The sequence below is a fragment of the Nocardia sp. CA-107356 genome, assembly GCF_050946365.1.
GTDB lineage: Bacteria > Actinomycetota > Actinomycetes > Mycobacteriales > Mycobacteriaceae > Nocardia.
In genome coordinates this window covers 4,414,395-4,529,737 of sequence record NZ_CP191992.1, presented here as the reverse complement: position 1 = coordinate 4,529,737, position 115,343 = coordinate 4,414,395, and the positions used below count along the sequence as shown (strand labels likewise).

The window sequence follows — 115,343 nt, the reverse complement described above, 5'->3', positions numbered from 1 at the left end:
TGCGTTGCGTAGCAACGGGATCGGAGGTTTTCGCGGTCTTGAGTCGTTTGTCGATCTCGGTGCGGATCAGTTGCGGGTCGGCCAGCAGGGCGGTGATGTGGTCCCAGACGACGGTGTCGAGGTAGTCCGCGCGGACCGGTTTGTTCGTGCAGACCCGGCCGCCTTCGTAGCGGTAGTCGTCCGAGCCCAGGCACCGGTAGTAGTAGATCTTCTTGTTCGTGGTGCGGGTGGAGGTGCGGTAGTAGCCGTATCCGCAGCCCGCGCAGGCGGCCAGGCCCTGCAGCAGCGACGGGTCCTTGCTGTTGCGCGAGGCGAATCGTTTGTTGTCGGCCAGTCGCTGCGCGACTCGTTCGAAGGTTTCGTCGGTGACGATCGCTGGGACCGGGATCTCGGTCCACTCCTCGCGTGGCCGATCGACCGTCTTCGACGCTTTCGGGGTCTCGCGCCCGGCCAGCCGTGCGGCCCTGTTCAGACTGGGCGATTCGTGCACGACCATGGTCTTGCCGAACACTGCGCGACCGGCGTAGGCGGGGTTGCGCAGCATCCCCCACACCGTCGAGCGGTCCCACCGCTGTTTGCCGGTCCGGGTCGGTGTCGCTGGGTCGTCGGTGAGCCAGCGTGTCAGCTCGGCGAGCGAGGCGCCGTCGTCGGCGTAACGACGGAACAGCTCCGCGACCAGCGCCGCTTCGTGCTCGACGATCTCGTAGACCGCGCCACTGTGGTCGTTGCGGCGCAGGTAGCGGTAGCCGTAGGGAGCGCCGGAGAGCACGTTGACCGACCCGGTCTTGGCGCGGTGGGTCTTGCCGCGCCGGTAACGCTCCATGATCTGGGCTTTCTCGTATTCGGCGAACATGCCCTGGAACTGCACCAGCAACTGATCCTCCGGGGAGTCGCCGCGCGGGCCGTTGACGAACTCGACTCTCGTTCCCGCGCGGGTGAATTCCTCGATCAGCAATGCCTGGTAGGCGAACTTGCGGGCCAGCCGGTCCGGCGAGTAGCACAACACCACCTCGACCCCGACCCCGGCGACCAGGTCTCGCAGCCGTTCCAGCGCCGGCCGGACCAGGGTGGCGCCGGAGTGGCCGTCGTCGGCGAAGATCCACTCCTCAGGCACCGCGAGCCCGAGGTGCTCGGCGTGGGCGCGCAGGGCCGCGATCTGCGAGCCGATCGTCTCGTTCTTCTTCTGCCGGGCCGAGGACACCCGGGCGTAGATCACCGTGCTGCTCACGTGGTGGCAGTCCTTCCTGAGCCCGCGTGATGCGGGCTCGACGTTGCGGAACCAATATCTCGTAGGCCACCGACACATCCGTGGCCGCGTGCCGGTCGAACACGAACTCCGTCTCGACCCGCCTCTCGTTCACCGGGGCTGGGGCCGCGCCCGGCCCCGCACCAAGTGATCCGCCAACGCCTGCGACACCACCTCCGACAGCGTGCTACCGGAGTCCCGTGCGTGTTCACGCACCCGAACAGCCAGTGCCCCAGGGAGTTTGAGTTTGACGCTGAACACCACCGTGGGTTCCGCGACCGGTATCGGACCGTCGGCGACCGCGCGATCCACGTAGCGGCGGGCCTGCCGCAGCGAACACCCGAACCGATCCGCCAACCCGCGCGCAGCATCGGCCACCGGCACACCACCATCCACCAACTCCGCAGCCGCGTTGACACGGCAAGCGAATTCAGCAGCGTCGCAACGACTTCCAGCCACGACATAAACCTACTACCGGACACGTCACACCGTCCCCGGAACACGACGCGGCCGTTCCAGCCGCCGATAACTCAGCGTCACGTCGAAGCAGAAGTTGCCAACTGCGTTGGAGGCGTAGCGACACCGCCTTGCGGAACTCCGCTCAGCGTCGCGCCCCATGTCCAGTCCTCCAGATATCCGGCTGTGAGCATGTTGCGCACCAGCCGCAGGAACCGGTTGTCGTGGATCTTCTCCCCGAGAATCGAGACCATGATCTTCTGATCGAAGCTCCCGAAGCAGTCAGCGATGTCGCCCTCGATGAACCAGGTCGTTCCGGTCCATGCCGTAGCCACATCCCGCAACGCGGTATGGCAGCCCCGGCCCGGCCGAAACCCGTGGGAACAGTCGGAGAACGTCGGCTCGTAGTACGCCTCCAACAGCAGGCGCACCACCTCGCCGACCAGTTTGTCCGACCAACTCGGCAGTCCCAACGGGCGCGTTTTCCCGTTGCGTTTCGGGATATGAACCCGCCTGACGGGCTGGAATCGGTAGCGCTCGTGGCGCATCGCATCGATGATGCGGTCGATCTTGCCCAGGGACATGCCGTCCACGGTCTCCCGCGTGACCCCCGGCGTCATCGCACCCTTGTTGGCGTAGATGCGCCCGTAGGCCAGCAGATACAACTGCGGGTTGAACAATTGCCGATACAGTTCCTCGCACGGCAGACCACGCCTGCCACGCTCACGCAGGACACCCAGCACCGCTTCGGCGCTCTGCATTTCGCATACCTCCCGATCTGATGGTGTCCGAATCATCTGGCCCCCTTCGCCCATGCGAACGGCGTTACCGTCTCCCTGGCCGGTCGTGACTCCGGCGACTACTACGGGGCCTCCGTCGCCATAGGACTCGTTGTCCCGTAGGCGATCCCACGTTCGTCTCTGTCGTACGTTGTCAGCGTGACGTAGGCGCCCCACTCATCTCCTTGAATGCCCTCACTGGGAATCGCTCCCGGTCCCGAAGGGTGCCTCGGCATACCGCCAGACCTCGGCAGGACCAGCGCCGGTTACAGGCATCTTTCCGGCGGGTGGGGATTTTCACCTTCTGGAGATTGGGATTCAGGCAATCCAGCTTTCGCCATATCACGCGGGTCTCCCGGAGCACCGTCCCTGACACCTGGACCCGGCCCCCGGTTTGCTGGCATGCTCTTGTCCCCGTTAACCTTTCGGCTCCGGGTAAGCCATCAGACCCAAGAACCTCCCTTCGAGTTCCTCCCGGCTATGCCAGGAATACGACAAGAGCGCCTCGTGGCGCACCGATACCACCCGTTTTTCACCGACGCCGATATCACCCACCGCCGCCTCGCCATCACCGAGACCGCGTACGCCGGACCTCATCGACGGCCCGCTGGCACACGCCCGACGCGGGCTTCGGCGCGAACTCCGCCTGGGTGTTGCGCGCCGCGATCGCCCACAATCTGCTGCGCGCTGCCAGCGCGCTCGCCAGCCCCGTTCTGGGCAAATCTCGCAGCGCCACCCTGCGCCGCAAAAATCATCTCTGCCGCCCGCCCGCCTGGCCCGCCCGCAGCGAAAACCCGTACTGTACCTGCCCACACACTGGCCCCGGACCGCGGCCTGGCAACGCGTTGACCCGTCACGACCAACGACCACCTGACTGATCCCTCCACGCCCTACGACCAGGAACAACAGTGGAAAGGCTGGGCAGACCAGCGGCTACCCTACGCCCGAAACCCGATGGTCCGCGCGCCGAAGACGCGCAGCCACCACCAATCCCCATCCACGGATCGTGGCTAAGACGCAGACACGAATTGGACATTTAGAGTCATAGACAGACTATAAATGTCCAGTTACGATCCAATGACGCACGCCATTGAAACACCTTGAAGTCGCCCGTAGATCGTTCGCCGACGACAGTGCCAGCGGCTCGCAAGGGCGCAAGGGCGCAAGGGCGCAAGGGGAGGTACCGTGAGCAACCAGATGAACGAAACCGGGCAGCCACGTCCGATCGCCGACTCCCAACACGCCGCCGCGCCAACCGAAATTAGATTCGAATTGCACTGCGGCTACACCAGACTGACCTTCACGCCGCAGCTGACTCGTGTCAGCGTGGCACCAATGCACCGCAGCCGCCGCGATGCCCTCGCCATGGCTGCACTGATGATTCGCGCAGATCTGGCTAAACAGGGCGCGATAACACGCCGACTACAAGGGAGTCCGAAGATCGCCGAAGACGGCACGATCAGAGTCGTCCTGACCGACCGCCTGGGTCGGCGCCATCGCCCGATCACCGTCACGCCCGCGGACATCGTCGCCCACTTACGAAACTGGATGATCGCATGACGAGCGTGAGGCCAGATGTCGCAGACGGAGAACCCGTTTCCGACAACGACGCTATCGGCCTGCCGGTTCTGTACTCCCCCGAAGCCGTCGCGCAGGCTTTGGGCCTGCCGTCAGCCAACTGGCTCGAAGAAGCCGCGCGGCAGAAAAGAATCCCGCACACTCGGATCGGCCGACGCTTGCGCTTTACCCGCGACCAAGTCGATCTGGCCATCCAGCTCTACACGATCCCGCAGGACACCTCAGAGCAGCATACGCAGGTCCGGCAGCGCCGGACAACCGCCACACAGAAGGCACAATCCAGGCGTCTGCAAGCCCGCATTCCCGCCCGCATGCGCAAATCAGCGTTGTCTCAAGGCCACGCGGCCGCGGGCGGCGAGGCCAACCTTTAGCAGCGATCTCAAGATGTTTGTGGGGGCAACTCGCTCGCTCGTGCCCGAAGCAGATCGTTCAACATTAAGACCAGCTACCTGCGCCGCCACATCACTCCCACACGGCAGGGAATGGGACCCATCGACCCGAACAAGCTCGCCACCGTCAGCGGGCGCACCACACCGGTCATCCTGCGCATATTCCCCGAGCTCACCACCCGAAGGCAGCCGCCCTGACAGCCGGGAATCGCCGCCGAACACCGAAAACGCGAGCAGCACAACGACGAAGCAAAGAGACAGCGCTACGCGGCCATCCGCCGCGACGCGCTCGCTGGCATGTCGGCCCGAGCAATCGAACACAAGCACAAGGTCAGCTGGCGCACCGTCCACGCCGCGCTCGAATCACCAAAACCCGCTGCGCGCAAGAAATATCCCGCCCACGAACGACCTGGCCTGCACGGGCTCATCCCACACATCGATGTGCTGCTCACCGCCACACCCACCATCCCGTCCGCGAGATCTGGGAACGTCTACTCGATGACCACCACGCCGCGATCACCTACGAATCGGTCCGCAACTACGTCACCAGCCGCCGCGGCCCGACACCCCGCCCACTTCTGCCGGTCAACGGACAGTCCGTCACCCTGGAGGACATGCCCAGCCTCTCCAGCCCCATTGCGGACCTCGACATTCCCGGCGCAATCGCACCTGGCCAAGTCATTCTCCTCAACGGCGTCTCGAGCTCGGGCAAGTCGAGCATCGCGCGCCAGCTACTGATCGATCTCGACCGACCCTTCTTCCACATGGGCGTCGACATGATCGGCGCAATGCGTTCGCAAACCCGCACCCACGAACTCGACGCGGCCGCGCTCACCGAGACCCTGCGGCGAACCCGCGCCGGTTTTCACCGAGCGGTCGCCGCAATGGCGTTGGCGGGCAACGACATCATCATGGATCACGTCCTCAGCGAACCCTGGCGATTGCGCGACTGGCTGAGCGTCATGACCGGCATCGACGTCGTGTTCGTCGGAGTCCACTGCTCGATCGACGAACTACAACGCCGCGAACAGCAGCGCGGCGACCGCCCCGTCGGCACTGCGGCCAGTCAGATCGAACCAGTCCACGCGCACGGAATCTATGACCTCACCATCGACACCGGCGCAGCCACCATCCAGGCTTGCTCCGTCCAGATCAAAGCCTTCCTCGACCAAGGCCCATCGCATCGAGCATTCGATCGTCTCCGCGCCCCGTCGAAATCCTAATTTGCGTCAACAATCTGGCAGAAATCACACCTCGGGCTCTGCCACATACCTGACGCAGCCCTGCTCAAAACCCACGACCTGCGTCAGGTCAACTGGCAGAGGACACTTGCCTTCGAGGATCTTGATCTGCTCGTTGAGTGTGCGCAGGACCGCGACTGTCGTGCGAACCGTCACGGCGTAGGCGCCGGTGACGATGTCGGCTTGGCCCAGCTGCTCGGCGCGCAGCGACGACTGGATCGCGGCTGCCTTCGCAGGCACGTCGCGGTGTCGTGCCCGCTTGAGCGCCGCGGTGATCTGGCCGATCGTTGCACCGACGCCGCGTCGATCACCGCTCCCGACCAGTGAGCCTGCGGTAGCCGCTGTCTCACGTCGTTGTAAGTCGCTCGATGTGTGTAGTAACCGGTTGTGCCGCGATGTCCGGTCAGCGTGCGGGCATCGGCCTTGTCGTCCTTGGCTCCCTCGGGAATTGGCCACCTAATCCATCGTCTGCGATGCGCGTCGACCTGCTGCCTGACCGCGAAAACTAATGCGCCGCAATGGTTACAACTGAATGCTCGGACCAGATGCGAATATCCTGTCATCACCCCGATCACCAACCGAGGCATGGTCTTACATCCACCCGCAGTAGTATGGACTCGGCGGAATCCATTGGCTGACTTCGGGATCGCTCAGCTTACTGTTGACTGCCCCGGTTGTCGGTTAGAGGCCATCGCTAAGTACGCCGTTACATCTGCACTGGAGGGCGTTTGTGCGCGTGAATGTTAGGTAACGCTGATGCGCAATGTGAGAATCATCCGATCTGCTCACGATCGCCGGGTCGGCGACGAAAGATTCCACCTTCAGGCCATATTCGTATGAACAGCATCTGCATAATGTCAACTTGGTACAGGTCGGGGCCAAGGAGCTCCGGCGGCAGGCGCGACACCCTCACAAAGCCGACCTGTATGGAGCATCGTGGTGCGAGAAACCAACACAGATGGTTCCATCTCAGGCTGCGGCATCCCGCCGGTTATACCAGACGGCGAGGTTGGCGAGCTGGCCAATCTGAATACGGCGATTGACACACCGCGGGTCCAAGTACCGAACCCGGCGCATGTCGGCCTTCAGGGCTCGGCGGCGTGGCAGTACGGCCGAACGATATCGAGTCATTCTCGACCCGCGAGGTTTCGCATGAGTACCAACTTCATTCAACACACGGCGACCTTCGTAATCTTAGGGCGGGCACTGTCGTCTTTCACCAATCGATCGGCCGCGACCGCAGTATCCGCGCCGCGCCGTCGACTCGTTGCATCATGCGCAGACTCTTCGACTGCTCCAGTGATACCAAAAGCAGAACCACTTCCCAAGCCGCCGCATCGCGCGTCCTACTCTGGCATCACTGAGGTTCTGAGCGGAACGTCTGAACTCGATGCCCCGAACGCTAACCGGGTCGTCGCTCGCTCCCTCCGTGCGTGCAGCCAGTTCCGCATCTTCGCCAACGTACGTATGAAGGTTGCGAGTATGCATGGAGTCGAGAATATTTCGCATCGAGTACGGATTCGCTATGAAATCGAACTCTGATTCGACGAGCCGTAATGCGGATGGGCAGTCTCGAGCGAGTGTGGCGCTCCTGCCAGAGCCCGCGCAATTATTTCAGGCGATCGCAGGTCTCTACACCAGCACCTCGCCACTCGTACAGTGGGCGCGAGAATTAAGTGACCTACATGCCGGGCTAATTCCATTCGAATTCGATATTGCGCCACAGCATAGGGTAATCGCGTTCACGCAATATCGCACTGAGATCGAGCGAGTCGTTGGTGAAGTCAATTTGTGGGCAGTCGGTCATGTACCGCGAACAAAAAGTGCGCGCAAACACACGCACTCCTTGGGGGAAGTGATCAGCCATATCGCGAAAATTTATGCCGAAGTGTGGTGGACAGTGCTGCACTCGGCGGATGCGGAAACGCGGCATCAAGCCTGGGTTCATCTCAGTGAAGCGCGTGAGGGCTATGCAGAAATGGTGAACGAAATACGTGCTAAACAATTACAACTGCCGACGGGGTGGCAAGGAGTGAGAAGAGAAACTGCGTAACGTGGTGAGCGAAACTAGATAGCCGGATTCAACGCATGCCCGATTTTTGACGATCCCTGATCATGCTACCAGCTGTCAAACTTACCTATGAGATACGTCGACGGGGTGCCGATGAAAGCTTTTAGAGGTTCTTGTAGATAATAGGTCACGAGGAGCGACATGCCGCGAAACCCGAACGCGAGCTCTGTGAGGATTTTGAGCGATGGACGGAGTTGGTCGATCGCGCAGCGCGTGCGGACAACGAAGGCGAACAAAGAAAGACCCCCAGAATCCGCCGCAGGGACAGAACGGAAGTGGTCTTCCGCTGCCGCCGAAGGATGGGGAACGCTGGTTGACCGCTACTATAAATGGTGCGAGAGCCTCAAACAAGAGCGTGGGGACACGCATTGGTGAAATCTGATTCAATATTTATTATCGTCGCGGTCGGGTGCTACATGGCCGCTCCGGTGTCGATCCAAACGCTGCATCCGCTCGGCCTTTTGCAAGCGCAGGATTGTCGCCGAAAGCTGGCAGGTCGACGCCACTTAAATGCGGCTCAGGCAGGTCCGGCTATCCAGTTGGCGATTTGATTTCAATCTTCAGGCAAGGTTTTCCTCCGATCGCTAGGATTTTACCTGCCGCGCGCGGAATGCGGTCCGCGCGTTGCTGAATTGATCGCAGTAGGGTGGTGCCGGATCGTAGTGGCTTACACTTTTGGGCCATATTAGATTGCGGAAGCTGACCATATACTGATGTTAACAAGCTCGATGAAGGAGTCTTTTGTCTGACACTGCCGGGCGGGCCGATGATTACCGCGAGTGTCGCAGTAATCATCGGCCGCATGCAGTCGGATCCATTGTCAACTCAACCGGGTTGAGTTGACAACCCTAGAAATGGTAAAGCGTCCGCAGCGAATCTCGGAACCCGTCGGTGACGCCGGTGTGGGGTACGGCGCTTGTGGACTTGGCGGGAAACGGAAACGACCTATGGGCAACCAAAAGTACGCTGCTCACGACGCGCTGAAGAATATCGCCGTATAAGTGCTGATTCCGATGATCAGAAGGTTTGGTTGAACAGAATGTTTGATGTATGCTTCCGCTGCGGAAGAGCGCTGCACCTGAAAGTGGATCGCAGTCGAGGTCGGCACATGTACTGCGACAGACCCGGGGGGGCTGACACGCGGATTACCGCAGCAGATTGGAATGCGTTGGCCGGATGGCTAAATCCGAGCATGAATCGTCCGACTGGACAGATAGGGTCAGAATAAGCCTCACAGCGCGAGAGGGCTGCTTGAACGCGCTCGCTCGTCGGACGAGCTGGTGACGCGGTGTGGATTGACGGTGTGCTGGATGTAAAGCAGTGCAGGGGCGGTAGTCGGGTCGATCGCGAGAAGCGCGCTAGTTCGATGTGCGCAACCGCCCTTCGCTGAGACACCCCTGAAATGGGACTGTGGATTGCTCCTCTGTCAAGCAGTAGTTGGGAGTGGGCTGGGCTGGTGGTTCAGGTCGGCGATCATGGCGCGGTAGACGACGTCGGAGAGTCGGCGTTTGAGGATTCGTAGTGCTTCCATACCGCCGTCGCCTTTAGCTCTGCGTCTGGCCACCAGTTCTCGTGCGCCTGGGTGGCAGCGCGCCTGTGTGAGGGCGATGCGGTGTAGCGCGGCGTTGAGTTGCCGGTTTCCGGTGCGGGACAGGCGATGTCGCGAACGGTTGGACGACCAGACTGGTAGTGGTGCGCTGCCGTTGTGGCGGGCGTAGGCGTCCTTGGATCGGAAGCGGTCGACGCCGGCGGTTTCGCCGATGATCTTAGCCGCGGTCAGGGCCGCGCAGCCGACGACGGCCAGCAGCGATGGGGCGACCTGTTGGATCCGCTGGCCGATTTCGTCGGCCAGTTCGTCGATCTCGATGGTGAGCCGTCGGCAGTGCACGACCAGGGTCACCGCCAAGCGGGCGACGAGCCCATCGAATTGGGCCAGGTGTACTGCGACGCGGTCGTAGGCACTGGCGCGTTCGAGCTTGCCCGGCGGCATCCAGCCCGGGTCCAGTTCGTGCAGATGCCAGCGCAGCCGCGCGATCACACGGGTGCGTTCGGTGACGAGGTCTTCCCGGTGGTCGACAAGCAGCGGGGTCTCACGTTCGACTCCATCGAGCCGGGCCACCGGCAGATCGGGTTCGCGCAGGGCAGCTCGCGCGATGGCGAGGGCGTCGATCGGATCGGATTTGCCGTAGGTGCGTGCCGAATCCCGGGCATGAGCCATCAGTTTCGGTGGAACACGGACCACTCGCTCACCGGCCGCGATGAGGTCGCTTTCGCGGCGCCGGGTCATGTTCCGGCAGTCCTCCAGCGCCCACAGCCGTTCCGGATCAGGCTGTGCCCGTGCCCATTTCAGTAGAATCAGATGATCGGTGCTCGTTCCGATTGTTTTGGTGGATAGTTTCCGGCCCAGCTCGTCAGCGCTGACGGCGGTGTGGGAATGCTTGTGCGCGTCGATTCTGTCGTTGGTGTAGGCAAGGAATCGACGCACGGTCCGTTCACGAGCCGCGACGGTTTCCTCGCGCAGACCGCGAGCGGTCTGCTAAGCCCGAAACCCCCGCAGCATCGCCTGGAACATCGCGTCCTCCGGGCGCAACTGCACCACGCCGGACACCAGCTCCAGGTGCGCCGCACCCGCCAACTCAGACTGCCGCAACCCACCCTCCCGCCTCACGCAAACAGTGCTTCCGGTGTCAGACCCGCGACGACGTGTTCGTGGCGCATGTGCCGGTGCAGCAACAGCACCTCGATCAACGCCCTCGTGCCGGCCGCATCACCGTGCGCCTTACGCGATGCCGCCCACCCTAGCGTCATGGACGGGAGTGAATTTCCCTGCCGCCCTTGCTTGTTCAAGAACCTCGACCCGGGCAGTGCGCCGAGCTTGCGCAGCAGGCCCTCGAAGGGTGGGTCGGGCACTCGGTGACACCGTGGCAGAATTGGAGAAAGCTGATGAAACCGCCGCGCACACACCACTCCCGGCGACGACATGCTCTCGCACTGCCTGCTCGGTCCAGACGACAAACCAACATACACACCGACCGAGGGCGAGCTGAAAATGCAGGCACGCCAACTGATCGGCGACCCCACGCATCCACCGAGGAGGATTGACGGGCATGTACTGTTCATGAGCTCGACCGACGGGGCCGCAATGTCTACAAGCCGATAAGCGAGGAGTTAATATTTTTCGACATTCCCAAAGTCAAGGGCGAGCTCGCCAAGCGGGATGTGGCGTCGTATCGGATGAGCAAGTTGCTCGGCTTCGAGCCGACCACTTCACCCGCCACCTGAACCCGGACAGCAAACGCCGCAACCACATTCGCCAGCTCGAAGCCCTCGGCTACACCGTCACCCTCACCCCAGCCGCCTGACCCCCTCACAACCAATAACAACCGGTGTCGGCTCCGCCGACAGCTACCGCCTGCCCGCTTACCATCATTTTCGGATTAGATTCATCGTCTTTCTCAGCGGGCCATCCCTTCACGGTCATTGAACCCTACGCCTGAATGCAAGCGCAATCACCGCACTGTCGTAGGCCGGTCCATACCTATGAAACAACTTACTGGGTTGCAGAAATACCTTGAAGGGATCGTTCTCCCGCACGCCCGGGTGGTACTCGACGTGATTACCGCTCAGCCATCCATCCACATTCTCGACATATAAGCCATAGTCGAAATTTCCGAAGCCAACAGCCTTCCCGAGCCCGAGATCACCCGCCATGTCAACTTGACCGGTATCCGGGTCGGATGCGAATTTCTCCGGATTAGGGTCGGTCCACTCGCCGACAGGTCGGCCTTCTCGATCACGAAGAATATTTCCGTGGTGATCACGAAGGTATTCTTGACCGGAGTAAAAATGTTTGGCGAACACAATTACGTCCCACTCGGATGGGTACCCTCCCGGCAGGAACTGATCTACCCCTTTCAGCCGTGCGAGGCCCGGGTCGTCCTGCACCATGCGCATGAACTCCTCCCTGGTCGGCGGCTTGCGCGCGAGTACGGAATCGAACTTCTCCTTGTACCTCATCACCAGCTGAGTCGAGCGAAGCCCATGCTCCAATTTCATCTTCTCCCGCGCCTCACTCAGGGTCGCATACGACTCGGGTAGATTCGACAACATGCGTTTCATCTCCGCATCCACAGACTTCATAACCGTGACCCGGAAGTTCAGTTCTTGTTGTGCGTTTCGCACTCCCGGCGAATGCTCGGTCGCACCAGGTCCAATCCGCGCTTTCGCCAATTCTTTGTTTGCTTGCATAACTTTTTTCATCGCCTCGCTCAAATGCTGTGAGATCTGGTCTACCGGGCCCAGCGTCTTTTCCATTTCCACGATCCGCCGATGGGTGTCGGGATCACTGACAGCAAGGTTCAGCTGCGGATTGCCTTCGTTGTTTCCGAGCGCCAGACTAGGCACGCCGATGCAGCCATTTTCGAGGGTTCTCACCTCGGTAGGCGTCATGTTCCTGCCGAGATAGCACTCCCACAGGTCGATGAATTCGTCCTTCGAATATTCGATAAGCGTGCTGGTGCGTGGCAACCACTCGCGGTCCGACCACTCTCCCCCGACCCGGAGCGTCCCTTCCTCGTCTCCGGCCACCATGCGAGCGGTGTTCTTCTCCGTGTCACGCCGAGCGGCTTCCCCGTCATCCACGTAATGCCTTGGTTCTTCCTCCGAGTGCGGCCAGGCAGCCTCTTCCTCCGCGTGGTGCCACGTGCTCGCCTCCTCGTGACGACGAGCCCTGGGCTCTTCCTCGTCCGCGTGGTGGCGCGCAGCGGCCTCATTCTCTTCCGTATGATGTCTTGCCACATCCTCCGTACGCGGATCAGTTTCCATTCGCGGCGGATTCGTCTGCTCTGCCTGCGGAGCATCCTGAACGTCGCTATGCCAGCTGATCTTCGCTTCCCCGTGGTTTTCGTTCGGCTCTGGTTCGTCGCTGTGTGCGGGTGCGTCGGTGCTGGCCTGAGTGACCGGGATGTCCTTCCGCTCCACGGTCGTCGGTATGTCGTTCGGATCGACCTTCTGCGCGCCAACCGGAGACTGGTAATCGGTGGCCTGCAGCGCAAGGTCCGGCTCCGCCTTCACCAGACGCACCGCACGCACGCCCTTCCTGGCGAGCTGGTCGCTGGTTCGTTCGCCCTGGTGCTCGTCGGTTGTGTGCTTTGCCGGCGCACCGTTTTTCAGCTCATGACGGTCGGCGCTGGACTGGTGTTGTGCCTGGCCTGAATCCGCCGACGGGTGGTTCCCGTCGTCAACTGCCGGTACCACCGCGTTCGAACCCTGCTCCCGCACCGGGTCACCCCAGTTCATCGGCTGACTGTCCCGTACGACGGCCTCATGCAAGTAGCCCGGCGGGTCGGCCGATACATCGGTGCCGGTCGGGGACTGCTCAATAGTCCCGGGTGTCGGGTCGCCGACCGGCGGCCGGCCGACTGTCGCCGGTAGTCGGACGATCTGCGGTGCCTCGATGGTGGCTGGTGGGGTTTGTGGCGGTGTCGCATGGGTTTTCGGGATCGGGGCCGGGGCCTCGCCGGGGTGTTGCGTGGTGGTTGTGACTGGTTGGTTGGTGTTGGTGCGAGCGTTTTCGAGGGCATGCCATGCGCCGCCGAGCAGACCACCGGCAGCCCCGCTGACCGCATCGGCGAGCAGGGTCTTACCGGTCACGCCGCGCCACAGGTCGAAACCCTCACCGTTGGCGGCGGCGATGATGTTGTCGGTGATCTGACCGGTCGCCCCACCGACGAGACCGCCCGCGACACCGCCACCGACAATGCCGGCAACACCGACACCGAGACGAGCAAAAACACGAAGACCGTTCGAGCCGACGCCCGCGGCCCGAGGGCCGAGCCGGTTGGCGATCTGTTCGCCGACGACACCACCGGCGACACCGCCAGCCATACCGGCCAGGGCGGCCTCGCCGGCGTCGGTCCAGGAAATCCCGTCCCCATGGTGATCGGCCAGCATCCACACGTCGGCGGCCACCTGCGGGCCAGCACCCCAAGCCGCACCGATCCCGGCGGTCTTCACGATCGCCGGCAGCGCGGCACGAGCGGCGGTGGCCGCCACACCGTCGGCCGCGAGCACTGCGGCGCCTTCCTCGGCCGCCGTTTCGATTGCTGCTTCCGCCGCCACCCGCTGCACCGGGGCCTCGGCCGCACCACCGGCGAAGAAGCTCAACGCGTCCCACGCCAGCTGCGCGGCCAACAGCACCAGCGTCACGATGATGACTTTCTTCGTCCGTTCGACCGAGTCGGCGGCGGTTTCGCACTGCTGGGCGAGGCTGTCGAGCTGGTGTTCCATCGCCTGCAGGTTGGTGGTGTTGACATTCCCGGCACCGAGCAGGCCCTGCGCGGTATAGCCGGAGATGATCTCCTCGGTACCATCGGCGGCCGCGGCATGACGCTGCGCCAACACTTCACACCGACGCGCCGCTTCCCGCAGTACGGTCGCCCGCCGCCGCAACGCATCCTCGTCCAGATCGGGAAACCGACCCGCGGCCAACGCCACCAACGGCCCAGGAATCTCCGGAGGAATCCGCAACGTCATCGACCCACACACCCGTCCGGCCGCCGACACTTCCTGGCCACGCCATCGTCCTAGCGTCAAGTCCTGGGGGCGGCGTCGATCAATACCCGGTGCAGGATCTTCGCCTGTTCGCTGGCGTCGTTGCCGTGCAGCACCACGTCGGTGAAAGCCTCAGCCACAGCCGATCCCGGATCGAAGCGGCCATTGTCGCCCTCGCAGCCGGGCAGCTGGGCACGCCATCGCCGGTATCCGCCGACGACCCGGCCGAGCCGATACTCGTGCCGATCTGCACCCTGAATGCACAGGTACGCAGCGATCAGTGCCTTCTGCGCCAGTGTGCGTGCCCGGAAGGCCCCGGCCGCGTCGAACGCGCGTCCAAGTTCGCGCACGATCGTCGAATACACAGGCCGCACATCGGAACCGTGCACCAGATCAGCTGATCGTATTGCAGCCTGGACTCTTCCGGCGAGGACGTCGGGGTTGCACGCCGCGACCAGACTCAGCACGATCCAGGTCACCGGTGACTCGTCGGCGTGGGTATCTCGTATCATCCGTGACATCTCTCCGCCGCCCAGTTCTGCAATGGCCACCCCGTGTAGGCCGATCGCCGGATACCTGGTCAGCACATCGTTCACGGCGGCAGCGAACTCCTCGACAACACGGTCGTGGACGCCAGGTGCGTCGAACCCGACAACGTCCAGACCATGCCGAGCTTCCAGCTCCCTCGCACACCGCCCAGCGGCAGACCCGGCGGCGGGTATGCGGCGATCGGCCGTGAACTTGCGGCCGGGCGATCGAATCGGGATACGCGGGGGCATCGCCCGGCCAGCGCCACGCGGACCGAATACCCTTGGGCTCTCGGCTCGCGCAGCCGACGCCGGCGACCATGGCGTGGTTCGAGACCACGGGGTCGTTCCAGACCGTGGTGTGGTCACAGACCGCGACGCAGCCGACATCGGCGCACCCGCAGCCGACCGCGGTTCGCCGTTGACGGTTACTCGTGCCGCCGCCGCGGCCCGATCCCGGCCGGGCACGAAGCTCGGCATTCCGCCGAGCTGCCGGTCCGGCGCAAATACTTCCCCGGGGCCCGACTCGCCGACAGGCCGACTTGCGACCGACTGGCTCTGCGACCCAACAGCAGGGCTCGCAGGCCGGGCCGTGTCTGCTCGTTTCGGTGCCACGGCCTCGGCTGCACCGGTAGCGAAGCCTGAATTCACCGGCTGACCCGCGTCCGGCCGCGATACACGCGTAGCCACCGCCCGCTCCGGCACTGCCGCTACTGGATCAGACGCGAAGCCGGCGCCCGGCGTGGAACGCGAGTCCGCGATCGGGACCGAGCTAGCATCGGGCTCGGCACCGTGACCGGCCGGATCCGCGTTCATCACGACACGAGAATTCTCCAGATCTTGGTTCTCGAACGCGCCAGCTACGTGAGTGAAGTTGCCGCTCTCATTGCCCAGGCTCGCTATAGTGTCCCGGAACGCGGCCAATGCCTGCTGCTCGTCCGAGACGTAGGTTTCCGCGAACTGCCGACCGACACCGTCCGCGCCCTCGGGCCTTCTTTCGTCCGCCAGGGCGGACTGCAACTGCGCCAACGCCTCCGACGCCTCAGCTGCGATCGCCGCGACCTCCGATGCCATGGCCCGCAACCCTGTCGGATCCACGGTGACGCTGTGCTCCACACCAACCTCCACGAACTTGTGCGAGGCTCGGGACCGCAGCGGCGGATACCCGCCGATTCGGCTGCTTTTCAGGCCCCGCTATCCGTCTCCACCAGCGGTGGTCTCCTCTGTACCGACGGTATGGGCATGACTGTAAAGCGATTTCGGGCAGTCGGGCATGGCCTGAAAGTGGAGTTAGTGCTGCGTTCCTTAATGATCATGTATCTTGTTGCGGGTCATGTTGATTCGGGTGTCATGGGGTGGGTTCTGCCGAAGGTGCTGGTCGCGCGTCCTGCGCGGGATGTGTTGGAGGAGCGGAAGATTCGTAAGCTCGCTGGTGCTCGGCATGCTCCGGGTGATTGGATTCGCCGGGCGCGGATGATCACGGCGAGTTGGGACGGGAAGTCCACCGCGGTGATCGCGGATGAGTTGGGTTGTCATCCGCAGACGGTGCGAGAACGCCTGCACCGGTTCAACATTCACGGCATGGAGGGGCTGGGCGATCGGCCGGGGTCGGGGCGCAAACCTCGGCTGACCGAGACAGAGCGCAGTCGTATCGTGGCCTTGGTCGCCACCACGCCACCGGGGCGGTTGACACGGGGATCCGATGGTGTTCTACAAGCCGAGCAGGATGGGGCGCCGTCGAGTTGGACGCTGGATTCGCTGACCAAGACCCTTCGCACCGAGGGAATTTGTCGTTGCTCGTAGTCAGGTGCGCAGAATACTTGTGGCAGAAGGGATTCGATGGCGTCGGCCGCGGTCGTGGACGACGAGCAAGGATCCGTACTTCGTCCCAAAAGAACCCACATCGTCGGTCTCTACACGCAGCCGCCGGCCGGGGCCACGGTAGTCTGCGCCGACGAGCTGGGCCCGGTCTCGCCCCGCACCTTCGGACCCGCCCCCATGGTGGCGGATCTTCCGGCGAGAAGCCCTCGCCGGTCAGACCTTCGCCGACCACACCGAGATCGACCAGGCCACCCGCCAAGCCACGGCCGCCCTCAACACCCGCGCACGACCATGGATCTGGGGCCGACCAGCCCCGAAACCCAGAACCTTACGCCACCGCTTTATCTACCACCTTTGAGGAACGCAGCACTAAGTTAGTTAGTGGATCCTTTATCACGTTCGCATGTCCGCGACCAAAATTCGCAGACTAGAAAAGCGCCACATTGACCAGAACCGCAGTTACCGGGCTACCGCTCAATTTCGACATCAACTACTGAATCCATGGAAGTCGCGGACAAAGTCATCGAAGGCACGGCCATGGCGACGTTGGCGGATTCGGTGACGCTTCCTTGAGTTGCGATGTCCACGGCCGCTACGATGGATGAACTACGACCAGGGGCGGATGTGTATGTATGGTCGATGTAGGAATTCGTCATCGAGAGCGAACTCGCCACGCTAGAATTCATTCCCTTTGAAGCGAAGGTATTGAAAGTGGGCGGGAATGAATCACTAACCGCAGCGGCGGGAGCTGCCCAGGTACTCCACCCATCGTCCAATGTTGTCGTGCCAACATTTTCGTTATGCTGGGCATTATCACCCGAGTCGCAGGCCGTATCGCTGGGCTGGTTCGCAGGTGTATCGCTGGGCTGGTTCGCAGGGGTTGTAAGGCTGGTGCCGGCGGGACCGCCAGCGACATCGGCCGTCTGGCTTCCATCGGACTTGCTCGTTCGGCCTGGACTATTGTCTCCACTCCCGGAGCCGCTAGCGGCCACGCCGTCCCGATAGCCCTGCTTATAGTCAGGAGTATTCGTATTTATCTGATTTGCGAGTACACTCATATGACGATTCACATCATCGACCTGGCTCTGGACGGCGAATATAGTTTTTTCGATGGAGCCTATCAGCCTCATCTCCAGACGGGCCCCCGAATTCCCACTTTTAACCCCGAGGTGACCTTCGGCTCCTTTGAGTTGTACACGTAATGGTTCGACTATTTGGTTGTCAATATTCGCAAGCGCGTTCTGTATGTAGTCAGATGCCGCGGGCCAAGTCGCTTGCGTATTGGAATCCATATCGGTCAATTCGTCTTTGATACGATTCATAACGTCGAGATTCTGATTGTGAGCGTCAATCGCCAGACAGTTATCTGTATAATCGATAAGGTGATTCTTCTGCAAAATTCTGACGATATCCGGCCTCAGCTCCGGCGCGTTTCCACGCAGCGGGTCGGTTAACAAATCGATCGCACGCTCCCCCATGTCAATCGCCGCCTCCAAGGTCTTCGATTGATCCTTCGGGTGATAAAGATTGAATTCGGCTAGGTCAACCAATGCTGACGTTGACGATGGCAGTGCATTTTGCGACGGAACCTCCGCCACGGGCGTATTCGGCAGTGCATTTTGCGACGGAACCTCCGCCACAGGCGTATTCGGCAGATGGCTAGCCTCGATATTTCGCGGGGCTGACGTGGTTGCTTGAGCGGCTTCGGATTGCTGCTTCGATCGTAGTTTCCCGGACCTGGGCAGGGCAGTCGGCCCGCGCAGCGGGCTGACTGCCAGGTTCCACGAGCCCGGGAGGGATGGCTTCCTTGGTTGTAGGGACAATGTTCTTACTGGTCAGCCGGGTTGCAGGCGAGCCGCGGCGGTGGTGATCAGGTCGGTGAAGGGCGCGTGTCGGGCCAGGTGTAGCCGGGTCTTGCGGGCGTGGCGGGCGATCCGCCCCGCAGCGGAAAACACCCGTAGCCGAAGGGTTTTCGGCTCCCACCGGCGTCCGTCGTGATCGTGCAGGGCGATGGTTTGCAGCCACGCGGTCAGGTCCAACGCGAGCGCGACCAACGCGAGCCAGATGCGGTTGGCGTCGAACCCGTGGAACGGAAGATTCCGTAGACCGGTGTCTTTCGCGTTTCTGATCCGGTCTTCGCAGCGGGCCCGCCGCCGGTGGCGCAACTCTAAATCGGGGAGTTGACCTCGGGTGGTGTTGGTGACGAACGCGGTCAACCGCAATCCGTCATGGTCGGTGAACCGCAGTTGAGCACCGGGGTGCGGGCGTTCTTTCCTGACGATCAGGCGCATGCCGGGTGGCCAGCCGGTCAAGTCGGTGATGCCGGTGACTTCGACGACCCATGCGCCGGGCCGGACTCGGCCCTCGGCGTCGTATGCCGGTGTCCAGTCGCGGTCGGTGAGGTGGGTGTCCATGGCGGTGACGATGTCGTCGGTGAGGGTGAACCCGATCGAGTACTGCAGCCTGCGCCGGTGGCAGTAGTCGAGGAACTCATGGGTGCCGCCCCCGGAATCGGTGCGCACCAATACTTTCCGTCCGACCCGCCATAACGGCTGCCACGGCAGCTGGGCGAGGGCATCGGACAGGACCCGTTTGTGGTCGGCGGCAGTATTACTACCGGCGTTGCCCGGGCGCAGCATCGGCGCGGCGGGTTCGCCGGTCCCGGCCGGGCCGTGGTCGATGAACGACCACAGTGAGTGAAATCCGAAGCCACGCTTGAATGTTGGTGCCGCGTGTTGCTTTTCCGAGTGCGCGTCGGTGAGGGTGGCGTCGAGATCGATGATCAGCGGATCGTTGATGCTGATCCGGTGATCGGGGGCGTTGGATCCAGCCAGGATCCATGCCTGGGCGCGGGCGTCGGCGCGGGCAGAAGCGATGGCGGCCAACACTTTCGGTGCGTCAGCGGCCAGAGCGGTGATCGTGCGCGACACGGTCGGGTCCGAGGCCACCGAACCGAACACACCCGGTTCGGCCCGCAACAACGCCAGGTCCGCGGCGCAGTCACCACCGATCGCGAGGGTGACCGCCAGATCGAGCACGATCTTGCCGGGGTCGTGGATGGCCATCGGTTTGCGCCACGGCCTCAACTTTTCCGATAAACCGCTGGTCAACCCAGTCTTCTCGGCAGTGCGCAGTAGTAGCGCCGCGCCTGTGTGTGACGCCACGCCCGAGCCGTCACCGTCGATGTCGAGCCGCGGATACGCAGAGATAGACTTGCCCACCAGAAGGGTGCTCCACTACTTCGATCAATTCTTCCTTCGCAAGTCGAATTGTCGCAGGTCGGGGCACCTTTCGCCATTTCTATCGCAGGTCAGAGACTATTTCCATGACTGGGCGAGGCTAGCGGTGCGCGCATTTAGAGCCATTTGTCGCCCATTTCAGTCAGTTCTTCAGCGCCTATGGATGGACGCAACGCTACCGCGATTCCAAGCTGATAGGCATGGCCCGAAGGTGGAGTCAGCCATCACGAGTAGCAAACCAGCACGGTGGGAGTTCGACCTTCCGAGCAGCCGGCTCAAGTTTGATCCGCCTCCCAGACAGGTTGGGAGTGATGCTCGAAGCTGGTGTATGAGCGCCGTGATCACTGTGGATTACAGCCTCCCTGCGGTCGGCACCGCCGGCAGACCCTGTCCAGGACATTGCAAACCAGTTCGACGACTACCGATGCCCAGGCTCGCCGTTTACTGATGTCGGCACGTAAGAACACTGGTCTGGCCGGTGCCGCAGCGGAGTACCTGCCGACATGGACGGAAAAACTCCGCCTATTTTACCGCACTGTGCGACCAGCCAGCTGTACTTGACTGAGTTGGACCTCATTGGATACCAGCAATGAGCTCCCCGATTGTGTCGTCGAACTGTCGCAGCGACAACATCGGCGCTGTGACAGGTTTGCCGCGGACGAGGTGGTGGCTGGGGCAGCTCGGTGAGCAGTTCGTGCTGATGCTGCCGAAAAACCGCTTCACCTTGTACGGCCCCGTGGCCGCGCGATGGTCGAGTGCATAAATCCGGAACCACAGATCGGCTGCGACCTGAGTGAGGTGTTCGCTGGCGAAGTCGCTGCCGCGGTCGCCATAGCGGATTTCGGGGATCCCGCACATCAGCCAAGCTGGATCGGGTTTGGTCCAGATCGCCTGCCGCAACGCCAGCGACGTGCGCCGACGGCGCGCACAGGCTGACGGTGTAGCAGGCACCGCGCGGGAGCAGTCATCGACTACCACGGTCGCCGGAAGCGTCTGTCCTTGCCATGCCTCGACGGCCACGATGTCGAGCTGGGTGTGATCGGCCTGCCACATCGCGCGTTCGGGGACTCGGCGCGGCGGCAATATACCAGCTCATATGTGTCGCGGAAGGCTTCGGCACCGTCGTGGGCGGGTTGACCATGGCCGGGTCGAGAGTGGTGACGATTGCGCGAACGGTGGTGTAAGACATCAGAGCCCATACCTGTTGTGCGGCGGCGCAGACGGGTGATTGTCGCAAGCGACGGGCGCGGGTGGCGCAGGGCAATGCACTCGATCAGCCACGACGGCTCCGGGTCGCTGCGTCTGCCAGAGGACCTACGCCGGGTCGAGGCAACCCGGGCCAAGCCCGCGCCCCGGTAGCGGTAGCGTTGCGCGAACCGAGGCGGTGTGTACACGCGGTGGCCCCGGTCAGCGGCACACCCTCTTCCACGTGCGGCCACGGCACCGCCGCGCTCGCTGATACACCTGCTCGTCAGCCGCTGCGGCGCGGTAGTCCTCGCGTCCGCTGTTGCGGGAGATCTCCCTCGACATCGTCGATGGTGAGCGCCCCAGCCGTGATGCGATCATCCGTCCTGAGAGCCCAGCAGCGACACCGCACGATATTTCCTCTCTCTCAACCGAACTCAGATGCAGACTCCGCCGCCGCGATGGTAGTCGACGCACTCCACCGGTCTGGGCGACGAATCGCTGCACATGATGTGCCGGCACTCCAAGCGATCGACCTATCAAGTTGAACGACTCACCAGCTCGGCACCGCCGCCACACCTCATCCTGCACCGCCGACGACAACCCGTAATCCCGCATCTAACACGACAGTTGTATTTCGTTGTGCTGCATGGTGGTTCGCTTTGTTGTAGTTTGTTGACGTGCTGGATGATGTTGTCGCTGAGGATGTTTCGGCGTGGCGAGTGGGTTTCGATGAGGCGTTCTCGCGGGTGGCGGGGGTGTTCGGGCGGGTGGAACCGCGACGGTGGGCGCGGGCGTATGTGACGGGGTTGCTGGCGCCGGTGGAGCGCAAGAACTCTTGGCAGTTGTCCAAGGCCGCAGGTGTGGTCGAGCCGGACGGGTTGCAGCATTTCCTGAATCGGTCGCGGTGGAGTGCCGACGAGTTGCGTGATCGAGTCAGGGCCTATGCGGCCGAGTCGCTGGCTTGCCCGGACGGTGTCCTGGTCCCGGACGAGACCGGGTTCCTCAAGAAGGGCGTGAAATGCCGATATCGGCATTTCACACCTTATGACGAGCTGGCGGTAATGCCGAAGTGCGGCCAGGAGATTGGCTGTGAGGTCGCTGTCTGAGGCTGATTGAGCGGCATTTCGTGGTGGTGGTTCCGGTTCGGGTGTCTCTGGTTGTCGATGAGTCCCATCGATGACAGGAGACGACCATGGACTCTCGAGACGGAGCACGGCGCTGGGGTTCGATCGCGGTGGATGGCCCGCTGGCGCCGTTCGCTGACGGGTTACGACGTGAACTGGCAGCTCAGGGATATACCCTGGACACGATCGTCGATCACGTGCATCTGTTCGCAGATCTGAGTGACTGGCTGTCCGGCCGCGGTCTGACCGGCGCGGGGCTGACGAGCGAGGCGGCCGGGGAGTTCCTGCGGGACCGTCGCGCTCGGGGCCTGCACATCGGCGTGACCGTTCGCGCGGTCACGCCGATACTGGGGTATCTGCGCGAATTGCGGGTTGCCCCACCATATTCGGCGGCTGTCGCGGCTACTGCGCCGGATGTTCTGCTGAGCGAGTATCGCCGTTATCTGGAGTCCGAACGGGGGTTGTCGGCAGGGACGGTCACGCACTATCTGCGGTGCGCCCGGGTGTTTCTGGCGTGGCTTCCGGCGCAATGTGATTCGTTGCTGGGGTTGTCGTCGGGCCAGGTCACCGGCTATGTCATGCAGTGGGCGCGACGCCGGAAGGGTCGCCCGCCGGACATGGTGACGCTGCCGGCGTTACGGTCGTTGCTGCGTTTCCTGCACGTGGCTGGGTATGTCCCGGTCCTGTTGGTCGACGCTGTCCCGGCCGGTCGGGCTCATCCTGGTCGGTTGGGGGTGCCGCAGGCGGCGTCGGCCGAGGGGATCCGCGCAGTGCTCGCCTCGTGCGACCGTGACAGCGCAGTCGGCCGCCGCGACTACGCGATCGTGTTGTCGCTGACGCGTCTGGGTTTACGCGGAGGCGAGGTGGCGCGTCTGGAACTCGCCGACGTCGGCTGGCGAACCGGAGAGGTGACGATCCGCGGGAAGGGCAGCCGGGTCGATATTCTGCCGCTGCCTGGTGATGTCGGCGAAGCGTGGGCGCAGTATCTGCTGCACGCTCGGCCGAAAACTATCTCTACCACGGTGTTCGTGACCATGGTCGCGCCGTTCACCGCGCTGGCGACCTCGTCGGTCACTCAGGTGCTGGCCCGCGCTTGCACTCGTGCCGACGTCGCCCGGTTCGGGCCACACCGGATCCGGCATGCGGTGGCATGTGGTCTTCTCGATGCCGGAGCGTCGATGGCCGAGATCGGGCAACTGCTGCGCCACGCCCAGGAACGCACCACGGCGATCTACGCCAAGGTCGACCAGGCCCGGCTGGCCGAGCTGGCCCGGCCTTGCCCGCAGGGAGCCCCCCGATGAGCATCCGGACCCAGGTCGAAGCTTATCTGGCGATGCGCCGCGCACTGGGCTACCAGCTCCGCGCCGAGGGCCGGATGCTGCTGGACTTCGCCGACCGGCTCGACGCAGCCGGACAGCCCACCATCACCGTGTCAGCGGCGCTGGCCTGGGCGATCGAACCGAGGAACGCGGCACCGGCGCACTGGTGCCGCAGGCTGGGCGTGGTGCGAGGCTTCGCCCGTCACCTGCACACGCTCGACCCCGATTGCCAGGTCCCACCTGCTGACCTATTGGCGGGCCCCACGCACCGGCCGACACCGTATATCTATACCGAGCAGGAGATCTCAGCGCTGGTGCACGCGGCGCAGACCATCGCCGCACCGATGCCGGCGGCTACCTGCCACGCGGTGATCAGTCTGATTGCCGCGAGCGGATTGCGGCTGGGTGAGACACTCGCGCTCGACCGCGGCGACGTCGATCTGGACGCCGGAATACTCACCGTGGTCGGCAAGAACCAGCACACGCGGTTGATTCCGTTGCACCCTAGCACCACCCAGATGCTGGGTCGTTACGCCGAACGCCGCGACCGGCTCTGCCCGGCAACCGGTTCGGCCAGCTTCTTCCTCACCACCCGCGGACACCGGCCGCAGCCCAGCAGCCTGCAGCACACTTTCGCCAAACTCCTTGTCCTGGCCGAGATCCCAACACCGCCTGGACGGCGTCGTCCCAGAATCCATGACCTGCGGCATTCTTTCGCGGTCAACACGCTCATCGACTGGTATCGGTCCGGCGCCGACGTCGCCGCGCGCATGCCGATCCTGTCGACCTATCTGGGCCACTCCGGCGGGCCGGAAGCGACCTACTGGTATCTGCAAGCAACACCGGAACTACTCGCTCTGGCCGCCGAGCGGCTCGAACACCATCGGAGGACATCATGACCGCGCTGGCCCCGATCCTGGAGGCGTTCTTCACCGACCGGCTGATGACCCAGCAAGGCGTCAGCCCGCACACGATCGCCTCTTACCGCGACACCTTCAAACTGCTGCTGGGCTACCTGCATTCCCGCACCGGCACGCTGCCCACCGACCTGGATCTCACCGATCTCGACGCCACCGTGATCGCCGAGTTTCTCCAGCATCTGGAAACGGTGCGACACAACACCATCAGCAGCCGAAACACCCGCCTGGCGGCCATCCACTCGCTGTTCCGCTACGCCAGCCTCCACTCTCCCGAGCACGCGAACCTGATCAGTCGGGTACTGGCCATCCAAACCAAACGCACCACCACGACCATCGTGAACTTCTTGTCCCGCGCCGAACTCGACGCCCTGCTCGCCGCTCCCGACCGCTCCACCTGGCACGGACGTCGCGACCACGCCCTGCTCGTCCTCGATGCCCAGACCGGGCTGCGGGTCTCCGAAATCATCGGCCTCACCATCGAGGATGTCCACCTCGGGACCGGAGCGCACGTCTACTGCCGGGGCAAAGGCCGCAAAGACCGGTGCACCCCGCTCACCACTCACACCAAACAGATTCTCACCAGCTGGCTCGACCACCGCCGACCAGCAGCCGGCACCGCCCCGCTGTTCTGCACCCGCACCGGCGCCACGTTGTCACACGACGCGGTCGAACAACTGATCAAAAAGCACACCGCCACAGCAGCGAAAACATGTATCACGTTGCAGGACAAGAAGATAACCCCGCACACCCTGCGGCACTCCGCTGCGATGGAGCTTCTGCATTCCGGCGTCGACATCACCGTCATCGCCCTCTGGCTCGGCCACGAGAGCCCGACCACCACCCGCATCTACCTGCACGCCGACATGGCCATCAAAGAAAAAGCCCTCGCCCGAACCGCTACACCCACCACGACCCCGGACCGCTACCAAGCCCCCGACACCCTACTGGCATTCCTCGACCAACTCTGACCGCTCAACCCAATGCCGCAGTCAGGCAACGCCTGCCTGCGGCATTGCATCCCTCGTCGGCATTACCGCCAGCTCGTCATAAGGTGTGAAATCGGCTGGGGTGCAACGCCAGTACTCCGGCACGGCGGGCCGTGTGGAGAACAGCCAGCTGGGCGTGTTCCTTGCTTATGCGGGCCGGTCGGGGCGGGCGTTGATCGATCGGGAACTCTATCTGCCCGAATCCTGGATCAGCGACCGGGACCGCTGCATCGAGGCGGGAATACCTGAAAACCGTTGCAGCCAAGGGGTTATCACGAAGCCACGGCTGGCCGAAGCGATGATCGCCCGGGCCCTGGAAGCCGGAGTGAGCGCCGGCTGGGTCGCGGCGGATTCCGCCTACGGGCGAGACGGGAAGTTCCGGGCCTTCTGCGAGGCTCGCCGTCTCTCGTATGTGGTCGAGGTCCCGGTCAAACAGACCGTGCTCGACCTCGACGGCCGCCGCCGTGTCGACACCCTCATCGGGCGCGCCCCCACCCAGGCATGGCATCGGGTCTCGGCCGGGCCGGGAGTCCGCGGTGAACGCGAATACGACTTCGCCTGGGCCACCCTGCCTTCGTTCGGCGACCTCCCGGCCGGGTTCGTGCGCACCCTGCTCGCCCGCCGATCCCTCGACGACCCGACCGATATCGCCTACTACCTGTGCTTTCACCCCGACACCGTCACGCGGGAACAGATCGTCACCGTCGCCGGAGCCAGGTGGGCAGTCGAGGAATGCTTCCAAGCTGCCAAGGACCAATGCGGACTGGACCACTATCAAGTCCGCAAATGGGATCCCTGGTACCGCCACATCACCCTCGCCACGCTCGCCCACACCTTCCTCGCCGTCACCGCAGCCACCGACCCAAAAGCCCACGCGGGCTGGGCCCGATCACAGTCGCCGACATCCGCCGTCTCCTGGCGATAGTGCTCCACCCAGCCCGCACACTCACCCACGCCCTCGCCGCCACACGATGGCGACGACACCACCAAAACCACGCACGGCAGATCCGATATCAACGAAACCGATTACAACACAACGAAATACAACTGTCGTGCTAACCAGACACCTCCACGCGACACAATCATTCACGCGGCGATGCATCCGCCCCCCGAGCCCAAGAACATTATCCGAACAGTCGTTCATGGATACCGCACCGCCGCCTGTGGCGGTCGTCGGATCGGGACACGATCTTCACCTTCGTACGATTTGACGCTCTAGCCTCGTCGTACTGTTGAGCCCCTTGCCGCACGCGGAGTCGGAAACGGTCAACGACTCCCGAATCTGCTGACCATCGAAACCCGCAATCCTCTCTGCCTCTCGAACCTAGAACTTATACACTTTCTTCAACGATCATGCAGGGGGATTGAGAGCGTATTCAACTATGTTGGCGTATCCCGGCGGATATACAAGTTGCAATCCGTCCAAAATAACGCATCTCCAAGCGTCACCGGCGATTTGTCCGCGCTGAACCTCCATGAGTCGGCGTGCCGCCCACTCGGCAGCTGCGGTTGAGTGACCGAGAAATTGCAGGCGTTCACCGAATCGGTCCGGATCGACTGAATTGAGATGCGCGACCAAGTCGACATCCAATGGTTTATTTAAGTTCCTCGCGACAAATGTCGATCTCATGACGACCATATTTCTAGGGCCAGGCTCCGGTAGAATGCTTTCATTATCGATCGCCGCTATCATGCCCGGCGCGGCCGCGCGATTGAGAGCGTTGCGAAGGTGACGGTCTCCGCTGGCCATCACGTAATCGTATGTCGCCATCTTTTGGCCAGACACAGACTCGTAGTCGAAGGCATGGCCGTTGTAGGGCACGTACTCCTGCAGCGAGCCTGGTCCGTATGGACCGAGCCAGTTGCGTGTATATGGAACGACGTCGAGGCCGAGCATCCTATCCGCTTCCCAGGCTGAAACTTCGTTTCTGATTCTATTGCCGTCGCTACGGCTTTTATAGATACCGATCTCCTGGTCGTTATGGAGAACCAGATAGTTGTTGCCGGTTCCACCGCCCTGCGGTATAAGTTCGAGCTGGTCCAGCGGAGGCAAATTGCGCACGCTGGCCAGTCGTACGGGATCGTAGGCCCCGGATATGTCCGCAGCAGACAGCAGTTCGCGGTTGGAGGCAACTGCGCGGTCGGCGGCAGCATCTGCCTCCTTCAACCCGTTCGCAACTTCCCTGACTGTCTGGCCGACATTTTCGACTCGGCGGCCTTCCGCACCAACCAAGTCCTCGAACGCCCCGGTCAAGCGTTTGGCAACTCCCCGCAGTGCACCCCTTAGATCCTCAAGCAAACCCTTTCCCATACCGACGAGTCGGGCAGGTGACGTTCGACCGGCATCAAACCACAGGTACCGACCGGTAGGGGAATCACACTAAAAGGATCCCCGGCAGACAGACATTGCACGAAGGTGGAGAATGTCGCCGCGTGGCGCCGGATTTCAGTGCCACCCTGAAGGACGGCGACTCTGGTGCGAAGGTTCAGGACCCGGTTGACGCGAAATGCTCAGGATGCGGTTGAAGGTTTCAAGACATGGTCGACTTGTGAATCAGATTCGCGGGGAATGGATTTTGGCATTCCAACGCTTGACAGGGTCGTCGGTGGTGCTTGGGACGTAGTGCGAGGTCGGCTCCGTTGCAGGTGACGCGGAAGTGAATGTCCTCGACGTGGATGGTGATGATCTGCCCGGCGTAGGTGCGGCCGACGCGCAGACGCCGGCGAGCGACCATTACGACACCGTCGGTGGGGACGATGCGCTGGACGCTGATAGTGCCTGGGGCCGGTGGGGGCAGTTTGGTCGTGGCGAAACGTGCTCCTCTGATCTTAGTGCGCTCGTGAGCCGGAACTGGTGAGGAGAGCGTCTTCGCGAGCACATCGTTGTGGACCACATGGACGAGGTGGCCGTCGACGCGCAACGTCACTTTCGTGCTTGCCAGTTCGCGTCCGATCTTGAGTCGTTTCTTGGCCAGGTCGATGTCTCCGTTGACGTCCACGGTGCGGTCGACCTCGATCACCGTGCCCGTGGCGAGGGTGCTGTCTCGTTCGATCGATCGACCTGCTGGTGGTGGTCCAGCTGGACGCACGCCACGCATTCTGAGCTGGTGAATGTGGTCGGCGTCGAGGTTCGATGGTGTGGTCTTGACCAGCTGTCCGTCGATGAGGATGTGGACGGTGTGCTCGTCGACCCACACGTGCGCGCGTTGTCCCGCCCCGTTGAGCACCTATTTGAATCCGCTGGACCGACGGGATCAAGCCCGCCAGCGCACCGAAACCCTCCCAGCCAGGCCCCGGACGACCACCCGGGGCCAAAACCAGCATCGCGCCACCCACCCCGACGTCGGCAAACCCACCAAAGAAGGTGCCGCCGCTGACGCGGCGGCACCTCAAATCACAAGCTAAGACACCGGTTTGGCTCCGGCGCCCTCGGCCACATCATGTGGTCCCGTGATGTGGCCGAGGGCGAACTGGCCGTCGTTGCGGCTGTAGGAGTGACTGAATGCCGTCGCCGAGCTATAGTCGTCCGTATCGGCAAGGGCGGCCCCAACAGCGTTGAACGCTCTGCCAGCCGCCTTGGGCGACGTTGCCCACTGGTATCGACTCTGATGCCAGCGACGGCCGGTTGCGGAGCGCTCGGTACGTCTGTAGACGCGCCCTTGCCTTGCCCTGCCCAGGCTCTTCGTATGAGCCCACAGTTACGACTGTATGACCAACGACGAACCGGTGGCTATGGCCCGATGGTGGAGTCTTGTCATCGCGCGAGCGAACGTAGCTCTGAGCCACGGTTAAGGTGGCTCTGCGAACAATACGGCACGGCAGAGATTGGTGGCCGACACCGTTCTGAATCGTCACGGGTTAGGGACCGGCTTCGGTTTCAGACCAGCGCCGGACGGCGTGGCGGTTGTTGAGAGTAGTACGAGGCTTCGTATCGGCTGGGGTCAGATAGTCCAGTCGCGAGAGCAGCTTGGCGTTATCGTACGAGTCGCACCAGTCCATGAGCGCGAAGTCGACGTCGGTGATCTTGAGCGGGCTGTGCCGGTTGACGACTTCGGACTTGAACAGGCAATGCCGCGGTGTGGGTGGTTCCGGTGCCAGCCACCGGCGGTTGAGGCGGTAGTGGCCACGGCAGACTCGTTCGGGGGAGCTGGGCAGCTCCCAATGTGTGGGACCACCTGGTATTAGACTCCCGTTTGGCCTGATGAGGGCCGAGAAGGGACACTGATCGACATGGCAGGACCCTAAGTCGATAGTGGTCCGGGGCCGGTCTCCGGATGCCCGGGCCGGTGGGGTGTGGCTGATGTGCAGGATGTTGTCATTGTGGCTCCTTGCGACTTGCCGCCCTTCCGGCCTGGATGTTCCTGGCCGCTGATTGAGAGCTGTTGCGGATAGTCGCTGTTTAGGGACCTGCGGCGGGTTCGTCCACGGGCGTGATCTGTGATGACGGGAGTGGATGAGTGGCCGAGCGGCCGGAGATCTGGGTCGGGATCGATGTCGGCAAGCGATCGCATCATGCATGCGCCGTGGGCGAGGCCGGCGAGGTGGTGTTCAGTCAGAAGGTCGGTAATGATCAGCGTGCGATCGAGCAGTTGGTGGCCCGTGCGCAGCAGGCCGCAACGCGGGTGCGGTGGGCGGTCGATCTGACCGGCCCGATGGCATCGATGCTGATCACCGTGCTGCTGAACGCCGCGCAGACGGTCACATATGTGCCGGGATCCGTCGTGAGCACGATGAGTCGAGGGTTTCGCGGCGAGGGGAAGACCGATGCGAGAGACGCGCGAGTAATCGCCGACACCGCGCGCATGCGTCGGGATTTGGTGGAGATCGCGATGCCAGAGGACCTCGTGGCAGGGCTGACCCAGTTGACACGGTATCGGGCCGATCTGATGGCGGAATGGGTTGCGGGGGTCAACCGCCTGCGCATGGTGCTGGGGTCGATCTTTCCCGCGCTCGAAGCAGCCTTGGATTACTCCAACCGCGGACCGTTGATTCTGGTTTCGGCGCTGTGTACCCCGGTCGAGATAGCAGGCGCCGGAATCGATGGTGTTGCAACGCATTTGCGTCATAACGGTGTGCGGCCATCAGGGGTTTCGAAGTTGGCCGCGTCCGCGTGCGAGGCCGCGAACGCTCAGGACATCGTGCTGCCGGGTGAGGCTGACGCAGCGATGCTCGTGAAGCGCAGCGCCGTCAAGTTGCTCGATCTGGACCGAGAGATCAAAGACACCGACAAGCTGATCGCGCAGCGATTCCGCGCTCACCCGTGGGCGAGGATTGTCGAGTCCCTGCCTGGAATGGGGCCTGGGCTCGGCGCCGAATTCCTTGTCGAAACTGGCGGAAACCTGGGAACATTCGGTTCGGCGGGACGATTGGCCAGCTATGCAGGCCTCGTTCCGGTTCCCCGCGATTCCGGCCGCGTCAATGGCAACCTGCGACGGCCGACGCGTTACAACCGCCGCATGCGTCGGGTGTTCTATCTCGCTGCCCTGTCCAGCCTTCGGGTGGAGAACGGCCCGTCCCGGCGATTCTATGACCGAAAACGAGCCGAACGGCTCATCCACCCACAAGCGCTGTTGGCATTGGCTCGACGCCTGGTCGACGTTCTGTGGGCCTTGCTGCGCGATGGACGCGAGTTCGTGTCGCATCCGCCGGACACCATCATCACCGGCGCTGTCCCGACTGCGGCTTGACAAAATCATTGAGAGTCGCAAGCGGCGCTCCGCGGAGGACATCGTGCGGAAGCTGCGCCGCGCCGCGCCGACGAGCTGACCGCTGCTGGGAGGACCACTCAGATCCTTGGCCGGTCCATTGACCCATTTGGCCGCAAAGGCTGTGGTAGTGAACAATTTTCAGCGTCTGGGCGATTTTGCTTGGAGTCCAGTCACGGTCGGGATCGGTCCGGAGGAGCTGCAGCACTTGGTGGCGGCGGCCCCGATCCGCGGCGCTACCGGATTGCACGAGGCTGGCGTGTGCGCTGAGTGCCCCGCGAATGATGGTTTGGTTGTTGGGTAGGGGGGGTTACCGGCGAGCGCAGTCCCGTAGCGAGACATTGGGCATTTGACCTTGCGAGCGCTGATGCGTGGGCGGCGGGCAGGCAGGAGGTTGTCGAGAATGGCTCGGGGCGATCGCATTTTCGGGCGAGGCGTTGCCGGTGATGTTGGCTGCGGTGACGATCTGGTTGAGGGCGGCGGTCAAGGCCACAGTGAAGCTTGCCCGGTCGGGTTCGGTTCCCGGAACTGTCTCCACAGCGTCGCGCATCGCGCGGCGGGACGTCTGATAGATCGTCAGTACCGCCCACATCTCCTGCTCGACGCAGACAGGAGCGGTGGAACGTAGAACACGGCCGTGAAACACGTTGTGGCGCAACGCGAAGGATGCCGATTCGATCTGAATCCGCCCGGTGAGTCCGGAGACTTACTGGTATGACAGCTCGGCGAGCTGCCGGGCTGTTTGTTGAGCGTAGTATGCGGTCTCCATCTCGGCGGGTGGGATGTCTCCGCAGTGCTGGTAGAGCCGCCGACGGTTGAACCAGTCGACCCATTCGGCGGTGGCCAACTCGACCTGGTCGACGGTGCGCCACGGCGCCCGGGGTTTGATCAGTTCGGTCTTGTAAAGCCAATGCCACGTAGTTAAGACGTTGGGGTGCAAGTCAACTCGGATGATTCCGAGAGTGGGGGACGTCGGACGGAGCAACGGGACCTCTGCTATTGCAGAGAAGCCATCCAAGGTTTTTCTGCATCCGAGAGGTCCCGTTGCCCTCCCAGTCTGTCACTATGACGCTCACCCGCACCATCACCGTGGCCAGAGGTATCTTCGCGCCCGGTCATCTCGGGGAGCTGACGCAGTATCTGCCGTTCGAGTTGATCGATGACGTCCTGACCCAGACCCGGGTGGTGCAGCGTCGCACCCGCTTGCTGCCCTCGCGTGTCGGTGTGTATTTCGTTCTGGCCCTAGCCGTTTTCCCGACGCTGGGCTACGAACGGGTCTGGGACAAGCTGGTCGCCGGGCTGGGATCGCTGCGTCCATGCAGACCCTCGGAGAAGGGGCTGCGGGACCTTCGACGACGTCTGGGGGCGGCGCCGTTGAGGGCGTTGTTCGAGGTTGTGGCTGGCCCCCTGGCACAACCGAGCACGCCGGGGGTGTGTTATCGGCGTTGGCGCACTGTGGCTTTCGACGGTTGTAGCTCGCTGGAGGCTCCCGATCGGATGCGGATCCGTCTGTGGCTGGGCAAGATCACCCGATATCGTGGCGGCGCCGAGGGCTATCCACACCTGCGGATTATGACGTTGTGCGAGACCGGCACTCGCGGTTTGCTCGGCGCGGTCTTCGGCTCGGTCCGGCGCAGTGAGACCGACTATGCCACCGCCCTGCTGAACCTGCTCGACGGCACGATGCTGGTCCTGGCCGACCGCAACTTCGGCGGCGACGATTTCCTCACCCGCACCGCTGCCACCGGCGCTCAGCTCGTGGTTCGGCTTACCGCCCGCCGCCGCCCGGCTGTGTGGGCGACGCTGCCCGATGGATCCTTCCTGACCAGGATCAACGGTCATCGCTTCCGCATCATCGACGCCCAGGTCACGCTCACCTGCGCCGACGGATCCCGGGTGAGCGACCGCTACCGGATCATCACCACCTTGCTCGACCATCGCGCCGATCCAGCGATCCGGGTCGTGAGCCTCTATCACGAGCGCTGGGAGATCGAGCCGGCATTCCTCGCGTTGCGCGACACCTTGTTCGGCGGCCGTGTCCTGCGCTCGTCCGATCCCGTCGGCCTCGAGCAGGAAGTCTGGGCCGTGCTGACGGTCTACCAGACCTTGCGGCGAGCGATGTGCGATGCCGTGGAGACAGCTCCCGGAACCGACCCCGACCGCGCAAGCTTCACCGTGGCTTTGACCGCCGCAGTCGACCAGATCGTCACCGCAGCCAACATCACCGGCAACACCTCGCCCGAAAACGCTATCGCCCGAGCCATTCTGGACAACCTGCTACCCGCTCGCCGCCCCCGCACCAGCATTCGCAAGGTCAAATGCCCCCTGTCTCGCTTCGGCGCCGCGCCTTCCAACGAAACCCGTCCCATCCGCAGCCAGCCCATCACAAGCCTCGAAGTCACCGTTCTGGGCAGCCTCGAGCAGCCTTCAGCCCGCGAACACCCCGCCGTCACCGCGGACCCAGGCCACCGACAGCAGGTGCTCCAGGTTCTGCGCAGCGACCCCGACCGGGAATGGACCCCCAAACAGATCGCTCAAGAGCTGAAAGTCGTTCGCTACCGCAGTATTACCGCACAGATATGCCGGTGGACCGATCCAGGCTTCCTCGAACGAACCGGTCGCGGGCGCTACCGCCTCACCCGCCAATGGCTGGCACCCCAGCCACCCGCATCAGCCGATTCGACAACCGACCGAAATCCTTAAAAACGTGGCATTGCTTGAACAGGCCGTTGATCGTCTCGGCGAGAGCGTTGTCATAGGGCAGTCGCCGATCGAGCCCATCGAGGGCACCAGCCCGGATTTGCGGGCTCGGTCGGTGAAGGCCCAGGAGGTGAATTGGCCGGATTCAACTGATCGTCGCAACACCTCGATTTCGGAGGTGTGTGTTGGCGTACGGGAAGCGGCAGTTGGCGGTTCGGGCGTATCGTGGCCAGATTCCGTCACCGGGGCGGCCGACGGTGGCCTGGCGTGAGGATCGGGTCCGGTTCTGGGCGGCGATCGCGCGTGGTGTGATGACCGAGGACGCGGCGGTGGAGGCGGGGGTGTCCTCGCCGGTCGGGTTCCGGTGGTTCCGGCATGCTGGCGGCGTGAATCCTCGTCTACCTCGGTCTGTTTCGGGTCGGTATCTATCGTCGGCCGAGCGGGAGGACATCGCGTTGCGCGGGCTCGAGGCGAGGGAGTCCGTGAGATCGCTCGTCTGCTCGGTCGTAGTCCTTCGACGATTTCGCGGGAGTTGCGTCGCAACGCCTCGACCCGTTCGTACTGGCTGGACTACAAGGCCTCGACAGCGCAGTGGCATGCCGAACGGCGCGCCAGGCGCCCCAAGGTCGCCAAATTGGTCGCTAACGGCTGGCTGCGCGAATATGTGCAGGACAAGCTCTCCGGCGTCGTCCGAACCGCCATGGTCGGGTCGTGATCGGTCCGGTCCGCCCCGAGCGGAAAGGGCGCAACAAGCCGCATCGTGGTGATCGGGAGTGGGTGAACGCGTGGAGCCCGGAACGGATCTCGAACCGGCTGAAGCTCGAATTCCCCGACGACGAGTCCATGCGCATCAGCCACGAGGCGATCTACCAGGCACTCTACGTGGAATACCGGGGTGGGCTCGAACGCGAACTCGGCGGCTGCCTGCGCCGCGGCCGGGCGTTGCGGGTTCCTCGCGCGCGGGCCAAACAGATGGCTTGGGCGCACGTGACCACGCAGACGCTGATCGGCAACCGGCCCGAGGATGTCGCCGAGCGGGTGGTCGCTGGGCATTGGGAATCTCAATGTTGTTGTCAAGCGGCAGTTTTAGCGGTGGTGGGTGGTGCATCGGTGGTGTAGCAGCGTTGGTCGCGTAGCAGTGCCGAGAGCACATCGACTCGGCGGCGAGCCAGGGCGATGATTGCTTGGGTGTGGGTTCGTCCGTGTGCGCGTTTGGTGAGGTAGTAGTCGCGGCTGGGGCCGGTGCGCATGCTGCTGGTCTGGGCGGCCAGGTAGAACGCGTGCCGCAGTGGCCGACTGTAGCGGCGAGGGCGATGCAGGTTGCCGGTTCGTCGGCCAGAATCGTTGGGCACCGTGACCAGACCGGCCGCGGCGGCAAGATGGCCGGCGCTGGGAAAAGCGCGCAGATCGCCTGCCGTGGCCAGCAGCATCGCCCCGAGTATCGGACCGAAGCCGGGCATCGACTCGATGCTGGCGGCGTCGGGATGGCGGCGGAACTGCTCGCTGATTTGCGCATCGAGGGCGTTGACCCGTTGGTCGAGGGCCAAGACAGCGGTGGCCAGTTCGGTGATGATCTCAGCGGCGATGTCCTGGCCCGGCAGCACGACGTGTTGCGACCGTGCGGCGGTGACCGCTCGGGCAGCGACCTGAGCGAAGTTGCGGACCCGGCGTCGCTGCAGTCAGCTGGTCAACCGAGCTTGCCCGATGCGGCGGATCTGCTCCGGCGTGGCATATCCGGTGAGTAGCACCAGCGCGCCCTTGCACGACGAGTAGTCGAATTCTCGTTCCAGAGAGGGAAATACGCTGGTCATCACATCACATGAAGGCGATTGATCATGCGGACCCGATCAGCGACCAGGTCACTGCGGTGGCCGATCAGTAGGCCGAGGTTGCGTGTGAGGTCAGCGGTCTGATCGATGACGGTGAGATCCCGGCGGATCCGCGCGGTCTCGGCGATGAGGAAAGCGTCCTTCGCATCAGTCTTTCCTTCGCCGGAATACGCGGCGCTCATCGCAGCGACCATCCGGCCAGGCGCGTAACGGACCGGATGCCCTGCCCGAGCCAGTATCCCCAACAGCAATGCTGCGGGTGCGGTGATGATGTCGACCGTCCAGACAACCTGCTCGGCGAGCGGGACCACCTTCGTGATCGCCGCAGCGAGTTCGGTTTCGTCGTTGGCCAGTTTCGCCGACCACAGTTTGGTGCCGTCGCTGTCCACGACACAGATCCAATGGTGGGTCTTGCCGATATCGACTCCGGCCCAAGCCATTTCACGCCCCACGCTGCCTCCGATCCGTAGTGCTTCGTCGCTAGCATCTGATCGACCCGGTGGAGACACCCCGCCGACACATCCGTAACCAGCGACAATCGCGCATCTCAATCAGCGGCCCTGGCGCCCAAGAGGACCGGGCGGACATTCCAAGTAAGCGACCGAATCGCAAGGCGACCTCAGCCACACCCGGCCCTCTCGGGTCACCATTCAGTCTTACGGAAGGCGATCTGATCATCGGGTTGCAGCGCTCAGCGATCGGCACCTTGGTCGAACGCAGGACCCGGTTCACGATGCTGATCCACCTGCCCCGTGAGGACGGATACGGCGTCATCGACCGCACCAAGAACGGGCCCGCTCTGGCCGGTCACGGCGCGGTGACCATGACCGACGCGCTCACCCGAACCCTACGTCCACTGCCGCCATCGCTGCGTCGATCGCTGACCTGGGACCAGGGCAAGGAACTGTCCGACCACGCCCGGTTCACCGCCCGCATTGGTGTCGAAGTCTACTTCGCCGACCCGAAGAGCCCGTGGCAGCGCGGCACGAACGAGAACACCTATCGGTGCACAGTGGCTGTCGACGCCGCCGGCAGGCGGATCGGCAAGCCGCTGACCGTGAAGAACGACGGGTCGCTGATCACTACCCTGCTCAAATGGATCCGGTCGATCACCGACACCGCATCTGTCACATGGGAGATCGAGGACGGCCACGGATTCGCCCGTCGCCTCGCCGATGGCCTGCTGCTTGCCGGCCATGAAGTGGTCTGGGTCCCCACCCGGCTGACCGCCGCCCACCGAAAACTGTACGCCGCCACCGGATCCAAGTCCGACCCCGTCGACGCCACCGCGGCAGCCCACGCCGCGATCGCGACTCCTGGCCTGGACCGGCACCGCATCGACGAACGCGTGCGTGAGCTGCGAGTACTGGTCGACTACCGCTCCGACATCGTCAAACGCCGCACCATGGCGATCAACCAACTCAAGGCCCACGTCCATGTCTGGCTCGATCACACCCCAGGCGACCTGGCCCGCGGCAAAACCTTGACCGCGCTGACAGTGCTGCTGAACTCGGCACGACTGGGTATCCATGTCCACCAAGCGCTGACCGGCATGATCGTTGAGATCACTGATCTCAACAGGCGTATTCATTACCTGGACACCACGATCAAGGATCTCGTCGGCCCGCTGGCACCCCAACTGATGAAAATCGTTGGAATCAGCCATAACTCGGCAGCTGTGCCGATAGCGGAGATCGGCGACATCACACGCTTCTCGACTTCGGCCAAGCTCGCCCGCTTCACCGGTTGTGCTCCGATCCCCGTCTATTCTTCTGAGGTTCAGGCTTATATGAATGTCACCGGTTGGCAGGCTGGATGATCACCGGCCGTAGTCTGCCGGAGGTGTCGAGTCGGGGCTGGCTCGTGAGGTTCCTGCCGCCTGTTCTGGCTGGCTCGCCGGGGGTTTGCGCCCCGGCTCGACACCGGCCGCGGGCCTGACTCAACAGAGGTGTGGGACACACAGGCCGAAAGCCGGAATGTCGCCTGCGGCTTCCTGTATCCGACGAGGAATAAGGAGACGTGGTTGACGGTCGTGATCGGGGTCGACCCGCACAAGTCCACCCATACGGCGGCAGCGCTGGATGCCGGGACCCACAAGGCGCTCGAAACAATCCGCATCGACGCCACCATGGCGGAGTATCGGCGACTTCTTCTGTGGTCCAAGCGTTTTCCCGATCGACGCTGGGCCGTGGAGAACGCGTGGGGTCTGGGTCGACATCTCGCTCAATGGCTGATCGGCCACGGCGAGACGGTTACCGACGTGCCGTCCACGGCCACCGCGCGGGTCCGAGAGTTGTCGCGGGGCGGGCGGCGCAAGAACGACAATATCGACGCGGCCGCGGCTGCCAGTGTGGCGGCGCTGCATGGTGATGCGGTGCCCGTCGAGGCCGAGGGAGCGAGCACCGTGCTGCGAATGCTTGATGAGCGGCGCACGAATCTGACCAGGCAGCGCACCCGGACGATCAACCAGCTGCATGCGGTGATGCGGGAGTTGCTGCCCGGTGGCGTGTCCACTGATCTGACCGCGAACCAGGCCGCCGATGCGGTACGGCGGGTCCGCCCGTCCTCACCGGTGGAACGTGCCCGCAAGGAACTCGCCCGAGACCTCGTCGCCGATGTGCGGGCCCTGGATGCCCGGCTGAAGGCCAACCAGCAGCGCATGCAGGACACCGTCGCCGATTCCGGCAGTAGCCTTCTCGACGTCGTCGGTGTCGGACCGGTGGTCGCGTCGCGGCTATTGGGCCGCGCCGGCCGCGCGTCACGGTTCCGCACCGCGGGCGCCTTCGCAGTCCACACCGGCACCGCGCCGATCGAGATCGCCAGCGCCGACAAGTCCCGCCATCGGCTGTCCCGCCACGGTGATCGCCAGCTCAACAACGCCCTGCACACCATCGCATTGACACAAGTGCGCATGCCGGGCACCCGCGGACGGATCTACTACGACAGCAAGATCGCCGAGGGCAAGGGCCACAAGGAGGCGATGCGTTGCCTCAAACGCCGTCTCTGTGACCATGTTTGGCGCATCATGATCACCGACGAACGTCACCGTACGAGCGGGGCGGGTTCCGGAGGACACTCGGGGGCGACTACGAAATCCTGCGCGGCCGGCTCAACCCCATCAGCCAGCTCTTCGGACAAGTCACTTCCGGAACCCGCCATCGTCCAGGTTACGACCAATCCCGTTCCAGCGGTTTGACAAACACAGAGGAACCCCCAAGGCCAGGTAGTTAGTGTTTTCGCTGGTGGCGCAAGCGGTTTGAGGATTTCGGGCATAGGGCAACGGAGCTCGTTGGTTCAGATAGTCGACCAAGACAGCCTGTTGCCGAGGAGCTCCGTTGCCGTTTCATTCTCCCCTGCCTCCCGCGTTGGCGGCGATCACCCGGTCGGTGACCGTGGCCGCGGGCCGATTCGCTGCCGGTCATCTGGGCGAGTTGACCGTGGTGGTGCCCTTCGAGCTTGTCGACGCGGTCCTCGAGGAGAACCGGTCAGTGCAGCGCCGGTTGCGTGATCTCCCGTCTCGGGTCGGGGTCTATTTCCTCCTGGCGATGTGCTTGTTCCCCGAGGTGGGTTATCGGTCGGCCTGGGACAAACTCACGGCCTCGCTGACCGGGATACCCTTGCCCACCCCGACCGCGAAAGCGTTGCGGGACTTGCGCCGTCGGGTGGGGGTCGCGCCGATGCGGACGTTATTCGATGTGCTGGCCGGGCCGTTGGCGCAGCCGTCGACTCCGGGGGTTCGGTTCGGGCGATATCGGATGGTGTCCGTCGATGGCTGCACCTCCCAGAAAGTGCCCGCCACCGCTGGAGAACCGGGCCTGGCTGCGTGCCACCGCCCATTACGCCTACCCGATGCTGGAATTGATGACGCTGGTGGAGACCCCGAACCCGCGCGGTGATCGGGGCAGTGTTCGGACCCACCGAACTCGGCGAGACCGGCTACGCCTGCAAGCTGCTGCATCTACTGCGCACGGACATGCTGGTGTTGTGGGACAGGGGCTTCGACAGCAACGACTTCCTCGTCAAAGTCTGCGCGACCAATGCCCAAGTATTGGGTCGGTCGCGCAGCAACCGGCGCATCCCGGTCCTGACCCGCCTGGGCGATGGCTCGTATCTGGCGGTCATCGCCGGGATCCCGGTGCGGATCATCGACGCTCAGATCACCGTGACCTGCATCGACAGCACCATATTCAGCGCCAGCTACCGCCTCGTCACGCCCCTGAACGACGCCCGCCGCTACCCGGCAGCGACGCTAGTGGCCCTCTACCACCAGCAGTGGGAACATGAATCCGCCTACTACGCGCTGCGCCACACGATCATGGCCGGACGAGTTCTGCGCTCGGGCGACCCCGTCGGTGTCGAACAGGAAATGTGGGCCCTGCTGGGCCTGTACCAAGCGCTGCGCATCGTGATGGTCGACGCCGCCGAATCCCGTCCAGGTACCGACCCAGACCGTTGCAGCTTCGCCATCGCTTTCCACACCGCCCGTGACCAGGTCGTCACCGCGGACGGGGTTGTTCCCACCGGGACCGGAAGCGGCCTTCTCGGGCGGATCGGCACGGGTTGCACCTGGTAGCTGGCCGGTATCGATCAGCTCCTGCTTGCGCCAGACATAGATCGTCTGATCAATCCAGGACCTTGCGGCGGAACTCCTCGGGATAGCGCCTGGGCGCGAACGAGTCTCTTTCGACAGTGTCGTGACCAAGAAGTCAACCAAACCGACTTCGTAGAACCTGGGAAACACCAGGCATCAAACCCGGAGGGGGGATTCAACCATTCCCTTTCTCGTTCAGGACACAATCAGCCAACGCAGCATGAGGTGGTTTGAAGCCTCCCAGCCGACGGGCGACTCCGAAAGGCCACAACCCCTTCATCATTCGCACAGCACCACGATCCTCCGCACGACGTACCTCATGCTGCCTCCCGTGTTCGTGGCACACCTCTTCTCAGGATGCCCAAAGCGGTCTCGGTGGTCGACAGGCGCTTGTTCAACCGCTCGTTCTCCCGACGCAGCCGCGCGATCTCGGCCTGCTCCGCGGTGAGTTTGCCGATCTTCTCACCCGGCTTCGTTGCCCGCGAGCACCCCCGCGTCGCGCTACTTGCGCCACTCGCTGATCAACGACGAATACACCCGGCCCAGATACGCGCCGCGCTGGCCGCGCTCGACCACGCGCTCGTAGGCATCGAGATGCGCGGGCTTATCCGAGGCGTTGATCGCGCGCCGCCGCTTCGGCTCGTCACCGCGCGGACCTTGTGAACCCATCCGCTCATTGTCGCCGGTGCCCCTTGAGGCCCCCGTGCTGGTCATGAAATGCAGATCAGCTCTCGCCCCACGTCAGGCTGATCGGCTGTGAGCCGATGGACTCATCTCACCCTGACACGCAGGGGGATGGAGATCCACGGCCGACGTATCGACTTCAGGGACCTCTTGCAGCAGCATGTCTGTCGAGTCAGGCAGCGAACGGAGGCCAGACGGGTGGACATCCCCGGGCAAGCCAACCGCACGGACGCCGGACAATTCACTAGTCAGCCTCCGGTTTCCCACGGCACGCTGTGCGGCTGATCGATATCCGCCACGGCAGGTAGATGGGATCGGTCGTTGGACGGCGAATCCACTGGGTGACGGCGGCCACGGCCGAACCGAGCGATGTCATGCTGGCGACTATTGCCCAGGGTGTGAGAGTGGCGGAGCTGTATGCGGTTTGGCGGAGCCCTGGTATTGGGGGGCTGCTGTTGCCGATGGCCCAGCCCATGATCGATCCGATATGTCCGCCCAGGTCCCGGCTGCGCCCGAGCGTCGCCTTCAGCTCGGGTCCTTTGCTGTCGATGTAGACCAGGGCGAGGAGGACGAAAACCGCAGTGGTCACCGTGGAAATCGTTGTCAGGCGAGACAGCGCCTCGGTGCGGAGCCGGATGTTGACCACTACCGCGCAGAGGGTAATGATGATGGCGGCACTGGCGAAGATCGCCCAGGTACCGGTGATTCGTGCGGTAGGCGGTGGCGATTGCGACCATAAGGTCAGGTATGACGTGGTCGCATCGATCCGGCCGAAGGCATTGGCGCGGGCCTTGCCGTCAGGGCCGGATGCGGTGAGCCAAGGCTGGAACAGCAGGAAGAAAGTTGCGGTGTTCCCCGCTGCAGCGTACACGTAGCCCCGGTTCCCGTGGAGCACGGACAGGTGTGGGCTGACATCGCGTTGGCGCTGTGTGCCGCTTCTCAATCGGTCGGGTGGCGCGGTTGGGCTGTGTCGAGTCTCGTTCGCTGACCAGGGAGTTGGCTGCACCATCGCTCCAGTTCAGATGTAGTTGGGCTTGAGAATCGAGTGCGGCCATACCGGCCACGCCACGGACGACCTCAGTTTGGGCTGTCCGCTGCGGTGGCCGTCGTCGCCATTGGTACACACCGTTGTGTCTGGCGCCAAAGCCTTCTCTGTGCTGCCTCGGTAGCTACAACGCTAGGGCGATCCACGACCCGCCGACATGGCCGAAAGGTGGAGTCTATAGGCGCGTAACTGCAGTCGAGTGATCCTTCCTCGAATAGTGGCTCTGCACGGCTTCCACCTGTGGTATTAGGCCACCTTTCCGCCCGATTGGTTCAGAGCTCGTGGCGAGGAAGAAGAAGATATGGAAACCAGTTAGTGCTAGCGGACACGTAAAATAATGGCTCTGGCACAAAGTTGTTGGTGCCCTATGGATTTGGAGTCGGGCAGCGGGTGGTCGATCATGGCCCTGGTGTGCTGATCTTGATCTGATAGTTCTGCTTCCGCATCTGATCGATCTGAGCATCGAGCACGTCTACCGCCACGGGCCAACCTTGCGGATCTACGCCAGCATCACAACCCAAGGCGCGCTGTGTCCGGACTGCGCCGCTTGGCCGGTTCGGGTGCACAGCCGCTGTCAGCGGTGCCTGTCCGATGCCGCGGTCGGTGGGACTGAGACGCTGATCTGCTTGCGAGTGCGCAGGTTCTACTGCGGCAACCTCGCCTGCGCCCGCACCACATTCGCCGAACAGGTCCCGGGCCTGACTACCGCTCACGCCCGGCGGACGCCGTTGCTGCGCAGCGTGCTGGAGCGGATCGCGCTGTCGCTGGGTGGCCGCCCCGGCGAGCGGCTGACCCACCGACTGGCCGTGGCGTATCTCGGATGACGTTGCTGCTCGAACTCGGTCGGTACCCATTGCTTGGGGGGGTAAGGAAACCCAGCCATCCGTCCGGCACCAATCCCGCATCGCGTGTGCGGTCATCTCGGTGCCGTTGTGCATGCGAATGTGCACCGACCGGGCCGCCGCCGAGCCAAATCGTTACCAGCGAGGCCACGGATCGACACCTTGTTCGGGTTTCACATGGTGGAGATTAGTTAATCGTCTGGCGGACTCGGTCAGCCCCTCGCGGTTTTTATCGGTGGGGTTGCGGTAATATGCCTGTGCTCTCGCAAGGTGATCTTCCGCAAACTTCTTGCCGAGATACCAGCGGGTATCGCGGTCAGCATTGCTCCAATCTTTTGCAGTCACATGTTTACGCAGTGCTATGTCCGAATCAGCGTGCGCTTCGACCTTAGCGATGAACGCGTTATCGAGCACAGCATTCTTTGCCGGCCCCGCGGCATGTCGCCTGAAGTTTTGAGCAGCGATAACTGCTTGTGCAGCGAAGTTGCGGTGTGCCTTGTCGCCGACATGGTTTTCCACGGCCAGCGCCGCCGCGACCGCCTTCTGTAGTGGCGCGAATCCACCACTGTCATTGGATCTCGATGCGGTCTGCACCGCCGTAGCCCGCTGAGCATTGTGGATCTGAGCGTGGGGGACTCCGAGGGCCAGCAGGACTGCCGCCGCGGCGGGACCGGTTACGGCGCTGTCACCGAGGCCATCGACGGCGGCGGCGAGTCCGAGTTCCGTGTGGAGTCCCCCCTCTTTCTCCGCCCGCGCCAGCGCCTTTAACCGGGCATTTTTCCGGGTCGCCTTGTTCCACTCCTGCGATTCGAGATTCATCGGCGCACTCTTGATATTGGCCTTATCGACCGTCTTCCGTCCGAAGGCCAGCGGGTTGAGCGGGTTGAGCGTCCCCGCCGCAAGCCAGGCGGTAATAGGCGAGCTGTTGACGGCGCTGACTGCGGCCATTGTAGTCAGCAACCGCTGACCCGCGCCAACCGAGGAGTTGGTCCCCATTCCCAGGGCAGTACCACCACCACCGGCTGACTTCGACAGTCCATTTTGCGTCGCGAGTGCGAACCGGTTCGCGATCCAGTGCGAGCTGCGGTCGAGGGCACCGCTGAGCCGTTTCAGTTGGAAGACGGCAATAACTTCCACGATGGCGCCGAGAACCAGCACGTACTGGGCAGGTGCTTGCTTGAACAGATTGCCGAGGAACAATACGTAGACGCCCAGGAAGATAGTGAACGCTGTCATCCGTGCCGCGGCGATGAAACTGTCGACGAGGTTACGGATCAGGAACGTCTGAGTCGGCCCATAGATGAATCCGCCGGCAGCGAAACCGAAGATGGAGAGAAACCCGTGATAGATCGCGTCGTATGCTGACCAGATGATCTTGATCGACAGATACACGCCGAAGATCAGCAATACTGTCGCGGAGATCAGCAGCACGAGCCCGGAGCCGATCTGACCCATATCCGGACTGCTGGCCCGGGCATATGCAGCAGAGTCCCCACAATTGCGCAACCCCGCCAAAACCTGAGCGTCGCTACCGGTCCCCGTCGTCGTCGACCAGATTGTGCGGCAGCTTGGTGTCAGGTCGATTACGTGCCCGAAGTTCCAGACCTGGGTCGGCTGGCGAGCGAAGTTGTCGGCCAGACCGGCCTCCAGGCCAGGCACCATCCCAGCAGGCGCGGGGCTGGATCGGCCGTTGAGTCCGGCCGCCACCGACAGTCCCAGATCGCGCCCCTGCGCTAGCAGGCCGTCAGAGGACAGGACGTCCGCCAGCGGCTGCGAGAGAAAGAACGGGCCGATGATCGCAACACCGACCATAGTCACGACCTGCATGACGGCCTTGGCGTGATACCCACGCACCACAAACCATGCAACAATGAACGCGCCGATCGACCCTGCGACCGTCAACATAAGGGGTGTGGCGATCTGGCTGGCAAACTGATCAGCGACGCCAGTCACCACACCACTGATCGGCCTCAGCCACTGAAAGCTTAGAGCATAACCGATCATCCATACTGCCGTTGTCACTATGACCTTGTATCCGACGAACTCCAGGCCGAGTATCGCCACGACGACTGTTTGCAGCGGATCGAATAGGCTGCCATGCGGGGCCGCGAATGTGTAATCCAACACTGGAACGCCCCCGGAATCGCGAACGTTCATCCAGCCAAGCGCATCGACCTGATTCCCACTTGCGGTGCCGGTCTGCGGCGCAGCCGCCGCACCGATGGCCGCAGGAAACACGGTCCATAGCCCCAGGCAAAGCAAAAGCCAGGCGATCCGCCGCCCTCGGGGAGACCATCGTGCTCGGTCAAGCCCGTGCCGTAACTGGATAATCATCCGGAAGTCGTCCCCCAAGATCCGCTTCTGCACCCACAGCTCAAGATCGCGGGATATCCCACGCAAAATGTTGCTGATGAATCTGCCATGGCCGTGCCTGACACAGGAACGGCGGCCAGATCGAGAATGATTTGAATTGCGACTACAAAGGTCTACCGAGCAGCAGCTATAGGTTCGGTCTCGTCGGTCACTCTCACGAATCAAATCCATCCGGCCGCCTGACACTCGGTGGAACATGTGGTCGAGTCCTCCGTCGGGGAACCTTATATGCCCCATGGCTGCCAGTCCGCAGGGTGAAATTTCGGTAGCCGTTTTAACCCCGAGCTTAACTTTGTTATCAAGCCTGCTTCGCATCAATTAACAGCGAGGTCGGCATGTCGCAGCCGGAAGTTCGGGCGTCGTGTCGTGTTCTCGGCCCAGAATTGTTGATGCGAATCGTCAACGCATATCAGCCGATGACCTGTCTGCGCAGCCACGCAGGAGCAGTTCCGGATGAAAACAAACGCGGTGTCTCGATCGGTCTGCCGGCGCAAACTTTCTTCGCCGACCCATTTACCCGGTGACGATATCGTCAGCAAGTTGACCAATGCCGCATATAATTTCGCCCGTCGTTGCCTGTGAGACGCCTGCCGCGAGCAGTGCGGCAGTCAAATGTCCAGCAACAAGCCCGAACTGCTCGGTGGTGACGCCGAGATGCTGGTGCACGTTTTTCATTGACGCACCCGTATAAGGATCGGGGCCACCTAGCACGGCCGCAAAGAACTCGACCTGGCGCTTTTTGAGCCGTTCCAAATCAACACTGTCGAACTTGTCTTTGAGCGCGTCGTCCGCAAGGACCAGTTTGTAAAAGTGGCTGACAACGAGGGTGATAGCCGGCGTGCCGCCGATCTGCTCGTAGATCGACTGTTCGGTCGTCATAGGTGCTCCATAAGGTTGTAGGTGTTCAGGACCGGATGTTCTGGGTGCCCAGGGGCGGGGTGCGGTGTCATGGCGGGCCCATTGGCCCATGCTTTGCGCTCAGCAGATAGGTGCTCACCACCGCGCACCTCGCGGAGGCCGGCGCGTCTGGTACGGGTGACGCAGGATCAGCGCCGAACAGACGCGGAGGGATGCGCGCAGACCGTCGAAACTGCCCATATGCATGGCGGTCTAACGCCGATCACGGGCATTGCCCGAATCCTCCGCGATCTCCAGGTGCTCACTGCACGCCGCGAGAACCTGCGCACAGTTGCTGGCCGACGCCATTCCTGCCAAAAGTGTTCGGGCCACCGGCCGCCTACACCGGACTGGCACCGACACTCAGAGACAGACGCGGGAACCTGCAGTGTCCCATGCGGTACCACCGCAGCAAGTTCTACGTGGCCGCACTGTCGACTCAACGACGTAATCTGGGGGCTGATTCGCGACAATCACACCCTCACCGCCGACGCCACAGCCCGGGTCAAGGTTGCGGCTTGACGCGATCATTCAAACTCCTTGTCGGTCTCATCACAATAGCTGCCGATCTGTCATCGCCGATATCGGTAGAACAATTGGCGCGGTAACTAAGGCGCTCCGCCGGTTTACGGCCAAACTTGGCGCCGTCAGGATATGGCAAGAATCGTAAATACTTGCCATATCCTGGTGCACTTTCAATTACCGATAGGGCTATGCCTTCTGCATTGCAGGGCCGAGAGGTACTGCCGGCAGTGGCTGCCATGCCCGGCGTGCTCGCGGAGCACGAAACCTGCCTCGGCCCAATCCATTCGCAGTGGGGTATCTGCGCAGTATCGGTGCCGTTCCCGGTACAGGTCGACGAGAGCGGGAGCCAGCGCAACCATCACCCCCTCCGCAGTGTACGGGCAGAGAATTTCATGGCGAGGCCAACCTTTGGCGATCGACTTCAGGGGCTCGCCCGTCCAAATATTCACTACACCACCTCACTCGACTTCTACCTATCCGACAATAAGGCGATCGCGAACGGGCCGTCATGGCACGATAGTGGAATTGACGTAACCCAACAGACGTGTGGTAAAAGTTTCACGCCGGTCGTTTGACTGGGACCTGCAGTCGACCTGGGCAGGCGGCGGCTCCGAACGGGGATTTGTTGCCGGTGTTGGACGGCCCGAGGGCCCGGCTGACGTGGCCACCGGCACGTCCTTGCCGTTATCTTTGGGCGCCCTGTCGCACCACCCGACGAAGGCTATACGATGACACTTGGAAGCTGCTGCTGGAGACTATCTGTCGAGCAGGCGATCGCGCGGTCACGTGCGCCTAAGCATCAGGTCGTGCCTGACGGTTATGTTGCTCTGCCTCACATTTGGTGGAAGCTGAATTGCAGGCTATGCCAACATGGTTCGGTGCCGACGGATCGCAGACAAGCGAGCCGTGCTGACGGGGTTTCCGAGTGATGTTTTGGCCTGCTCTCGCAGATTATCTTCTGTTACACGCAACAGACTGGCGGGGGTCATCAAGGCCCTTCCCTCTCTACGGGAGGCGCGATGTCCACCAGCCGAGCGGCGCTTCGTTCCCCCGTCGCCTGATCCCGTCCGCATCTGACCGGCTGGCTGATCCGGTCCCGCGATGTGAGGGGTGCGGGCTGACCACGAAGGCGATAGTGCACCGGTCTGACGTGCAGTAACGCCAATTGCAGGAAGGGAAGGCCCAACCATTCGGAAGGCTTCACCCGCGTTCAGATACCAGACCACGAAGATCCTTGAGGCTCGGTTCGCTGAGTAGGCCCGGGGCGCGGTGGCGGGATTGCTCCTGCTCCGTTTCTAAAAAATAATCCCGGAGTTCGTTGGGGTCGTCGGTCGCGGTTCCCGTGCTGGACCTGGGGGTTTTCCGTGTTCTGGTGGTTTTGGCCGTTCTGACTCAACTTCATGTATTCCGAGCTGCTCTCGTGTTTGACGATGCTCCAGCGGTGAAGTTGAAGGCCAGGAGGCGTGGTGGGGTTGTCGGTCGTGCGGGATTTGCACGAGGTGCGTGCGGCGGCGGGTCTGGAGGAGATCGAGCGGTTCGAGACCGACGTGTTCGCGGGGTTTGTCCTGGCTCGTTGCGCGGCTGGCTTGTCGGACAACACGATTCGCTCGGATGTCAGCCACGTGGAGCAGGTGCGGACCTGGTTCGGGAAGCCGTTGTGGGACATGCAGCCCGCGGACGCGGACTCGTATTTCGGCACCGTGCTGCGTCCGGTGCCGATCCCCACGAGACTTGCTCGGGCGCAAGCGATCAGGACTTATTTCGAGTTTCTGGAGCTGCGACACAAGATCGAGATTCACAACCTGACGGGCCGCATCGTCGAGTGCCCGATCGACGAGATCAACCGGCCCCGAGGCTGCGCGAAGGCCAAGCTGCGGATCCCGCCGGCGGCCGAGCAGATCGCACGGTTGTTCGCCGGGTGGCGTGGGGAGTTGGCGACCTGTCGCAAGTTCGGGCCTGTTGCCCGCAACCACGCTGCGGCCCGGTTGATGAGCGAGGTGGGGTTGCGGGTGAACGAGGCGCGTCATCTGGATCTGGCCGACATCAAGTGGGATCTGGGCCGTTTCGGCAAACTCCATGTCCGCCACGGCAAAGGCGCTCGGGGTTCCGGGCCCCGCGAGCGCATGGTGCCGCTGATCAACGGCGCGGGCCGGACCCTGCGATGGTTCGTCGAGGACGTGTGGTCCCAGCTCGGCGACGATCCCGCGCGGGTGGGCGCGCCGCTGTTCTGTTCGGAGCGCCGTAACGCCGATGGCACCGCGGCCCGAGTGAGCAGCGAGACGCTGCGGGCGGTCTGGCCGAGGCTGCGGTCGGGCATCTGCCGGAATGGCCGGAGAGTCTGACTCCGCATGTTCTGCGCCATTTTTGCGCGAGCGAATTGTATTTGGGTGGAATGGATTTGATCGCTATCCAGGGAACGCTGGGCCACTCCTGGGTTGCCACGACGATGAATTACATCCATGTTCATCGCACGCATGTCGAGGACGCATGGCTTGCGGGGCAGGACCGCGCCGCTCGCCGCCTGAAGGGACTTGGGGACATGAAGTGGAACTTGCGGCTGGCCGCCGCCAACCGGGGCATCTGGAAAGCCAGCGAGCTGCAACGCCAACTCACCCAGCACGGCCTGGTGATCAGCGCCGGGAAGATGTCCGGGCTGTGGTCCGGCAGCCCGGCCAGCATCAAGCTCGAGGACCTGGACATCATCTGCGCCGTGCTGGGCTGCGGGGTTGAGGAGGTCCTTTTTCCCGAGCCCGAAAAGGTCAACCGACCGGTCACCGAAGCCGAGCCGACGGACTCGACCGGCACCAGCGCAGCGGTGGTGACACCCAAACGCCGTGACGGCCGGTCACTTCCACCCGAGTAAGCAAAGCGCTTGGCCTCGCTGGCCATCGTCGTGCCCGGCTTCCATGGCGCCATCACCTGCTTATCGAGCACGCTCAGCGCAATGTTTGCCAGCAACGGCGAGGCTACGCCCCCCAACACAGTTTGAATCCGCCCGGTGAGTCCGGGGACTTCATCTTCTGTGAAGGATGGAGTCGTGTCGTCGAGGAAGAAGTACCCGGCCGAGCTGCGTGAGCGGGCCGTGCGGATGTTTGTCGAGATCCGTGATCAGCATGAGTCTGAGTGGGCTGCGATGAGGGCGGTCGCCGACCTGCTGGGTGTGGGGACGCCGGAGACGGTTCGTAAGTGGATTCGGCAGGGCCAGATCGACACCGGTGCCCGGCCGGGCATCGCCAGCGAGGAGTCCGCGGAACTGAAGCGGTTGCGGCGGGAGAACGCAGAACTCAAGCGCGCGATCGTTATCTCCGGCGGGTGCTCCGGACTCGCTGCGTGATCAGCGGGTTTGCGTCGTGGACGGTGTCGTCGACGTGCCGCCGAGGCGGGATGCGCGGAGTTGGCCGTGTAGTTGAGCGACCTGGTTGCGGAGTCGGCGGTTTTCGTCGTCGAGTTCGTGGATGCGTTGGTGGGCGAGGCTGAGTCGTCTGCGCAGGGAGGAGTGGCTTGCTCGATCGTGGTTATGTTGTGGTTCAACGGCTTTCGGTTGCTGAAGCGCGCGGAGTCTGCGTATTTCGTCTTTGAGGTCGGTTTGGGTGTAGAGCCAGGAGCGGGAGACGCCGGCGTGGTCTGCGACGGATCCGAAGGTGATCGGGGATCCTGTCTGGTCGAGGTCGTGCAGGGCGGCGATCGCTTTGATGCGTGTCTGTTCATGGCGTTGTCGGGCGGCGGCAACGAGATGGCCGCTGTTGTCAGCACGCATCTGTGGATCCCCTTGCGGGGGTGTCAGTTTCGAGTGTGGTGATGATGGTGTCGAGGTTGGTCAGCACGGTGCGGTTGGCTTCGGCCAGGCGTTGTTGGCCGCGGGCTTCGGCTGCGGTGACCAGTTGCAGTGTCTGCTCGCGTTGGGTGCGGTGTTGAGGCAGGAACTCGGGTGTGGTGATGAATACCGGGCAGGTCAGGCAGGCTTCTCTGAACTACTGTAAGTCGTCACGCTGATTGATGACTTGGGTAGTCTTCGATCGGTGGAGATGGGACTGAGCGCCGATGACTGGCTGGCGGATACGCGTGCGTCTTATGACACCGTCGCTGCAAGTTACGCAGAGCTGACACGTCATATATTGGATGAATCGCCGGAAGAACGTGCGATCTTGGCTCTGTTTGCCGACCTGGTGTGTGCGCAAGGCGGCGGGCTGGTCGCGGACGTGGGGTGCGGGACAGGCAGGATTACAGGCCACCTGCGGGAGCTGGGCCTGGACGCGTTCGGCATCGATCTGTCACCGGGGATGATCGATGTAGCCCGTCGCCATCACCCTGGGGTGCGGTTCGATCTCGGTTCTATGACAGACCTGACCTTGGACGACGCCTCGGTGACTGGGCTGGTCGCTTGGTACTCACTGATCCACATTCCTGACGACGAGATCAGCTCGGTTCTTGCGCATTTCCGTCGAGTGCTTCGGCCCGGCGGGCCGTTGCTGCTCAGCTTCCATGTCGGCGATGAGTCGCGGTTGAAGACTGAGGGCTATGGCGGGCGCCCGATGAAGGTCTATGTCCATCGCCGGCAGCATGACCAGACGATCGCGTGGCTGAACGAAGCTGGCTTCGCCGTCGAGACGCACAAGACTCTCACCTCGGCCGAGAGCAGGTTGGGAGGGATCGTCCTCGCGCGTCGTCAACCTTGAGCGGCTCCGCCAGTCGCCTGGCGGACCCGGGACCAGGTAGCTTGTGCGGCGATCTCGCCGAAGGTGGGCAGGCCCAGGTGGATCATTGACGGTTTGAGGGCGGCATCGAGCTGGGTCAGCTTCTCCTCGGCGTCGGCCAGGCTGACCTGGAGACCCTCGACCTCGCCGAGCCAGCCTTCCATCTCGGCTTCGGTGATTCGGGCGATCAAGTTGTCGCGGATCTCGGCAAGCCGTGCCCGTTGGGCCGGGTCAGGTCGGAGGAGTGAGCATCTGACACAAGCTTCCCTGAACTTAATTCTCATGGGGCAGAAGCCCTTCCGGAGATGGCATCGAATCCGGGGATGCCGAGCTCGGTCGCTGCCGTGGTTCGCTGGAGCGTGGCGTCGATCTGGGCGAGTTTGTCGTTGACGCCGCTGTAGCTGACCTGCAAGCCCTCGACTTCGCCGAGCCAGCCTTCGCGTTTGGCCTCGATGATGCGGGCTTCGAGGTTGTCGCGGATCTCCTCGAGCCGGGCTCGCTGGGCCGGATCCGGTCTCAGGAGTGAACACCGGACACATGCGTGCTCATGAATGCACGGCGTCGAAAATGTTCGCGCACAGGTCCCGACCGACACCTTCCGCTTCTCGAAATGCGACAGGAATGCGTCCCACTCTTCGTCGGTCGGGGTGCGGTATTCTTCGCCGGGACGAACGGACCGGCGGCGCGCGATGAAAGCCCGATGTGCCTCAATGGTTTCCGCAGGGTAGACGGCCTTGTAACCCATGGTCGTATCGATGCTCTTGTGCCCGCAAATGACCTGCGCGATATGCGGTGGCAGGCCGTTCATGATGGCGTCGGTGACGAAGATCCTGCGGAAGTCGTGAGGGCTGAATATCAGTGGGTCGCCGTTCGGGTCGGTGAGCCGGGTCGCGGCGAGGGCGTTGATGAGCAGCTTGCGGATCGCGGTCGGGGTGTAAGCCCGGCGTTCGTTGCCGATTCCGCGCTGGAACAGCACCGGCATGGGCGGGTTCCAGATTCTCTCCCGGACGTCGTAGGAGACGATCAGCGGGATGGAGCCGTCCGGGTTGCGTAAGCGCTGCACGATGGTGCTGAGAATGTCGGCCAGCTCGGGGCTGACCAACAGCAGGCGCTCGGTGTCGGTCTTGGATGGTGCGATCTGGAGCAGCGGCACCAGCTCGCCCGTGCTGGGCAGCCGATATTCGGTGATGCTGTGATGAGACAGTTCGAGCAGTTCCTCGCAGCGGATGCCGGTCAGGCGCAGCACCTCGATGGTCGCGAACGCACAGAACGCTTCCTCTTCTTCGTAGGACAGGTTGCGCCGTTTGCCGGTGGCGACCTCTTCAGCCCAGACGAATCGCCCGATCGCGTTGGGAACAACAGCTTTTCGCAGGTTCCCATCCGTGCCGTCGATGATCGCCCCGGGTTCTGCCGCTTGGGCTGCGGCCAGGAGCCCGGCCGCTGCGAGACGCCGGTCGTTGACGGTGGCCACGAGGACAGGCAGGACGGGCAGCCGTTCGCGGGTGCGCTGGTCCATGCGGGCCTTGCGGTGCTTGCGTTCCTTGGCCTTCTGAATTTCGGCATTGGTGATCGGGCAGGGCGCGACCCACGGTCCCCAACGTGCCGGGTCCTCGACGGCCCAGTGCGCGATGTCGAGGTAGAGGGCCCGCACCCGCATCAGCTCGTCTTTCAAATTCAGCCGCGGCACCGGCACTTTGATCCGCTCGCCAGTGCTGCTGATCGCGGTGCGTTCGACCGTGCCGAGGCCGTCTTTCCAGTCGCGTATCACCTCCGTCGGGATCTGCAGGGTATCGATGCCGGGAGACAGTGCCTCGATGCGGGCCCAGAACAGGCCGGCCAGCGTCCTCGAGACCGCATCGATGCTGGCGAAGTCCAGAGACGGCTGTCGTTCACGCAGGTAGTCGATGAGCAGGTCGCGGATCGGTCGGCACCCGATGCGGTAGCGGTCGACCAGCTGTTCGATCGTCAGCCGTCCACCGGCCAACCCGAAAGCACGGATGCTGTGCGGCGCGTGTTCGCCGAAGATGCCCACGGCGCGCAATCGGAGATAGAAGTCGACCTTCTTCTGTCCGCCGCGGGTCTGGACTCGGCGCATGGTGTCGACCAGTTCCGCGCAGTCACCGACGACGATGTCGGCGATGGTGCCGCCCTTGCAGGCCAGGATCACGGCGATGCGCGTCGTCGCGATCGTCGCGTCAGCCCGGGAACTGGCCGGTTCGGCGGCGGCCAGCTCGGCCAGCCGAGCGAACCCGTTCGGATCCCTGACCTGCGCCATCACCGTCGCGAGATATCGGTGAGTGCGGGTCAGCATCCAATCCATGCCGGGGCGGAGCATGTCGCCGCAGATCAGCATCAGCAGCCCGGACGGCAGATCGGTCGAGTCGTAGGAGGTGGTTCCGCCGTGTGCTGCCAGCCATGCCATCGGCAGCTCGATCCATTCCGCTCCCGGATGCTCTTCGGCGCCGCTGGCTTGCCAGCGATCCTGCCAGGTGTCACCCGGGAACGACGCCAGCCAGCTCAGTATCTTGGTCACTCCGCGTCGTCGTCCGGCCCGGGTGCCTTTCGCCGTGGGGGCGAACGGTGGGGCGGTCAACCGCCCGAGGACCTGCTCGGCAGTCGCTGCCGTGTGTGGCCACCATCCCTCCACGAGGCGTGGCGGGAATTCGGTGCGCAGCTGGCCGTTTCGCAGCCGCTGCTCGGCGGCGACCGACGCAGCGGCGGCCAGTGGTTTGCGGGTGCTGTGCTTGACGATGGAGGTCACAAGTTCCTCCCGAACAACACACTCAGCGTCTGTGGGTCGTAGCCGGGTGCCGGCGGTGGCGGCACCGGTTTGTCGCGCCGTTCGGCGGTGCGGGCATGATGGGCCAGCACCCCGGCGATCACCTCGTCTGTATTCGGGGTCAGGTAAATTTCGGTGGTGGACAGGTGCGCATGTCCCATAATCAGCTGGACGTCGCTCAGCGTCAGCTGCGGGTCGCGGGCCATTCTGGCGGCCGCAGAGTGGCGCAGATCGTGCAAGAGCCGAGGACAGCGTTGGCGCGCTCGAACATCCGGTGCGCCGCATGATAATTCAACGGCCGCCGCGGTCGCCGCAACGTCCACCACACCGGCTGGACGCGGCCTTGGGGGATCTGGCCGTGCAACTGTTCCTGATACAACCGCAGCCAGACGAACGCATCCGCCGACGCCGGCACCTGTTGCGCGGCGCGAGTTCCCTTGCGCACCACGGTGATCAGTTGCTGGCCCGGGGCGACGTCGCAGTGCCGCAGCCCCAGCAGCTCCGACGCGCGCACCCCCGTCGAGATCCAGAACGCCACCAGCGCCCGGTCCCGATGCGACCCCAGTGCCGCGAACAACTCGTTGAACCGGTGATCGGGAATCGCGCGGGGAACCCGATGCGGAACCTTCGGCCGATAACGTCCCACCCGCTCCCGCGCCCACCCATCCATCGGATTGTGATGCGCATGCGCCCGCCGGGAACGCCGCGACGGATCCAACGGGAACGGATTCAGAACCGGCCCGCTGCCGGCATCCCGGTGAAAGTCGTAGAAACTCCGCAACACCGTCTCCGAGTGCGCCACGGTCGCCGGGGCGTATCCGTCGCCCAGCGCAGGCTTGCCGGTTATCGAATTCGGCTCTCCCGCACGACCATTCGCCCAACCAGTGCCGCTGGAACGACCGACCTGACGGCGTTGCTTCACCGTCAGCTGAATCCAGCAGCTGAAATCGCGAGCTTCGACCCGAGTCGCGCGGTCCCAGCCGACATCGACGGCCTGTAGAACCGCCACCACCGCAACAGATCCATGCCATACGAGCGCAGCGTCGGCGCCGGCCGCCCCGCCGCCAACAACTCTCGCAGGAACACCGCCGCCGCGTCGACCACCACCCCGCTGCTGTCCAGCAGCCGATACGGCTCGGAGTCCTCGCCGGTAGCTATCAACCGGCCCGACCGGGGCACCACCAGACCCGCGAGATCGCGGGTGTTCTCCTCGGATTCGATCACGCCGGCAAGCTACCGACCCGGCCCAAACCCCAGCGGCTCCGACCTGCCCCAACCATGAAGTTAGTTCAGTCAATAGGGCGTTCGCGTGTGGGCAGGACTTCTGCAGCGGCAGCCCGCAGTAGCCGTTGGGCAGCGCCATCTGGGCGCGGGCGAGGTTGTGGTTCATCCATTCCGCGTCGCCGAGCAGCCCGTCATCGTTGGTGTCGACGGGGCGGCCGTGGATGTCGATTTTGCGGGCGCGTTCCCATTGGGTGCGGATGGTGGTGTCGGCCAGGCGGGCGTAGCGGGCGGTCATGGTGTGGCTGGTGTGGTCGAGTAGCCTGCGCACGACTTCTTGGGAGACGTTGTTGTTGATCAGCCGGGTGGCGTAGGTGTGGCGGAATTGGTGCGGGGTGACCCTGGCCGTGCGGCCGAGTTCGTCGGTCACGGCGATATCGGAGAACCACTGCTTGAGGTGCATGTCGAAGGTGTTGGGCCCGAGGGGATATCGGCCTTTTGGGTTGGCGTGTGTGCGCGGAAACAGCACATCGGTATCGGGGTGTTGGGCGCTGGTGCGTTCCTGCTGTTCGGTGATCTTCCCGGCGAGCTGGTCGTCGATGGGGACGATGGCCTCGCGACGCATCTTGTGGTTGCGGTAGCGCAGGTAGGTCGCTGCGGCCGGGTCTCGGACGAGGCAGTCGATCGACAGGCGGGTGGCATCACCGATCCGCAGCCCGGTGCCGATGAGGATTTCGATCAACAAACGGATGCGCGGGTCGGTGATTCGGTCGAGATTGGCTGGCGATTCGAGCTGATTCATCACGAATTCCGGAATCGCCCGCGATGCGCTCGGCTGCTCCGGGCGGGGACAGTCGTCGGGATAGAGATCGGCATCGACAGGCAATGTGGCCCAACCATGTTGGCGGATCGCTCGCAGAAACCCGGTCACCGCGCCGATATCGCCGCGCCGCGTCTTGGTATGGCCGACCTCGCTGGCCAGCGCAGCCAGATAGCACTCCAGACTCGTGCGGGTCAGGGTGGCGGGACCGAGCGAAGAGGTCAACCCGGGACTCAGCCGCGACAGTCGCACCACCGCGACGAGATCGCGGCGGACCTGGGTGAGCCCGACTCCGCATGACAGCCGCCACCGGCACCAGCGTTTGGCCAGTTCCCGCAGCCAGATCGGCTGGACCGGGGTGAAATCGAGCCGGGCGCCTCGACCGGCGCCGGGAATCGCTAGACGCCGTAAAAGCCAGGTGTCCCTTGGATATTCAGTGTCCCAGCCTGCGCTGTCGCGCAGGTCCAGCAGGCAGTCGACGGCGAAGGCGATAAACGCTCGCGCGGTGCTCGTTGCCGAGGCGGGCAACTCGTCGAGCCACCGCTGCAGCGGCCGGTCCAACAGGGAGATGTCCCCGGCCGTGGCGAGATGGTCGATCAGCGGTTTGATCGTTCGTGGCACCACTCGGGCCCGTTGTGCGTCGACCCGGCATTGCAGCGCGTACTGGAGCTCGAGCCGCGGCCGCGCCGACAGTGCCCGGAAGTCGAATCGGTCCTCGCCGTAATCCGCGCAGTATGCGACGAACTCCTCGACCGCGGGGCGACCCCGCATCCGCCACCTCGTGTGGTGGGACCGGCACCAACCGGCGTCGAGTTCGGCCCATAGCCGGCAACCGTGCACCGCGCAGACCGCCGCTGCGGTCGCCGTCGGGGGTGACCAGGTTCCAAGGTCAGGGCGTCCTATGGCATCCCATTGCCGGGAATGCTTGTAGCACAACCGATATCGTAGTTGCCCGTATCCGCATCCGGTGACCGCGCATGGTTGCAGCGGACGATGCCCCATCACCGCCGGATCAGCTGTAGCCGCCCACTCCGGCAACGATGGTCGCCCTGCGCTGTTCCAGCGTCGGTGGTGCGCCAAACACAATCGGTTGTAGCGCGAGGAGTGCACGCAGCCAGGCACCGAGCACGGCGGCGTTCCCAGGATCAAATCGCCGACCGCGGGCACCAGCACCTCCGTTCGGAACTCCGGCCGCACCACCGCAGCCAGCCGCTCACCCAGTCCACCGACGATGGCCGGTGCCGTTCTCGGCATCGAACTACTCACCGCGCCATGGCCTTCCGTCGAGGGCCCCGGCTTCAATCAGCGCGCGGCGGGCGTCTTCGACACTCAGGTGGGAGTAGGTGTCGCCGGTGGTGGAGATCGAGGCGTGTCCGAGCAATTTGCTCACCACCTCCACCGAAACTCCGCGCCGGAGTAACCCGGTGGCGTAAGTGTGGCGAAACACATGCGGGGAGAACATGATTCCCGTTCGCTTGCGCAGCCGTAGCACCAAGTCGTAGACGCTGCGGTAGTTCATCGGCGCCCCCACTGCGCCGGCCCACAAGTTGACGAACACATAGTCGCTGTCCAGGTCACCGTATTCGGTGTGCAGGTAGTCGCTGTAGAGGCGAATCAACCGCGCCGGCACCGGAACTGGCCGCGACCCGGATTTGGCTCGGGCCCCGTTGCGGTTGGTCCGCCCGACCACTGACACCACGCTCGACGCGGCGTCGATGTCGTCATGGCGCAACCCCAACGCTTCCCCGACACGCAGCCCGGACTCGGCCAGCAGCCTGAACAACAACCGATCCCGCAACCGCCCGCACGCTGCCAGCACGGCCGAGACCTCCTGCTCGTCAAGCGTCTCAGGCAGGAGCTTGTCAGCTCGCATCCGGATTCGACGTGTCCGTTCGGGACGAGAACCCAAGTGCGCCAACAGAGGACGCCACGATCCACCACGTGATTCGCGGCGCTGCCAGGTCACCATCAGATCACCCAGATCCACGCCATGGCGCTGATGAAACTCGTAGAACGCCGACACAGCCGACATTATGTGGAATCTAAAATGTCAAGTCCGTGCCTTATTTGCGCTGGTTGACCGCGATGATCGGTAGCAGGCCGGTGGTGGCCGGTGCGGCGATCTGGCGGGGTGTTGCGCCATCGGGAGTGGGGACGTTGATCAGGCGTTCCAGTAAACGATCGAGGGCAGCTTGGCCGTCGTCGACCGCTGCCTGTTCGTCCTCGGTGAGTGGAACGTTGGCCAGCATGCGCTGAAGATTCTCCTTGGCCTCCAGCAACTGTGCTTTGCTGGAATCCTTCGGTGCGTAGAAATCGCAACGAGCACAAGCCATTCGGTGCGGGCACTGCTCGAAGAAGCTGTAGGTGCAGTAGCCATGCCCGAGGTCGTAGTACTGCCACGGCTGTCCAGATGCCGCCGCACCGGAAGTAACCGCGTCGCGATCGACGAGCACTTCGATGGTGCGGACGTTGCGGGCGAAGTACCCGGCGTCGTTGTATGCCTTCGCCAGGGTGGTCGGCGCGATCTTGGCGTAATGCTGTGTCGCCGAAGGACTTCGGTGCCCGAGCCATGCCTGCAGCTCGAACAGGGTCATCGGTTCCTTGGCGTTGTAGAGCTGGCTGGCGATGGTGGACCGTGCCCGATGGCTGGTGATCTTGCCGCGGACATCGGTGCTCGGCACTCCCGCCTTGGCGCAGAGCGCCGGGATGATGCGAATGTTCAAGTACTGTTTGGCGATTCCCAGCGCGCGGTAGGACAACAGCAGGTGCACTCGTTCGCCGGTCTTGCGGTCCAAGACGGCGGGTTGTGTCGGTCGGACGGCCTCCCAGGCGGCGATGGCGTGGCCCACGATCGGGTCGACCGGTTTGGTGAACGCGGTGCCGGTCTTGTGGACCGGGATGTCCAGCAGGCAGACCGCGTCCTTGTCGAGCGTCTCACCGTCGGTGTCGCCGGGGAGCGCGACGTCCTCGCGTTGCCAGCGGATGCATCCGACCCGCAGCCGGACGATCTCGTCGCTGCGCAGTCCGGCGAATAGCCAGGTCAGCACCAACGCTTTGAGCATTTCGATGGGGTATTTGCGGCCGACGGCGTCGGTGTAGACGTCGCTGTGCTCAAGGTTGAGTCCGGCCCACAACAGCTTGGCCCAGACATCGTCGGCTATCACCCGTGGGTCCGGGCCGATTAGAGCTTGGATGCTGCGCGGGGTGGCCAGTGCGCGGGCCGGGTCGAATCGGCGGGGAATCCAGCCCCATTCGTGGCAGTCCCGGAAGAGCTGGCGGGCACCGGCGAGCAGTCCGCTCTTTGTGCGTGGCATCAGTGGCTCACCGATGCGGTCCCGCAAGGACTCGTCATTTTGGGTGTAGTCGCCGATGCGGAGACGGTCGACGGCGGCGACCCAGGCAGCACACAGTTCACGGGTCCACTGGCCAGGCTCGCGAATATCGGGATGTTCGGCGGCCAGCCATCGCCCCATCCGCAACATCTGACCGCGGCGTCCCTTTCTGCCCGAGACGGGGAGTGGAGAGGTGTCGTGCCATCGCTGCACCCAGTCGGCCCAGATCGGGTCCACCCCCTCCGCCGGTGCCAGCATCAACCGCGCGGGCGGTCGCGGTGGGCCGACATATCCGAGTGCTGCCAGTGCCCGATGGAGGCTGTGGGTGGTCTGGCGCAACGAGTACGGAATCGACATGTTCACCCGCAACCCGTTCAGCACGTCTTCGGACAGGTCAGCCAGCAGCGGGCTGCGGTTGAGCAACAGCGCATGGCAAACCAGGCTCGCGGTCCGTGCGTTCACTTGCGGTGAGCGCTGTCCCCAGCCATGCAGCACCGAGGTGACCTGCTCCACCGCCTGGTCGACGATGGCCTCGCCGAACACTTTCCGCGCGACCGCCGCCCGACCGACATTGCCCAAAAGGTCCAGATCGGTGAACCCGAACAAGTAGGCCAGAGCGATTGCGTAGGATCTCGCCGAGGTGCGTCCGAACTGCGGATGCGTTGCCAGGAAAGCGTTTCCGCTGGTCCCCAATACTCCTGCCCACGCTGTCGAGTCCCAGGCCCAGAAGCTCGCCCTGTGGGTGGCGCAGCCCTGCAGTATCACAGCGACCGCATCTCTGGCGCAACGGTGATGGAACCAAATCATCCACTACCGCAAGGCATTCCATCGCGTTGACAAGCGGCAGCACCAGGCGGTGAAGTGCCTGCCATTGAAGGTTCTCGCGATCCTGCCATCGCTCAGGCCAGCTGCGCATCTCCTCCCAATCGAGAGTCTCGAACGCGGCTTGTTCGGCGACCGACAGTGCCGCCGAGCGGTCGAATCGGTCGGGGCGGAACGGCCAGCGCCAGCGTGGACCCGCGGTCGTCACCCTGGCGACCGCTGAAGATGATGCTGTCACGGTGCGACTTCCCCCGACTCGTCAGCCAGCTGGGCCAGCGTCCGGACTCGCCACCCGTGGATCTGTTCCATTCCCCGGCTGAGCTTTTCGGCCAGATCGCGACCGGACAGGTGGATGTAGGCGAGCGTGGAGTCGGTCGAGCGATGACCGGCGAATGTGGCGATCGCGTGCAATTCCCAGCCCATGCGTGCCAGGTCGGTCAAGCACAGGTGCCGCGTGGTGTGCGTGGAGAACCGCGGCAGCTCGGCCGCCAACGCCAGCCGTCGTACGACCTTCGACCAGGTCCACAGACTCAGCGGCGCTGCCCGGTTGCGGCGCGACTCGGACAAGAACAACGGTCCCCGCGCCCGGCTGATCGTCGCCCGGTGAGTCAGGTAACCCGACAGCAGGACCCCGGTCGGCGCGGAATAGGGCACCATCCGCTCCAGCCGGTTCTTCGTCGTCTCCGCACGGATCCGCAGCATCCGCCGGGCCGGATCGAGATCGTCGGTGCGCAGCGAGCACAGCTCCTCCCGCCGCAGCGCCGTGTCGTAGGCCAGAGCCAGCATCACCCGGTTGCGGACCGATTCCTCGGCAGCCACGGCCAGCAACTCCAGCCACCGCGACTCGGTCGGAATCCACGGCAGCTTCGTCAACTGCGGGATCAGGCCACGCTGATGGCCACCACCACGGCTACGTGACGTATAACGGCCCCGCCCAACGGGATTGGACTCCCGCACCCCTCCTCGACCAAGAAATCGTAAAACAGTCTCACGGGAACCATCCGCTGCTGCAGAGTCGCATTCGCCAAACCGACACCCGAGTCGATCGACACCACATTCACGCCCCGCCGGCTCGGCCGCTCCGCCAATTCCCGGACATAGCGTGCGATGTGGGATCGATCCGCCTCTGCTACCGGGTCGACCTCCACCCGCTCGCACATCTCAAGATATTCGGCCAGCCCACGCGCATAGGCATCAATCGTCCGAGGCGCACGACCGAGATCGGTCCACACCCGCAACCAGACAGCGGCCCGCTCGTGGCGGCCGAGCACCGGCCACTTCTCCATCAGCACCATCGTGCCCAACAAATCTCCTCAGTCCGTGGTCGTACCGCGACGAAACAGTCTCCGCCGCAGTCAGATTCCACGTAACTGATAATTTCCGGTTCACCGTCGACTCCGAACAACCCGCCGGAGGTGTCGTCGCCAGCGCAACCACGTTGCGCTCGAGGCGGGCATCGGGAGCCAACCGCAACCACGCGACGAACCGGCCGACGTCCTCGAGCCGCACGTTCGACCACACCAACCCCGAGCTCGCGCAGAAATCGAACCAGTCCCGAAGATCGTGGGCATATGCGCGAACCGTGTTCGGAGAACGTTCCACCGCATGTAGATGCGCCAGGAACGACTCCACCGGCTCCACCACCACCGCGTCGCCGTCGACCACCGTCCACGAGTCCCGATCACCGAAAGACATCACCACTCGCTGCACCGCGAGCCCAGCCGGTTTCGTCATGGGCGCAGAAGATAACCAGTCCACAACGAAACGCCAAGAGCCACAAACAACGTGTCGTCTACATCAACCAAAGGCCAAGAGAGGGCTAGAGATAACCAACGCAATTCTGAAAGCGGCCTCGATTTTCTTCGCGTCAATGTAATGCTGTTGGGGCCCGGTGGGGTTCGCTCTTTCTTTGCTGCCCCGGCTATTGATTGCTGGTGGCTTGTCACGATGTGCGGCCCCGCCGGGCCCGGCCGGTGAGGTTCGTGGCCTGATAGGAGCGCGCCGCAATGCCCGATTGACGCGTGCCCGTCCTCGCCCGGTCTTGTGAGAATCCCGTTGCCATTGGAGAGGACGAAACCCGTTGAGCCAGGTTGTGATCGGTGTCGACCCCCATAAACGCACCCATACTCTGGTGGCCGCTGATCCGATCGGCCGCCGGCTGGGCGAGAAGACGATCAGGACGACCAGCGAGGACCATCTGAAGGTGGTCGAGTGGGTCGCGCAGTGGCCGGGAGCGAAGTTCGCGCTCGAGGACTGTCGTCACGTCACGCGCCGGTTGGAGCGTGATCTGCTCGCCGCCGGGTTCGAGGTGGTGCGGGTGCCGACGCATCTGATGGCCGCCGCGCGGCGTGGTGGCCGGGAGAAAGGCAAGTCCGATCCGATCGACGCGCTTGCAGTGGCGCATGCCGCGCTGCGCGAACCCGGCCTCCCTGCGGCTCGGCTTGACGGCCCGGCGCGGGAAGTGAAGCTGTTGTCGGACTACGGCCACACCCTGGTCGTGCAGCGCACCGAGCTGATCAACCGATTGCGCTGGCATCTGCACGAACTCGACCCCAGCCTCGAGATCCCCTCCCGCGGGCTGCGCCGCTACTGCGTCATCGACGATCTCGCGCAACGACTCACCTCCTTCGACGGCCTGGTCGCGCAGATCGCCCGCGAGATGACCGCCCAGTGCCGCGCACTGACCGAACAGATCAACAACCTCGAACGGCCAGCTGCGCGACCGCGTGCGAATACTTGCGCCGAGCTTGCTGGCAGTTCCCGGCTGCGGCGTGTTGTCGGCGGCGGTGATCCTCGGTGAAACCGCCGGGGCGCAACGGTTTCGATCCAAGGATGCGCATGCGCGATTCACCGGGACCGCACCGATTCCGGTGTGGTCGGGTGCCACCTGGGCAAGGTCCGTCTCAACCGCGGCGGCAACCGCTGGATCAACTGCGCCCTGCACATGATCGCGCTCACCCAGACCCGCGGCTTCGGACCCGGCAAAGACTACGTCGATAAGCTCAAAGCCAGTGGAAAGACCCGCACCGAAGCCATGCGGCTGTTGCGGCGGCGCCTGTCCGATGTCGTCTACCGCGCCTTGCTCGCCGACGAACGCGCTGCGGAAGCAGCACCCACCGAGACCATGGAAAGGGCTGTGCTGCAGACGGCTTGACATAGGAGCATCGCCGAACTGGACCGGCCACAGCGCTGACCGTCAGGTATATCAGTGAACACCAGGGCCACCAAGTCGACGGCGGCCTGCGATGGGGTGTCGAGTCGATCTGCGCCACGCTCACCGAGTTGGGCGTCCGGATCGCCCCATCGACCTACTACGCGCACCGCGACCGGACTCCGACCGTTCAGGAGGCCCGCGACGCGGAGCTGTGCGTGCACATCCAGCGCGTTCATACAGTGAACTTCGGCGTATACGGTGCCAGAAAGACCTCCGATGGTTTTAGGAGTCAAGCGGCAGCGCGTGTCGGGGGCGTGTCGGTGGAGGATCCGAAGGCTTTGACTGGGTCGAAGGACTGTCCGGATAGGAGGCAGTGATGCAGCTGGCCGAGCGTCTTGTTGAACAGATGCCGCAACGCGGGTGCGTGCCGGTAGCGGTGTGCTCGTCGGCGCTGGTAGTGCTCGCGGGTCGGGCCTTCGGTTGCCATCGCGCAGAAGGCCCAGACCCAGCCGGCGGCGGCCAGGCGGTCGTTCTTGATGCGCCGGTGCTTGATGGTGATCGTCTTGCCCGAGGCGCGGGTGACAGGTGCGGATCCGGCGTAGGCCTTTAGGGCCCGGTCGCTGGCGAATCATTTGCGGTCGTCACCGATTTCGGCGACGACGCGGGCGCCGGTGAGGTCGGCCAGGCCCGGGAAGCTGATGACGATGATGTAGTCGGGGTGCTTGCGGAATTCCTCGGCCGCAGCGTGTTCCAGGTCGTCCGCTCCGACGCAGGCGGCGTCGAGGGTGGCGAGCAGAGCGAGGGCCTGGCGGCCCATCGCCTTCTCCACCAACTCGGGTTGCCACAGCTGCGGGGCGCGCAAGCTGGTGACGATCTCGGAGGCGAGGGAGTCGATGCCGCGCTGGCGTCCGGCTCGGCGCAGCGCGGCCGCGACGCGGGTTTTCGTGAGCCTGGCCACGTGCGTCGGGGTCGGAGCCAGCGCCAGAACTGCGCGGGCTTCGGACCGGGCCAGGTTGGTGTCCGCATTCTTGGCGAAGGCGGCCAGGAAGGCTGGATAGTACTCGCGCAGCAGCGACCGCAACTCGTTGCTGGCCTTGGTGCGTCGCCAGACGGCATCCTGCTGGGCGCGGGCCAATACCGCGATTGCCTGGACGAGTTCGCTGTCCGCTGGGAGTCGGCGATGGTATTCGCCGTCGACGCGGATGATGTTGGCCAAGGTCATGGCGTCGATATGGTCGGATTTGGCGCGGGTCATGGAGTGTCGCTCGCGGTAGCGGGCGACGGCCATCGGGTTGATCGAATAGACCAGGCAGCCGGTGGCGCGCAGCGCGGCGACCATCAGCCCGCGTGGGGTCTCGATCGCGACCGGGATGGGATCCTCGGCGGTGTCACCGACGTCGCTCAGCAGGGCGGTGAGCTCTGCGAATCCTGTCGGGTCGTCACTGATGCGCTTCTTGGACACGAGTTTTCCGTCAGTCGATGATCGCGATGTCGTGATGGCCTTCGGCCCAGTCGATTCCGCAATAGCGGTGCATTCCGGTCTCCCTCGTGTCGAGTGTTTCCGCAGGTCCAAGACCTCGGCGAGAACGCGCAGCGCCCTACTTACGAGCCTCTATGGGCTTGCCTCCGATGAGCAGTTCGCGATCCCAGCGCACTCGCACGGCACCCGTCTCTCCCAGAGCTGCGAGCTCCCGAAGGGTGAGGTGTCTGATCGAGCGAGCAGGCTCGAACCACGAGCAATTCGGATCGGTGCGAGCGGCTGGACGGGAACCCGCGTGCGGTCCTCGCCCAGCAGCCCCTTCTGCCGCTGGTGTCCGTGGCCTCTATAAGGTTCCGAACCCGAGGTGCGTCAAAGGGGCACAGCTGCAGTTCCCGCCGCTGCCAGTGCCTCAGTCTTCGGTGAGGGCTTGTCGAAACCCCGGAAGTACCCGAGAGGTCGCGGCAGCGGCTGGCGAACACGGTTCGGCCGTAATATTCTCGGCCTTTCTCGAGGACTCAGACGGTCCCAGGTGCAGCTGTGGAATCACCGCGGCCGAACCGTCGAACGATCCCCGGTCACCCCGTGCACCAAGCCTCATACGAGACCTCAAAGGTCAAGGAAGCAGGAAGGCGTCCGAGGGCTGCCGGATCATCGTTACGAGATAAGTAGGTGTGGCTGCAACTCAATCGGGAAGGCATCGCAGTGGCCCGCTGCACGGTCGAACGGCTGACGCGTACGGGACTGCCCCGGGTTGCGTGGTGCGGTGCGCGGGCGCGTCAAACGCACCACGATCGCTGACCCGGCCGCAGAGCGGCCGGCGGGATCTGGTGCAGCGCAAGTTCACCCCGCTAGCACCGAATCGGTTGTGGGTAGCCGACATCACCTACGTCCAGACGTGGTGGGGGTGGGTGTATTTATAAGTTACGTGGAATCTCGCAGCCATCCGCGGGGCCTGGGACCACGAACCATGGGGGTGGGTTCGAGCGGCGGGATGAGGGTGGTCGACCGGTGGCCGGTGCTGGCGCGGCACGAACGCGCGGCCGAATGGCTAGGAGTGTGGGCTGATCTGGGTCGTGCGCCGCGCACGATCGACGCGTATGCGCGGGGGCTGGCGGAGTTTCTGCAGGTGTGCGAGCGGGACGGCATCGATCCGGTGACCGCGACGCGGGCTGATGTGGCGGTGTTCGTGCGAGAGTTGACGACGCGTCCGAGCCGCCGCGGCGCGAACGTGGTGGCGCTGGATTCGGGGGCGGGGTTGGCCAACGCGACGCTGCAGCAGCGTCTGGTTCCCGTACGGCTGTTCTTCGATTTCCTTATCGAGGAAGGGGTTCGAGAGTCGAATCCCGTTGGCCGGGGCCGGTATACGCCTGCTGGACGGTTCGGCGGGCATGGGCGTGGACTGGTGCCGCGGATGGTGAAGTTGCCGTGGATTCCCAGCGAAGCGGAATGGCTGCGGCTGCTGGAGACCTTCGCCGAGGAACCAATACGGAACCGGGTGATGCTCGCGCTGGCTTACGACGCCGCTCTGCGCCGGGAGGAGTTGTGCTCGCTGCGCAGCGATGATCTCGACCCCGCGCACCGCATGCTGCGGGTGCGGGCGGAGACGACCAAGACTCGCCGGGAGCGGATGGTTCCCTACTCGGCGTCGACCGGGGTGCTGTTGTCGCAGTATCTGCAGCATCGGGCGACGATGAGCCGGGCTCGGGGTGGGTTGTTTCTGTCCGAATCGCGCCGCAACCACGCTGAGCCGCTGACCTTGTGGACGTGGTCGAAAGTGGTGCGGCGCATCGCATTAGCGGCCGGAGTGCCGAAGTTCTCGACCCATACCACCCGGCATCTGTGTCTGACCGACCTGGCGAGAATGGGTTGGGAGCTGCATACGATCGCCACATTCGCCGGGCATCGCAGCACCGACTCGACTCTGACCTATATCCACCTGTCGGGTCGGGATCTGTCGGAGAAACTGAATTCCTCCATGGCGCAGATCCATGCCTGGCGCCTCGAGATGCTCACCGGCGCTGGGTGCACCGGAGACGGACAGGATATGCTGGTATGAGCGCCGCCGCCAACCGAGCACAGGCCAGCACCGACGCCAATCGGTGGCTGCCCGGATCGACGCGGTGGGATCGGCGGATCGCGTTGAGCGACATCGAGATCGCGGCGCTGGCCGTGCTCGACCCGCAGCAGCTGCGCCGCAACAAGGCCGTGGGTATTCCGCGGAGGACCGCGGGGCACTGGCGGGCGCTGACCCGGTTGGTTGAGCCGTTGGACGCGACGGTGGCTGGGTTGCATCACGACGGCGACGACCGGTTCCGCCGCGCCGGCAGGCAGGCGGCGGCGATCGTGCTGGCCCACTGCGCCGAAACCGGCCGCAGCTGGTGGGGCTGGACCCCGTGCGAGTGGGCCGCGCTCTGCGGCGGCAGCGCACGCGAGTTCACCGCCGCGCGGTCGATGCCGACCGAGTCGACAGTGCGGCCGTTCGTGGTGGCCCTGGCCTATCTGCTCGGCGGGTTCACCGACTTCCATCGTCTGGGCATGTTCAACCGGTTTCACTTGGCCTGCTTGATATTCGGTAAGCCCGCGGTCGCCGAGGCGATGGGCGATGCCGAGCAGGTGCTCGACCGGTGGGGTTATCGGCTCAGCAGCGCCCGAACCCAGATGCACGGCGTGTTCAGCCAGGCATTGCTGCTCAACGGCAGTCCTCGGCTCGCTGACCTGTCCACCTCGGCGTTCGAGGTGCTGCGAGCCCGTCCAGCGACCGAGGGCCACTAGGGGTCGATGCTTTACGTGTTGCAACGAGCCGTCGCCGAGCTGGGACACTGCGACCCGCCGGTGCGCAGCGGATACCTCCCTGGCCTGGGCATCGAAGGAACCGATCCCGCGTGGGCGCAGTGGGTCGAACGCTGGTATGCCACTTCGGCTTTGACTCCGAAGGTCCGCGCCTCGGTCCGCAACATCATGGCCAAAGCCGGTCGCTGGTTAGCTGCCGAGCACCCCGAGATCACCGAACCGGGGCACTGGACCAGGGCGACCTGCGCGGCCTGGGTCGCCACCGTCGACCGGATGAGTGTCGGTGACTGGGTTCAGCGTCACGACGCCCTCGGCGAACGGGCCGGCACCCCGATCTCACCACGCACCAAGGCTCAGAATCTCAATGCCACCCGGACATTCTTGCGGGACTGCCAGGAATGGGAATGGATCGGCCGCCGCTTCGACCCGAACCGGGCGCTGGCCGTTCCCCGCAGCGTCGCCGCGCTGATCGGCCCGGATCCCCGCGTGATCGCCGATGAGGTCTGGGCCAAACTTCTGTGGGCCGGGCTCAACCTGGAGCCCGCTGATCTGCCCAGCAGCTCCGGGGATACCGCCTACCCGATGGAGCTCGTCCGTGCCATCACAGTGACGTGGCTGTTCTCCGGGCTGCGCAGCGACGAGCTCTCCCGCCTGCGGGTGGGCTGCGTCCGCTGGCAACACGCAGGTCTGCCCATCCCCGGCGACTCCGACGACGTCCTGGCCGAGGATGCAGTCTGCCTGCTCGATGTTCCCGTCCACAAGACCGGCACCGCGTTCACCAAACCGGTCGACCCCATCGTCGGACAAGCCATCGAAACCTGGCAGAACATTCGGCCGCACCAGCCGAAACGGCTCGACCGCAAAACCAGTGAACACGTCGATATGCTGTTCTCGGTCCGCGCCCAACCCGTCGCCAAGTACTACATCAACCGCACCGTGATCCCGGCACTCTGCACCAAGGCCGGTGTCCCCACCACCGACGTCCGCGCCAACATCACCAGCCACCGCGCCCGGTCCACGATCGCGAGCCAGCTCTACAACGCCAAGGAACTCGTGTGTCCGTTACGGGTCGGCCCGCTACTCGGTGCCGATGCGGCTGATCGGGGCGAGCGTGTCGATCGTCATCGACTCGGGCACGCTGCTCGTGCTCGAGCCCCGGACCGGGGTGATCGTCGCCGAACATGAACTCGTCGCCCCCGGCGCGACCTCGATCCTCGACGACCACTACGACGGTCCCCGACCGGCCCCGAGTCGAGGACCCAGGCCGAAAACCACTGTCGAGAAACAGTTCTGCGGGCTCGGTGAGGACGCGGAAGCGTTCCTCGTCGGCGCCGCCGCGATCGGCAACACCCGCCTGAGCCAGGAACTCGAGATCCTGCTCGCGCTGGGAGCTGCTCACGGCAGCGACGCCCTGGTCGCCGCGTTGCGAAGGGCGGTGGCGTTCAAGAGGTTCCGGGCCGCGGATGTCCGGTCGATCCTGGCCGCCGGCACCGGCACCCCGCATCCCCGCCCCGCCGGCGACGCGCTCGTTCTCGACCTGCCGACCGCGCCGACCCGATCACTGGACGCCTACCGGATCACCGGTAACGGGAGCGCCTCATGACCACCACCACTCGTTCGAAACCCGCTGCACCCAAATCGATCCCGGAACTATCGGCTGATCTCGACGCCGGGCTGCGCAGGTTGAAGCTGGCGACCGTCCGCCGCCAGGCCGCCGAGGTCCTCCACGTCGCGAAAACTCAGCGCTGGACGCCGGAAGAAGTGCTGCGCACCCTGATCGAGGCCGAACTGGCCGCCCGAGACGTCTCCAACGCCGCGAACCGGCTCAAAGCCGCCGCGTTCCCGGTCACGAAAACTCTCGACACCTTCGACGTCGCTGTCTCATCGATCCCGGCAGCCACGTTCGACTACCTGTCGAGCCTGGAATGGGTTCGCGCGCAACACAATTTATGTCTCATCGGGCCGCCTGGCACGGGCAAAAGCCACACCCTGATCGGGCTCGGCCATGCCGCGGTGACGGCCGGGTTGAAGGTCCGCTACTTCACCGCCGCCGACCTAATCGACACCCTCTACCGGGGTCTGGCCGACAACACCGTCGGCAAGGTCATCGACACCATCCTGCGCGCTGACCTGGTCATTTGCGACGAGATCGGGTTCGCTCCGCTCGACGACACCGGCACCCAGTTGTTGTTCCGGCTGGTCGCGGCCGCTTACGAGCGTCGCGCTCTCGCGGTCGCCTCGCATTGGCCGTTCGAGCAGTGGGGACGATTCCTACCCGAGCACACAACCGCAGCGAGCATCCTCGACCGGCTCCTACACCACTCGACCGTCGTCGTCACCGACGGCGACTCCTACCGCATGAGACACCGCACCACAGGAGGTGACCGCCACTGACCTAACCACCCCACCCCAGCGAAGGGGGTGGGGACTTCCGCTGGCCACCAGCGGGGACCTGACGGGGTCTGGCCGGAATTTGATGATCAGGCGCGTGTCGATCCCGCTGTCGCGCAGCAGGATCGGCTATAGACGCAGTTCGTGGTGTTGGATGATGTAGCGAAAGGCCTTGTGAGGCTGCTCTTTCCGCATTTGGCAGGGGTTTGTCTCGATGGCGTGTGGACGACGGGCGGGCGGATCGTGTTCGATGCGTCGACCTGGGGTTCCTCGGCTGATTGCACGCGGTGTGGGTGTCGCTCGTCGGTGGTGCACAGCCGTTACCAGCGCACGATCGCGGACCTGGCCGTCGCAGGCCGCGAAGTGGTGATCCGGCTGAGGGTGCGTCGGTTTCGGTGCGCGGCAGCCGACTGCGAGCGCAGGATCTTCTCCGAGCAGGTTACGGGCCTGGCCGCTCGGTATCAGCGGCGCAGTCCGCTGGTGTCGGAATTGCTGACGCGGGTCGGGCTGGCGCTGGGTGGCCGGCCTGGAGCGAGGATGACGAGGCAGCTGGCGGTGGAGGTGTCACGGTCGACGCTGTTGGGGCTCGTACGGGCGATCCGGCTGCCGACGGTCGGTGAGCTGGTGGAGGTCGGCGTCGACGATTGGGCCATCCGCCGCGGTCATGTCTACGGCACCGTGGTGATCGACATGCGGACTCACCGACCGGTCGACCTGCTGCGGGACCGAACCTCCGACACCCTCGCCGCCTGGCTGGCCCGCCATCCAAGCATCCGGGTGATCTGTCGTGACCGCGGCGGACCTTATGCCGACGGTGCCAGTCGCGGTGCGCCGCAAGCGATTCAAGTCGCTGATAGGTGGCACCTGCTCCACAATCTGACCGCCGCGGTCGACAAAGTTGTTCGCGCGCACCGTAAATGCCTGCGCGAGGATGATGAACACGCTGCGGTCGCCCAGCCTGCTCCGGCCCCGGCTGGCCAGACACCGGCATCGGCTCGGCGAGAAGCGGCTACCCGCCAACGTCACGCCGAGATCCACGCGCTGGTCGCGAAGGGCATCGGCCCGACCGCGATCGCGAAAGCACTGAATCTGGACGGCAAGACCGTGCGCCGCTACCGCCTGGCCGCCGCCGCTGACCAGCTTCTCACCCCGGTCCCACGGCGCAACAGCACCCTGGATCCGCACGTGCCCTACCTCGCAGGACGGTGGGAAGACGGCTGCAGTAATGCCCGGCTGCTGTTCGGTGAGCTACGCCAGCGCGGCTACCGAGGCAGTGAACGCTCGGTCCGCCGGCTCATCCACACCTGGCGCGAGAACACCGCGCCGGCGCCGGTCTGGGCGGCGAAGCCACCGATAACCGCACGCCAGCTCACCAGCATATTCATGCGGCCCCGACACAAATTGACCACCGACGAACTCGCCGACCTGCACCACACACTCGACCGCTGCGACACCCTACGCGAGCTCGAAGGACTGGTCACCGGATTCGCCGACATTCTGCGCCACCGCCGCGGCCAGCAGCTCGACGACTGGATCAACGAAGCCAAGGCCAGCAGCATCCCGCAGCTGCGCGGCTTCGCCGACGGACTGCTCAAGGACTACGACGCCGTCCGCAACGGACTGACCCTGGCCTGGAGCAGCGGCGCTGTCGAAGGAGCCGTGTGTCGAATTAAGGCCTACAAGCGGAGTATGTACGGGCGTGCCAATTTTGATCTTCTTCGCACCCGCGTCCTCGCCCAATGAGGCTGGTCCGTCATCAAATTCCGGCCAGACCCACCTGACGATGGCCGTTGACATTCACCGCACGCTCACGCTGCTCGATCGGATAACGCTTGGGCATCGCGCACATCCTCCACAAAGAAGGAAGCTGCCGGAAAGCCGGCGCAGTTCGTTCACCGCGTCGTGCTAGACAGCCAATAGAGCGCCAGCTGCGTCCGGTTTCGACAGCCGGTGGCGCTGAGCGCCGCTGTTAGGTGTTTTTTCACAGTGTCGATACCTATGTAGAGATTTTGGGCTATTTCAGCATTGGTCAAGCCACTGGCAACGAGGTTGACTACCTCTGCTTGCCGCGGTGACAGGGCAGCCGAGGCCTGGGTGATGGTCTGTTGTTTGAGATGCAGGTCCATCACCCCGCCAAGATGCCGGGCGAGAAGTCGGCCGATGGCGATGTCACGGGAGCCGAAGGCACCCGACTCTGCGTTCATCAAGCCGATCATGGCAGTGGTGCGGGAACAGCGAAGTCGGATTGCCACCTTGGCGTACATCCTGTTGGCGAACAGAAAATTGTCCAGATAGTTGCGCAAATTCGGCCGGCGAGGGTGCGGAAACCAGTCCAGCGAAGCTACGTCGTACTGATTGAATAGGTGAATCGCAGCCGGTTGGCCAAACGGGTCGTCCTGGTGCCATCGCTCCAGATACTGAGGAAGCAACCGGGCGACGCAGCCGTTGAGAGCTGCCGTCTGGTCCATGAGAGTCGAGTCCACGGTGCCGCCCATGAAGAACGTGGTATTTCGGTAGCCCAAATAACGAGCCATGCCCTCCAACGCTGTGGTCCGTAGCTCTTCGGCAGAGTGTGCGCGCTCGCAGTCTTCCAGCAACCGCAGCACACGGTCTAGATCCCAATTGGTGAGCGATTGCGGCTGAACTAGGGGGAAGCCCTCAAACACAACAGGAACTATCTCACCCGCTCCCGCCCGCCAAAACTTTGGCGACAATAGATTCCACTTTCAGGCCATACACGCCCATCGCTGGGGGCTGGCTCGGCGAGGTCGAAAGGACTACGCGTCAGCCTCGCTGGCGCCAACGACAAGCTCGCCCAGATCGACCGACATCACGACAGCACCTCGACCGCCCTACGCCCACAACACCAGCGAACTCCCGCATCCACTGAACCAAGATCAAGAAAGTTCAGAGAATCCGGCACCGGATCCTGCTGGCCTGACGTCGCCGGTGTCATCAATGTACTGGCCGGACCCGGCCCATCGCTCGCGCATCGCCGACATCCGCGACATTCTCCTCGCCCGCATCGCGGAAGCTGTCCTGCCGCACCTGCAGCGACCGCGCGCTGCGGACCCGCGGCTGCTGCCCGGGCTGCGGTCAAGACCGTGTCCTGCCCGGGCTGACGCCCGACCGGACCCCGATCTGCACCAGATGCGCCGGGTTTCGACTCTCGGTCGCCTGCGTTCGCTGCGGCACCGAGGGAAAGCTGCACCGCAGCAAGCTCTGCAGCCACTGCGCGCTCATCGACCGGCTCAGCGGCCTGCTCGACGACGGAACCGGGCAGATCCGGCCAGGACTGACGCCGCTGTTCGATGCCCTGACCGCGATGGGGAACCCGCTCACCGGGGTGACCTGGCTCTACAACCCCTACGTCCCACGCTTCCTGCGCGACCTCGCCGACGGCTCGATCCCATTGACGCACAACGCCTTCGACAAGCTCGAGCCCTGGTGCGCGGCCGCGCACCTGCGCGAACTGGTGATGAGCTGCGGCCTACTTCCGGCAGTCGACAAGCTGCTGCTGCTCTTCGAACGCTGGCTGCCCGGTCACCTCACCGCGATCGGCGACCACCGCCATCGCCGGGTCGTGAAAGAGTTCGCCACCTGGAAGGTTCAGCCCTGGCTCCGGGCCCTGGCCGAACGCGGACCACTGACACCAGCCAGCCGCCGCAACGCCGGCGCCCAGATCATGCGGGCCACCGAGTTCCTGGCCTGGCTCAGTGAGACAACCAGATCGACCTCCGGCCGCGGGTCGCGTTCGCGTTGCTGCTGCTCTACGGCTGGTCGCTCAGCAGAATCGTCCGGCTCACCATCGACGACGTGCTCACCAACGGCAATGGCGTCTTGATCCGATTCGGCGAACCACCGGCACCGGTTCCTGAGCCCTTCGCCAGCCTGGTCCTTGAGCTGATCCAGCAGCGCACGAACATGCGCACCGCGGCGAACCCGAACTCCCGCTGGCTGTTTCCCGGCCGCCGCGCCGGTCAGCCCTTGCGCCCCGAACCCCTCGGCCAGCAGTCCGCCAAGAACGGCGTCCCAACCATCACTGGGCGAGTTTCCGCGCTACGCCAACTCGTGCTGCAGGCACCGGCGCCGGTGGTCGCCGACGCTCTGGGCATCCACTACACCACCGCCCACCGGCATAGCGACCAAAGCCGGGGGCACCTGGAACCGCTACGCACCCGGCAACCACAGCCGATGAAAGCCGGCATCAGTGAACCGAGAGCCGCCCGCGCTAGCGTTTCGGGACATGATCGAAGTCCATTCCCACAGTCGACGCTCCATACCACCGGAATCCGTGATGGCCCTCTACGTCGAGGTGAACTGGTGGCCCAAACGCACCGCTGCGGATATCGCGCACCTCCTGACCACGGGCCCCGCAGTCGGGGCCTGGCACCATGACGAACTTCTGGGGTTCGCGCGCGCCATTACCGACGGCGTGTGTCGCGCCTACGTGGAAGACGTCATCGTCGCTGTCGATCACCGCAACAAAGGGATCGGGCGACGTCTCAACGAAGCCCTCATCGTTGCCCTGGCAGACATACCCGTCGTCTCCCTGTTCTGCGGTGAGAGCCTGGTGGACTTCTATGTCGGCTCCGGCATCCGCTTCACACGGCAGCGCGTCGAACACCGTACTCCAGCGGCCGCCACGCACGAATAGTTCACAGCTGGATGCACGAATACCAACTACATGAATAGCGGTTCCTGCCAGTCCGGAACCCCTTACCTCTGGCGTTGAGGCTTGCAAGATCACAATCCGGCTCACCGGCTGCCTGCGTCATCCGGTCCGGAGTAAGACCCTATCGAGGGCCGTACAGAGTGCGAGGCCGAAATGTCGATGCCGCCCTGGGGCGGGCCGAGGGCAATTCCGGGCGCTTGCACTGGAGCGGTCGAGACTTCCCGCCGGCACCTTTTGGCTTGCGGGCGGTAACTCTACACGTCTCCACCGAATGCACCGCATTCCATATGGCAAGCATCACAACAACACTAGTTGGTTTGTTTTGGTGGAATTGCGCTGTGTTCGACGTATGCGCCACGGCGGCAGGCGGGTCTGCATGGTTTTCGTTAGTCGAGACAGTCGATGTCGGAGAATCCACGGTGGCCGCCGATGTCTTTGAAGCTGGATCGTCGTGCGCTGCGCGGTTGGCCGCCTCACGTCACACCCCGGATCTGCTGGTCGCTCGGAGGCGACGAGGTAGATATATCCATAGGTCTGGCTGAATCCGAGTCTTCTGAAAGAGCTGGCTCCACCATTGGGTCATACCCAATCACCCGGGATCGCCCTAATATCATATTAAGTAGGCTGATACGCGGGAATTTTGGAAGCGGTGGGATGGGTGCCGCACACCTTCATTCTCGATCTCGGTGCGACGGCACGTCGATATTGAGGAGGACTTAGGTTAAACACAGGTTGAAAGAGTGGACCTCAAGTCAAAGCCGAGCGGGAGAAATGCTGCGGCGAGGCCGGCGCCACTGGGCGCGTGCCCGTCGGGAGTGGAGCACTTGCGCGGACTCATCCTCGGCTCTATTGGAATCTACCTTGTATATTTCTTGGAGATGTATCTATGTTCGAATCCAGCGATTCGCATGCCGCGAAAGTTGATTGCCCACATCTCGGTAAATTGTTCAATCCACTAGTAGAACCACAATTGAACAATCCTTATCCGTTTTACGCCCGGGCGAGAAAAGAAGAACCCATCTTTTTCAGTGATCTGTTGGGGGCCTGGGTCCTGACGCGCTATGACGATGTAGTGTCCATCCTACGGCAACCTGATATATTTTCCTCCAGGGACGTTTTGCGCCCTGTAGCGTCCTGGGCGTCCGAGGTATTTCAGATATTGGCGAATGACAGCGCCATGCTTGTCCCTGTCGTTGTCAACACTGATGGGAAGGAGCACTCACGCTTCCGTACGCCACTGAAGCAGGCGTTTCTACCTAGCCGAGTCAAGGCGATGGAAGAAACCATCCGTACCGTGGCCGGTCGGCTGGTCGATGCCTTTTATGAAGAGGGCGGCACCGACCTCGTCGCTAACTTTACGGGGCCGCTGACCCAGGAAGTTATTCTGCGGATGTTCGACATCCCGCAGGAGGACATTGCGCAGTGCAAACGCTGGAGCGACGATTACCTGGACTTGATTAGCGCGCCGCTCGCGCTGGAGCGCCAGCTCGAATGTGCGCACAGCGTCGTCGCGTTCAATGCATATATGGCAGATCTGGCCGAAAAACGGAGCAAGCGCCTTGGTGAGGATGTGGTAAGTTGCCTGCTCGCGTCTCACGATGACAAGGCGCGGCCGTTGAGTCGGGCAGAGGTGGTGGCGAATCTGGCAGGCGTGCTGATGGCTGGGCACGAGACCACCACGGGTATGCTCAGCTCGGCTTTGTATCGATTGCTCAGTCCGCCGGGAAGATGGCGGCACGTGTGCATGAATCCCCGCATCATTCCGTCTGCTATCGAGGAGGCGCTGCGTTTCGATGGCGCGAACTGTTTCTACCGGACTGCCCTACGTGATGTGCAGGTGGGAGGAATATTTATTCCTGAAGGAAGCCTGCTTTTGCTCGCGTCCGCGTCGGCGAACCACGACGAGGCGCACTTCGAGAATGCGGAGCAGTTCGACTTGGGTCGGTCACCCAATCAGCATCTGGCCTTTGGACACGGGACACACTATTGCGTTGGTGCGTCCTTGGGGCGTCTAGAGGGGCGGATCGCAGTCGAAGTCTTGAGTCAGCGCCTACCCGACTTGCGTTTGCAGCCGGATCAGCAAATATCCTATCGCCCTAACTTGCTAGGTCGACGTCTGGACCAACTGATTGTCACATGGGGCCAGTATGCGGAATGATGTGGCGATTTGAGAAGTGGAGGATGGCGTTGACTTAGGCCGCCAGCTCGAAGCGGCAGTGAAAGATAGGCCTAACTTTGCCAGTCAAGGAAACGGTCAATTATTCTATGCTGTTCCGGTGAACCCTCCCTATATGGAACACTTCGGGTATGGGTGAGCCGTTCCGCGTCGGATACTGCCGTTGCTCCACCGGCGAACAGGACGTCGAGATCCAAACCGAGCAACTACTCACCCTCGAAGTGCCGCGCGAGCGGATCTTCATCGACAAAGGGTTCTCCGGCACCACCCGCAAGAACCGCACAGGGCTCGACAACGCACTCGCCGTGGTCACCTCCGCGGCCGCAGCCAGCAACGGGCGGCAGGTGGTGCTGACCACGGCGAAGTTCGACCGATTCGCCCGCAACATGGCCGAGGTCGGCGAAATCCTGACCGTCCTGCGTGAGCGCGACGTGTTGTTCGGGCTTGGCAGCTCGATCTACGACTGGGCCGACCCCTTCGGCAAGCTGTTCCTGCAAACCCTCGCCATGGTCGCCGAGTTCGAGGCCAACCTCAACCACCTACGCACCTCGCGAAGGCATGGCCAAGGCCCGCGCGAAAGGCCGACTCAAGGGCAAGCAGCCGAAACCGCCTCTCGCAGCACGCAAGACGATCCACCGCGGCTACCACGAACCCGATGACACCGCCAGCCTCGCCGACGAATACAGCGTCGGCCGCTCCACCATCCGCCGCATCGTCAGCGGCACCACGCCAAGGGCATAACGACCGCGGCGCTCATGTACATGGTGACATGTCCCTGTTGATTACCCCCGTGGGCTGGGACACCTCCCGCCCACGTCGCTGTTCACGTGTCAGATGGGAAGCGCGCCCACCGTGACACCGTCGCGTCGCCCGTTCGCGGTCAGGGCCAACACCGGGTGCCTCCGACTTGGGTGTGTGGCCCGATCGCCGTCGGATCGACCGAGATACGTGCGGCAATGTCGGTGGCGTAGCACCGATCGGCGTCGTCCGGTGCGTCAGGGTCTTCGTGGGGCAGGAGATAGCCGTGCTCGGCCGGGAGTGGGGGGCGGTCTGATGAAAGTCATCCTGGTGGATGTAGTAGCGGACGATCGTACCGTTCTCGGCGATGCACCATCCGGTGGCGAACCCGAATCCGTGGTAGTCGTCCCAATTGACATAACCGTGGGCGGTGCCGAATCGGCGGCTGAGGGCGGCAGTGGTGTCCTCAAGATCGAGAGACCACACGAACGGGAGCGTCGACCCGTCGAGGACGGGGGTAAAGTAGCCGACCTTCCCGTCCAAGAGAAACCCGTCAGAGGCCGCCGCCTGGCCGAGCCACATCGTGACCGGCATCGGGTCCGACAGGTCGAGCGCTTCGAGCACGGCCGCTTGGTCGTGGGTGGGAATTGCGTACCACACGCCGTCCGGGTCGAACGGCTCCGCTACTTCGTGGGGAATCCTGATCCTGATCAGGCGTTGAACCAGCGCCTGATCGGCGAGGTCGAGCCCGTCCCAGCCAACAATCTCCGCAAGCCCTGTGAGTGCGTGCCAGCGGTAGAGCCTGGGTGAGCGCCGCATCTCACGCAGCACGGGCATCCTATGCTGCAATAGATTTGGTTTCGCCGCCGCTTCTCCGGCAGAGGTATGCCGCACCGCTGACAGTTCACCGCGGCGGCATCGATCGGCCGTCACGGCTGCGCGGAAAGACCGGGCGAGCCTCGCCGACGACAGCAGCGGTGTCCTCGGCATCCGGCGTCGGGACCGCAACGGAGTCCGGCTCGGGGATGAGAAGTTCTTCGACGCTGCAGCCCAGGACTGCGCAGATGATGTCCAGCTCGTCGAGCTTGATCACGTTGAGGGTTCCCACAGGCCCGACATCTTGCCAATACTGATGACCATGCCGTGGTCGGCGAGTTTGCGGTGCAGTTCGCTCGCCTTCCAGATGCCGCGATTGGCTGCGGCTAGCCACAGGTTTCCACTTCACTGGGTGAGTCCTTTCCATCGGTCGGCGACCCGGCGCTGCCCGGGCAACCAGGCGTCCTCGACGTGGGTGGCGTGGATAGCGAGCCGTCGTGGCGTCCAGGAGTGACCGCAGAATTCCTGGATGGCGAACAGGTTCATCCTGGACAGATAGAGCTGGGAGGCGCAAAAATGGCTTGTCTCCGCAGAGCCTGTGTGCGATAGGGTTCGTGTTGCATTCGACGAGGCTGGATTCGGGGCTGGAGGTCCGCGACCGACAGAATGATAGGCCCATCCAAAGTACTCACGGGTGGGGAAGTGTAGACAACAATCAGCAGAGTTTTCAAGGCTGAGAAATGTTCACCAGTCGTCGATGTTCATTTCTCAGAATCTATCGAGCTTGATCACGTAATTGAGCCCCAACACCGATCGCCGTCACAACCAACCTCCCATGCACAACTCCGCACTCATCCCCACCCAAGCTGGGGCCAACTAAACCCGTCATACCGGGGCCACTCCAGGTTGACATAGCCAAGACAGAGTTCCACCTTCGAGCCATACCATCGGCGGTGGAATCGCCATAGTGTCGAGTCCACCTGGGTTGCTCCCGAGGAACTGGCGGAGGTGGGCGGCGGTATGCCACAAGTCGAGCCGACGGCGACAGGCGCGTCGGCGAATAGGACAAGCACCCTCGGCCCGAGTCAGTGGTTGTCGCCTGGTGAGTCACTGAAGAATGGTGACTACACCCTCACCTATGCGGCCAACGGGCAGCTGACACTGTCAAGCGCAAACCGCGGCGTCGAAAAGATCTGGAATCCGAAAAGCTTGGACGGTACCCCGGTCGAGGGTTCGAAGATGTACGTCGGGTCCGACGGGCAGCCATGCCTAATCAAGGACGGGAAAAGGGTGGGCACCCTCATGGATCCCGCCGGGGCGCTATGCTACCTCGACCAGGGACTTGAGCTGCAGAAAGACGGCTCGGTTGTTACAACAAGCAGGGGTAAACCAGTCGGCCGGAAGCATTACGAGCACAAAGACGATGGAATCGAGCTACACCTTTATCATCCGATAGGCGAATCGAAGACGCTGAAAGCAGCTATCGACCTGGGTGAATTGGCGATCGACCGATTAACCGACCCGCTACGAGATAATAACCCACAGATGCGGCCGGACGTTGTCAACATACTGGTGAAGGACAATCTTATAGATTCCAAGGGCCACTCCGTAATGGTGGCTAACTACAACCAGCGGATCGGCGGCATAGATCAGGCCAAAGATGAACTTAATCGCATGGACTCCAGCACCGACGCCGCGATTGCCAACCTTCCCTACTTCACGCGAAAAGTGCTCAGCGATATAGATATCCACATGGTCGGACCACTGCGCGGCCAGGTCAAAGCAGCAGAGCAACACCGCAAGGATGGAAATCAAAAGATCAGCACCCAGGCGGAAATGAAACTGATTAGTTCCATTGAGAGAACGATCGCCGCCGTTCAGGGCAAGGTCGACGATGCGGCCGATCAGATGAAAATATTAGCGAGCGAAATAGAAATGAATTCTCCAGATTATGAGCGGAGCAATCAGAATGTCTTGTCTGCCGAGATGGGCGCCCAGATCCTCGCCGCCGCCCGCCAATGGCTCGGCACTCCCTACGTCTGGGGCGGCGGAGGCCCAGCTGGCCCAAGCGGTGGCGGTCTCGACTGTTCCGGACTCACCTCCGCTGCAGTCTTCGCCGCCACTGGCCACATACTGCCCCGCACGTCCGAACAGCAGTGGGAGATCGGCACCGAAATCCCGCTTGACCAAGTCCGACCAGGCGACTTGGTGTTCAGCAACTTCACATCCGACGGCCCCGGACACGTCGCCATCGCCGCTGGCGACGGAAACGTAATCGAGGCACCCCAGCCAGGTGGCGAAGTCCAGTTGGACCGCATCTCGCCAGGAGTCCGAGTCAAACGCATCACCTGACCTTGGACAGAAGCCGGCATCGACAAACCGTAGTTCCTTAAATACACCCGGACCGCGCTCTTCTTCCCGCGGGAACTCCGTCAACAGCGCACGGATCTCACCCTTGAGCGGATCCACAAACGACCCCACCGATTTGCGTTCGTACTTCGGTGGCCGGTCCGATGCCAACGCCGCCCGCACTGTGTTGCGTGCGATCCCCAGCCGTTGTCGTGTGAGGGCTCAGGACATGGTTGACAGATTCGGCCCAGGACATCATTGTCGGTCTCGGGACATGAATGACACTGTCGGGGGCGGTTTTTCATAGCCGTGCGGCGTGGATCTTGGCTTTCCAGCGGCGGATGGGTTGTGCTGGGTCGCGTGGGTGCAGGGAGAGGTCCGCGCCGTCGCAGGTGACGCGGAAGTGGGTGTCCTCGGCGTGGATGGTGACGATCTTGCCTGCTTGTGCCCGGCCGACGCACAGGCGTTGTCGGGCGACCATCACGACGCCGTCGCGCGGGACTTTCCGGTGGACGCTGATCGGGCCGGGAGCAGGGGCGGGCAGTGGCGCGTCGACGATCCGGGCGCCACGTAGTTTTCCGAGCTGGTCGCGCGGTATCGGACAGGGCAAGGTCTTGGCCAGCACGCCGTCGCTGACCACGTGGAGAAGATGTCCGTCGATGCGCAGCGTGACCTTGCGGTCGGCGAGCTCGCCGCCAAGCTTGACCGAACTGCCGCCGAGGTAGACCTGACCGTCGCGGTCGACGAGCCGGTCGCCCTCGACGGCCGCCCCGGCCGACAACGCGCGGGAGCCAGCCAGGCGGGGAGCTGCTGGTGGTGCACCGGCCGGACGTGCGCCGCGCATCCGCAGTTCGTGCAGGTCATCGACATGCAGGTTCGAAGGCGCCGTCTTGATCAGTTTTCCCTCGACGACGATGTGGACGCTGTGCTCGTCGACCCACACGTGTGCGAGTTGCCCAGATCGGTTCGCGCCCACCCTGATTCGCTGGATGCTGGGGATCACGCTGACTACTCCGCCTGCCGCGACGACCGTGTCGAACTCGACCGCCCCCAACGATGAGGGGATGATCAGCCCATCGGTGGCAGGTGGGGCCGAGGTCGGCGTAGGGGCAAGCGTGGCCTCGAGCGTTGCCGGTGGTGGCGGGTCGGCCAGGACGGGCTCGGGCTGCGGGTTGGGCCAGAACAGGCTGGCCGGGGTTTTCATGTCCAGCGCCTGATGGGGGCGGGCGGTGTTGTAGGTGTGCACCCAGGCGGTGATGGCGGCCTGGGCCGAGGGCAGGTCGGCGAATGGCCCCGCGACATCGAGTAGTTCCCGCCGCAATGTCCGGTGCCACCGTTCCACTTTCCCGGTCGTGGTGGGTGAGCGCGGCTTGGTCAGTCTCGGGGTGATGCCGTTCTCGCGGCAGACCCGCTCGAACAACACCTCCGCGGGCCGGGGCTTGGTGAACCGGCCGGTGAACTGCTTGCCGTTGTCGGTCAACACTTCTGCCGGCACTCCATGCACTCGCATCGCCCGCACGAACGCGTCGGCGACCGCGCGCCCGGACGGCACCGAGAGCACCGCCGCGACCACTACGAACCGGGAGTGGTCATCGATGCCGCTGAGCAACTTGCACTCTCGCCCGTCGGCCAAGTAGATCCCACCGACCAGATCGAGCTGCCACAGGTGCATCGGTGTCTCCCGCTGCCAGCGCTTGTACTTGCGCTTATGCCGTTGCTCCTGGTGCCGGACAAGGCCGTTGCGCACCAGCACCCGGTGCACCGTCGCTCGCGAGGGTGCAGGCGTCGCACCGGATTGCGCCAACTCGAACGCGATCCGCCGGGCACCCCACCGCGGGTGCGCGCGCCTCATCTCGCAGGCTTGGGCCTCAACCTCGGCTGCCAGCCGAGTCGGGCTGGTCCGGGGCCGCCTCGATCGCTCCCGCAGCCCTTCAACCCCGCCGGCCTCGTATTTCGAATTCCACGTGTAGACGGCCTGCCGCGAGACGCCATACCGGACCGCGAACTCCGATACCGGCGACCCGTCCATCACCTCCAGCACCGCTCGATACCGCTGCTCCGCCAACCACTCCCGCGAACCATCCTCCGCAACCGACACGGCCGCAAAGCATTTCGTCCCTGAGTCAGATTGTCAAGGAAGTCCTGAGGACGAGATGTCAACCATGTCTTGGGCCTTTACATGACAGCCGTCGCGCGATCTCGCTGATCGACACACCCTACTTAGGTCGTAGCTGGTTGGTTTCGGCGTCGCTCGACGCCTGCATAGCTCCTGGCCCGACGAGGCCTTTTGCGAGGCTGTGCGCGAGCCTGTCGGAGCTGATCGTTCGATTGCCGCCGGTGCCCCCTGGCCACACCTGGGGACGCGAGCCCTTTGCAGAGGCTTGGGGCGCGGGCGGCAGCTGCAGTGGCTGGGCAGCCGATTCCGGTGCCGTCCAGCCACTGCGCGGCGTTTCATTGATCGTGGTCCGAGCCCGCTCGCACGACCGGACACCTCGACATTCGAGAGCTTTCGAGCTCTGGGAGAGATTGGTGCCGTGCGGGTGCGCTGGGAGCGCGAACAACTCATCGGAGGCCAGCCCACCGAGGCTCGTAAGTAGGGTGCTGCGCGTTCTCACTTGGGTCTTGGACCTGCGGAGACAACCGGACAACTGGAGGATGGATTGAGTCGCTACTGCGGGATCGACTGGGCCGAAAGCCATCACGATGTCGCCATCGTCGACCAGGACGGCACGCTGGTGTCGAAGAAGCGGATCAGCGATGATCCGGCCGGATTCACCGTTCTCACGCAGCTGCTCGCCGCGGCTGGTGACACCGCTGAGAATCCGATCCCTGTCGCGATCGAGACCCCGCGCGGGCTGATGGTCACCGCGATTCGCTCGACCGGCCGACCGGTCTACGCGATCAACCTGATGGCCGTGGCCCGCTACCGGGAACGCCACAGCATGGCGCGTGCGAAGTCCGACCACGCCGACGCGATGACCCTGGCCAACATCCTTCGTGTCGACGCCCACATGCACCGCACGATGCCTGCGGACTTGCGCGGGCAGTCGCGGTCCTTGCCCGCGCCCAGCAGGATGCCGTCTGGCGACGAACCAAGGCCAGTAACGAGCTCAGATCGCTTTTGCGCGAATATCATCCGGTGTTTCTGTCGACCTTCGCTGAAAAGTCCGCGACGAACCTGGCCAAACCCGAGACCTGCGCGATCCTGGCAATCGCACCGACACCAGCCGCGGCCGCGAAACTCACCAAGGCACGAATCTCGGCGGCGCTTCGCCGGGCCGGGCGCAAGCGCGGCGTCGATGAGCTGGCCGCCGAGATCATCGAACGTCTGCGCCAGCCCGGCCTGCGCCAGCCCGAGCTCGTCGAGAAGGCGCCAGGCGCTGGCGCTGCTGGCCACGCTCGACGCCGCCTGCGTCGGCGCCGACGACTTGGAACAGGCTGCGGCTGAGAGTTCCGCAAGCATCCCGACTACGCGGCCGTCACCAGCTTTCCCGGCCTGGCAGACCTCGCCGGCGCACGGATCTTCGCCGAGATCGGTGACGACCGTGACCGTTTCGCCGACGGACGCGCGTTGAAGGCCTACGCCGGATCCGCGCCTGTCACCCGGGCCGCGGGCCGCACCACGTCGATCACCTTCCGCCGGATCAAGAACGACCGCCTGGCCGCCGCCGGTTTGGTTTGGGCCTTCAGCGCCGCGGGCAACCCCGGCCCAGCCCCGTGAGCACTACCTGCGCCGCCGTGCTCACGGCGATCGCCACGCAGCGGCGCTGCGGCAACTGGTCAACAAGATGCTCGGACAACTCCACCACTGTCTCCAAACTGGTGCATTGTTCGACCCGATCAAGGCCTTCGGCGAAGCCATCCCGATCACCCCAGAACCCATGGCCGCTTGACTATTACGACCATCGGAGGTCTCCGCGCGATGTAGCCGACGGATCTTGGCCCAGTCCTCCACAGCACTAACCCTCCAAGGGGTACAGGGCTCCTCAATTTTCAGTCGGCAGAATCCGATCAGTACTCAGGATCTGGCCCAATTTTCGTTTGCGCCGTGAGGCGCTGGTGCGCCGTGAGGCGCTAGGGATCGAAGGAGGTGGAAGACCTTCTCGCTGGGTTGTCGCAGCTGCCCGGTAGAAGCGGAGCGCAGTCCGACCCGGGAGACGCCGGTGAGGGCGGGAAGCAGCGCTGACAAAGCCGGGACGGTTCGGCACTGCCAGACGGACCGGGTTCGGCAAGCAAGATCGGACGGTATACGAGAGAAACCAGTGGTAAAGCTTCGTAAGCGAGGCACCGGCTCAAATCTGGTGGATATGGGCCGGGATGCAGTGCACGACAACCCTTGTGGTGGTCGACTCCGTAGCCGGCTAAGCGTGCCGGTGAGGAGGTCACGGTGAAAGCCTGCGGCGTAACTGTGACGATGCTGCCGGAGCAAAGCTGGGTGCCAAGCCGATCGATCGATCCTTAGTGAACACGGGAACCATCCGAAACCGTTCCCGCAGTGCGGAATCCATCCGCGATTGCGGGATAGGCCCGTCGTCGGCCGAAGGTTTCGGATGGGGCGGAGGCCCCGTAGTAGTCCGAGCACGCGAGAGGCGTGAGCATGGCGAAGGGGGCCAGCAAGTCAGCAGGGAGGAAATTGGAATGTCAGGAGACCGTTGGTGAATACCGACGAGCTGGCGTTCGACCTATCAAGGGCCGAGCGTCGGGTACTGGAGATCCAAACCAAGCTGCACCGTTGGGCCGGTGATGATCCTCATCGCAGGTTCGATGATCTGTTCAATCTCGTCGCCGATCCCGCCTTCCTTCTGGTGGCGTGGGATCGGGTGCGGAGCAACAAGGGCGCACGAACGGCCGGAGTGGACGGCGAGACCGCCCGCTATATCGAGGCCGAACGCGGGGTCGAAGAGTTCCTGGCACAACTGCGAGCTGATGTGAAAGCCCGTAGTTTCCAGCCTCTACCGGTCCGGCAGCGAGCGATTCCCAAGGCGGGCGGCAAGGTCCGCTACCTGGGGATCGCGACCATCCGGGACCGGGTGGTCCAGGCGTCCTTGAAACTGGTGCTGGAGCCTGTGTTCGAGGCGGACTTTCACCCGTGCAGCTACGGGTTCCGCCCGAATCGCCGGGCTCATGACGCGGTGGCCGAGGTGCATCACTTCACGTCACGCTCCTATGAGTGGGTCGTGGAAGGAGACATCAAAGCCTGTTTCGACGAAATTTCGCACCCGGCTCTCATGGACCGGGTGCGCAAACGCGTTGGAGACAAACACGTTCTGGCGTTGGTGAAGGCGTTCCTGAAGGCGGGCATCCTCACCGAGGACGGCGCGCTCGCCGACACCAGCGCCGGTACTCCGCAGGGTTCGATTCTTACGCCTCCAACGCAGTTGGCAACTTCTGCTTCGACGTGACGCTGAGTTATCGGCGGCTGGAACGGCCGCGTCGTGTTCCGGGGACGGTGTGACGTGTCCGGTAGTAGGTTTATGTCGTGGCTGGAAGTCGTTGCGACGCTGCTGAATTCGCTTGCCGTGTCAACGCGGCTGCGGAGTTGGTGGATGGTGGTGTGCCGGTGGCCGATGCTGCGCGCGGGTTGGCGGATCGGTTCGGGTGTTCGCTGCGGCAGGCCCGCCGCTACGTGGATCGCGCGGTCGCCGACGGTCCGATACCGGTCGCGGAACCCACGGTGGTGTTCAGCGTCAAACTCAAACTCCCTGGGGCACTGGCTGTTCGGGTGCGTGAACACGCACGGGACTCCGGTAGCACGCTGTCGGAGGTGGTGTCGCAGGCGTTGGCGGATCACTTGGTGCGGGGCCGGGCGCGGCCCCAGCCCCGGTGAACGAGAGGCGGGTCGAGACGGAGTTCGTGTTCGACCGGCACGCGGCCACGGATGTGTCGGTGGCCTACGAGATATTGGTTCCGCAACGTCGAGCCCGCATCACGCGGGCTCAGGAAGGACTGCCACCACGTGAGCAGCACGGTGATCTACGCCCGGGTGTCCTCGGCCCGGCAGAAGAAGAACGAGACGATCGGCTCGCAGATCGCGGCCCTGCGCGCCCACGCCGAGCACCTCGGGCTCGCGGTGCCTGAGGAGTGGATCTTCGCCGACGACGGCCACTCCGGCGCCACCCTGGTCCGGCCGGCGCTGGAACGGCTGCGAGACCTGGTCGCCGGGGTCGGGGTCGAGGTGGTGTTGTGCTACTCGCCGGACCGGCTGGCCCGCAAGTTCGCCTACCAGGCATTGCTGATCGAGGAATTCACCCGCGCGGGAACGAGAGTCGAGTTCGTCAACGGCCCGCGCGGCGACTCCCCGGAGGATCAGTTGCTGGTGCAGTTCCAGGGCATGTTCGCCGAATACGAGAAAGCCCAGATCATGGAGCGTTACCGGCGCGGCAAGACCCACCGCGCCAAGACCGGGTCGGTCAACGTGCTCTCCGGCGCTCCCTACGGCTACCGCTACCTGCGCCGCAACGACCACAGTGGCGCGGTCTACGAGATCGTCGAGCACGAAGCGGCGCTGGTCGCGGAGCTGTTCCGTCGTTACGCCGACGACGGCGCCTCGCTCGCCGAGCTGACACGCTGGCTCACCGACGACCCAGCGACACCGACCCGGACCGGCAAACAGCGGTGGGACCGCTCGACGGTGTGGGGGATGCTGCGCAACCCCGCCTACGCCGGTCGCGCAGTGTTCGGCAAGACCATGGTCGTGCACGAATCGCCCAGTCTGAACAGGGCCGCACGGCTGGCCGGGCGCGAGACCCCGAAAGCGTCGAAGACGGTCGATCGGCCACGCGAGGAGTGGACCGAGATCCCGGTCCCAGCGATCGTCACCGACGAAACCTTCGAACGAGTCGCGCAGCGACTGGCCGACAACAAACGATTCGCCTCGCGCAACAGCAAGGACCCGTCGCTGCTGCAGGGCCTGGCCGCCTGCGCGGGCTGCGGATACGGCTACTACCGCACCTCCACCCGCACCACGAACAAGAAGATCTACTACTACCGGTGCCTGGGCTCGGACGACTACCGCTACGAAGGCGGCCGGGTCTGCACGAACAAACCGGTCCGCGCGGACTACCTCGACACCGTCGTCTGGGACCACATCACCGCCCTGCTGGCCGACCCGCAACTGATCCGCACCGAGATCGACAAACGACTCAAGACCGCGAAAACCTCCGATCCCGTTGCTACGCAACGCAAAAGGCTCGACACCGCGCTGACCAAGGCCCGCTCGGGCATCGCCGCGATGATCGAGGCGTTCGGCGAACAACTGATCACCATCGACGAGCTGCGCGCCCGCATGCCCGACCTGCGCGCCCGAGAAACCAACCTGCGCAACCAGATCGACGCCCTGGACGCCCAGCTCGCCGACCGCAACGCCTACCTCGCCCTCGCCGCGGACCTGCAAGGATTCCTCACCCAACTCAACAACACCGCCGAAACCGCCACCGTCGACGAACGCCGCCGCGTGCTGAAGCTGCTGGTCAAAGACGTCCTCATCGGACCTGAGAAGATCACCATCCGCCACCGCATCCCCATCCGCGAACGCACCAACAGCGACACCCCAGCCACCGGCACCGACCAGGAGGGCGAACATTGCCAACTGCGTTGGAGGCGTAATTTCCCCGTTGCTGAGCAACGTGGCTCTTTCGGTCCGTATGAACGGGCCAAGCGACGGCGCCGAGGTCTGCCCAACTATCGGCTCTGCCGATATGCGGACGATTGGTGCCTGGTCATCTCGGGCACCAAGGCACACGCCGAAGCCCTGCAGGAGGAGATCGCCGAGGTCTTGGCGACTATGGGTTTGCGCCTGTCGCCGGAAAAGACCCTGGTCACCCATATCGACGAGGGTCTCGACTTCCTCGGTTGGCGCATCCAGCGTCACCGAAAGCGAGGCACCGACAAACACTACGTCTATGTCTATCCGGCCAAGAAGGCGCTGGTCGCTGTCAAGGCCAAGATCAAGGCGTGGTGTCGGCAGAACACGAACCTGCCGCTCGATGTCCTGCTCATCCATCTCAACCGGATGCTGCGGGGCTGGACCACGTACTTCAAGTACGGATGCTCGAACGCGACCTTCAGCTACCTGCGGTCATACCTGTGGAAACAGATCGTCAGGTGGCAGGAGCGCAAGCATCGGCGAACCCCATGGAAACAACTACGTCGACGCTACGGCATCTGGCCCGGCGACGGCGGCGTGACGCTGTTCGACCCGGCACGAGTCAGCGCCAAGCGTTACTACTACCGGGGCACGAAGATCGCGTCGCCGTGGCCGAGCACAGCATGAGGACATCCCTTCCGCCCGAAGGGATTTGCGGAGAGCCCGGTGCTCGGTAACGGGCACGCCGGGTTCGGGAGGCGGCTCGGAGAGACCCACCGGTGGCAACACCGGCAGGGCGCTCCGGGTCGACCTCACTGTTTCGAGTGTGGGTGAGAGACCTGCACCTGCTGGCCGTCGCAGCGGCTGGCTGAAGCTGGGGGCAGCTGTGCGACGTGAGGTCGCACGCTGTGAGTGATCGCGTTGGGATGGAGGTCACTTGATGACGACGTTGATTCGGTCCAGTGTCCGAAGGACTGTCCCCGCCCTGGCGTGCGTCGTGGGTGACCGCGGGGTGCGAAGCCTGGGGTGAAAGCCGAAGCGGCCCTGTTCTATCCAGGGGCGACGGGCGAGGGGAAGACCGGACGTTGCGACACGATGTTGCACGAGTTGAGTGGGTGAGCTGGTTGGAGGTTCGGCTGATGCCTATGCGGGCGCATACGTGTTCGGCAAGACCCGCCAACGCCGCCGCGTCGACGCCGACGGGGTGGTGCGAGTGTCGCGACACAAGCTGCCCCAAGGCGAATGGGAGGTTCTCATCACCGACCATCACGACGGGTTCATCGACTGGAACACCTACCAGAACAACCAATCTCGCATCGGCGCCAACATCCGGCCGAGTGCGCACCAACCCTGAACCGGCGCGGCCCGTGAGGGCTGCGCCCTGCTGCAAGGGCTGGCCACCTGCGGAACGTGCGGCCGCAAACTCGCCGTCTACTACGATGGCCCGGCCAAGACCACACCCGGCTATTACTGCACCGGCACCGGGCAAATCGTCGAAGGTCGCGGCACCCGCCACTTCCGGGTCGGCGGAGCCGGCATCGACACCGCTGTCGCCGCAGCGTTCCTGGCCGCCCTGGTGCCTGCCGCATTGCAGGCCTGCCTGACCGCCGCCGAGCAACTCGAGGACGGCCACGACGCCGCGCTCGAGCAATAGCGGCGCCAACTCGACCAAGCCCGCTTTCAAGCCGGACGTACCGAACGCCGCTACCGTGCCGTCGATCCGGACAACCGCCTCGTCGCTCGCGGGCTGGAAAGCGAATGGAACACCGCACTACAACACCTCGCCGACGCCGAGGCCGAACTCACCCGCCGCGAGACACAACGCCCGAAAACACTTACCCCACAGGAGAAAACAGCAATTCTCGCGCTCGGCGACAACCTCGACGGGGTGTGGTCGGCCGCGAGCACCACCGACAAGGATCGCAAACAGCTGCTGCGCAGCCTGCTCGACGAAGTCAACATCACCGTGCACCGCAGCCACGACGATGCCCGCGCCGAGCTCGTGCTGCGATGGAAGGGCGGCGCGATCACAGAACTGACCGTGCCGATCAAACGCGCCCCGGCCAACCGGCTGCGCACCGACGAGGACACCATCGACCTCGTGCGCCGCCTGGCCGTCCACTACCCCGACGCGATGATCGCGCACATCCTCAACAGGCAGAATCGCCGCACCGCCCGAGGATTGTCGTTCACCGCCAGTAGGGTCCAGACACTGCGCCACCACTGGAAGATCGCCCGCCACCAGCCCGGCAGCGATCCGACCGAAGGGGAACTGCTGACCGTGGCCGACGCCGCCACAGAACTCGGACTCGCACCATCAACGCTGCACCGCTGGCTCGGCGACGGATTCATCGCCGGCGAACAACTCACCCCCGGCGCCCCCTGGCGCATCCGCCTCACCAACGAGGTCCGCGCCCTGTTCGTCGACGACGCACCCGAAGGCTGGCTGGCCATGCTCGAAGCCACCCTCGCCTACGGCGTCTCCCGCCAAACCATCATGCACCGTGTCAAGACCGGCGAACTCCAAGCCGTCCACGTCCGCACCGGACGACGAAAAGGCCTGCCTATCCAGCCACCACCCACCCAAGAAGGACTGTTCTAACCATGACAATCAGCGAAAGGAGCAGTGTGACAACGCATCCAAGAAGCCCTGGATGTCCAAATCGATAACCCACTGTCGCCAACACCGCTGCTTGCACGTTTCCACCGCATCCAGCGCCGACCGCCCCGGCCGATACTCAGACGAATCCACCTGGAATACCTGTTCCGCCGAGGGCGACAGCACCATGGCCATCACTGTCCAGCGCTGAACCCCGTAGCTCTTCTGCGGTATGCGCGCCCTCGCAAACCTCCAGGACACGCAGGACGCCGTTCAAATCCCAACTGGAGAGCGACTGAGGTGAAGCTATGAGGTGACGTTGCAGCACGACAACGATTATTCCACCTCTCCCCCTCACCGCCATGCCGGTGACGAGACATTCCACTTTCGTGCCATGCTCGCCTGCCCGGCGGACAGTTAGCGTCGATGACGCCGTTGGGTGCAGAAGGCCATCGAACCCGCAGCGAAACCATAGGAGTCACTTCCGCCCGGGCGTGGAGGATTTAGAAGGCAAGGCGGTGTACCGGTCCGTATCTACAACAGCAGTTGCCCTTTGAGTACATGGTCACGGCGGCTGGCCCTGCGCCGTCGACTTGAGACCATTCGATGTAGGAGTTTGGAGTCGTTTCATGACTGTTTGCGGACCACCGTGAGTGTCAGAACCGCGGATTTCGGTGATGAATTCTGCCCTCCAGGTAGTTCGTCGGCTCCAGCATCAGGCCAATGCGACGCATACAGCTATCCAAGGTTTCGTCCGGCTACCTTGCCCCATCGAAAAATTGTCGCGCCGCACGAATTCGATGTACTACACGAACTCACCGACCCTTTGGAGTGTTGGCGGCATTCGAACGTCTATTGGTCGAAAGTGACCGAATTCTGATGGTCCCTTTCGGCTGCAACCAGAAAGATAATATTGACGTCGCAGTCAGACTGGACGCAAAGCATGTGATCAAACTTCGGCCGGAAAGCCGGGAAAGGTAAGCGTTCTCGTGCGCAGCATTTCAGTACATGCGTCCACAGCAGTATCTATCAAGGTGTGCGCTCACCGCTCTTTACGACTCACCGTGAGAGCGTTGACTCGATTCCGCAGGGAAACAATCAGCGGCGAATCAACACTTACCCCTCAAGGAGCTGGCGATGATATCCAGTGAGTGCGAGATCTACCCTTCACGATTGACGCGAAAGGAATCCACACAAGTTGATGAGGACACGGTACTGCGGCACCCAGCTGCGGGCACCGCGGCACAGCTCCCGGAGCGTGACGATATGCAGTTACAAGTCCGTGTCAGAGGTACCGTGATTGTGATCGAACCGAGGTTGGAATGACGAGCTCAGCGTTCGATGCCGAAGGTCCGCGCGTCGCATTGTATTCATCTGCATTCGCTGCCGATCCGCATCGGGCCTATCGCGAAATGCGCGAGCGTTATGGTTCGCTGGTCCCTGTCGATCTCGCTCCAGGAGTACCGGCCACCCTGGTGATCGGCTACCGGACCGCTATACACATTCTCTATGACCCGGACCTTTTCTCGGCCGACCCTCGCACCTGGCAGAGTGACATTCCAAGTGACTGCCCGGTGCTGCCGATCCTGCAGTGGCGGCCGACGGCGATTCGCAGCGCAGGGGCGGAGCACGCGCGGTACCGGCATGCCACAGTTGCTGCAATCGAGGGCGTGGATCTCGCCGTTTTGTGTACCACCGTACAGGGCACCGCTATGCAGCTGATCGACGCATTCTGCGAAACGGGCGCTGCCGATTTGATTACACAATATGCCTTTCCGCTCGCATTCCAGGTCATCAACGCCATGCTTGGCTGCCCACCGGACATAGGGCAACGAGCAGCCGCCGGTCTGGCGGCTATGTTCGACGGCATCAACGCCGCGCAAGGAAATGCGACGCTCGCCGCAGCTCTCATGGAACTGGTTGCCCGCAGGCGGATCGAACCCAGCGACGATATCGCCACCCGGTTACTGGCTAGTCCCGCATTGCTCGATGATGTGGAAATCATGCATCAATTGGTACCAATGTACGGGGCCGGTGTCGAGCCGTTACTGAACCTGATTTCCAATACCCTGCTGCTGATCCTCACCGACGAGCGGTTCGCTGACAATGTCCTAGGTGGAAGCCTCACGACACGGGATGCGCTCGATGAAGTTTTGTTCAATGATCCGCCCTTAGCGAACTTCTGCTTCACCTACCCACGGCATCCGGTCTTGATAGAAAGCCTGTTGCTGCCGGCCCATCAGCCAGTCGTCATCAGTATGGCCGCCTGCAACAATGATCCAGAGATCCGCGGAGATGATCACACTGGCAACCGTTCACATCTGGCATGGGGTCTGGGACCACACGCCTGCCCCGCGCGACAGGCCGGATACCTGATCGCTCAGCAGGCTGTCGAGCAACTGCTCGATATCCTTCCCGACATACAGCTGGCTGTAGCTCCGGGTGAGTTGGAATGGCGACCTGGCCCGTTCCACCGAGCGCTGGCGATGCTGCCGGTCACCTTCCCTGCTTCTAATCGAGTCAGCGGAGAAAACATATCTACATCAAGCGTCGACGCCCCCCACTGGACAACGTTATGAACACCACCGTTCTCGAACAGTTTGCATCTCGCAGTTCTGCAACCGATTAGGAGGTGCATGTTACCGTTACCGACGAACAGGCCGAGTCAGCTGTGAGGTCCGGCATGGCGATCGAAATCCCGCATGAAGTTGCCACATTCCTGAATTACGTCGGAGTTCCGTATCCGGACGTGAATGAGGACCACGTTCACGCCCTGGCTGACCATGTCCGGGTGTTCTCTTCGAACGTACAACGAACCTACGAGTCCGCCTCTACGGCTATCGAGGATTTGGGATCGGTCTATTCGGGGTATTCCTACGAACAGTTGGTTACGGCGTGGGCGCGCATGGGTCCAGATCACATGTCCGTTCTTGATGCCGCATGCATAGTGGTTGGAAGTGCGCTCGATGCAGTTGCGGATGTAATTGAGGCAGTCAAGATCGCCGTGCTGGCCGAGCTCGCCGGCCTGGCAGTCGGATATTTCGCCCTTATCGGTGCCGCAATCGCAACCGGCGGCATTGCTACCGTCATGGAGCGGGCTGTCGTGACAGCGGCGCACAAATTGTGTGAAGCCATGCAGCAGATGCTGGTAGACTACATTATTTCCGAGGTCGCGGAAAAGACTGTCGCACTCCTGGAACACACCATCGAGAGGTTGGTACACGCTGCCGCTGACGCCGCCGCCAGTACGTTTCAGGTGCCGCTTCCCAGTGGAGCAAATGTGTCGTCACTGCGCATAAATTCAGACGCAGTGCGACGATACTCCAAACTATTCGACCAGTATGCCGACAACATTCTCAAATGTTCTCAAGATTTCGCCGACAACGCATCCCGCCTGGATTTCATCACACCAGGCGCTCCCAGCACCACCGAAACCCTCGACGCTCTCCTTCCTCGAGGCATTCCGTCCGCGCGCACCGGGCCCGCGGCCGATGATGGCAGACCAACCTTGGCTCCGGCCCAACCTGCGGGATCCGACACAACGAAGAAAGTAACCGCACCCGGAGCACTCGACCCTTCCATCACGAGTGGGAGCCCCAAGACTTCGGTCGCCACCACGCACAACAGTTCACCAGTGGAACGCGGAGAAGGACCATCACTCCCGGCGACCGCCGCCGCAAGTGGCGAAGCAAAGGCACTTCCGAATCCGATAGCGGGCGTCGCCACGCCCGCTTCCGTCGAGAGCGATTCCGCGATACACAAGGTCCACGCGGAAGACCAACCGCAGCATGCTGCACAAGTTTCCGATTCGTGGAGGCACACGGCCGGTCTCGCTGAGGATCCACGGACCGCAGAGCCTGTCGCAGAATTGTCCGAGACCGGGGACAGCCAATCAACGGTTACCGACGCTTGTGCCCGAACCGATTGTCGCGACCCACTGCAGGGTTGGGTCGCGGCGCGATCATTGCTGTCGACCGAGCAGTCCGCTCTGGAACAGTCGCCTGCGCTGGGGCACAGTCGGACGGGGTAGCAGCACTGCGGCCCCCTTGGAATACGCGGGCCGCAGCCCAACCCCGCCCTGCTACCGACCAGAGTCGCGTGCCGAGCACGACACCATGGTCCGCCACCGACCGTCGGTCGGACGTCGCGGTGAGCGCACTTCCCGACCCGCGCCGACGGGCGCCTCAACAGCCACAGCCCGCTAAAAGGCCGACCGAACGGCGGCAGGCAGCGAACTCAACCCCACAGGAAACCGATATATCAGCCTCACAACCAGAGTCGCCGACACCTCCCGAAGCTCGCCCCACCGGGATCGCGCCAGATGTCCCTCCACTTGCCCGCGGCGTCCGGTCGAACTCGCTCAGATCAGAAGTCGAGGTAAGTGAGTAAGGTTGCTAAAGGATGCCCGGTGCATGCTGCAGCAGCTTGCCCGACGCGTGAGGAGGGCATTCGAGGAGTTCGCCGAAACCCATGCCGCTCGCGACCTGAAGGCCGGCCGACCAATCGATGACGCCGTCGAAGCATTCGAGACCACCGATAGGACCGCGCCCGCACCCTCGCCTCAAGCAATGACGCACTCGCCGAGGACACACACCGTGAATTTCATCAGTTCGATTATTCGATTACCGACGGCGAACTGAAAATGCAGAAACGGCGCCTCACTGGCGAACCCACCCTCCCGTCTGGGAAGACCGATGGGACCGTGTTGTTCATGAGCTCAACAGACGGAGGGCGCAAAGTCTACAAACCGTCGAGTAAGGCGAGGATCCGTTTCAGCATCCCGAAGGTCAAAGGGCAAGCTCGCCAAGCGGGAAGTGGCATCATATCGGTTGAGTAAATTGCTGAGCTTCGACGCTGTCGTACCCGACACCGGCCTCGGTGGAGGACGGTACGGTCCTGGAATGCTCCGAGAATTCCTCAAGGCCAATCCGGCCGAATCGACCGCCGCGTACGAAGGACTTTCAGAGACAGCAGATGAGCGTCTTCGACTACATCATCGGCAACATGGACCGCAATCCGGGCAATTATCTGACTCGATCGGACGGCAGGGTTGCAGCAATCGATAGCTCACTCACCTTTCCGGAATCATGTGAATTACCCGAAGGAAGCCCACCACTCCTGGTGTCCGAAATCAGATCACACCTAACGTCACCATCTTTGAACACACAACTACAGCCGGAAATTGTCAGCGGGATCAGGTCTGTTGACCTCGACTAGGCTCGCGTTGCGCTACGCGATGCCTGCCTCAGTGACGCGGCAACCGAGAAAGCAATGCTTCGGCTGCAGGAAGTGCGGGAAAACGGGATGGTCCTAGCCAGGGAAACTGGGCAAGTAAGCACACCACCGTGGCCGGACGGTCCGCCGTCCGGAAACACCGCCGGTGGACAAACCGCCCCGTTTCCATCCAGCTGGGGCTGGCTAAGTCGTTGGGTCAATACCAATTAGCCGTGTCGGCAGCTCGGCTAGAGTAGGCGGGTTCTGCGGTGTAAAATGACTGACGACTGCTGTACCAATACCTGAGCCGAGCAGATAACTCGCCGGCAATTTTTCAGCGAGGGAGAGTCCTGCGCCAAAGGCTGCCCTGCTGGCCAGGCTTCCAGAAGTTTGAACGATTCCTCTGGCGGCACCTCCGACCAGTCCCCCGCCGATTGCACCCAAAGCGCCATCAACGAGTCCGGCTTCGATTCCTGTCTCCAGATTTTGTGTTTGCGCGCCAGTCCAGATCCCGCCTACCAACCCTGCCGCTAGCGCCCCGCCGATCATTGTCCCGGCCCCCGGACAAATCACCGATCCGATTGCGCCTCCAGCCACACCAGCTACGGCCGTGACCGAATCCTTCGCAATCTCGTTCCACGACAGGCCAAACAAGCCATCCGTACTATCCATGAGATCACCTATCTGCATGCGGACTAGCTGCGACGAAACGCAACACCCGCCGCCGGCAGAAGGTCCAACCGATCATGGCGTGAGACTCGGCTGACCCGATCGAGCCTGCGGGGCGTCAATCCGGCGACGGGCGTGCACAATAAATGGTGCCGCCGCCGGGAGCCGATAACAATGGCACTTTGGTGGAACAGGTCCGCGCGCCACCCCTATGCTCCCACAATCGCCGGGGCGGGAGGTCGTAGAGCAACTTCACAATGATTGCATCGACCGCAACGCCGCGCCGGTCCAGGCTGATGCCAGCGCGGCCACGTCGCCTCATGCTGCGGACACGCGTCTGCACAAGCCATCGGCTGCATTTCAGTCGGCGCCGCTGGCTTTGCGCTTGGGCGCCAGCAGTTATGCGGCACCTGGATGGCATCGGGCTTGTGTGAATGCGAGTGCCCGTATTGCGATGCCGGTTTCCTGTTCGTGACAGCCGGTGCCGTTCAATGATTCGATGACCAGACCTGCAGCGGCGCAGTGCCATTGTGGCGCGCGAAAGCATCCTTGGAGCGGGCCCGGTCGACGCCAGCGGTGTCACAGACGAACTTTTGCCGCAGTCAACGCAGCACAACTGACGACCGCCAGCAACAACCGTGGGACCGTCGCAACACGGATTGTGATCTCGGTGGCGTGCTCGTCGATCTCGATGGTCAGCCGACGGCAGTTCTCGGTCAGAGTTACGCCCCAAGCTCTCCGGCCAGGCGGTCGAGTAGCTGGGGGCGTTGCAGCCCCCCGGCCCTCACAGAACTGTGCGTACAATCTCTCGTTACACGGCTCTTGTTACACGGCTCTTGCTGCCCTGGTCACCAGACAGCAGGGGCCCATTTCACCCAGGAACACTGGGTGAAGAAGCAGGGGTGGGTGACCATGACCTGCTCCCAAGCCTCGCGGGCTTTCTTGTGCCCCTGAAACCGTTTGTGTTTCTTGCGGAGCCAGCGCACCACGGAGGCATTGATGCGCGCCAGGAGGGGATACAGCGCCGATCGGTAGAAGGCGCCGTAGTAGTTCATCCAGCTCCGCACCACCGGGTTGATATGGCGGGCGAGATCGGATGCAGAGAGGTTCGTACACCGATGCAGCAGCCGCCAGGACCGCACGACCGCGCCGAGTTTCTTCAAGGCTTCCTTGCTGATCGCGGGCAGAAACGAGGTGAACATTCTCCCTTTCCTGTCCCTCGCTCCCCACGCCCGGAACGTGAACCCGAGGAAGTCGAACGAGATGTGTTCGTACGAGCCACATCTCGCTCGGTCCCGGCAGTGCACGATCCGAGTCTTGTCCGGGTGCAGCATGAGCCCGACCTTACCCATCCTGCGCTCGATCGCCGCCAGCATCCGCTGGGCGTGGCGTTCACTGACGCATTGCACGACCGCGTCATCGACATAACGTTCGAAACCGACGTTCGGGAACTCCCGAGCCATCCACGCATCGAACGCGTAGTGCAGGAACAGGTTTGCGAGGACGGGCGAGACCGCGGATCCCTGCGGGGTTCCGCGGTCGCGCTGCTGCAAGGTCCCGTCAGGTAGTTGCAGCGGGGCTTGCAGCCACCGCCGCACATACAACACCACCCATGGCTGATCGGTGTTGGCCTCGACCGCTTTCACGATCAGCGACCACGGGACACTCTCGAAGAACTTCCGGATGTCCAAGTCGATCACCCAGTCGCTTTTCCAGCATCGTTTCCGACACGCCCCGAACGCATCCAGCGCCAACCGCTGCGGGCCATACCCTAGGAATCCGGATGGAAGGCCGGCTCGACCTTCTCCTCCTGTCGATCTAATGAGCCGAACCGATCAACGATCTCCTGAGACCGAACACGACACACCGGTTACCCATGACGCACGCCGAGGCGGGGACGATCCACGCGCACGGGATCGGGAACTACGTTATCGGCATCAGCCGATCCCTCCTTCTACGAGTTCCGCTGTTACTCATGCGACTTCGTGTCGCACGACCTGGTTGAGCCAGGAGGCGTGCACCGGTAGGTGCACCATGTGCGCGTTGGGGTGGGCGTCGTTGAGTCGTTTCGCCGCGGCCCAGTTGCGGTGGGAGGCGCCGTTGTCGACGATCCAAAACACCCGTCGTCCGCTGGCGTAGGGCTCGGTGGTCATGACCTGCGCGGTGAGCCGGGTGAATGGTTCGATGCCGGTGGTGGGCTCGCAGCGGCCGAATGGCGCGTGTGGGTAGGCCGGTGGCCGAGTTGATCCTGACCGACGATGAGCGCGAGACTCTGCAGCGGTGGGCGCGTCGGGCGAAGTCGTCGCAAGCGCTGGCGCAGCGGTGCCGGATCGTATTGGGTTGCGCGGCAGGCAAATCCAATAAGGAAGTGGCCTCGGATCTGGGGATCTGGCCGCAGACGGTGGGCAAGTGGCGCAACCGGTTCGTGGCGCGGCGGCTGGAGGGACTGGTCGACGAGCCTCGCCCGGGTGCACCGCGCACGATCACCGATGAGCAGGTCGAGGCGGTGCTGGTGGCGACGCTGGAGCGGCAGCCGGTCGACGCCACGCACTGGTCGAGGGCGTCGATGTCCGAAGAGATCGGGTTGAGCAAGTCCACGATCGGGCGGATCTGGAAAGCGTTCGAGCTCAAACCGCATCGTGTCGACGAGTTCAAGATCAGCAATGATCCACAGTTCATCGACAAGGTCCGCGATGTGGTCGGCTTGTATGTGGATCCGCCGGAGAGGGCGCTGGTGTTGTGCGTGGACGAGAAATCCCGTGCGCCACGAGGCGCTGATGGTAGCCGTGCGGGAGGTGGTGCCCGCCGCCGGTCGTCGTAGCGGCCGGTTGAAGCTGGAGGCAGGTCGAACCCTGGGTTGAGGGTGAGGCTGGGAGCAGCCTCGACAATGTAGGGGCGGGCCGGAACTGCCAGACGGCTCGTGCTCGCTAGCGAGGACGGAAAGGCGTAGGGAAACCGAATCAGTGGCAGAAGCCCCGTCAGTCGTCAGCGATCCGCGAAATCTGGCGGATGGATCGCTTGCGGTGCTGGGCAGGTCGTGGCTTTTGACTTGCCCGCTCTCGTCGCCTGTGTGATTTGGGTGGCGGGAGGCCCCGGCCAAGACTGCGATGTGCGGCCGGTGGCGATGCCGCCGGGGTATAGCTGGACGCCGACCCCGTCGTAACGGACATCAGTGAACGTGGGAAGCGGCCCGATGCCGCCCGAACCTATTGGTAACCAACTGATTCGGTGGGCAGGCGCGACGCCCGCTGAGGGCATCGGGTCGTGGCGGAGTCGCCGTAGTACTCCCGAGCCGGGGAAAGCCCGCGCACCTGGGGAAGGGCGACAGCGTGATCGGCAGTACGAATGGTGAAGGAGGAGGTCATCGTTGAATAGCGGTGCGCTGGATGAGACGGTCCTGTTCAGGGCCGAACGCCGGGTACTCGGTCACCAGCGCAAACTGCACCGATGGGCAAGAGACGAACCGCGCAAGCGGTTCGATGATGTGTTCAATCTGGTCTGTGACCAGGCGACCTTGCTGGTCGCCTGGGATCGTGTGTCGGGCAACCGGGGTTCGAGGACAGCGGGCGTGGACGCGGTCACCCGCAGCCACGTCCAGGAGGTCATCGGTGTGTTGCCGTTCCTCGAGGAATTGCGAAACTCGTTGAAGGACGGCACGTTCACCGCGCTGCCGGTCCGGCGGACGACGATCCCGAAGAAGGGCGGCAAGGTCCGCCATCTCGGGATTCCGACCCTGCGGGATCGGGTGGCGCAGATGGCGCTCAAGCTGGTTCTGGAACCGATTTTCGAGGCCGAGTTCTATCCGCATTCCTATGGGTATCGGCCCGGACGCCGAGCTCAGGACGCCATCGCCGAGATCCACAAGATGCACACCCAGGGCTATGAGTGGGTGGTCGAAGGGGACATCACCGCGTGTTTCGACAACGTCGATCATCAGGTCCTGATTGATCTGGTGGCCGAGCGTGTCACCGATCGCAAGGTGCTGCGCCTGGTCCGTGCGTTCCTGCGGGCCGGGATCGTCAGCGAGCACGGGGGTTTCGCGGAGAGCCTGACGGGCACGCCGCAAGGTGGAGTCGCTTCGCCGTTGCTGGCCAACATCTACCTCTCGGTGCTGGACCGGCATTTCATGCGGATCCAGGAGCGGGATATGAGCCCGCCGTGGCGGCGTCAGCAGCGTCGCCGCAAAGGGCTGCCGAACTATCGGCTGGTGCGTTTCGCTGACGACTTCGTCGTGCTCGTGCACGGCGAACAATCCGACGCGCAAGCGTTGCGAGCCGAGATCGGCGAGCTGTTGGGCCGGGAGCTGAAAATGACTCTCTCGGTGGAAAAGACACACGTCACGCACGTCGATTCCGGCTATGTGTTCCTCGGCTTCCGCATCCAGCGGTGGACGCGGGGCGACGGTCGCCGCGTCGTGCTGACCATCCCGTCCAAGAACGCATTGGCCGGGGTGATGCACAAGATCAAGCAGGCCACTGGGGCAGCGACGACGTCGCTGCGGCTGGGGCAACTCCTGCGGAAGATCAACCCGATCCTTCGGGGCTGGGCCGCGTACTTCCGCTACGGCGTGTCCAAGAAAACCTTCGCCTACCTGGGCTGGTATGCCTGGTGGCGGGTGATCTACTGGATCCGCCGCAAGCATCCCCACCTGACCTGGAAACAGATCCGCCGGCGCTTCTACGGTGTCGACCGGATCAGCGACAACGGTGTCACCCTTTACAACCCGGCGAAGACGCGCGTGGAGCGTTACCGCTACCGCGGAACGAAGATCTCCACGCCGTTCAACCTCGACGCAGTCGATCCGGCGAAAGCACGCTACCGCCGCACCGGCCACGACGATGTCGTCTTTGTCGGCTACCTGTCCGAACTCATCGAATAACCCTTCGGGACACGTGGAGAGCCCGGTGCGGGGACAACTCGCACGCCGGGTTCGGCGGGCGGAGACGGGAAGACCGACAACAGAAATGCTGCACGGCGTCCCGTCTCCGACCCAACAGATCCTAGCGTTGGATCGGTCCGCGCCGGTACTGCCGATGATGCCGGGCATGCCCGAGCGGCGCACCCACGACTACATCCGTCACGGGATCACCACCTTGTTCGCCGCGTTGAACGTGGCCACCGGCGAGGTGATCGGGTCGATCCATCGCCGTCACCGCGCCGCCGAGTTCAAGAAGTTCCTCACCAAGCTCGACAAACAAGTCCCAGACGACCTCGACGTGCACCTGATCTGCGACAACTACAGCACTCACAAAGCCCCCATCGTCGCGAAATGGCTTGCCGCGCACCCCCGTTTCCACATGCACTTCACTCCCACCTACTCGTCTTGGCTCAACGAGGTCGAGCGCTGGCTCGGGCTACTCACCGACAAAAAAACTTCGCCGCAGCCCCCACCGATCGGTCCATGCCCTCGAACGCGACATCCGCGACTGGATCGCCCACTGGAACGAGAACCCGAAACCATTCACCTGGACCAAGACCGCCGACGAGATCCTGGATCGACTCGCCTCATATCTTCACCGAATTCCTGGTGCGGGACACTAGGAGAGCAGCTGCCTCGCATCCGCAGATCGCAGCATAGGTGATCGAACACATACAGTAGGTCCCTCGGTGAGGTGCCCAGCGAAACGAAAGCGCTCATCGGGGAGCGTCGCACCGTGAAGGCGGAAGTATCCTGCCGAACTGACGTGGCTGATCGACCATTGCATCGACGGGCATCGTTTTACCATCATAGTTTGCGAATTTTGCGCATGAGTGTGACAAACGGTAGCGCTCCTCGCGCACTGTGCAGTAGCTTGGAATGAAAAACACTCATGTCGGCGAGTACGGCGTAGCGCAGCCCGTTATCTCGCCAATGCGCTAGTTGGTCGGCGATCTCGTTCGGCGTTCCGTTTAAAAATTCCTGCTGCAAAAGTGACTCCGGAACTCGATCTGCGAAGCTCAATGCTGTGTCCTCGTCGATATGTTGTGGCATGAGGTCTTGAAACCCAGTGAAAGTCGATCCCAAGGGGTGATCCGCGCCGTGGTCCGCCCATATTTTTGCAGGTACGCCGAGCGCAAATAGCCGCGCCGGGACGGAGGCCATTAGTTCGTCTACTGCCGCTCGGGTCTGGCCTGGGAAAATGAAGAATACGCCGGCAGGTGTGATGGATTGCGGGTCACGGCCGGCGTCCGAGGCTGCGGAACGCACAAGTGTTAGTCGCTCTTTGTAGTCTTCAGGTCGTTGGGTGAATGCCGGGAACCAGGCGTCTGCATATCGACCTGTTGCGCGGAGCATTCTGGGGCCGTGGGCGGCTACCCAAATAGGTGGACGGGTCCCTTCGTAGGGAGGCAAACCAAAGACGGCGGCACGTAACGGGAAAAACTCGGAGTCTCGATATATCGGTTCTCCCTTCGAATCCCACAGCGCCCGTATGGTTGCGAGCGCTTCTTCGAATCTTGCGACAGGCCTGTTCCAATCGACCCCGTAGGGCTCATTGTTCTCCCGTTCACCCGGTCCAATTCCTAGCACTGCACGCCCGCGCCCCAGTAGATGTAGTGTTGCGGCAGCTTGCGCAGTCACGGCCGGGTGATGCCGCCCAGTATCCGTAACTCCGATACCGAGCCGTAGTTTGCTGCGGGGCGCTTTGGACGCGTGGTACGTTAGTGTCATCCATGCGTCATAAAGAGCATCCGCACTCGGTGCGATTCTGGCTGCCCCAATGTATTTTGGTTGCCAAATCGAAGCTGGGATAAGATTGATGAGGTGGTCTGGAATCCATATAGAATCTGCCCTACATGCTGCAGCTATTCGTCGGGAGGCGTGTAGCAGAAGGTCGGGTCGCAAGGTGGAATACGAGGGAAGGCCGATGAGGCCGGTCCTGAATTTTTCCGCAGAAGTCACTTTGTTCAAAACAGTCCTATGTTGGGCAGCGGTTCCAAATTCGCTTTCGCCTGATTTCGGCCCGATTTTTCATCGCAAGAGCCAGTCGCCGTAACGCAAGGTGCGAAATTCTGTCTTCGAGTCGCGTGGGCGAGCCTTTTCTCGTGCAAATAGATGGCCAAATTACCAACAGCGCGTAGTTGCGGCCGTTTAGCTAGTGCGGAGTTCGGTCAAAACCAATGCTTAGCCTGGTCTACGTCCTTCGTGTCAAGCGCTATGGTTGAACCTCTTTCCTTCGATACTGCTGTATTCATGGTAGAGCGGGGCGGCTTCGTACGCGATGGCCGAAAGGTGGAAGGCGCCTTGTGCGGTAAGTGGCGGCGTTCCGCAGCCCTGAATACGGCGCATAGATGGGGTATATCGCCGTTGTGACTTCCGGCTGGATGGCGATCGCACTAAGAGCATGTCTCATGTGGTCGCTTTCCCTAGCTTCTTGCAGCAGGTGAGTGTGGCCCCGAGGGTTCGGCTGGATAGGCTGGCGAACCGTGATAAGGATTCGGCATCTAGTTCTAGCCATCATCGTGGCAACGAGTGTGACCGCATGCGGCGGAGCGGAGTCGGATTTCACCGACTCGCCCGACATGCAACGCAAGCGCTCCAACCGGAACCGTCTTCGCCACCGAACAACGCCCCGATATGCCGTTCACAATCCAGGTTCCGCACCTACCGGGCTGGCAGACTACACCTACACAGATAGAAGAAGGGAGCTATTCGCTGTTACGCATGGGTTTACGTATGGGCATCGCAACGGTCACCTTCGACGTATTACGTCCCATGGGGGTCGGCACGCTGCTCAGTCGGCAAAAGCCCCCCCAAGTGGCAGCAGTTGCGATCCGACACCATCTCAGTGTGCGGTCTGGACGCCCACAGGACTACCGGGATTTCCCCCACCTCCGATGGAGACCTCTACGAGGATTCCCTTGGATTCGCTTACGATGTAGGCGAAATGAGGTACCCGGTCATGATGTCCGCCCAGACCCCGGCCGCCGATCGGGACACGTGCCAACCCGATTTCGACACCTTCATCAACGGACTGCAAATTGTGCCGCGAGGCACGCTCTAACAGCGTGTCTTACGCGGTTGTAATTAGCTGACCTGTGTTGGTTAATCTGTTGTGGTGGAGGAACTTTCGCGGCGGTTGGTGCCGGATGAGTTGTGGGAGTTGGCCGAACCGCTGATCCCGAAGTTCGACGCACGCCCGCAGGGCGGCGGCACCACACCGGTGGATGACCGTGCGGTGTTCACCGCCATCGTGTACGTCCTGACCGGCGGGAGCGCCTGGCGTTATCTGCCGCCGTCGTTCGGGGTCACGGTCCCCACCGCGCATCGCCGGTTCAGCGATTGGACCCAAGCGGGCTTGTGGCGCAAGCTCCATCGCGCGGTCCTCGACGAGCTGGGCAGCACAGGCTTGATCGACTGGTCACGCGCGGTCTGCGACGGAGCGTCGGTGCGGGCCAAAAAAGACATCTTAGGGGCTTGAATGTCAAGCAGCAGTGGCTTTCTCGGTGTGGGGAGACCATGCGGCGGTCTCGTCGTAGGCCGTTCGGTTCTTGAGGCAGCCGTGGAGGATGCCGACAAGGCGGTTGGCGAGCTGGCGAAGCGCGGGCTGGTGTTCGAGGCCGCGGTCGCGGTGTTTGTCGTAGCAGGCACGTGCACCCGGCGAGACGGTCAGGGCGCTGAACGCCTGACGCAGGAGGGCATCGATGAGCCGGTCGTTGTGCACGAACCGGGCCGCGACGATCCTCTTCTTACCCGAGGCGCGGGTGATCGGGCTGGTGCCGGTGTAGTTCTTGCGAGCTTTCGCCGAGGCATAGCGATCGTGGGCGTCTCCGAACTCGGCGAGCACTCGGGCACCGAGGACCACTCCCATCCCTGGTTGGGACAGCACGATCTCAGCGTCCGGGTGCCGGCCAAAATGTGCTTCCACCTGTCCGGCCGCGATGGTGATCTGTTCACGCAGAGTGATCAGCACACCGACCGACGCCTGTGTGGTGGCCGCATACGCGGTGTCGATCACCACCTCTCGGCGCAGGTGTTCGCTGCGCAACACCGCCTGGATCCGGGCGGCTTTGGCATCGACATCGCGGCGGCGGGCACGGGTGAGCGCGGCACGGATCTGGTTGAGCGACAACCGTGCCGCCGACACCGGATCCGGTGCCTTACCGAGCAGTTCCGGGGTGTCGGACGCGGTGAGATCGTCGAAGGCTTCCGGCGCGGCGGGAAATATTCGCGCAGCGCGTGCCGCAGCCGTTGAACATGGCGGGTGCGTTCCCAGATCAGCGTCTTATGCGCTCGCGCAACCACTTTCAACGCTTCAACCTGCGCGCTGTCGGCAGCGACCCGGGCGCAACTGGTGGGAATCGGTGCGCACCATATCGGCCAACACATGCGCATCGGCCGGGTCGCTCTTGGCCCCGGAGACTGCACGCCGCTGCCGATAGCGGGCCGCCTGCAACGGATTGACCGCGAACACCGAATACCCGACGGCGATCAGCGCCGCCACCCACGGTCCACGGTCGGTCTCGATCCCGACCACGACATCAGCTGCGGGGGGGGTATCGGCGCCCGAATGCTTGGCTACCAGCGCGTGAAACCGTGCGATCCCGTAGACCCCTTCGGGGCTCGGGCCAACCGTTTCCCTGCCGGGTTCATCAACTCGACGTCGTGGTGGTCTTCGGCCCAGTCGTCTCCGACGAAAAGCACTAATTCTCCTGTCCCTCAACCAATGTCGTGACACAAGTAGCGTTCGGGAGAACTCTCGGCGCCCTAATGAAACAGTGCTCACGCCGCGGCGGCGGGCACGGCATCCCATCAGCGATCCATCCTCCCGGTCGACTGGCGGGGGCACGATCTTTTTTCAGGACTCGAGGTCCTAGGGGACCAAACAGTGCTCACCCACCAGCCGCTACCGGCAGCGAGTCTGCCCGATCGGACTGGCCCGCTACATCTCATTAGGGGGATCCATGACCGGCACGAACCCGGTCGACCGAGGCAAGACCGGCTCGAAGATCCACGTGCTGTCCGAATGCCGAAAGGTTAACGGGACAAGAGCATGCCAGAGAATCCGGTGACCGGGCCCAGTGGTCGGGGACGGGGTGCCGGAGGGACCCGCGTGATAGGGCGAAAGCTGGATTGCCTGAATCCCAATCTCCAGTCGATGCAAGTTCCCATCCACCGGAAACCGACCGCTGAAACCGGTGCCGTGCTCTGCGTCGGAGTCGATGGTGGCCGACGCAACCTCCAGAGCGCGGGGCGACGCCCAGCGAGGGTGTTCAAGGAGATGAGTGGGGCGCCTACGTCACGCTGCTACGTACGACACGCACGAACGCGGGATCGCCTACGGGACGCGAGTCCTACGGCGACGGAGGCCTCGGTGCGACACGAAGTCGCACGTAGTGAGTGAACACATCAATGGAGGTTCGATGTCGAAGATGTAGTTCCAAGCCAGTGCTCATGGCTTGTCTCCGACCTCGGCGTGCGTCGCGGGTAACTGCGGGGTGCGGAGCATCGAGGTGAAGGCCCAAGGGTTCTCGTTCCATCCGGGGACTACAGGCCAGGAGAAGATCGGACGGGCGAACGCGCAGTGAATCCTCGTTGACGTCTCGTCACCGTCACCTCCGCCGATGGGATGTGGTAGCGGGGGAACAGGACTGGCCGCTGGGAAGCGGCGGGTGCCGCGAAGGTTCGAGGCCCTAGCGGGAGAGCACCACCGTCCCGGGATGAAGAGGGCGCCCACCCCGGTCGTGTCTCACATGTGCGGAACGTGGAAACCCCGGCTGAGGTCCGGACAGCGAAAGCTGCTTGCAGCCAACGTTGTTCGGTAAGCCGACCGTGAGGAAGGCCCAACTCCTCAGTGGGAACAAGATGGTCCAACAAGCGAATGCCGGTGCGTCGAAAGGCGACAGGAAACCCGGAGACCGGTAGCCGACCCCTCCGTCGGTGTCTTCGGGATAACTGGCCGGATACGGGCGTTGCCCGGACCCGCAAGGGTGCTGACGTGGACCAGGTGAGCTGTTGAATGCTCCGATACCGGAGCGCCGGAACCGAAGGGCAAGTTGGACACCGATGACGGAAAACACGCTGCCGGACTCGATGGTGGCCGTCGAGGTGAACGGACCGGAGGACGGGCTCGATTGGGACGCCATCGATTGGTGTGCCCACGAGGATCACGTACGGCGTCTGCGGCAGCGGATCTTCAAGGCGACGCGGGATCAGGACCTGAAGAAGGTCCGTAATTTGCAGAAGCTGATGCTGCGCAGCCACGCCAACACGCTGGTCAGCGTGAGGCAGGTCACGCAGCGCAACGCCGGCCGCAAGACGGCGGGCGTCGACGGGCAGGTCGCATTGACCTCCCCGGCCAGGGCCGAGCTGGCGACGGGACTGCACTCGTCGTCACGGCCCTGGCAGGCCCGTCCTGTCAAGCGGGTGTGCATACCGAAGGCCAACGGCAAACTCCGCGGTCTCGGGATACCGGTGATCGCCGACCGCGTGCAGCAAGCACGGGTCCGCAACTCACTGGAGCCCGAGTGGGAAGCCCGGTTCGAGCCACGCTCATATGGTTTCCGGCCGGGTCGGAGTTGTCACGACGCGATCGAGGCCCTCTTCAAAGCAGCGTGCGGCCGCAAAGCCCGCAAACTGTGGGCCTTGGATGCGGATTTGACCGCAGCATTCGATAAAATCGACCACCATCACCTGATGACAATGCTGGGAAATTTCCCCGCGAGGGGAATGATCCAGCAGTGGCTGAAAGCGGGATTGATCGACAAAGGACGATTCGCACCGACCGAGGACGGTGTTCCGCAAGGCGGTGTGATAAGTCCACTGCTATTGAATGTTGCATTGCACGGGTTGGAGGGAGCCGCTGGAGTCCGCTACTATCTGACCGGTAATTATGCCGGGCAGAGCAAGCCGGGCTCGCCGATGCTGGTACGTTACGCCGACGACATGGTCGCCCTGTGTCACTCACGTGAGCAGGCCGAACAGGTCAAGGCACAGCTGGCCGAATGGCTGGCACCCCGAGGGTTGGCCTTCAACGAGGAAAAGACGAGAATCGTCCATCTCGACGCAGGAATAGAATTCTTGGGATTCAGCGTTCGCCGATACTCCGGCAAGCTGCTGATCAAACCCAGCACAACGGCGGTGAGACGGTTCCGGAAACGGCTGCGCATCGTGATGAGATCTCTCCGTGGCTCCAATGCTGCTGGGGTTCTGCGCGCGATCAACCCGATCGTGCGAGGGTGGGCAGCCTATTACCGAGGGGTGGTATCCACGCGGGAATTCTCCCGGTTGGATGCATACATGTGGCGGCTCACCTTCCGGTGGGCACGCTACAGTCACCCGAAGAAATCGAGGTGGTGGGTGGTGGACCGCTACTTCGGTCAATTCAATAAAGCCAGTCAGAATCGGTGGGTGTTCGGGGACCGCGTCAGCGGTCTCTATCTCTACAAGTTCGCCTGGACGAAAATCGTCCGGCATGTGATGGTCAAAGGCACGGCGTCTCCGGACGACCCGGACCTGGCCCAATACTGGGCAGACCGTCGCCGCAGGCTGACGACCCCGCTCGGGCGGCAAACACTGAGGCTGCTACACCAACAGCACGGACGCTGCCCTCTCTGCGGGGACTTCCTCCTGCGCGCCGACCACCAGCCCCGCTCTCCCGATGAATGGGAGCAGTGGATACGCACGACCCGCCATGCGATCCGCAAACGCTACATCGCGGTCACTGTCGGGCCCGGCGGACCGGACGAAACTCAACTCCGTCTCGCACACGCTCACTGCCTCCGAAAGGCAAGCACGGCAAGCACTTCTGCACACCCGTGAGCCCTCGCGGCTTGCTTGAGCCGGATGCCCGGAAACGGGCCCGTCCGGTTCTGAGGGGGACCGGCCGGGGCAACCCGCCGGTCCTACCCGATTAGTAGTCGCCGGAGTCACGCCCGGCCAGGGAGGACGGGAAAGCCGTCTGCAGGGCGAAGGGGACCAGGTGAATCGGACACCAGATGATCGGGAGGTATGCGAAATGCAGAGCGCCGCACCGGTGCTGGGTGTCCTGCGTGACCGCGGCAGGCGGAAGCTGCCGTGTGAGGAGTTGTTTCGGCAATTGTTCAACCGGCAGTTGTATCTGCTGGCCTACGGGCGCATCTACGCCAACCACGGCGCGATGACGGCTGGGGTCACACCGGAAACCGTGGACGGCATGTCCCGGGCGAAGATCGATCGCATCATCGATACGATGCGCCACGAGCGCTACCGGTTTCGTCCGGTCCGGCGGGTGCACATCCCGAAGAAGAACGGCAAGACCCGCCCGATGGGTCTGCCGACCTGGTCGGACAAACTCGTCGGTGAGGTGATGCGCCTGCTGTTGGAGGCGTATTACGAACCGACGTTCTCCGACCGATCCCACGGATTCCGTTCGGGCAGAGGCTGTCACACCGCGTTGCGGGAGATCGACAACATCTGGACCGGGACCGCGTGGTTCCTCGAAGGAGACATCGCCGACTGCTTCGGCTCGCTCGACCACGACATACAGATCGAGATCGTGGCGGAGAAGATCTACGACAATCGTTTCCTGCGGCTGCTGCGCAACATGCTGAGCGCCGGATACCTGGAGAACTGGAAATGGGGTACCACCCTCTCGGGTGCACCTCAGGGCGGGGTCGCTACGTCCCCAACGCAGTTGGCAATGCCTGCCCTCCTGGTCGGTGTCGCCGAGGGTGTGCTGTTGCTGGTTCGTTCGCGGATGGGGATGCGGTGGCGGATGGTGATATTTCCGGTCCGATGAGGATGTCTTTGATCAGCAGTTTCAGTACGCGGCGGCGTTCGTCGACGGTGGCGGTTTCGGCGTTGTTGTTGAGCTGGGCGAGGAAGCCTTGCAGGTCGGCGGCAAGGGCGAGGTAGGCGTCGCGGTCGGCGAGTTGGGTGTCGAGGGCGTCGACCTGGTTGCGCAGGCCGGTTTCGCGGGCGCGTAGGTCGGGCATGCGGGTGCGCAGCTCGTCTATGGTGATCAGTTGTTCGCCGAACGCTTCGATCATCGCGGTGATGCCCGAACGCGCGCTTTGGCCAGCGCGGTTTCGATCCGTTTACGTTGGGCGACAACGGGATCGGATGTTTTCGCGGTTTACAGGCGTTTGTCGATCTCGGCGTGGATCAGTTGTGGGTCGGCCAGCAGGGCGGTGATGTGGTCCCAGACAACGGTGTCGAGATAGTCCGCGCGCACGGGTTTGTTGGCACAGACCCGGCCGCCTTCGTAACGGTAGTTGTCCGAGCCCAGGCGCCGGTAGCGCGGTCAGTCTCTAAACAGCGACCCGGAGATCCTGCCGCCGCAATTCACTCGCTCGTCTTTGAAGCAAGTCGTTCAACATCGGGACCGGCGACGTGGGACACATTGCCAGTCGCTTATCCAGCGCGTCGTTCCATACGTCGGTTAGGTCGCGCATCAGCTTGTCGATCATGACCTGTGTGATCTCGGTGTAGGTCGCCTGCACTGACCCGTCGCTGTGGCCTATCCGAGCATCGATGAGCTTCTTCGGTGTACCCAGCTCGACAAGGTTCGTGCGGTGAGATCGTCGATTCCCATGTGGCGTCATGCCTTCCGCGATGGGCTCCCACACACCATCGGCACGAGTGCTTGCATCGCGTCCCCGAATTGGCACACCAGGGAATATTATGGTCGAAATGGGCACTGGACGCGCCGGGGCTTTTCCACGCTTCGGGTAGACACCGGAGACCGCGGGCATGAACAGGGAGGCGCGGAAGCGTTCCCTCCGGTAGTGGTCGGCTACCTCGCGTTCTGCCCACGCCACGTAGCCGAGTTCGGTGGCGGCATCACGCACGCGTTGTCGCGTCGCTTCCGCCACCTGACCGTCGGGTCGCATGGCGTGCGAGACTGTGCTCAGCGAGATACCCAGGTGCTGTGCGATTGCACCCAAGGTGACACCGCCCTTTCGGATCCTTTGCTTGCCGTGGCCCCGGAACACGTATGTCCGGCCGTGGCAGGCGCAGGGCCTCGGCTGAGTGCGGGCGATGAAGTCGATCAGGATGTGCCACAGGAATTCTGGCAGGTGTACCTCGCGTGTCCGCCCGCCCTTCGGCCTGCGACGAATCCGTCGGCCATTCACCTCAACCAACTGCCACTGGACATCGATGAGTCTGTCGCGCACGAATTCGGGTTCGAGTCCACGCAGTTCGCTGAAGCGCATCCCGGTGTAGAACTTCACGAGTTCGAACACCAACTCGTCGTCACGCCCAGCCAGCAACGCCATTCGCTCCGCGATCAGCAGGGCACCGAATGCGTCAGTGATCACCTTCGCGGGAGCGCTGTCTCTTTCCTCCCACCGACGCTGGCCGCGGCCGCGCTTGCGTTTGGCGGGGTTGCTCGGGATCTTCTGTTCATCCAAAGCATCTTCGAGGATCACGTGGAGCAGTGCACGGTACGTGCGGATGCTGTCAGGGGCATATCCCGCGGCGCGCAGCTTCCCCTCCCATGCGGTGACAGTACCCTTTTTGATGCTCTTCAAGCCAATGTGGCCAAAGGTGGGCAGCAGATGACATTGGATGTGGCATTCGTAGTTCGCAATCGTGGTCTCGGCCAGGTCCTGCCCGTCCAGCCATTCGTTAACGAAGTCTTCAAAGGACTGATCGTCAGGATCGTTCAGCTGGGTTGGATGTGCCGCTGGAACGGCCAGGTTCGACCGGATGTCGAATTCGATCTCGGCGCGGTCGGCTGCCACCTTGGCCGACTCTGGCGTCCAGTACCGGACTGGCTTGTCGTCGGCGTCGACGATTGGCTTGTACTTGCCGTTTTCTGCTTTGTATCGGGCCTCCCAGAAGAGCCCGTCCTTCTTCGTTTCTCGTTTGTTCGCATACCCCATGTCAGGCGGCCTTATCGGAATCGCATGGGGCAGCAGGCGAAGTCACGGCAGACCTCCGAGGCGTCGTGCGCTACGTGGAGCGCGATGCAGAGATTGGGTCACAGATGGCGGCACCACAGGAACTCTGTGGTTCATATGGTTACCGGGTATCGCGCCGATCTAGACCCTCGACGCGGCTGAGGTGAGAAGCACCATCAGCACAAAAGCTGCTTGGTCAGAATGCCACCAGATCTGCTCAGCCGCAACATCTTCGGTCATGGCGCCCTACACAAACCCTCGCAGAGGGCAGCCGCGATGCTGTCGAACGTGGGCGACACGAACCGACACCGGAAGCGACACGCCGATGTTCTGCGACGGATTCGTGGTTGGTTTGCTAGCAGTCGGCCAGCTGCCAAAGCATCAACCTCGGACCGGTCGCCGGGGACAGAGAATTCCCCCCGATTCCCCCAAAAATCGATCTTGGCGGATGCCGGCGCCGCGCGCCCTCCGGCACGCGCCGCTGGCGGCCGACCCCTGCGGCGCGAATTATGCAGGTAGACGACGATTTCAGTCGTTCGACGTAACCGTGCGGGTCGAACATGGTGACATTCCCCCATACTTCGGTGCCGATGAAGTGGTCTCCAATGCGATGGCGGTGGACGAGAAGGGCGGCATCTACGCCGCCTCCGACAAGATCATGCGCAAGATCGTGTGGACCGGATCCACGCTGTCCGCCGATGCCGCCGACGGCGCGTGGGCCGCACCCTACGATTTCGGAAGGCAGCCGCCCGCGGTCAAGTTCGGCATCGGCACCGGCTCGACCCCCACGCTCATGGGCTACGGCAAGGACGATCGGCTCGTCGTACTCACCGACGGGGCCGATCGGATGAAACTGGTCGCGTTCTGGCGCGACACCATTCCCGAAGGCTTTCAGCCGAAGCCGGGCACCAAATCCAATCGGATCGCCGACCAGATCGCTGTGACGGCGGGGCTGAATCCGCAGCCCGAATTCATCCAGAGCGAGCAGTCGGTCGTCGTGGACGGCTACGGTGCGTTCGTGGTGAACAATGCCCGGCCGGAGGGTGCGCTGGACCGACTCGTCGATGTGCTCGCGGGTGGGCCGGTCTTCGCGCCACCGTCGGGTATCGAACGGTTCCAATGGAATCCATCCGACCACCGCTGGACCTCGGTGTGGTCGCGCGCCGATGTGGTCTCCACGAGCATGGTGCCCACCGAGAGCAGTAAATCCGGCATCGTCTTCGTCAACGGATACACCAGGGCCGACGGCTGGGAGGTGACCGGACTCGACTGGAAGTCCGGAAAGACGGTGCACCGCACCATCTTCGGGCAGAGCAACCTCGGCAACGGCGCGTACGCGATGGTCCAGTTCTTTCCGAACGGGGATCTGCTGTTCAACAGTGTCGGCGGTCCCCTCCGGGTAAAGTTCAACAGCTGAGCTTGCGGTATTTAAATACCGCCCATAGTCTGGTCATATGGTCCGACTTCCGCTGACACCCGCCCAGGTCGAGGCCGGTCGCCGCCTCGGAGCCAGATTGCGGGCCGCGCGCGCCGATCGTGACCCCGCCCAGATCGCCCAGGCGGCGGGCATCTCGCCGGAAACACTGCGCAAGATCGAGACCGGACGGCTGCCGACACCCGCGTTCGGGACGATCGTTTCGCTAGCCGCGGCCCTGGAGATTCCGCTGCAGGAACTCGCCGATACTTGGCGTTCGGCGGGGCTCGCGGAATCGGCCTGATCTACTCCGGCGTAATCGCGATCCCGACGGAGCCGTCCGCGCCCTTGAACAGCTTGTGCAGCCGGATCACCACGGTGCCGATGAGCCCGTACTTACGGGAAACGAGATCGCGGACTCGCTGAGTTCCGTCCGCATCCAGGACTTCGGCCTTGCCCGCGAACTTCTCCTCGCTCTTCGGGCGGCCACGGCCGTCGCATATCTGCACGACCACCTCCGGATTGCGGCGAATCCGCTTGACCTTCCAGGTCTTCGGGTTGGTCCAGACCACGATCCGGTCGCCGTCCGGAGCCACCCACACGGGTGTGCCGACCGGCGTGCCGTCCTTCTTGTAGGTGGTCAGCAGCGCGAAGCTGCTGGTGCTCAGTTCGTTCCACGTCATACCGAAAACGGTAGGCCGCGCCGATGGTTGAGACATCCGACTGCGGACAGAACTCGCTCGTACGCGTCCTGACGTACCACCACACACGTGATGGGCGGGCCACCGCACGCCCCATCACCGCCTTTCAGCCCCCGATACGCCCCGGAAGAAAGTCCTGACATCATCGAGCAACAGCCGCGGCTGCTCCAACGCGGCGAAGTGCCCGCCCTCGGCGTATTCGGTGAAGTGCTCGATATACCCGTCCGGGTTCATCACCCGGCGCATCAGCGGATCGGTATTGAAATGGCCAGGTAACGGACGGCGAGTTGGTCATACCTGGTCGCCACGGCCCGATGCTGTTTGAGCTGGTTGATACCCCGTTCGACCGCATTTCGGTCACGGTAGGCGATCGGGTCGAACGCCCGTGGTCGACCACCGACCGCGCCGCGGTTGCGGCGATGGGTGGCTTGGTCGATCGGGACCGGGATGGTTGCTTTGATTCCGTGACGCCGCAGCCAGTCCCGGTTGCCGC

At 63.4% G+C, this 115,343-nt stretch carries 84 protein-coding genes and 20 pseudogenes (2 of these 104 cut by a window edge); 57 read left to right on the top strand and 47 right to left on the bottom strand.

Annotated elements, in window-relative coordinates:
• From ACQP1G_RS20285 to ACQP1G_RS20275, 3 genes are all read right to left on the bottom strand, one after another.
• Positions 1–1,228: the 5' portion of a recombinase family protein gene (locus ACQP1G_RS20285; RefSeq protein ID WP_433206560.1), read on the bottom strand. 464 nt of this gene lie to the left of the window's left edge; the window shows 1,228 of its 1,692 coding nt (coding positions 1–1,228); it begins with the start codon at positions 1,226–1,228; the stop codon falls past the left edge of the window.
• A 129-nt stretch (positions 1,229–1,357) separates the two neighbouring features.
• Complete coding sequence (locus ACQP1G_RS20280) at positions 1,358–1,705, bottom strand: hypothetical protein (protein ID WP_433192214.1); 348 nt, start codon at positions 1,703–1,705, stop codon at positions 1,358–1,360.
• A 77-nt stretch (positions 1,706–1,782) separates the two neighbouring features.
• Entirely contained in the window at positions 1,783–2,463 is a 681-nt protein-coding gene (locus ACQP1G_RS20275; protein WP_433206557.1) for a reverse transcriptase domain-containing protein, read from the bottom strand.
• 534 nt (positions 2,464–2,997) lie between these two features.
• Here ACQP1G_RS20275 and ACQP1G_RS20270 point away from each other — a divergent pair.
• The 4 genes and pseudogenes from ACQP1G_RS20270 to ACQP1G_RS20255 all read left to right on the top strand — a co-directional run.
• Positions 2,998–3,355: pseudogene (locus ACQP1G_RS20270) on the top strand (IS1380 family transposase); the annotation flags it as partial.
• A gap of 311 nt (positions 3,356–3,666) precedes the next feature.
• Positions 3,667–4,041 carry a hypothetical protein gene (locus ACQP1G_RS20265; protein WP_433206554.1) on the top strand — a complete coding sequence of 125 codons (375 nt, stop codon included), beginning with the start codon at positions 3,667–3,669 and terminating at the stop codon, positions 4,039–4,041.
• The gene (locus ACQP1G_RS20260) at positions 4,038–4,430 is read left to right on the top strand and encodes a helix-turn-helix domain-containing protein (RefSeq protein ID WP_433206551.1); all 393 of its coding nucleotides are present in this window, start codon (positions 4,038–4,040) and stop codon (positions 4,428–4,430) included. Before ACQP1G_RS20265 ends, ACQP1G_RS20260 begins: the two co-directional genes overlap by 4 nt.
• A gap of 632 nt (positions 4,431–5,062) precedes the next feature.
• On the top strand, positions 5,063–5,671 hold the full coding sequence (locus ACQP1G_RS20255) for a chloramphenicol phosphotransferase CPT family protein (RefSeq protein ID WP_433206548.1): 609 nt from the start codon (positions 5,063–5,065) through the stop codon (positions 5,669–5,671).
• Between the two features lie 24 nt (positions 5,672–5,695).
• Here ACQP1G_RS20255 and ACQP1G_RS20250 read toward each other — a convergent pair whose 3' ends face one another.
• Positions 5,696–5,929, bottom strand: a complete 234-nt coding sequence (locus ACQP1G_RS20250; protein WP_433206545.1) for a hypothetical protein — start codon at positions 5,927–5,929, stop codon at positions 5,696–5,698.
• Positions 5,930–7,214: 1,285 nt separating this feature from the next.
• On the opposite strand from ACQP1G_RS20250, the gene ACQP1G_RS20245 reads away from it, so the two are divergent.
• Complete coding sequence (locus tag ACQP1G_RS20245) at positions 7,215–7,742, top strand: hypothetical protein (protein WP_433206542.1); 528 nt, start codon at positions 7,215–7,217, stop codon at positions 7,740–7,742.
• A gap of 1,444 nt (positions 7,743–9,186) precedes the next feature.
• Here the strand turns inward: ACQP1G_RS20245 and ACQP1G_RS20240 are convergent.
• The 4 genes and pseudogenes from ACQP1G_RS20240 to ACQP1G_RS20225 form a co-directional block, all read right to left on the bottom strand.
• Positions 9,187–10,212 carry an IS110 family transposase gene (locus ACQP1G_RS20240; RefSeq protein WP_433208681.1) on the bottom strand — a complete coding sequence of 342 codons (1,026 nt, stop codon included), beginning with the start codon at positions 10,210–10,212 and terminating at the stop codon, positions 9,187–9,189.
• A gap of 236 nt (positions 10,213–10,448) precedes the next feature.
• Positions 10,449–10,664, bottom strand: a pseudogene (locus ACQP1G_RS20235) (IS21 family transposase); the annotation flags it as partial.
• A 573-nt stretch (positions 10,665–11,237) separates the two neighbouring features.
• Positions 11,238–14,294: a hypothetical protein gene (locus ACQP1G_RS20230; RefSeq protein WP_433206539.1), complete on the bottom strand. Its 3,057-nt coding sequence runs from the start codon at positions 14,292–14,294 to the stop codon at positions 11,238–11,240.
• Between the two features lie 56 nt (positions 14,295–14,350).
• On the bottom strand, positions 14,351–14,908 hold the full coding sequence (locus ACQP1G_RS20225; RefSeq protein ID WP_433206536.1) for a hypothetical protein: 558 nt from the start codon (positions 14,906–14,908) through the stop codon (positions 14,351–14,353).
• Positions 14,909–16,081: 1,173 nt separating this feature from the next.
• Between ACQP1G_RS20225 and ACQP1G_RS20220 the strand changes: the two genes are divergently transcribed.
• On the top strand, positions 16,082–16,642 hold the full coding sequence (locus ACQP1G_RS20220) for a helix-turn-helix domain-containing protein (protein ID WP_433206533.1): 561 nt from the start codon (positions 16,082–16,084) through the stop codon (positions 16,640–16,642).
• Between the two features lie 485 nt (positions 16,643–17,127).
• Here ACQP1G_RS20220 and ACQP1G_RS20215 read toward each other — a convergent pair whose 3' ends face one another.
• The 4 genes from ACQP1G_RS20215 to ACQP1G_RS20200 all read right to left on the bottom strand — a co-directional run bounded on the left by ACQP1G_RS20215 (position 17,128) and on the right by ACQP1G_RS20200 (position 21,702).
• Positions 17,128–18,258: a hypothetical protein gene (locus ACQP1G_RS20215; protein ID WP_433206530.1), complete on the bottom strand. Its 1,131-nt coding sequence runs from the start codon at positions 18,256–18,258 to the stop codon at positions 17,128–17,130.
• Positions 18,259–18,495: 237 nt separating this feature from the next.
• Positions 18,496–19,881, bottom strand: coding sequence for an IS1380 family transposase (locus ACQP1G_RS20210; RefSeq protein WP_433192986.1), 1,386 nt, complete (start codon positions 19,879–19,881; stop codon positions 18,496–18,498).
• A gap of 591 nt (positions 19,882–20,472) precedes the next feature.
• Positions 20,473–20,982 carry a hypothetical protein gene (locus ACQP1G_RS20205; protein WP_433206527.1) on the bottom strand — a complete coding sequence of 170 codons (510 nt, stop codon included), beginning with the start codon at positions 20,980–20,982 and terminating at the stop codon, positions 20,473–20,475.
• 324 nt (positions 20,983–21,306) lie between these two features.
• Entirely contained in the window at positions 21,307–21,702 is a 396-nt protein-coding gene (locus ACQP1G_RS20200) for a helix-turn-helix domain-containing protein (RefSeq protein WP_433206525.1), read from the bottom strand.
• A gap of 62 nt (positions 21,703–21,764) precedes the next feature.
• Between ACQP1G_RS20200 and ACQP1G_RS20195 the strand changes: the two genes are divergently transcribed.
• The 5 genes and pseudogenes from ACQP1G_RS20195 to ACQP1G_RS20175 form a co-directional block, all read left to right on the top strand.
• Positions 21,765–22,193 carry a transposase gene (locus tag ACQP1G_RS20195; RefSeq protein ID WP_433206522.1) on the top strand — a complete coding sequence of 143 codons (429 nt, stop codon included), beginning with the start codon at positions 21,765–21,767 and terminating at the stop codon, positions 22,191–22,193.
• Between the two features lie 86 nt (positions 22,194–22,279).
• Entirely contained in the window at positions 22,280–23,512 is a 1,233-nt protein-coding gene (locus ACQP1G_RS20190) for a tyrosine-type recombinase/integrase (protein ID WP_433192199.1), read from the top strand.
• Positions 23,509–24,429, top strand: a complete 921-nt coding sequence (locus tag ACQP1G_RS20185; RefSeq protein WP_433192198.1) for a tyrosine-type recombinase/integrase — start codon at positions 23,509–23,511, stop codon at positions 24,427–24,429. The genes ACQP1G_RS20190 and ACQP1G_RS20185 overlap by 4 nt, the downstream gene beginning before the upstream one ends.
• Positions 24,426–25,418 (top strand): tyrosine-type recombinase/integrase, encoded by a 993-nt coding sequence (locus ACQP1G_RS20180; RefSeq protein ID WP_433192197.1) that lies wholly within the window; start codon positions 24,426–24,428, stop codon positions 25,416–25,418. Before ACQP1G_RS20185 ends, ACQP1G_RS20180 begins: the two co-directional genes overlap by 4 nt.
• A gap of 82 nt (positions 25,419–25,500) precedes the next feature.
• Positions 25,501–26,361 (top strand): annotated as a pseudogene (locus tag ACQP1G_RS20175) (IS701 family transposase); the annotation flags it as partial.
• A 426-nt stretch (positions 26,362–26,787) separates the two neighbouring features.
• On the opposite strand, the gene ACQP1G_RS20170 reads toward ACQP1G_RS20175, so the two are convergent.
• A complete protein-coding gene (locus ACQP1G_RS20170) occupies positions 26,788–27,690 on the bottom strand; it encodes a hypothetical protein (RefSeq protein WP_433206520.1) in 903 nt (300 codons plus the stop codon).
• Between the two features lie 277 nt (positions 27,691–27,967).
• Positions 27,968–28,663, bottom strand: coding sequence for a hypothetical protein (locus tag ACQP1G_RS20165; protein ID WP_433206517.1), 696 nt, complete (start codon positions 28,661–28,663; stop codon positions 27,968–27,970).
• A gap of 1,230 nt (positions 28,664–29,893) precedes the next feature.
• On the opposite strand from ACQP1G_RS20165, the gene ACQP1G_RS20160 reads away from it, so the two are divergent.
• Positions 29,894–31,123 carry an IS110 family transposase gene (locus tag ACQP1G_RS20160; protein ID WP_433206514.1) on the top strand — a complete coding sequence of 410 codons (1,230 nt, stop codon included), beginning with the start codon at positions 29,894–29,896 and terminating at the stop codon, positions 31,121–31,123.
• A gap of 724 nt (positions 31,124–31,847) precedes the next feature.
• Here the strand turns inward: ACQP1G_RS20160 and ACQP1G_RS20155 are convergent.
• Positions 31,848–32,054: pseudogene (locus ACQP1G_RS20155) on the bottom strand (IS3 family transposase); the annotation flags it as partial.
• A 131-nt stretch (positions 32,055–32,185) separates the two neighbouring features.
• Between ACQP1G_RS20155 and ACQP1G_RS20150 the strand changes: the two are divergent.
• Together ACQP1G_RS20150 and ACQP1G_RS20145 are read left to right on the top strand one after the other, a co-directional pair.
• Positions 32,186–33,844: an IS4 family transposase gene (locus ACQP1G_RS20150; protein ID WP_433206511.1), complete on the top strand. Its 1,659-nt coding sequence runs from the start codon at positions 32,186–32,188 to the stop codon at positions 33,842–33,844.
• A gap of 182 nt (positions 33,845–34,026) precedes the next feature.
• Positions 34,027–34,900 (top strand): annotated as a pseudogene (locus ACQP1G_RS20145) (transposase); the annotation flags it as partial.
• A gap of 14 nt (positions 34,901–34,914) precedes the next feature.
• Here ACQP1G_RS20145 and ACQP1G_RS20140 read toward each other — a convergent pair.
• Positions 34,915–36,110: pseudogene (locus tag ACQP1G_RS20140) on the bottom strand (IS110 family transposase).
• Positions 36,111–36,169: 59 nt separating this feature from the next.
• Here ACQP1G_RS20140 and ACQP1G_RS20135 point away from each other — a divergent pair.
• From ACQP1G_RS20135 to ACQP1G_RS20115, 5 genes and pseudogenes are all read left to right on the top strand, one after another.
• A pseudogene (locus ACQP1G_RS20135) lies at positions 36,170–36,670 on the top strand (transposase); the annotation flags it as partial.
• A 12-nt stretch (positions 36,671–36,682) separates the two neighbouring features.
• Positions 36,683–37,489 carry an IS110 family transposase gene (locus ACQP1G_RS20130; protein WP_433208678.1) on the top strand — a complete coding sequence of 269 codons (807 nt, stop codon included), beginning with the start codon at positions 36,683–36,685 and terminating at the stop codon, positions 37,487–37,489.
• Between the two features lie 204 nt (positions 37,490–37,693).
• Positions 37,694–38,866 carry an IS110 family transposase gene (locus tag ACQP1G_RS20125; RefSeq protein WP_433206508.1) on the top strand — a complete coding sequence of 391 codons (1,173 nt, stop codon included), beginning with the start codon at positions 37,694–37,696 and terminating at the stop codon, positions 38,864–38,866.
• 139 nt (positions 38,867–39,005) lie between these two features.
• Complete coding sequence (locus ACQP1G_RS20120) at positions 39,006–39,566, top strand: transposase domain-containing protein (RefSeq protein ID WP_433206505.1); 561 nt, start codon at positions 39,006–39,008, stop codon at positions 39,564–39,566.
• An 8-nt stretch (positions 39,567–39,574) separates the two neighbouring features.
• Entirely contained in the window at positions 39,575–40,243 is a 669-nt protein-coding gene (locus ACQP1G_RS20115; protein WP_433206502.1) for a transposase, read from the top strand.
• A 519-nt stretch (positions 40,244–40,762) separates the two neighbouring features.
• Here ACQP1G_RS20115 and ACQP1G_RS20110 read toward each other — a convergent pair.
• Positions 40,763–40,930: a hypothetical protein gene (locus ACQP1G_RS20110; protein WP_433206499.1), complete on the bottom strand. Its 168-nt coding sequence runs from the start codon at positions 40,928–40,930 to the stop codon at positions 40,763–40,765.
• 259 nt (positions 40,931–41,189) lie between these two features.
• Complete coding sequence (locus tag ACQP1G_RS20105; protein ID WP_433206496.1) at positions 41,190–41,816, bottom strand: hypothetical protein; 627 nt, start codon at positions 41,814–41,816, stop codon at positions 41,190–41,192.
• A gap of 800 nt (positions 41,817–42,616) precedes the next feature.
• On the opposite strand from ACQP1G_RS20105, the gene ACQP1G_RS20100 reads away from it, so the two are divergent.
• Entirely contained in the window at positions 42,617–42,814 is a 198-nt protein-coding gene (locus ACQP1G_RS20100) for a hypothetical protein (RefSeq protein ID WP_433206493.1), read from the top strand.
• Positions 42,815–42,967: 153 nt separating this feature from the next.
• Here the strand turns inward: ACQP1G_RS20100 and ACQP1G_RS20095 are convergent, their stop codons facing one another.
• Both ACQP1G_RS20095 and ACQP1G_RS20090 read right to left on the bottom strand, forming a co-directional pair.
• A complete protein-coding gene (locus ACQP1G_RS20095; RefSeq protein WP_433206490.1) occupies positions 42,968–45,199 on the bottom strand; it encodes a hypothetical protein in 2,232 nt (743 codons plus the stop codon).
• A 519-nt stretch (positions 45,200–45,718) separates the two neighbouring features.
• On the bottom strand, positions 45,719–46,084 hold the full coding sequence (locus ACQP1G_RS20090; protein WP_433206487.1) for a group I truncated hemoglobin: 366 nt from the start codon (positions 46,082–46,084) through the stop codon (positions 45,719–45,721).
• A gap of 2,009 nt (positions 46,085–48,093) precedes the next feature.
• Here ACQP1G_RS20090 and ACQP1G_RS20085 point away from each other — a divergent pair.
• From ACQP1G_RS20085 to ACQP1G_RS20075, 3 genes and pseudogenes are all read left to right on the top strand, one after another.
• The gene (locus ACQP1G_RS20085) at positions 48,094–48,969 is read left to right on the top strand and encodes a site-specific integrase (RefSeq protein WP_433206484.1); all 876 of its coding nucleotides are present in this window, start codon (positions 48,094–48,096) and stop codon (positions 48,967–48,969) included.
• A 197-nt stretch (positions 48,970–49,166) separates the two neighbouring features.
• A complete protein-coding gene (locus tag ACQP1G_RS20080; protein ID WP_433208675.1) occupies positions 49,167–49,490 on the top strand; it encodes a helix-turn-helix domain-containing protein in 324 nt (107 codons plus the stop codon).
• A 225-nt stretch (positions 49,491–49,715) separates the two neighbouring features.
• Positions 49,716–49,922 (top strand): annotated as a pseudogene (locus tag ACQP1G_RS20075) (IS3-like element IS987 family transposase); the annotation flags it as partial.
• A gap of 39 nt (positions 49,923–49,961) precedes the next feature.
• Here the strand turns inward: ACQP1G_RS20075 and ACQP1G_RS20070 are convergent.
• Together ACQP1G_RS20070 and ACQP1G_RS20065 are read right to left on the bottom strand one after the other, a co-directional pair.
• A complete protein-coding gene (locus ACQP1G_RS20070) occupies positions 49,962–50,384 on the bottom strand; it encodes a DUF6262 family protein (RefSeq protein ID WP_433206481.1) in 423 nt (140 codons plus the stop codon).
• Positions 50,374–50,589: pseudogene (locus ACQP1G_RS20065) on the bottom strand (tyrosine-type recombinase/integrase); the annotation flags it as partial. The pseudogene ACQP1G_RS20065 and the gene ACQP1G_RS20070, both read right to left, overlap by 11 nt.
• A 63-nt stretch (positions 50,590–50,652) precedes the next feature.
• Between ACQP1G_RS20065 and ACQP1G_RS20060 the strand changes: the two are divergent.
• Positions 50,653–51,303, top strand: a complete 651-nt coding sequence (locus ACQP1G_RS20060) for a class I SAM-dependent DNA methyltransferase (RefSeq protein ID WP_433208581.1) — start codon at positions 50,653–50,655, stop codon at positions 51,301–51,303.
• Here ACQP1G_RS20060 and ACQP1G_RS20055 read toward each other — a convergent pair.
• The 9 genes from ACQP1G_RS20055 to ACQP1G_RS20015 form a co-directional block, all read right to left on the bottom strand.
• Positions 51,294–51,512 (bottom strand): hypothetical protein, encoded by a 219-nt coding sequence (locus tag ACQP1G_RS20055; protein ID WP_433204837.1) that lies wholly within the window; start codon positions 51,510–51,512, stop codon positions 51,294–51,296. The two genes, ACQP1G_RS20060 and ACQP1G_RS20055, sit on opposite strands and share 10 nt — an antisense overlap.
• Positions 51,513–51,601: 89 nt before the next feature.
• Positions 51,602–54,082, bottom strand: a complete 2,481-nt coding sequence (locus ACQP1G_RS20050) for a tyrosine-type recombinase/integrase (RefSeq protein WP_433204839.1) — start codon at positions 54,080–54,082, stop codon at positions 51,602–51,604.
• Positions 54,079–54,306: a hypothetical protein gene (locus ACQP1G_RS20045; RefSeq protein WP_433204842.1), complete on the bottom strand. Its 228-nt coding sequence runs from the start codon at positions 54,304–54,306 to the stop codon at positions 54,079–54,081. The genes ACQP1G_RS20050 and ACQP1G_RS20045 overlap by 4 nt, the downstream gene beginning before the upstream one ends.
• Positions 54,285–56,912 (bottom strand): tyrosine-type recombinase/integrase, encoded by a 2,628-nt coding sequence (locus ACQP1G_RS20040; protein WP_433206478.1) that lies wholly within the window; start codon positions 56,910–56,912, stop codon positions 54,285–54,287. Before ACQP1G_RS20040 ends, ACQP1G_RS20045 begins: the two co-directional genes overlap by 22 nt.
• Before the next feature lie 487 nt (positions 56,913–57,399).
• Positions 57,400–58,173: a tyrosine-type recombinase/integrase gene (locus tag ACQP1G_RS20035; protein ID WP_433206475.1), complete on the bottom strand. Its 774-nt coding sequence runs from the start codon at positions 58,171–58,173 to the stop codon at positions 57,400–57,402.
• Between the two features lie 31 nt (positions 58,174–58,204).
• Complete coding sequence (locus ACQP1G_RS20030) at positions 58,205–60,166, bottom strand: tyrosine-type recombinase/integrase (protein ID WP_433192176.1); 1,962 nt, start codon at positions 60,164–60,166, stop codon at positions 58,205–58,207.
• Between the two features lie 363 nt (positions 60,167–60,529).
• Positions 60,530–61,168: a tyrosine-type recombinase/integrase gene (locus tag ACQP1G_RS20025; protein WP_433192175.1), complete on the bottom strand. Its 639-nt coding sequence runs from the start codon at positions 61,166–61,168 to the stop codon at positions 60,530–60,532.
• Positions 61,169–61,176: 8 nt separating this feature from the next.
• The gene (locus tag ACQP1G_RS20020; RefSeq protein WP_433206472.1) at positions 61,177–61,590 is read right to left on the bottom strand and encodes a site-specific integrase; all 414 of its coding nucleotides are present in this window, start codon (positions 61,588–61,590) and stop codon (positions 61,177–61,179) included.
• Positions 61,490–61,990, bottom strand: a complete 501-nt coding sequence (locus ACQP1G_RS20015; RefSeq protein WP_433208672.1) for a site-specific integrase — start codon at positions 61,988–61,990, stop codon at positions 61,490–61,492. Before ACQP1G_RS20015 ends, ACQP1G_RS20020 begins: the two co-directional genes overlap by 101 nt.
• A 385-nt stretch (positions 61,991–62,375) precedes the next feature.
• Between ACQP1G_RS20015 and ACQP1G_RS20010 the strand changes: the two genes are divergently transcribed.
• From ACQP1G_RS20010 to ACQP1G_RS19995, 4 genes and pseudogenes are all read left to right on the top strand, one after another.
• Positions 62,376–63,095 carry an IS110 family transposase gene (locus ACQP1G_RS20010; protein WP_433206469.1) on the top strand — a complete coding sequence of 240 codons (720 nt, stop codon included), beginning with the start codon at positions 62,376–62,378 and terminating at the stop codon, positions 63,093–63,095.
• The gene (locus ACQP1G_RS20005; RefSeq protein ID WP_433206466.1) at positions 63,022–63,243 is read left to right on the top strand and encodes a transposase; all 222 of its coding nucleotides are present in this window, start codon (positions 63,022–63,024) and stop codon (positions 63,241–63,243) included. The genes ACQP1G_RS20010 and ACQP1G_RS20005 overlap by 74 nt, the downstream gene beginning before the upstream one ends.
• The gene (locus tag ACQP1G_RS20000) at positions 63,168–63,449 is read left to right on the top strand and encodes a hypothetical protein (protein ID WP_433209614.1); all 282 of its coding nucleotides are present in this window, start codon (positions 63,168–63,170) and stop codon (positions 63,447–63,449) included. Before ACQP1G_RS20005 ends, ACQP1G_RS20000 begins: the two co-directional genes overlap by 76 nt.
• A gap of 14 nt (positions 63,450–63,463) precedes the next feature.
• Positions 63,464–63,718: pseudogene (locus ACQP1G_RS19995) on the top strand (IS3-like element IS987 family transposase); the annotation flags it as partial.
• A gap of 20 nt (positions 63,719–63,738) precedes the next feature.
• On the opposite strand, the pseudogene ACQP1G_RS19990 reads toward ACQP1G_RS19995, so the two are convergent.
• A pseudogene (locus ACQP1G_RS19990) lies at positions 63,739–64,984 on the bottom strand (IS110 family transposase).
• Positions 64,985–65,598: 614 nt separating this feature from the next.
• On the opposite strand from ACQP1G_RS19990, the pseudogene ACQP1G_RS19985 reads away from it, so the two are divergent.
• The 6 genes and pseudogenes from ACQP1G_RS19985 to ACQP1G_RS19960 all read left to right on the top strand — a co-directional run.
• Positions 65,599–65,846: pseudogene (locus tag ACQP1G_RS19985) on the top strand (IS3-like element IS987 family transposase); the annotation flags it as partial.
• A 50-nt stretch (positions 65,847–65,896) separates the two neighbouring features.
• Positions 65,897–66,985: a tyrosine-type recombinase/integrase gene (locus tag ACQP1G_RS19980; protein WP_433206463.1), complete on the top strand. Its 1,089-nt coding sequence runs from the start codon at positions 65,897–65,899 to the stop codon at positions 66,983–66,985.
• Positions 66,982–67,701, top strand: coding sequence for a hypothetical protein (locus ACQP1G_RS19975; RefSeq protein ID WP_433206460.1), 720 nt, complete (start codon positions 66,982–66,984; stop codon positions 67,699–67,701). The genes ACQP1G_RS19980 and ACQP1G_RS19975 overlap by 4 nt, the downstream gene beginning before the upstream one ends.
• A 1,069-nt stretch (positions 67,702–68,770) precedes the next feature.
• Positions 68,771–69,322: pseudogene (locus tag ACQP1G_RS19970) on the top strand (Mu transposase domain-containing protein); the annotation flags it as partial.
• Positions 69,319–70,113: an IS21-like element helper ATPase IstB gene (istB, locus tag ACQP1G_RS19965; protein WP_433206457.1), complete on the top strand. Its 795-nt coding sequence runs from the start codon at positions 69,319–69,321 to the stop codon at positions 70,111–70,113. The pseudogene ACQP1G_RS19970 and the gene istB, both read left to right, overlap by 4 nt.
• 141 nt (positions 70,114–70,254) lie before the next feature.
• Entirely contained in the window at positions 70,255–71,853 is a 1,599-nt protein-coding gene (locus tag ACQP1G_RS19960) for an ISL3 family transposase (RefSeq protein ID WP_433206454.1), read from the top strand.
• A 149-nt stretch (positions 71,854–72,002) separates the two neighbouring features.
• Here the strand turns inward: ACQP1G_RS19960 and ACQP1G_RS19955 are convergent, their stop codons facing one another.
• On the bottom strand, positions 72,003–72,644 hold the full coding sequence (locus ACQP1G_RS19955; RefSeq protein ID WP_433206451.1) for a response regulator transcription factor: 642 nt from the start codon (positions 72,642–72,644) through the stop codon (positions 72,003–72,005).
• Between the two features lie 791 nt (positions 72,645–73,435).
• On the opposite strand from ACQP1G_RS19955, the gene ACQP1G_RS19950 reads away from it, so the two are divergent.
• From ACQP1G_RS19950 to ACQP1G_RS19935, 4 genes are all read left to right on the top strand, one after another.
• Entirely contained in the window at positions 73,436–73,954 is a 519-nt protein-coding gene (locus ACQP1G_RS19950) for a hypothetical protein (protein ID WP_433206449.1), read from the top strand.
• Positions 73,955–74,407: 453 nt separating this feature from the next.
• On the top strand, positions 74,408–74,767 hold the full coding sequence (locus ACQP1G_RS19945; protein WP_433206446.1) for a GNAT family N-acetyltransferase: 360 nt from the start codon (positions 74,408–74,410) through the stop codon (positions 74,765–74,767).
• Positions 74,768–75,671: 904 nt separating this feature from the next.
• Entirely contained in the window at positions 75,672–76,943 is a 1,272-nt protein-coding gene (locus ACQP1G_RS19940; RefSeq protein WP_433206443.1) for a cytochrome P450, read from the top strand.
• A 149-nt stretch (positions 76,944–77,092) separates the two neighbouring features.
• Positions 77,093–77,620, top strand: coding sequence for a recombinase family protein (locus ACQP1G_RS19935; RefSeq protein ID WP_433206441.1), 528 nt, complete (start codon positions 77,093–77,095; stop codon positions 77,618–77,620).
• A gap of 94 nt (positions 77,621–77,714) precedes the next feature.
• On the opposite strand, the gene ACQP1G_RS19930 is transcribed toward ACQP1G_RS19935, so the two are convergent.
• From ACQP1G_RS19930 to ACQP1G_RS19920, 3 genes are all read right to left on the bottom strand, one after another.
• Positions 77,715–78,530 (bottom strand): hypothetical protein, encoded by an 816-nt coding sequence (locus tag ACQP1G_RS19930; protein ID WP_433206438.1) that lies wholly within the window; start codon positions 78,528–78,530, stop codon positions 77,715–77,717.
• A gap of 73 nt (positions 78,531–78,603) precedes the next feature.
• On the bottom strand, positions 78,604–78,807 hold the full coding sequence (locus ACQP1G_RS19925; RefSeq protein ID WP_433206435.1) for a helix-turn-helix domain-containing protein: 204 nt from the start codon (positions 78,805–78,807) through the stop codon (positions 78,604–78,606).
• Between the two features lie 113 nt (positions 78,808–78,920).
• Positions 78,921–79,061, bottom strand: a complete 141-nt coding sequence (locus tag ACQP1G_RS19920) for a hypothetical protein (RefSeq protein ID WP_433206432.1) — start codon at positions 79,059–79,061, stop codon at positions 78,921–78,923.
• 474 nt (positions 79,062–79,535) lie between these two features.
• Here ACQP1G_RS19920 and ACQP1G_RS19915 point away from each other — a divergent pair, with 474 nt between their 5' ends.
• A complete protein-coding gene (locus ACQP1G_RS19915) occupies positions 79,536–80,867 on the top strand; it encodes a C40 family peptidase (RefSeq protein WP_433206429.1) in 1,332 nt (443 codons plus the stop codon).
• Positions 80,868–80,933: 66 nt separating this feature from the next.
• Here the strand turns inward: ACQP1G_RS19915 and ACQP1G_RS19910 are convergent.
• Positions 80,934–81,074, bottom strand: a pseudogene (locus ACQP1G_RS19910) (IS21 family transposase); the annotation flags it as partial.
• A gap of 91 nt (positions 81,075–81,165) precedes the next feature.
• The gene (locus ACQP1G_RS19905) at positions 81,166–82,962 is read right to left on the bottom strand and encodes an IS481 family transposase (RefSeq protein WP_433206426.1); all 1,797 of its coding nucleotides are present in this window, start codon (positions 82,960–82,962) and stop codon (positions 81,166–81,168) included.
• 562 nt (positions 82,963–83,524) lie between these two features.
• Here ACQP1G_RS19905 and ACQP1G_RS19900 point away from each other — a divergent pair.
• From ACQP1G_RS19900 to ACQP1G_RS19855, 10 genes and pseudogenes are all read left to right on the top strand, one after another.
• Positions 83,525–84,757: pseudogene (locus ACQP1G_RS19900) on the top strand (IS110 family transposase).
• Positions 84,758–85,519: 762 nt separating this feature from the next.
• Positions 85,520–86,233, top strand: a pseudogene (locus ACQP1G_RS19895) (reverse transcriptase domain-containing protein); the annotation flags it as partial.
• A 110-nt stretch (positions 86,234–86,343) separates the two neighbouring features.
• Positions 86,344–86,691, top strand: coding sequence for a hypothetical protein (locus ACQP1G_RS19890; protein ID WP_433192214.1), 348 nt, complete (start codon positions 86,344–86,346; stop codon positions 86,689–86,691).
• A gap of 129 nt (positions 86,692–86,820) precedes the next feature.
• Positions 86,821–89,136, top strand: a complete 2,316-nt coding sequence (locus ACQP1G_RS19885) for a recombinase family protein (protein WP_433206423.1) — start codon at positions 86,821–86,823, stop codon at positions 89,134–89,136.
• A 424-nt stretch (positions 89,137–89,560) separates the two neighbouring features.
• Positions 89,561–89,803, top strand: a complete 243-nt coding sequence (locus ACQP1G_RS19880) for a hypothetical protein (protein ID WP_433206420.1) — start codon at positions 89,561–89,563, stop codon at positions 89,801–89,803.
• Between the two features lie 534 nt (positions 89,804–90,337).
• Positions 90,338–91,051 (top strand): helix-turn-helix domain-containing protein, encoded by a 714-nt coding sequence (locus ACQP1G_RS19875; protein ID WP_433206417.1) that lies wholly within the window; start codon positions 90,338–90,340, stop codon positions 91,049–91,051.
• Positions 91,052–92,370: 1,319 nt separating this feature from the next.
• A complete protein-coding gene (locus ACQP1G_RS19870) occupies positions 92,371–93,627 on the top strand; it encodes a cytochrome P450 (protein ID WP_433206414.1) in 1,257 nt (418 codons plus the stop codon).
• Positions 93,628–93,731: 104 nt separating this feature from the next.
• Entirely contained in the window at positions 93,732–95,078 is a 1,347-nt protein-coding gene (locus tag ACQP1G_RS19865; RefSeq protein WP_433206412.1) for a hypothetical protein, read from the top strand.
• Between the two features lie 382 nt (positions 95,079–95,460).
• The gene (locus ACQP1G_RS19860) at positions 95,461–95,688 is read left to right on the top strand and encodes a hypothetical protein (RefSeq protein ID WP_433206409.1); all 228 of its coding nucleotides are present in this window, start codon (positions 95,461–95,463) and stop codon (positions 95,686–95,688) included.
• 334 nt (positions 95,689–96,022) lie between these two features.
• Positions 96,023–96,265, top strand: a complete 243-nt coding sequence (locus tag ACQP1G_RS19855) for a hypothetical protein (RefSeq protein WP_433206406.1) — start codon at positions 96,023–96,025, stop codon at positions 96,263–96,265.
• Between the two features lie 201 nt (positions 96,266–96,466).
• Here the strand turns inward: ACQP1G_RS19855 and ACQP1G_RS19850 are convergent, their stop codons facing one another.
• The 3 genes from ACQP1G_RS19850 to ACQP1G_RS19840 form a co-directional block, all read right to left on the bottom strand.
• On the bottom strand, positions 96,467–96,934 hold the full coding sequence (locus tag ACQP1G_RS19850) for a hypothetical protein (protein ID WP_433206403.1): 468 nt from the start codon (positions 96,932–96,934) through the stop codon (positions 96,467–96,469).
• 845 nt (positions 96,935–97,779) lie between these two features.
• Positions 97,780–98,685, bottom strand: a complete 906-nt coding sequence (locus ACQP1G_RS19845) for a reverse transcriptase domain-containing protein (RefSeq protein WP_433206400.1) — start codon at positions 98,683–98,685, stop codon at positions 97,780–97,782.
• Between the two features lie 219 nt (positions 98,686–98,904).
• Positions 98,905–99,084: a hypothetical protein gene (locus ACQP1G_RS19840; RefSeq protein ID WP_433206398.1), complete on the bottom strand. Its 180-nt coding sequence runs from the start codon at positions 99,082–99,084 to the stop codon at positions 98,905–98,907.
• 59 nt (positions 99,085–99,143) lie between these two features.
• On the opposite strand from ACQP1G_RS19840, the pseudogene ACQP1G_RS19835 reads away from it, so the two are divergent.
• The 3 genes and pseudogenes from ACQP1G_RS19835 to ACQP1G_RS19825 all read left to right on the top strand — a co-directional run.
• A pseudogene (locus ACQP1G_RS19835) lies at positions 99,144–99,692 on the top strand (IS630 family transposase); the annotation flags it as partial.
• Positions 99,693–100,298: 606 nt separating this feature from the next.
• On the top strand, positions 100,299–101,810 hold the full coding sequence (ltrA, locus tag ACQP1G_RS19830; RefSeq protein ID WP_433206395.1) for a group II intron reverse transcriptase/maturase: 1,512 nt from the start codon (positions 100,299–100,301) through the stop codon (positions 101,808–101,810).
• 115 nt (positions 101,811–101,925) lie between these two features.
• Positions 101,926–102,472: pseudogene (locus tag ACQP1G_RS19825) on the top strand (IS630 family transposase); the annotation flags it as partial.
• Between the two features lie 184 nt (positions 102,473–102,656).
• On the opposite strand, the gene ACQP1G_RS19820 reads toward ACQP1G_RS19825, so the two are convergent.
• Positions 102,657–103,811 carry an LLM class flavin-dependent oxidoreductase gene (locus tag ACQP1G_RS19820; protein WP_433208669.1) on the bottom strand — a complete coding sequence of 385 codons (1,155 nt, stop codon included), beginning with the start codon at positions 103,809–103,811 and terminating at the stop codon, positions 102,657–102,659.
• Positions 103,812–104,991: 1,180 nt separating this feature from the next.
• On the opposite strand from ACQP1G_RS19820, the pseudogene ACQP1G_RS19815 reads away from it, so the two are divergent.
• Positions 104,992–105,312: pseudogene (locus ACQP1G_RS19815) on the top strand (transposase); the annotation flags it as partial.
• 21 nt (positions 105,313–105,333) lie between these two features.
• Here the strand turns inward: ACQP1G_RS19815 and ACQP1G_RS19810 are convergent.
• Positions 105,334–106,553: pseudogene (locus tag ACQP1G_RS19810) on the bottom strand (IS110 family transposase).
• A 1,389-nt stretch (positions 106,554–107,942) separates the two neighbouring features.
• On the opposite strand from ACQP1G_RS19810, the gene ltrA (ACQP1G_RS19805) reads away from it, so the two are divergent.
• Together ltrA (ACQP1G_RS19805) and ACQP1G_RS19800 are read left to right on the top strand one after the other, a co-directional pair.
• Complete coding sequence (ltrA, locus tag ACQP1G_RS19805) at positions 107,943–109,670, top strand: group II intron reverse transcriptase/maturase (RefSeq protein ID WP_433206392.1); 1,728 nt, start codon at positions 107,943–107,945, stop codon at positions 109,668–109,670.
• A 160-nt stretch (positions 109,671–109,830) separates the two neighbouring features.
• Positions 109,831–110,628 (top strand): reverse transcriptase domain-containing protein, encoded by a 798-nt coding sequence (locus ACQP1G_RS19800; RefSeq protein ID WP_433206389.1) that lies wholly within the window; start codon positions 109,831–109,833, stop codon positions 110,626–110,628.
• A gap of 511 nt (positions 110,629–111,139) precedes the next feature.
• Here ACQP1G_RS19800 and ACQP1G_RS19795 read toward each other — a convergent pair.
• The gene (locus ACQP1G_RS19795) at positions 111,140–112,717 is read right to left on the bottom strand and encodes a LacI family DNA-binding transcriptional regulator (RefSeq protein ID WP_433206386.1); all 1,578 of its coding nucleotides are present in this window, start codon (positions 112,715–112,717) and stop codon (positions 111,140–111,142) included.
• 565 nt (positions 112,718–113,282) lie between these two features.
• Between ACQP1G_RS19795 and ACQP1G_RS19790 the strand changes: the two genes are divergently transcribed.
• Positions 113,283–114,152 carry a hypothetical protein gene (locus ACQP1G_RS19790; RefSeq protein WP_433206383.1) on the top strand — a complete coding sequence of 290 codons (870 nt, stop codon included), beginning with the start codon at positions 113,283–113,285 and terminating at the stop codon, positions 114,150–114,152.
• 37 nt (positions 114,153–114,189) lie between these two features.
• Entirely contained in the window at positions 114,190–114,453 is a 264-nt protein-coding gene (locus ACQP1G_RS19785) for a helix-turn-helix transcriptional regulator (protein ID WP_433206380.1), read from the top strand.
• Between the two features lies 1 nt (position 114,454).
• On the opposite strand, the gene ACQP1G_RS19780 is transcribed toward ACQP1G_RS19785, so the two are convergent.
• The 3 genes from ACQP1G_RS19780 to ACQP1G_RS19770 form a co-directional block, all read right to left on the bottom strand.
• A complete protein-coding gene (locus ACQP1G_RS19780) occupies positions 114,455–114,832 on the bottom strand; it encodes a PPOX class F420-dependent oxidoreductase (protein WP_433206377.1) in 378 nt (125 codons plus the stop codon).
• 114 nt (positions 114,833–114,946) lie between these two features.
• Complete coding sequence (locus tag ACQP1G_RS19775; RefSeq protein WP_433206374.1) at positions 114,947–115,096, bottom strand: hypothetical protein; 150 nt, start codon at positions 115,094–115,096, stop codon at positions 114,947–114,949.
• Positions 115,096–115,343: the 3' portion of a transposase gene (locus ACQP1G_RS19770; protein WP_433206371.1), read on the bottom strand. Its footprint extends 193 nt past the window's final position; only the last 248 of its 441 coding nucleotides appear in the window; its start codon lies off the right edge, out of view; the stop codon is at positions 115,096–115,098. Before ACQP1G_RS19770 ends, ACQP1G_RS19775 begins: the two co-directional genes overlap by 1 nt.

Excerpts from the sequence above, each read along its gene's own strand:
- ACQP1G_RS19915 (WP_433206429.1), top strand. The coding sequence starts at position 79,536 with ATGCCACAAGTCGAGCCGACGGCGACAGGCGCGTCGGCGAATAGGACA.
- ACQP1G_RS19860 (WP_433206409.1), top strand. The coding sequence starts at position 95,461 with ATGCTGCAGCAGCTTGCCCGACGCGTGAGGAGGGCATTCGAGGAGTTC.
- ACQP1G_RS20040 (WP_433206478.1), bottom strand. The coding sequence starts at position 56,912 with ATGCGGGGTCGCCCCGCGGTCGAGGAGTTCGTCGCATACTGCGCGGAT.
- ACQP1G_RS19975 (WP_433206460.1), top strand. The coding sequence starts at position 66,982 with ATGAGCGCCGCCGCCAACCGAGCACAGGCCAGCACCGACGCCAATCGG.
- ACQP1G_RS19945 (WP_433206446.1), top strand. The coding sequence starts at position 74,408 with ATGGCCCTCTACGTCGAGGTGAACTGGTGGCCCAAACGCACCGCTGCG.
- ACQP1G_RS20220 (WP_433206533.1), top strand. The coding sequence starts at position 16,082 with ATGACTGTAAAGCGATTTCGGGCAGTCGGGCATGGCCTGAAAGTGGAG.
- ACQP1G_RS19955 (WP_433206451.1), bottom strand. The coding sequence starts at position 72,644 with ATGGCTCGTTATTTGGGCTACCGAAATACCACGTTCTTCATGGGCGGC.
- ACQP1G_RS19775 (WP_433206374.1), bottom strand. The coding sequence starts at position 115,096 with ATGCGCCGGGTGATGAACCCGGACGGGTATATCGAGCACTTCACCGAA.
- ACQP1G_RS20070 (WP_433206481.1), bottom strand. The coding sequence starts at position 50,384 with ATGCGTGCTGACAACAGCGGCCATCTCGTTGCCGCCGCCCGACAACGC.
- ACQP1G_RS19935 (WP_433206441.1), top strand. The coding sequence starts at position 77,093 with ATGGGTGAGCCGTTCCGCGTCGGATACTGCCGTTGCTCCACCGGCGAA.
- ACQP1G_RS19865 (WP_433206412.1), top strand. The coding sequence starts at position 93,732 with ATGGCGATCGAAATCCCGCATGAAGTTGCCACATTCCTGAATTACGTC.
- ACQP1G_RS20185 (WP_433192198.1), top strand. The coding sequence starts at position 23,509 with ATGAGCATCCGGACCCAGGTCGAAGCTTATCTGGCGATGCGCCGCGCA.
- ACQP1G_RS19980 (WP_433206463.1), top strand. The coding sequence starts at position 65,897 with ATGGGGGTGGGTTCGAGCGGCGGGATGAGGGTGGTCGACCGGTGGCCG.
- ACQP1G_RS20260 (WP_433206551.1), top strand. The coding sequence starts at position 4,038 with ATGACGAGCGTGAGGCCAGATGTCGCAGACGGAGAACCCGTTTCCGAC.
- ACQP1G_RS20080 (WP_433208675.1), top strand. The coding sequence starts at position 49,167 with ATGAAGTGGAACTTGCGGCTGGCCGCCGCCAACCGGGGCATCTGGAAA.
- ACQP1G_RS20190 (WP_433192199.1), top strand. The coding sequence starts at position 22,280 with ATGGACTCTCGAGACGGAGCACGGCGCTGGGGTTCGATCGCGGTGGAT.
- ACQP1G_RS19940 (WP_433206443.1), top strand. The coding sequence starts at position 75,672 with ATGTTCGAATCCAGCGATTCGCATGCCGCGAAAGTTGATTGCCCACAT.
- ACQP1G_RS20245 (WP_433206542.1), top strand. The coding sequence starts at position 7,215 with ATGAAATCGAACTCTGATTCGACGAGCCGTAATGCGGATGGGCAGTCT.
- ACQP1G_RS19785 (WP_433206380.1), top strand. The coding sequence starts at position 114,190 with ATGGTCCGACTTCCGCTGACACCCGCCCAGGTCGAGGCCGGTCGCCGC.
- ACQP1G_RS19950 (WP_433206449.1), top strand. The coding sequence starts at position 73,436 with ATGGGGAACCCGCTCACCGGGGTGACCTGGCTCTACAACCCCTACGTC.
- ltrA (WP_433206392.1), top strand. The coding sequence starts at position 107,943 with ATGGTGGCCGTCGAGGTGAACGGACCGGAGGACGGGCTCGATTGGGAC.
- ACQP1G_RS20015 (WP_433208672.1), bottom strand. The coding sequence starts at position 61,990 with ATGTCTTTCGGTGATCGGGACTCGTGGACGGTGGTCGACGGCGACGCG.
- ACQP1G_RS20035 (WP_433206475.1), bottom strand. The coding sequence starts at position 58,173 with ATGTCGGCTGTGTCGGCGTTCTACGAGTTTCATCAGCGCCATGGCGTG.
- ACQP1G_RS20020 (WP_433206472.1), bottom strand. The coding sequence starts at position 61,590 with ATGGTGCTGATGGAGAAGTGGCCGGTGCTCGGCCGCCACGAGCGGGCC.
- ACQP1G_RS19795 (WP_433206386.1), bottom strand. The coding sequence starts at position 112,717 with ATGGGGTATGCGAACAAACGAGAAACGAAGAAGGACGGGCTCTTCTGG.
- ACQP1G_RS20275 (WP_433206557.1), bottom strand. The coding sequence starts at position 2,463 with ATGCAGAGCGCCGAAGCGGTGCTGGGTGTCCTGCGTGAGCGTGGCAGG.
- ACQP1G_RS20060 (WP_433208581.1), top strand. The coding sequence starts at position 50,653 with ATGGGACTGAGCGCCGATGACTGGCTGGCGGATACGCGTGCGTCTTAT.
- istB (WP_433206457.1), top strand. The coding sequence starts at position 69,319 with ATGACCACCACCACTCGTTCGAAACCCGCTGCACCCAAATCGATCCCG.
- ACQP1G_RS20200 (WP_433206525.1), bottom strand. The coding sequence starts at position 21,702 with ATGCGGGATTACGGGTTGTCGTCGGCGGTGCAGGATGAGGTGTGGCGG.
- ACQP1G_RS20110 (WP_433206499.1), bottom strand. The coding sequence starts at position 40,930 with ATGGGTTCACAAGGTCCGCGCGGTGACGAGCCGAAGCGGCGGCGCGCG.
- ACQP1G_RS20090 (WP_433206487.1), bottom strand. The coding sequence starts at position 46,084 with ATGACGACCGAACAGTCGATCTACGAGCAGATCGGCGGCACGCCGGCT.
- ACQP1G_RS19780 (WP_433206377.1), bottom strand. The coding sequence starts at position 114,832 with ATGACGTGGAACGAACTGAGCACCAGCAGCTTCGCGCTGCTGACCACC.
- ACQP1G_RS19870 (WP_433206414.1), top strand. The coding sequence starts at position 92,371 with ATGACGAGCTCAGCGTTCGATGCCGAAGGTCCGCGCGTCGCATTGTAT.
- ACQP1G_RS19840 (WP_433206398.1), bottom strand. The coding sequence starts at position 99,084 with ATGACCACCGAGCCCTACGCCAGCGGACGACGGGTGTTTTGGATCGTC.
- ACQP1G_RS20230 (WP_433206539.1), bottom strand. The coding sequence starts at position 14,294 with ATGACGTTGCGGATTCCTCCGGAGATTCCTGGGCCGTTGGTGGCGTTG.
- ACQP1G_RS19855 (WP_433206406.1), top strand. The coding sequence starts at position 96,023 with ATGAGCGTCTTCGACTACATCATCGGCAACATGGACCGCAATCCGGGC.
- ACQP1G_RS20045 (WP_433204842.1), bottom strand. The coding sequence starts at position 54,306 with ATGGCCCGCGACCCGCAGCTGACGCTGAGCGACGTCCAGCTGATTATG.
- ACQP1G_RS20180 (WP_433192197.1), top strand. The coding sequence starts at position 24,426 with ATGACCGCGCTGGCCCCGATCCTGGAGGCGTTCTTCACCGACCGGCTG.
- ACQP1G_RS19850 (WP_433206403.1), bottom strand. The coding sequence starts at position 96,934 with ATGGATAGTACGGATGGCTTGTTTGGCCTGTCGTGGAACGAGATTGCG.
- ACQP1G_RS19920 (WP_433206432.1), bottom strand. The coding sequence starts at position 79,061 with ATGAACCTGTTCGCCATCCAGGAATTCTGCGGTCACTCCTGGACGCCA.
- ACQP1G_RS20255 (WP_433206548.1), top strand. The coding sequence starts at position 5,063 with ATGCCCAGCCTCTCCAGCCCCATTGCGGACCTCGACATTCCCGGCGCA.